General features: G+C 68.4%; 97 protein-coding genes, 6 tRNA genes and 2 pseudogenes (2 of these 105 only partly in view). 30 read left to right on the forward strand and 75 right to left on the reverse strand.

Annotated features, from left to right (window positions below):
• The 12 genes and pseudogenes from rplU to G6N19_RS02150 form a co-directional block, all read right to left on the reverse strand.
• Positions 1-159, reverse strand: partial view of a 50S ribosomal protein L21 gene (rplU, locus tag G6N19_RS02095; protein ID WP_013828400.1) — the 5' portion only. The gene continues 153 nt to the left of window position 1, outside the view; the window shows 159 of its 312 coding nt (coding positions 1-159); its start codon is at positions 157-159; its stop codon lies beyond the left edge, outside the window.
• 150 nt (positions 160-309) lie between these two features.
• Positions 310-3,138 (reverse strand): Rne/Rng family ribonuclease, encoded by a 2,829-nt coding sequence (locus G6N19_RS02100; protein ID WP_408632459.1) that lies wholly within the window; start codon positions 3,136-3,138, stop codon positions 310-312.
• A 295-nt stretch (positions 3,139-3,433) separates the two neighbouring features.
• Positions 3,434-3,880, reverse strand: a complete 447-nt coding sequence (ndk, locus tag G6N19_RS02105; protein WP_041319710.1) for a nucleoside-diphosphate kinase — start codon at positions 3,878-3,880, stop codon at positions 3,434-3,436.
• A gap of 211 nt (positions 3,881-4,091) precedes the next feature.
• Positions 4,092-4,442 carry a DUF4233 domain-containing protein gene (locus tag G6N19_RS02110; RefSeq protein WP_013828397.1) on the reverse strand — a complete coding sequence of 117 codons (351 nt, stop codon included), beginning with the start codon at positions 4,440-4,442 and terminating at the stop codon, positions 4,092-4,094.
• A complete protein-coding gene (gene folC, locus G6N19_RS02115; RefSeq protein WP_193465681.1) occupies positions 4,439-5,851 on the reverse strand; it encodes a bifunctional tetrahydrofolate synthase/dihydrofolate synthase in 1,413 nt (470 codons plus the stop codon). The genes G6N19_RS02110 and folC overlap by 4 nt, the downstream gene beginning before the upstream one ends.
• Positions 5,848-8,499, reverse strand: a complete 2,652-nt coding sequence (locus tag G6N19_RS02120) for a valine--tRNA ligase (RefSeq protein WP_013828395.1) — start codon at positions 8,497-8,499, stop codon at positions 5,848-5,850. Before G6N19_RS02120 ends, folC begins: the two co-directional genes overlap by 4 nt.
• 192 nt (positions 8,500-8,691) lie before the next feature.
• Positions 8,692-9,285, reverse strand: a complete 594-nt coding sequence (locus tag G6N19_RS02125; protein ID WP_013828394.1) for a DUF937 domain-containing protein — start codon at positions 9,283-9,285, stop codon at positions 8,692-8,694.
• Between the two features lie 83 nt (positions 9,286-9,368).
• The gene (locus tag G6N19_RS02130) at positions 9,369-10,625 is read right to left on the reverse strand and encodes a saccharopine dehydrogenase family protein (RefSeq protein WP_041317583.1); all 1,257 of its coding nucleotides are present in this window, start codon (positions 10,623-10,625) and stop codon (positions 9,369-9,371) included.
• An 81-nt stretch (positions 10,626-10,706) separates the two neighbouring features.
• Positions 10,707-10,940 (reverse strand): annotated as a pseudogene (locus G6N19_RS02135) (transglycosylase family protein); the annotation flags it as partial.
• Positions 10,941-11,911: 971 nt separating this feature from the next.
• Positions 11,912-12,496, reverse strand: coding sequence for a molybdenum cofactor guanylyltransferase (gene mobA / locus G6N19_RS02140; RefSeq protein ID WP_083036352.1), 585 nt, complete (start codon positions 12,494-12,496; stop codon positions 11,912-11,914).
• A 15-nt stretch (positions 12,497-12,511) separates the two neighbouring features.
• Positions 12,512-13,597 (reverse strand): 2-oxoacid:ferredoxin oxidoreductase subunit beta, encoded by a 1,086-nt coding sequence (locus G6N19_RS02145; RefSeq protein ID WP_013828389.1) that lies wholly within the window; start codon positions 13,595-13,597, stop codon positions 12,512-12,514.
• A complete protein-coding gene (locus G6N19_RS02150) occupies positions 13,594-15,537 on the reverse strand; it encodes a 2-oxoacid:acceptor oxidoreductase subunit alpha (protein WP_041317579.1) in 1,944 nt (647 codons plus the stop codon). Before G6N19_RS02150 ends, G6N19_RS02145 begins: the two co-directional genes overlap by 4 nt.
• Before the next feature lie 449 nt (positions 15,538-15,986).
• On the opposite strand from G6N19_RS02150, the gene G6N19_RS02155 reads away from it, so the two are divergent.
• On the forward strand, positions 15,987-17,120 hold the full coding sequence (locus G6N19_RS02155) for a fatty acid desaturase family protein (RefSeq protein WP_013828387.1): 1,134 nt from the start codon (positions 15,987-15,989) through the stop codon (positions 17,118-17,120).
• A gap of 27 nt (positions 17,121-17,147) precedes the next feature.
• Here G6N19_RS02155 and clpX read toward each other — a convergent pair whose 3' ends face one another.
• Positions 17,148-18,431, reverse strand: coding sequence for an ATP-dependent Clp protease ATP-binding subunit ClpX (gene clpX / locus G6N19_RS02160; RefSeq protein ID WP_041317576.1), 1,284 nt, complete (start codon positions 18,429-18,431; stop codon positions 17,148-17,150).
• Positions 18,432-18,682: 251 nt separating this feature from the next.
• Here clpX and mmuM point away from each other — a divergent pair, with 251 nt between their 5' ends.
• The gene (mmuM, locus tag G6N19_RS02165; RefSeq protein WP_013828385.1) at positions 18,683-19,621 is read left to right on the forward strand and encodes a homocysteine S-methyltransferase; all 939 of its coding nucleotides are present in this window, start codon (positions 18,683-18,685) and stop codon (positions 19,619-19,621) included.
• A gap of 25 nt (positions 19,622-19,646) precedes the next feature.
• Here the strand turns inward: mmuM and clpP2 are convergent, their stop codons facing one another.
• The 4 genes from clpP2 to G6N19_RS02185 form a co-directional block, all read right to left on the reverse strand.
• Positions 19,647-20,294, reverse strand: coding sequence for an ATP-dependent CLP protease proteolytic subunit ClpP2 (gene clpP2 / locus G6N19_RS02170; RefSeq protein WP_013828384.1), 648 nt, complete (start codon positions 20,292-20,294; stop codon positions 19,647-19,649).
• A complete protein-coding gene (gene clpP1, locus G6N19_RS02175; protein WP_013828383.1) occupies positions 20,291-20,869 on the reverse strand; it encodes an ATP-dependent CLP protease proteolytic subunit ClpP1 in 579 nt (192 codons plus the stop codon). The genes clpP2 and clpP1 overlap by 4 nt, the downstream gene beginning before the upstream one ends.
• Before the next feature lie 106 nt (positions 20,870-20,975).
• The gene (gene tig / locus G6N19_RS02180) at positions 20,976-22,424 is read right to left on the reverse strand and encodes a trigger factor (RefSeq protein WP_013828382.1); all 1,449 of its coding nucleotides are present in this window, start codon (positions 22,422-22,424) and stop codon (positions 20,976-20,978) included.
• A 55-nt stretch (positions 22,425-22,479) separates the two neighbouring features.
• Positions 22,480-22,556: transfer RNA gene (locus G6N19_RS02185), tRNA-Pro, on the reverse strand.
• Between the two features lie 125 nt (positions 22,557-22,681).
• Here G6N19_RS02185 and G6N19_RS02190 point away from each other — a divergent pair.
• A tRNA-Gly gene (locus tag G6N19_RS02190) sits at positions 22,682-22,752 on the forward strand.
• Positions 22,753-22,788: 36 nt separating this feature from the next.
• The gene (locus tag G6N19_RS02195) at positions 22,789-24,012 is read left to right on the forward strand and encodes a serine hydrolase domain-containing protein (RefSeq protein WP_013828381.1); all 1,224 of its coding nucleotides are present in this window, start codon (positions 22,789-22,791) and stop codon (positions 24,010-24,012) included.
• 30 nt (positions 24,013-24,042) lie between these two features.
• Here G6N19_RS02195 and G6N19_RS02200 read toward each other — a convergent pair whose 3' ends face one another.
• The 3 genes from G6N19_RS02200 to G6N19_RS02210 are packed head-to-tail and all read right to left on the reverse strand — an operon-like array spanning position 24,043 to position 25,964.
• The gene (locus G6N19_RS02200; protein WP_013828380.1) at positions 24,043-24,846 is read right to left on the reverse strand and encodes an Fpg/Nei family DNA glycosylase; all 804 of its coding nucleotides are present in this window, start codon (positions 24,844-24,846) and stop codon (positions 24,043-24,045) included.
• Positions 24,847-24,859: 13 nt separating this feature from the next.
• Positions 24,860-25,339, reverse strand: coding sequence for a ribose-5-phosphate isomerase (locus G6N19_RS02205; RefSeq protein WP_081465638.1), 480 nt, complete (start codon positions 25,337-25,339; stop codon positions 24,860-24,862).
• A gap of 13 nt (positions 25,340-25,352) precedes the next feature.
• Positions 25,353-25,964: a mycothiol-dependent nitroreductase Rv2466c family protein gene (locus G6N19_RS02210; RefSeq protein WP_013828378.1), complete on the reverse strand. Its 612-nt coding sequence runs from the start codon at positions 25,962-25,964 to the stop codon at positions 25,353-25,355.
• Positions 25,965-26,061: 97 nt separating this feature from the next.
• Between G6N19_RS02210 and pepN the strand changes: the two genes are divergently transcribed.
• A complete protein-coding gene (pepN, locus tag G6N19_RS02215) occupies positions 26,062-28,650 on the forward strand; it encodes an aminopeptidase N (RefSeq protein WP_193465682.1) in 2,589 nt (862 codons plus the stop codon).
• Positions 28,651-28,672: 22 nt separating this feature from the next.
• On the opposite strand, the gene G6N19_RS02220 is transcribed toward pepN, so the two are convergent.
• The 3 genes from G6N19_RS02220 to ctaJ all read right to left on the reverse strand — a co-directional run bounded on the left by G6N19_RS02220 (position 28,673) and on the right by ctaJ (position 30,180).
• Positions 28,673-29,341, reverse strand: coding sequence for a hypothetical protein (locus tag G6N19_RS02220; protein WP_232062500.1), 669 nt, complete (start codon positions 29,339-29,341; stop codon positions 28,673-28,675).
• A gap of 151 nt (positions 29,342-29,492) precedes the next feature.
• Positions 29,493-29,960 carry a DUF5130 domain-containing protein gene (locus G6N19_RS02225; protein ID WP_013828375.1) on the reverse strand — a complete coding sequence of 156 codons (468 nt, stop codon included), beginning with the start codon at positions 29,958-29,960 and terminating at the stop codon, positions 29,493-29,495.
• On the reverse strand, positions 29,947-30,180 hold the full coding sequence (ctaJ, locus tag G6N19_RS02230) for an aa3-type cytochrome oxidase subunit CtaJ (RefSeq protein WP_013828374.1): 234 nt from the start codon (positions 30,178-30,180) through the stop codon (positions 29,947-29,949). The genes G6N19_RS02225 and ctaJ overlap by 14 nt, the downstream gene beginning before the upstream one ends.
• 120 nt (positions 30,181-30,300) lie before the next feature.
• On the opposite strand from ctaJ, the gene G6N19_RS02235 reads away from it, so the two are divergent.
• Positions 30,301-31,224 carry a carbon-nitrogen hydrolase family protein gene (locus tag G6N19_RS02235; protein ID WP_193465683.1) on the forward strand — a complete coding sequence of 308 codons (924 nt, stop codon included), beginning with the start codon at positions 30,301-30,303 and terminating at the stop codon, positions 31,222-31,224.
• 1 nt (position 31,225) lies between these two features.
• Here G6N19_RS02235 and G6N19_RS02240 read toward each other — a convergent pair whose 3' ends face one another.
• On the reverse strand, positions 31,226-31,861 hold the full coding sequence (locus G6N19_RS02240) for an HNH endonuclease (protein WP_013828372.1): 636 nt from the start codon (positions 31,859-31,861) through the stop codon (positions 31,226-31,228).
• Between the two features lie 135 nt (positions 31,862-31,996).
• On the opposite strand from G6N19_RS02240, the gene G6N19_RS02245 reads away from it, so the two are divergent.
• Together G6N19_RS02245 and G6N19_RS02250 are read left to right on the forward strand one after the other, a co-directional pair.
• Positions 31,997-32,395, forward strand: a complete 399-nt coding sequence (locus G6N19_RS02245) for a globin (protein ID WP_193465684.1) — start codon at positions 31,997-31,999, stop codon at positions 32,393-32,395.
• On the forward strand, positions 32,395-33,972 hold the full coding sequence (locus G6N19_RS02250) for a glycoside hydrolase family 13 protein (protein ID WP_083036362.1): 1,578 nt from the start codon (positions 32,395-32,397) through the stop codon (positions 33,970-33,972). Before G6N19_RS02245 ends, G6N19_RS02250 begins: the two co-directional genes overlap by 1 nt.
• Positions 33,973-34,015: 43 nt before the next feature.
• Here the strand turns inward: G6N19_RS02250 and G6N19_RS02255 are convergent, their stop codons facing one another.
• The 5 genes from G6N19_RS02255 to G6N19_RS02275 form a co-directional block, all read right to left on the reverse strand.
• Positions 34,016-34,444 carry an acyl-CoA thioesterase gene (locus G6N19_RS02255; protein ID WP_013828369.1) on the reverse strand — a complete coding sequence of 143 codons (429 nt, stop codon included), beginning with the start codon at positions 34,442-34,444 and terminating at the stop codon, positions 34,016-34,018.
• Positions 34,441-39,303, reverse strand: a complete 4,863-nt coding sequence (locus G6N19_RS02260) for an NAD-glutamate dehydrogenase (protein ID WP_193465685.1) — start codon at positions 39,301-39,303, stop codon at positions 34,441-34,443. The genes G6N19_RS02255 and G6N19_RS02260 overlap by 4 nt, the downstream gene beginning before the upstream one ends.
• A gap of 54 nt (positions 39,304-39,357) precedes the next feature.
• A complete protein-coding gene (gene ettA / locus G6N19_RS02265; RefSeq protein WP_013828367.1) occupies positions 39,358-41,034 on the reverse strand; it encodes an energy-dependent translational throttle protein EttA in 1,677 nt (558 codons plus the stop codon).
• A gap of 82 nt (positions 41,035-41,116) precedes the next feature.
• The gene (locus G6N19_RS02270) at positions 41,117-41,581 is read right to left on the reverse strand and encodes a single-stranded DNA-binding protein (protein WP_013828366.1); all 465 of its coding nucleotides are present in this window, start codon (positions 41,579-41,581) and stop codon (positions 41,117-41,119) included.
• A gap of 155 nt (positions 41,582-41,736) precedes the next feature.
• Complete coding sequence (locus G6N19_RS02275) at positions 41,737-42,348, reverse strand: LppX_LprAFG lipoprotein (protein WP_232062640.1); 612 nt, start codon at positions 42,346-42,348, stop codon at positions 41,737-41,739.
• Here G6N19_RS02275 and G6N19_RS21070 point away from each other — a divergent pair.
• Positions 42,239-42,661 (forward strand): hypothetical protein, encoded by a 423-nt coding sequence (locus G6N19_RS21070; RefSeq protein WP_232062729.1) that lies wholly within the window; start codon positions 42,239-42,241, stop codon positions 42,659-42,661. The two genes, G6N19_RS02275 and G6N19_RS21070, sit on opposite strands and share 110 nt — an antisense overlap.
• A gap of 114 nt (positions 42,662-42,775) precedes the next feature.
• Entirely contained in the window at positions 42,776-44,122 is a 1,347-nt protein-coding gene (locus G6N19_RS02280) for an MFS transporter (protein ID WP_083036398.1), read from the forward strand.
• A 2-nt stretch (positions 44,123-44,124) separates the two neighbouring features.
• Here G6N19_RS02280 and G6N19_RS02285 read toward each other — a convergent pair whose 3' ends face one another.
• The 4 genes from G6N19_RS02285 to G6N19_RS02300 are packed head-to-tail and all read right to left on the reverse strand — an operon-like array spanning position 44,125 to position 51,633.
• Positions 44,125-46,134 (reverse strand): cytochrome c oxidase assembly protein, encoded by a 2,010-nt coding sequence (locus G6N19_RS02285; RefSeq protein ID WP_083036364.1) that lies wholly within the window; start codon positions 46,132-46,134, stop codon positions 44,125-44,127.
• Between the two features lie 53 nt (positions 46,135-46,187).
• Positions 46,188-48,503: a glycerol-3-phosphate 1-O-acyltransferase gene (locus G6N19_RS02290; protein ID WP_041319704.1), complete on the reverse strand. Its 2,316-nt coding sequence runs from the start codon at positions 48,501-48,503 to the stop codon at positions 46,188-46,190.
• 44 nt (positions 48,504-48,547) lie between these two features.
• Positions 48,548-50,188 (reverse strand): HAD-IB family hydrolase/lysophospholipid acyltransferase family protein, encoded by a 1,641-nt coding sequence (locus G6N19_RS02295; RefSeq protein ID WP_013828360.1) that lies wholly within the window; start codon positions 50,186-50,188, stop codon positions 48,548-48,550.
• Positions 50,185-51,633 (reverse strand): wax ester/triacylglycerol synthase family O-acyltransferase, encoded by a 1,449-nt coding sequence (locus tag G6N19_RS02300; RefSeq protein WP_013828359.1) that lies wholly within the window; start codon positions 51,631-51,633, stop codon positions 50,185-50,187. The genes G6N19_RS02295 and G6N19_RS02300 overlap by 4 nt, the downstream gene beginning before the upstream one ends.
• A gap of 344 nt (positions 51,634-51,977) precedes the next feature.
• On the opposite strand from G6N19_RS02300, the gene G6N19_RS02305 reads away from it, so the two are divergent.
• Positions 51,978-52,054 (forward strand) — tRNA-Arg (locus G6N19_RS02305).
• 209 nt (positions 52,055-52,263) lie between these two features.
• Entirely contained in the window at positions 52,264-53,022 is a 759-nt protein-coding gene (locus tag G6N19_RS02310) for an enoyl-CoA hydratase (protein WP_013828357.1), read from the forward strand.
• A 4-nt stretch (positions 53,023-53,026) separates the two neighbouring features.
• Here G6N19_RS02310 and G6N19_RS02315 read toward each other — a convergent pair whose 3' ends face one another.
• From G6N19_RS02315 to G6N19_RS02330, 4 genes are all read right to left on the reverse strand, one after another.
• Positions 53,027-54,229 carry a dihydrolipoamide acetyltransferase family protein gene (locus G6N19_RS02315; protein WP_193465686.1) on the reverse strand — a complete coding sequence of 401 codons (1,203 nt, stop codon included), beginning with the start codon at positions 54,227-54,229 and terminating at the stop codon, positions 53,027-53,029.
• Positions 54,230-54,305: 76 nt separating this feature from the next.
• Positions 54,306-55,355: an alpha-ketoacid dehydrogenase subunit beta gene (locus tag G6N19_RS02320; RefSeq protein ID WP_013828355.1), complete on the reverse strand. Its 1,050-nt coding sequence runs from the start codon at positions 55,353-55,355 to the stop codon at positions 54,306-54,308.
• Positions 55,355-56,449 (reverse strand): pyruvate dehydrogenase (acetyl-transferring) E1 component subunit alpha, encoded by a 1,095-nt coding sequence (pdhA, locus tag G6N19_RS02325; protein ID WP_193465687.1) that lies wholly within the window; start codon positions 56,447-56,449, stop codon positions 55,355-55,357. The genes G6N19_RS02320 and pdhA overlap by 1 nt, the downstream gene beginning before the upstream one ends.
• Before the next feature lie 97 nt (positions 56,450-56,546).
• On the reverse strand, positions 56,547-57,869 hold the full coding sequence (locus G6N19_RS02330) for an aminotransferase class I/II-fold pyridoxal phosphate-dependent enzyme (protein WP_193465688.1): 1,323 nt from the start codon (positions 57,867-57,869) through the stop codon (positions 56,547-56,549).
• A gap of 41 nt (positions 57,870-57,910) precedes the next feature.
• On the opposite strand from G6N19_RS02330, the gene G6N19_RS02335 reads away from it, so the two are divergent.
• Positions 57,911-58,591 carry a pyridoxamine 5'-phosphate oxidase family protein gene (locus G6N19_RS02335; protein WP_193465689.1) on the forward strand — a complete coding sequence of 227 codons (681 nt, stop codon included), beginning with the start codon at positions 57,911-57,913 and terminating at the stop codon, positions 58,589-58,591.
• Here G6N19_RS02335 and G6N19_RS02340 read toward each other — a convergent pair.
• From G6N19_RS02340 to G6N19_RS02410, 16 genes and pseudogenes are all read right to left on the reverse strand, one after another.
• A complete protein-coding gene (locus tag G6N19_RS02340) occupies positions 58,588-61,170 on the reverse strand; it encodes a multicopper oxidase domain-containing protein (RefSeq protein ID WP_193465690.1) in 2,583 nt (860 codons plus the stop codon). The two genes, G6N19_RS02335 and G6N19_RS02340, sit on opposite strands and share 4 nt — an antisense overlap.
• 85 nt (positions 61,171-61,255) lie before the next feature.
• Positions 61,256-62,503 carry a sulfotransferase family protein gene (locus G6N19_RS02345; protein WP_232062502.1) on the reverse strand — a complete coding sequence of 416 codons (1,248 nt, stop codon included), beginning with the start codon at positions 62,501-62,503 and terminating at the stop codon, positions 61,256-61,258.
• Positions 62,500-63,573 carry a DUF1214 domain-containing protein gene (locus tag G6N19_RS02350; RefSeq protein ID WP_013828348.1) on the reverse strand — a complete coding sequence of 358 codons (1,074 nt, stop codon included), beginning with the start codon at positions 63,571-63,573 and terminating at the stop codon, positions 62,500-62,502. Before G6N19_RS02350 ends, G6N19_RS02345 begins: the two co-directional genes overlap by 4 nt.
• The gene (locus G6N19_RS02355; RefSeq protein WP_013828347.1) at positions 63,566-64,195 is read right to left on the reverse strand and encodes a TetR/AcrR family transcriptional regulator; all 630 of its coding nucleotides are present in this window, start codon (positions 64,193-64,195) and stop codon (positions 63,566-63,568) included. The genes G6N19_RS02350 and G6N19_RS02355 overlap by 8 nt, the downstream gene beginning before the upstream one ends.
• A gap of 48 nt (positions 64,196-64,243) precedes the next feature.
• Positions 64,244-65,065: a class I SAM-dependent methyltransferase gene (locus tag G6N19_RS02360; protein ID WP_013828346.1), complete on the reverse strand. Its 822-nt coding sequence runs from the start codon at positions 65,063-65,065 to the stop codon at positions 64,244-64,246.
• Positions 65,066-65,128: 63 nt separating this feature from the next.
• Entirely contained in the window at positions 65,129-66,058 is a 930-nt protein-coding gene (locus tag G6N19_RS02365; protein WP_013828345.1) for a ketopantoate reductase family protein, read from the reverse strand.
• Positions 66,055-67,239, reverse strand: coding sequence for an enolase C-terminal domain-like protein (locus G6N19_RS02370; RefSeq protein ID WP_013828344.1), 1,185 nt, complete (start codon positions 67,237-67,239; stop codon positions 66,055-66,057). Before G6N19_RS02370 ends, G6N19_RS02365 begins: the two co-directional genes overlap by 4 nt.
• Positions 67,240-67,264: 25 nt before the next feature.
• The gene (locus G6N19_RS02375) at positions 67,265-68,071 is read right to left on the reverse strand and encodes an HpcH/HpaI aldolase/citrate lyase family protein (protein ID WP_013828343.1); all 807 of its coding nucleotides are present in this window, start codon (positions 68,069-68,071) and stop codon (positions 67,265-67,267) included.
• Positions 68,068-68,556, reverse strand: a complete 489-nt coding sequence (locus tag G6N19_RS02380; protein ID WP_013828342.1) for a MaoC family dehydratase — start codon at positions 68,554-68,556, stop codon at positions 68,068-68,070. The genes G6N19_RS02375 and G6N19_RS02380 overlap by 4 nt, the downstream gene beginning before the upstream one ends.
• Before the next feature lie 96 nt (positions 68,557-68,652).
• Complete coding sequence (locus G6N19_RS02385) at positions 68,653-69,813, reverse strand: acyl-CoA dehydrogenase family protein (protein ID WP_013828341.1); 1,161 nt, start codon at positions 69,811-69,813, stop codon at positions 68,653-68,655.
• The gene (locus G6N19_RS02390; RefSeq protein ID WP_193465691.1) at positions 69,810-71,792 is read right to left on the reverse strand and encodes an acetyl/propionyl/methylcrotonyl-CoA carboxylase subunit alpha; all 1,983 of its coding nucleotides are present in this window, start codon (positions 71,790-71,792) and stop codon (positions 69,810-69,812) included. The genes G6N19_RS02385 and G6N19_RS02390 overlap by 4 nt, the downstream gene beginning before the upstream one ends.
• Before the next feature lie 6 nt (positions 71,793-71,798).
• On the reverse strand, positions 71,799-73,370 hold the full coding sequence (locus tag G6N19_RS02395) for a carboxyl transferase domain-containing protein (RefSeq protein ID WP_013828339.1): 1,572 nt from the start codon (positions 73,368-73,370) through the stop codon (positions 71,799-71,801).
• On the reverse strand, positions 73,367-74,008 hold the full coding sequence (locus G6N19_RS02400) for a 3-oxoacid CoA-transferase subunit B (protein ID WP_013828338.1): 642 nt from the start codon (positions 74,006-74,008) through the stop codon (positions 73,367-73,369). Before G6N19_RS02400 ends, G6N19_RS02395 begins: the two co-directional genes overlap by 4 nt.
• Positions 74,009-74,086, reverse strand: a pseudogene (locus tag G6N19_RS21735) (hypothetical protein); the annotation flags it as partial.
• Between the two features lie 7 nt (positions 74,087-74,093).
• The gene (locus G6N19_RS02405) at positions 74,094-74,837 is read right to left on the reverse strand and encodes a CoA transferase subunit A (protein ID WP_041317559.1); all 744 of its coding nucleotides are present in this window, start codon (positions 74,835-74,837) and stop codon (positions 74,094-74,096) included.
• A 75-nt stretch (positions 74,838-74,912) separates the two neighbouring features.
• On the reverse strand, positions 74,913-76,556 hold the full coding sequence (locus G6N19_RS02410) for an AMP-binding protein (protein WP_193465692.1): 1,644 nt from the start codon (positions 76,554-76,556) through the stop codon (positions 74,913-74,915).
• A 100-nt stretch (positions 76,557-76,656) separates the two neighbouring features.
• Between G6N19_RS02410 and G6N19_RS02415 the strand changes: the two genes are divergently transcribed.
• Positions 76,657-77,307: an SACE_7040 family transcriptional regulator gene (locus tag G6N19_RS02415; protein WP_193465693.1), complete on the forward strand. Its 651-nt coding sequence runs from the start codon at positions 76,657-76,659 to the stop codon at positions 77,305-77,307.
• 57 nt (positions 77,308-77,364) lie between these two features.
• Positions 77,365-78,141 carry an MmpS family transport accessory protein gene (locus tag G6N19_RS02420; protein WP_013828334.1) on the forward strand — a complete coding sequence of 259 codons (777 nt, stop codon included), beginning with the start codon at positions 77,365-77,367 and terminating at the stop codon, positions 78,139-78,141.
• Between the two features lie 4 nt (positions 78,142-78,145).
• Here G6N19_RS02420 and G6N19_RS02425 read toward each other — a convergent pair whose 3' ends face one another.
• Complete coding sequence (locus tag G6N19_RS02425; RefSeq protein WP_041317553.1) at positions 78,146-79,462, reverse strand: MFS transporter; 1,317 nt, start codon at positions 79,460-79,462, stop codon at positions 78,146-78,148.
• 23 nt (positions 79,463-79,485) lie between these two features.
• On the opposite strand from G6N19_RS02425, the gene cmrA reads away from it, so the two are divergent.
• On the forward strand, positions 79,486-80,292 hold the full coding sequence (cmrA, locus tag G6N19_RS02430; RefSeq protein ID WP_041317551.1) for a mycolate reductase: 807 nt from the start codon (positions 79,486-79,488) through the stop codon (positions 80,290-80,292).
• 16 nt (positions 80,293-80,308) lie between these two features.
• Here the strand turns inward: cmrA and G6N19_RS02435 are convergent, their stop codons facing one another.
• On the reverse strand, positions 80,309-81,871 hold the full coding sequence (locus G6N19_RS02435) for a helicase HerA-like domain-containing protein (RefSeq protein ID WP_013828331.1): 1,563 nt from the start codon (positions 81,869-81,871) through the stop codon (positions 80,309-80,311).
• Between the two features lie 117 nt (positions 81,872-81,988).
• Here G6N19_RS02435 and orn point away from each other — a divergent pair, with 117 nt between their 5' ends.
• The 3 genes from orn to G6N19_RS21075 all read left to right on the forward strand — a co-directional run bounded on the left by orn (position 81,989) and on the right by G6N19_RS21075 (position 84,068).
• A complete protein-coding gene (gene orn / locus G6N19_RS02440) occupies positions 81,989-82,603 on the forward strand; it encodes an oligoribonuclease (protein WP_232062641.1) in 615 nt (204 codons plus the stop codon).
• A gap of 36 nt (positions 82,604-82,639) precedes the next feature.
• Positions 82,640-82,712 (forward strand) — tRNA-His (locus G6N19_RS02445).
• Positions 82,713-83,273: 561 nt separating this feature from the next.
• A complete protein-coding gene (locus G6N19_RS21075; protein WP_232062504.1) occupies positions 83,274-84,068 on the forward strand; it encodes a hypothetical protein in 795 nt (264 codons plus the stop codon).
• Positions 84,069-84,082: 14 nt separating this feature from the next.
• Here G6N19_RS21075 and G6N19_RS02455 read toward each other — a convergent pair whose 3' ends face one another.
• Complete coding sequence (locus G6N19_RS02455; RefSeq protein ID WP_041317548.1) at positions 84,083-85,312, reverse strand: L,D-transpeptidase; 1,230 nt, start codon at positions 85,310-85,312, stop codon at positions 84,083-84,085.
• Between the two features lie 154 nt (positions 85,313-85,466).
• Between G6N19_RS02455 and G6N19_RS02460 the strand changes: the two genes are divergently transcribed.
• The 4 genes from G6N19_RS02460 to G6N19_RS02475 all read left to right on the forward strand — a co-directional run bounded on the left by G6N19_RS02460 (position 85,467) and on the right by G6N19_RS02475 (position 88,036).
• Positions 85,467-85,539, forward strand: a tRNA-Lys gene (locus tag G6N19_RS02460).
• A 433-nt stretch (positions 85,540-85,972) separates the two neighbouring features.
• On the forward strand, positions 85,973-86,200 hold the full coding sequence (locus G6N19_RS02465) for a hypothetical protein (protein WP_193465696.1): 228 nt from the start codon (positions 85,973-85,975) through the stop codon (positions 86,198-86,200).
• The gene (locus G6N19_RS02470) at positions 86,197-86,421 is read left to right on the forward strand and encodes an HNH endonuclease family protein (RefSeq protein WP_193465697.1); all 225 of its coding nucleotides are present in this window, start codon (positions 86,197-86,199) and stop codon (positions 86,419-86,421) included. The genes G6N19_RS02465 and G6N19_RS02470 overlap by 4 nt, the downstream gene beginning before the upstream one ends.
• Positions 86,422-87,025: 604 nt before the next feature.
• A complete protein-coding gene (locus G6N19_RS02475) occupies positions 87,026-88,036 on the forward strand; it encodes a hypothetical protein (RefSeq protein ID WP_013828325.1) in 1,011 nt (336 codons plus the stop codon).
• Positions 88,037-88,104: 68 nt separating this feature from the next.
• Here the strand turns inward: G6N19_RS02475 and G6N19_RS02480 are convergent, their stop codons facing one another.
• On the reverse strand, positions 88,105-88,332 hold the full coding sequence (locus G6N19_RS02480) for a DUF3618 domain-containing protein (protein WP_013828324.1): 228 nt from the start codon (positions 88,330-88,332) through the stop codon (positions 88,105-88,107).
• A 96-nt stretch (positions 88,333-88,428) separates the two neighbouring features.
• On the opposite strand from G6N19_RS02480, the gene bcp reads away from it, so the two are divergent.
• Positions 88,429-88,914, forward strand: coding sequence for a thioredoxin-dependent thiol peroxidase (gene bcp, locus G6N19_RS02485; protein ID WP_013828323.1), 486 nt, complete (start codon positions 88,429-88,431; stop codon positions 88,912-88,914).
• A gap of 24 nt (positions 88,915-88,938) precedes the next feature.
• Positions 88,939-89,412 (forward strand): VOC family protein, encoded by a 474-nt coding sequence (locus tag G6N19_RS02490; RefSeq protein ID WP_041317545.1) that lies wholly within the window; start codon positions 88,939-88,941, stop codon positions 89,410-89,412.
• Positions 89,413-89,418: 6 nt separating this feature from the next.
• On the opposite strand, the gene G6N19_RS02495 is transcribed toward G6N19_RS02490, so the two are convergent.
• The 4 genes from G6N19_RS02495 to G6N19_RS02510 all read right to left on the reverse strand — a co-directional run bounded on the left by G6N19_RS02495 (position 89,419) and on the right by G6N19_RS02510 (position 101,717).
• Complete coding sequence (locus G6N19_RS02495; RefSeq protein ID WP_193465698.1) at positions 89,419-90,765, reverse strand: dipeptidase; 1,347 nt, start codon at positions 90,763-90,765, stop codon at positions 89,419-89,421.
• Between the two features lie 99 nt (positions 90,766-90,864).
• Complete coding sequence (acpS, locus tag G6N19_RS02500) at positions 90,865-91,254, reverse strand: holo-ACP synthase AcpS (RefSeq protein ID WP_013828320.1); 390 nt, start codon at positions 91,252-91,254, stop codon at positions 90,865-90,867.
• An 11-nt stretch (positions 91,255-91,265) separates the two neighbouring features.
• Positions 91,266-100,553, reverse strand: coding sequence for a type I polyketide synthase (locus G6N19_RS02505; protein ID WP_193465699.1), 9,288 nt, complete (start codon positions 100,551-100,553; stop codon positions 91,266-91,268).
• 441 nt (positions 100,554-100,994) lie between these two features.
• Positions 100,995-101,717: a DUF1906 domain-containing protein gene (locus tag G6N19_RS02510; RefSeq protein ID WP_083039570.1), complete on the reverse strand. Its 723-nt coding sequence runs from the start codon at positions 101,715-101,717 to the stop codon at positions 100,995-100,997.
• 112 nt (positions 101,718-101,829) lie between these two features.
• Between G6N19_RS02510 and G6N19_RS02515 the strand changes: the two genes are divergently transcribed.
• Positions 101,830-103,071: an MFS transporter gene (locus G6N19_RS02515; RefSeq protein ID WP_193466284.1), complete on the forward strand. Its 1,242-nt coding sequence runs from the start codon at positions 101,830-101,832 to the stop codon at positions 103,069-103,071.
• Positions 103,072-103,074: 3 nt separating this feature from the next.
• On the opposite strand, the gene G6N19_RS02520 is transcribed toward G6N19_RS02515, so the two are convergent.
• Positions 103,075-103,446, reverse strand: coding sequence for a DUF732 domain-containing protein (locus G6N19_RS02520; RefSeq protein WP_041317539.1), 372 nt, complete (start codon positions 103,444-103,446; stop codon positions 103,075-103,077).
• Positions 103,447-103,533: 87 nt separating this feature from the next.
• Positions 103,534-103,617 (reverse strand) — tRNA-Leu (locus tag G6N19_RS02525).
• 660 nt (positions 103,618-104,277) lie between these two features.
• Here G6N19_RS02525 and G6N19_RS02530 point away from each other — a divergent pair.
• Together G6N19_RS02530 and G6N19_RS02535 are read left to right on the forward strand one after the other, a co-directional pair.
• Positions 104,278-104,652, forward strand: a complete 375-nt coding sequence (locus G6N19_RS02530; RefSeq protein ID WP_193466285.1) for a hypothetical protein — start codon at positions 104,278-104,280, stop codon at positions 104,650-104,652.
• Positions 104,649-104,990: a DUF3817 domain-containing protein gene (locus G6N19_RS02535; protein WP_013828284.1), complete on the forward strand. Its 342-nt coding sequence runs from the start codon at positions 104,649-104,651 to the stop codon at positions 104,988-104,990. The genes G6N19_RS02530 and G6N19_RS02535 overlap by 4 nt, the downstream gene beginning before the upstream one ends.
• Before the next feature lie 9 nt (positions 104,991-104,999).
• Here G6N19_RS02535 and G6N19_RS02540 read toward each other — a convergent pair whose 3' ends face one another.
• The 9 genes from G6N19_RS02540 to clpS all read right to left on the reverse strand — a co-directional run bounded on the left by G6N19_RS02540 (position 105,000) and on the right by clpS (position 112,107).
• The gene (locus G6N19_RS02540) at positions 105,000-106,271 is read right to left on the reverse strand and encodes a protein kinase domain-containing protein (protein ID WP_193465700.1); all 1,272 of its coding nucleotides are present in this window, start codon (positions 106,269-106,271) and stop codon (positions 105,000-105,002) included.
• 3 nt (positions 106,272-106,274) lie between these two features.
• Complete coding sequence (locus G6N19_RS02545) at positions 106,275-106,883, reverse strand: non-canonical purine NTP pyrophosphatase (protein WP_013828282.1); 609 nt, start codon at positions 106,881-106,883, stop codon at positions 106,275-106,277.
• Positions 106,884-106,933: 50 nt separating this feature from the next.
• Complete coding sequence (gene rph / locus G6N19_RS02550) at positions 106,934-107,716, reverse strand: ribonuclease PH (RefSeq protein WP_013828281.1); 783 nt, start codon at positions 107,714-107,716, stop codon at positions 106,934-106,936.
• A 43-nt stretch (positions 107,717-107,759) separates the two neighbouring features.
• A complete protein-coding gene (locus tag G6N19_RS02555) occupies positions 107,760-108,536 on the reverse strand; it encodes a cyclic nucleotide-degrading phosphodiesterase (RefSeq protein ID WP_013828280.1) in 777 nt (258 codons plus the stop codon).
• Between the two features lie 79 nt (positions 108,537-108,615).
• Positions 108,616-109,422: a glutamate racemase gene (murI, locus tag G6N19_RS02560; RefSeq protein ID WP_013828279.1), complete on the reverse strand. Its 807-nt coding sequence runs from the start codon at positions 109,420-109,422 to the stop codon at positions 108,616-108,618.
• Positions 109,419-110,072, reverse strand: coding sequence for a rhomboid family intramembrane serine protease (locus G6N19_RS02565; RefSeq protein WP_041317494.1), 654 nt, complete (start codon positions 110,070-110,072; stop codon positions 109,419-109,421). The genes murI and G6N19_RS02565 overlap by 4 nt, the downstream gene beginning before the upstream one ends.
• Positions 110,073-110,079: 7 nt before the next feature.
• Positions 110,080-111,168, reverse strand: a complete 1,089-nt coding sequence (locus G6N19_RS02570) for a P1 family peptidase (RefSeq protein WP_193465701.1) — start codon at positions 111,166-111,168, stop codon at positions 110,080-110,082.
• Positions 111,165-111,761, reverse strand: coding sequence for an oxidative stress transcriptional regulator AosR (gene aosR, locus G6N19_RS02575; protein ID WP_013828276.1), 597 nt, complete (start codon positions 111,759-111,761; stop codon positions 111,165-111,167). Before aosR ends, G6N19_RS02570 begins: the two co-directional genes overlap by 4 nt.
• A gap of 31 nt (positions 111,762-111,792) precedes the next feature.
• Positions 111,793-112,107: an ATP-dependent Clp protease adapter ClpS gene (clpS, locus tag G6N19_RS02580; protein ID WP_041317491.1), complete on the reverse strand. Its 315-nt coding sequence runs from the start codon at positions 112,105-112,107 to the stop codon at positions 111,793-111,795.
• Positions 112,108-112,216: 109 nt separating this feature from the next.
• On the opposite strand from clpS, the gene G6N19_RS02585 reads away from it, so the two are divergent.
• Positions 112,217-113,485: a nicotinate phosphoribosyltransferase gene (locus G6N19_RS02585; protein WP_232062642.1), complete on the forward strand. Its 1,269-nt coding sequence runs from the start codon at positions 112,217-112,219 to the stop codon at positions 113,483-113,485.
• Position 113,486: 1 nt separating this feature from the next.
• Here G6N19_RS02585 and G6N19_RS02590 read toward each other — a convergent pair whose 3' ends face one another.
• From G6N19_RS02590 to G6N19_RS02600, 3 genes are read right to left on the reverse strand one after another with little or no spacing between them, the layout of a single operon-like run.
• Positions 113,487-113,864 (reverse strand): type II toxin-antitoxin system VapC family toxin, encoded by a 378-nt coding sequence (locus G6N19_RS02590; RefSeq protein WP_041317488.1) that lies wholly within the window; start codon positions 113,862-113,864, stop codon positions 113,487-113,489.
• A complete protein-coding gene (locus tag G6N19_RS02595) occupies positions 113,861-114,103 on the reverse strand; it encodes a FitA-like ribbon-helix-helix domain-containing protein (protein WP_013828272.1) in 243 nt (80 codons plus the stop codon). The genes G6N19_RS02590 and G6N19_RS02595 overlap by 4 nt, the downstream gene beginning before the upstream one ends.
• A 46-nt stretch (positions 114,104-114,149) precedes the next feature.
• The gene (locus G6N19_RS02600; protein ID WP_041317485.1) at positions 114,150-114,416 is read right to left on the reverse strand and encodes a YdeI/OmpD-associated family protein; all 267 of its coding nucleotides are present in this window, start codon (positions 114,414-114,416) and stop codon (positions 114,150-114,152) included.
• Positions 114,417-114,476: 60 nt separating this feature from the next.
• Between G6N19_RS02600 and G6N19_RS02605 the strand changes: the two genes are divergently transcribed.
• A protein-coding gene (locus tag G6N19_RS02605; protein ID WP_041319674.1) for an ATP-dependent DNA helicase crosses the window boundary here: on the forward strand, positions 114,477-115,343 show its start. It continues 1,227 nt past the right edge of the window; the window shows 867 of its 2,094 coding nt (coding positions 1-867); its start codon is at positions 114,477-114,479; its stop codon lies beyond the right edge, outside the window.

Here is a 115,343-nt window from a genome sequence, read left to right on the forward strand (position 1 = left end):
GCCGGCGTCGGTGGTGACGGTGGTGCCGTCCACGACCAGCGCGACCGGCAGCGAGACCGACGAACCCGGCTCCGAATCGAGCTTCTCGACCTTGACCACGTCACCGACGGCAACCTTGTACTGCTTGCCGCCGGTCTTGACGATTGCGTACGTCGCCATCGTTGGTTTCTACCTCTGCTTCTCGGGCGCGCACGCCATCGGGACTTGCGCAGGTGTCTGGGGTTCTGTCCGCCGAGCTGTGGCTATCCCGCCTGGCGACAACTGGTCTAGGGTACGTGACCAGCGGCTAAGGGGTCAAACCGGCCTTGCTCAACTGGGCGGCCCCGCCGGCCGGGCAGCCGCCCGTCGCCGCCGGGGACGTTCGTAGGGCGCCGCCGCGGCCAAGGTCTCCTGGCCGGACTCGTCGTCATCGGCGTCGTCTGCCTCGTCGATGACGTCCAGATCGTCGTCGAAGTCGTCGTCATCGTCGTCGAGGTCGACTTCGACCTCTTCGTCGGTGTCCTCGGTGTCCTCGCCGTCGTCGGTGTCGTCAGCGTCGTCGCTGTCCTCGCCGTCGTAGGAGTCGTCGGCGTCGTCCGTGTAGTCGGTGTCCTCGGCGTCGTCCGCGTCGTCGGTGTCCTCGGCGAGCGCGGTACCAGGCAGTTGCGGCTCGTGCTCGACGGCCGGCCGTGGCTCCCCGGCCGCCGACGCCGCGGTGGCCTCGACCTCGGTGTCGTCGTCGGACTCGTCGTCGCCGCGGTCACTCGCCGCGGCCATCGCCTTGAACATCGGGTGGTCACCGGGGGTGTGCGCCGGCACCTTCGCCACGACCGGCTCGTCGGCCTTGGGCTTCTTCGACCGTCTGCTGCGACGGCTGCTCGGTTCGGACCTGCGCCCGGGTGCCGCCGAGTCGACCGGGTCGGCATGCAGCATGATGCCGCGCCCGGCACAGTGCTGACACGACGTCGAGAACGCCTCGATCAGCCCGGTGCCCAGCCGCTTGCGGGTCAGCTGCACCAGGCCGAGCGAGGTCACCTCCGACACCTGGTGGCGAGTGCGGTCGCGGCCCAGGGCCTCGGTCAGCCGGCGCAACACCAGGTCACGGTTGGACTCCAGCACCATGTCGATGAAGTCGATGACGATGATGCCGCCGATATCGCGCAGCCGCAGTTGCCGCACGATCTCCTCGGCGGCTTCCAAGTTGTTCTTGGTCACCGTCTCCTCGAGGTTGCCCCCGGAACCGGTGAACTTGCCGGTGTTGACGTCGACGACCGTCATGGCTTCGGTCCGGTCGATCACCAGCGTTCCACCCGAGGGTAGCCAGACCTTGCGGTCCATCGCCTTGGCCAGTTGCTCGTCGATGCGGTGCACGGCGAACACATCCGGCCCGGCCTGGCCCTCCGGACCCTCGGGCGCGGTGTAGCGGGTCAGCTTCGACACCAGTTCGGGCGCCACCGAACCCACGTAGTCGTTGATAGTGGCCCAGGCGTCGTCACCGGACACCACCAGCTCGGAGAAGTCCTCGTTGAACAGGTCCCGAATCACCTTCACCAGCACATCGGGCTCTTCGTACAGCGCCACCGCCGCGCCGGCGGCCTTGCTCTTGGTCTCGGCCGCGGTCGCCTCGATCTGGTTCCAGCGCTCCTGGAGGCGTTCCACGTCGGCGCGGATGTCTTCTTCTTTGACGCCCTCCGACGCGGTGCGGATGATCACGCCGGCGTCGGGGGGCACCACCTCGCGCAGGATCTCCTTGAGCCGTTGACGCTCGGTGTCGGGCAGTTTGCGGCTGATCCCGGTCGACGACGCGCCCGGCACGTACACCAGGTAGCGGCCGGCCAGCGACACCTGGGTGGTCAGCCGGGCACCCTTGTGCCCGATCGGGTCCTTGCTGACCTGCACGACAACATAGTCGCCGGGTTTGAGCGCCTGCTCGATCTTGCGGTTGGCGCCACCGAGGCCGGCGGCCTCCCAGTTGACCTCGCCGGCGTAGAGCACGCCGTTGCGGCCCCGACCGATATCGACGAAGGCGGCCTCCATCGACGGCAGCACGTTTTGCACGATGCCCAGGTAGACGTTGCCCACCAGCGACGTGGAGGCGGCCGAGGTGACGAAATGTTCGACCATGACGCCGTCTTCGAGCACGGCGATCTGGGTGTAGCGCGCGCCGGTGTGCGGTGGCTCGGTGCGGACCCGGTCGCGAACCACCATCCGGCGTTCGACGGCCTCGCGGCGGGCCAGGAACTCGGCCTCGCTCAGAATCGGCGGCCGGCGGCGCCCGGCGTCGCGGCCGTCGCGGCGACGCTGCCGTTTGGCCTCCAGCCGCGTCGAGCCGGTGATGCCCTGGATCTCGTCGTCCGAAGAGCTCTTCTCGCTCTTGGTGCTCCTGGTGGTCTTTCGCGGCGTCCGTTCGTGCACGACGGTGTTCGGCGGGTCGTCAGACGACCCGGTGTCCTCGTCATCGCCGTTGCCGGTTTTGCGCCGACGCCGGCGGCGCCGACGCCGGCTGCCCGATTCGTCGGCTGCATCACCGTCGTCGTCGCCGGTGTCCTCGGCGTCCGAGGTCTCGTCGGACTCGGCGGCCGAATCGTCGTCGTCGGTGTCGGCGGCGTCGGCCACGTCGTCCGAGGCAGCGCCGTCGGAGCCGCGGCCCCGGCCGCGACCGCGCCGGCCGCGACGGCGACGCCGACTGGCGGGCCGGTCGCCGTTCTCGTCGTCGCCGTCGGAGCCGAGGTCGTCGTCATCGTCGGACTCGGCGTCGGCCTCCCGAGGCGGCGACGGCTCGAACGTGACCGGTTGCGGCGCCACGAACAGCGGCATGTAGTCGACCCGCGCGTTGGCCGCCTCCGGGGCGGTCTCCAGCAACAACCGGGACTCCGGCTCGTCGACGGCGTCCCCGGACTCGCCGGGCACCTCGGTGGTGGGCGGTTCGGTGGAACCCAGCAGGTCGCGAACGCGGACCGCTTCGACCCGGTCGACACTGGAGTGGGCGCTGCGCGCCCGTCCGTCCAGCTCGGTCAGCGCGTCGAGAACCCGTTTACTGGTGGTGCCCAGAACCCGCGCCAGGGAGTGGACCCGCAGGCGATCCGGCAGCTCCTCCTGCTCGGTCGGCCCCGCTGATACGTCGGAAAAAGGGCTCTTAAAAAGAGACGGGTCTGCCACGTATTCTCCTCAAGCCCCCGGGCGCGTCGTTGCGACGCGGCCACGCGAGGGCTTCTCGTTATTCGCCCGGCTCACTTCCCCGGGCTTGTGGTGGTCTCGCTCCGAGGGGCTCGGGTGGAACCGACTCGGTGCCTGGCTGAATGAGGACCGGCGATCGGCGCCGCATCACATCTCGCGACCGTCGCACTCGCCTAAGTCTTCATTCGGGTGTCGGACACCGGTCCGGTGACGTTCACCCATTGGCCAGTATCCCACACAACCGGACCAAGCCGGACGAAAGGCATTAACTCCGACGTCAGGCCAGTGTCATCGGGGCCGTCGGCGCCGACGGCTTCAAGTCGGGAAACCACAGCGCGATCTCGCGCTCGGCCGACTCCGGCGAGTCGGAGCCGTGCACCAGGTTGAACTGGGTCTCCAGCCCGAAGTCACCGCGGATGGTGCCGGGCGTGGCCTTGGCCACCGGGTCGGTACCGCCGGCGAGCTGCCGGAACGCCTCGATGGCCCGCGGCCCCTCCACCACGGCCGCGACCACCGGGCCGGAGGTGATGAAGTCCAGCAGCGAGGCGAAGAACGCCTTGCCCTCGTGTTCGCCATAGTGCTGCCGGGCCACCGCCTGCTGCACCGGCCGCAGTTCCAGCGCCGCCAGCGTCAGGCCCTTCTTCTCGATCCGGCTGATGATCTCGCCCACCAGTCGGCGGTTGACGCCGTCCGGCTTGATCAGCACCAAGGTCCGCTCAGTCATGAAGCGCCGCTCCTCATCCATTGCTCCGTGTCCCTCGCCGCCGGGCGGCCGGGTACCCCACCGGTCGTCGCCAGCGGCCCGGGCGACAGCGTACCGAATCGCCGCTCGGCCACGAGCGGTGCCGATACGCCGTTCCTCAGCGTCGCTTCGCTCCGCCTCGTCACTGGCGGTGCCGATACGCCGTTCCTCAGCGTCGCTTCGCTCCGCCTCGTCACTGGCGGCGCAACACCTCGGCACGGAAGTGCGCGATCAATCCCCACACCACGGCGAACACCAGCCCCATGATCCCCACCGCAGGATAGACCACGAAGCCAGCGACCAGCACCAGTTGCAGACCCAGATTGGCCCAGATCGCCCAGGGCCGCCCCTGGATACCGGTGAACAGCAGCAACACCAGCGCCAGCCCGAGCAGGTAGGCCAGCGACACCGGCGAGAGCCCGCCGCCGACCACGTGGACCACCGGCAGCGCCAACAGCACCACGATCGCCTCGAGGATCAGCGTCGCCGACATCACGCCGCGGAAACCGCGCCATGGATCGGGCGCCGCCGTTGGGTCGCTCATGCCGGATCCTTTCCGAACAAGGTGCGGGCGGCACCGGCGGTGACCACCGAGCCGGTGATCACGATGCCGGTTCCGGTGGTGTCGCCGTCCGAGTCGAATTCGTCGACCAGTGCGGTCGCGGTGTCGATGGCGTCCTCGAGCGTGTCGGTGGTCACCACCCGGTCTTCACCGAACCACCGTATTGCGACGGCAGTCAGCGTCTCGACATCCACCGCACGCGGGGAACCGTTGTGGGTCACCACGATTCGATCAAAAACCGGTTCCAAAGCGGCGAGGATGCCGCCGGCGTCCTTATCCCCCAACACGCTGACCACGCCGACCAGGAAGCGGAAGCCGAAATCCTCGGTCAGCGCCTGGGCCAGCACGGCGGCGCCGGCCGGATTGTGGGCGGCGTCGATGAAGACGGTGGGTGAGCTGCGCATCCGCTCCAGCCGGCCGGGACTGCGCACCGCGGCGAAGCCCGCCCGAACCGTGTCGGCGTCGAGCTGGCGCTCGGCGCCCGCCCCGAAGAACGCCTCCACCGCCGCCAGGGCAAGCACCGCATTGTGCGCCTGGTGCTCGCCGTGCAGCGGCAGGAAGATGTCCGAGTACACCCCGCCCAGGCCCTGCAACTCCAACAGCTGACCACCGATCGCCAGTTGGCGGCTGCGTACCGCGAACTCGGAGTTCTCCCGCGCGACCGCGGCGTCGGCGCGCACCGACTGCGCCAGCAGCACGTCCATCACCTCGGGTGTCTGACGGGCGATCACCGCGACGGTGTCGGTCAGTTCGTCCGACGAGCGGTGGATGATGCCGGCCTTCTCCGCGGCGATCCCGGCGATGTCGTCACCGAGGTAGTCGACGTGATCGACACCGATCGGGGTGATGACCGCGACGGGTGCCTCGACGACGTTGGTGGCGTCCCAGCGGCCGCCCATCCCGACCTCCACCACGGCGACGTCGACCGGGGCGTCGGCGAACGCCGCGAAGGCCATCCCGGTGAGCACCTCGAACTTGCTCATGGCCGGCCCGTTCTCGGCTTGCGAAGACGCGTCCACCATGTGCACGAACGGTTCGATCTCAGCGTAGGTCTCCACATATTTGGCGGGACTGATCGGCACCCCGTCGATCCCGATGCGCTCGACCGCCGACTGCAGGTGCGGACTGGTGGTGCGCCCGGTGCGGCGAGAAAACGCCGTCAGCAACGCGTCGATCATCCGTACCACCGAGGTCTTGCCGTTGGTGCCGGCGACGTGAATCGACGGATACCCTCGCTGCGGGGAGCCGAGCAGTTCCAGCAGGGCGTTGATCCGGGTCAGGCTGGGTTGGATCTTGGTTTCGCCCCAGCGCTGATCGAGCAGGTGCTCGACCTGCAGCAGCGCCGCGATCTCGTCCGGTGTCGGCTCGGCACCGACCGGGTGCTCGGTCATGCCAGGGCCGAAAGACGCGCGGTGATCCGGTCGACCTCGTCTCGGGCCAGTTGCTGGCGGCCCCGGATCTTGTCGACGACGGCTTCCGGCGCCTTGGCCAGAAACGCCTCGTTGCCGAGCTTTGCCGCGGTGGCCACCAACTCCTTCTCCGCAGCGGCGAGATCCTTCTCCAGGCGCCGGCGCTCGGCGGCGACATCGACGGTGCCGGAGGTGTCCAGTTCCACCACGACGGTGCTGGTGCTGTGGGCGGCGCCCAGCCGCACCTCAACCGTGGCCGACGGTGCGAAATGCGCGCCGGGCTCGGTCAGCCAGGCCTGCGAGGTCACCGCGGCCACCTGGGTGGCCAGGTCGGCGTCGTCGATACCGGACAGCCGGGCCGGGACCTTCTGCCGGTCACGCAGCCCCTGGTCGCTGCGGAACCGACGCACCTCGGTCACGAGCTTCTGCATGTCGGTGATCCGTTGCGCGGCAACACGGTCCAGGATGATTCCCGACGGCTCGGGCCAGTCGGCGATCACCAGTGACTCTGCGCCGGTGAGTTCCTGCCACAGGGTTTCGGTGACGAAGGGGATCACCGGGTGCAACAACCGCAGCAACGTGTCGAGCACCGCGGCCAGCACAGCGGTGGTGTGGGCAAGCCCTTGACCCAGCTGTGTCTTGGCCAGCTCGACATACCAGTCGCAGAACTCGTCCCACGCGAAGTGGTACAGCGCCTCGCAGGCCCGGCCGAACTCGTAGCCCTCGAAAGCCGAATCCACCTCGGCGCGAACCTCTTCCAACCGCCCCAGAATCCACCGGTCAGCATCGGTGAGCTCGTCGAGCGCCGGCAACGGGGCCGGTCGCGCGCCGTTTATCAGTGCGAATCGAGTGGCGTTGAACAGCTTGGTGACGAAGTTGCGCGACGCGCGGGCATGGTCCTCGCCGATCGACAGGTCGCCGCCGGGGCTCGCGCCGCGAGCCAGCGTGAACCGCAGGGCGTCGGCGCCGAATGCGTCCACCCAGTCCAGCGGGTCGATGCCGTTGCCGCGGGACTTGCTCATCTTGCGCCCGTGCTCGTCGCGGATCAGGCCATGCAGGAACACGTTCTCGAACGGCACCTTGCCGCCCTGCAGGGCGGGATCGTCGGCGACGAAGGTGCCGAACATCATCATCCGGGCGACCCAGAAGAACAGGATGTCGTAGCCGGTCACCAGAACCGTTGTGGGATAGAACTTCTCCAGCTCCGCAGTGGCGTCGGGCCAGCCCATCGTGGAGAACGGCCACAACGCCGAGGAGAACCAGGTGTCGAGCACGTCGGGGTCCTGCTCCCAGCCCTCCGGCGGGGTCTCGTCCGGTCCGACACAGACCTTCTCACCGTTCGGCCCGTGCCAGATCGGGATGCGGTGACCCCACCACAGCTGCCGGGAGATGCACCAGTCGTGCATGTCGTCGACCCAGGAAAACCAGCGGGGCTCCAGGCTTTTCGGGTGGATGACGGTGTCGCCGTTACGCACCGCATCCCCGGCGGCCTTGGCCAGCGAGGAGACGTTGACCCACCACTGCATCGACAGGCGCGGCTCGATGACCTCGCCGCTGCGTTCGGAATGCCCGACACTGTGCAGGTAGGGCCGCTTCTCGGCGACGATGCGTCCTTGGCCGGCCAGCGCTTCGCGCACCGCGACACGCGCCTCGAAGCGGTCCATGCCGTCGAACTGCGTGCCGGTTCCGGTGATCCGGCCCTTGGTGTCCAGGATGGTCGGCATCGCCAGCTGGTGCCGCAGCCCGATCTCGAAATCGTTGGGGTCGTGGGCGGGGGTGACCTTGACTGCGCCGGTGCCGAATTCGGGGTCTACGTGCGCGTCGGCGACCACGCCGACCTCCCGGTCCAGGAACGGGTGCGGGAGGCTGGTCCCGACCAGGTCGCGGTACCGGTCGTCGTCGGGGTGCACCGCGATCGCGGTGTCGCCGAGCATGGTTTCCAGCCGGGTGGTGGCCACCACGATATGGGGTTGGGAGTCGTCGAGGGAGCCGTACCGGAACGACACCAGTTCGCCCTCGATGTCGTCGTATTTGACCTCGAGGTCGCTGATCGCGGTCTCGAGCACCGGTGACCAATTCACCAGCCGCTCGGCCTGGTAGATCAGGCCCGCATCATAGAGACGCTTGAAGATGACGCGGACCGCGCGGGACAGCCCGTCGTCCATGGTGAACCGCTCACGGCTCCAGTCCACCCCGTCGCCGATCCGGCGCATCTGGGTGCCGATGGTGCCGCCGGATTCCCGCTTCCAGTCCCAGACCTGCTCGACGAAGCCTTCGCGTCCCAATTCCTCCTTGGTCTGCCCGGCGGCGTTCAGCCGCCGCTCCACCACGCTCTGCGTGGCGATACCGGCGTGATCCATGCCCGGCAGCCACAACACCTCGTAGCCCTGCATCCGCTTGCGGCGGGTCAACGCGTCCATCAGGGTGTGGTCGAGCGCGTGCCCCATGTGCAGGCTGCCGGTGACGTTCGGCGGCGGAAGCACGATCGAATAGCCGGGCTTGGTGCTGGCCGGGTCCGCGGTGAAGTAGCCGGCATCGACCCAACGCTGGTAGATCGCGTCCTCGACCGCACTCGGCTCCCAGGATTTGGGCAGGTGTTCGGTGTTGGCAGCGTCGGGGGTGGCGGTCACCGCTTAATTCTAGGAACGACGGCCCACCGCGCGTGACAGCCCCCGGACCCGGCGATCTAGCGAGGCTCGACGAAGGAGAGCCGAAGCTGGAAACGCCGCATGAACCGGCGATTTAGCGAGGCTCGACGAAGGAGAGCCGAAGCTGGAAACGCCGCATGAACCGGGACCGGTCCGGGGGCCGGCGACGAGTGGTTACTTCTTGCCGCCGAGCAGTCCGCCGAGGATGTCGCCGATAGCGCCGCCGGTCTTGCCGCCGATCATGTTGCCCAGGATGCTGCCCATCGACTGGTTCTGGGCGCCGCCGCCGGAGCTCGCGCCGCCCAGGATGCTGCCGAGGATGTCCCCGAGGCCGCCGCCCCCGGAGGCCTGCTGCTGGGCCGGCTCGGCCTTCTGGCCCGTCAGTTGCTTGCCGATGTAGGCGAGCACGATCGGAGCGATGATCGGGAGCAGCTTTTGCAGCAGGTCGTTGTTGCCGGCGCCGGCACCCGACAGCGCCGAAGCGACCTGGCTGGTGTCGTTGCCGCCGAAGATGGTCGAGATCACCTGCTGCCCTTCGGCCTGGTTGCCGGCGAACGCGTTGCCCAGCAGCCCCTGCGCCGCGAAGCTGCTGGCCTTGCTGGCGATGTCGTCGGCCTGGCCCGGGTCCTGGGCGTTCTGGCTCAATCCGCCGACCAGCACCGGCACCAGGGTACGGATGGTGTTGTCCACCTCACCCGAATCGGCGCCGAGTTGATTGGCGATGTCTTGTACGGGGATCTGCGCGAAAAGATCGTCGAGGCCGGCCATGAAAGTTCCACCTTCGTTGCTGGGTGCTGCCGTGACAGCGGTCGAAAACGACATTAGCGGAAAGCGCCGCCAGCCCGCACCGGTCAGTTCAGCCGTGAAACGTCCAGCGTGACGCCCGCCGCGCGGAGTCGGGCCAGCAGTGCGTCACCCATCGCAGCCGCCGGGGTGAGCACCCCGAAGCGGTCGGGCAAAGCATCGCGGTTCAACGCCAGCGCCAGCCCACTTTCGGCCAGCAACACCGACGTCGCCTGGTAGCCGGGGTCGCCCTGCTGCGCCATGTCCGCCACGTAGCGGGCACCGGTGCTCGTGGTGGTGTAGGTCTCGACGCGGTAATAGCCATTCTCACGGCGGCTCTGGCTGGGGCCGGTGCCCGGCTTGGGCAGCACCCGCTCCACCAGTCGGCGCGGCAGCAGCCGGAAGAACCGGCTGCCGAGTCCGACGGTGACGGCGCTGATTCCGGTCGCCAGTCCCGACAGCGCCGGAGCCACCGCCGACGAGCCGACGCTCATGTGCTCGGCGTAGCGGAACCGCCGGCCGTAGGCCCACTCCAACAGCCCGTTGCTGCGCCGCACGATCCGGGTGTTGTAGGGCGCCATGACGAAGCCGGCGGTCCAGATGCCGGTGAGTTCGGGGGCGATGTCACGTCCGCGACGCCAGGGCAGGTCGGGCTGCGCGCCCAGGTCGGGCTCGGCGCCGCGATCGTCACTGAGGGTGTAGGGGTCGAAGAGTTGACGTCGGGCGTCGGCGTCGGTGGAGGCGGTCCGCAGCACCTCGGTCATCGAGGCGATGGTGCCGCCCGAGAGACCGCCGGAGAACCCCCGCACGACGAAATCGGTGTTGAGCAGTTCGCCGGCGCCGTCATCGCGGGCCGCCCGGTAGAGCGCATAGACGCTCAGATCCGACGGGATGGAGTCGAAGCCGCAGGCGTGCACGATGCGCGCCCGGTTGTCGACGGCCTGTTTCTGGTAGGTATCGATGCTCTCGCGCACGAACATCGCCTCGCCGGTGAGGTCGACGTAGTCGGTGCCCGCCGCCGCACACGCCGCGACCAGTGGCATTCCGTATCGGGTGTAGGGGCCGACGGTGGTGATGACCACCCGGGTGCGGGCCGCCATCGCCTCCAGCGACGCCGGTTTGTCGGCGTCGGCCACCACGATCGGCCAGTCCTGCGCTGCGCTGCCGATCTCATCGCGGACGGCGCGCAGTCGCTCCGCCGAGCGGCCGGCCAACCCGACGCGGGTCTCGCCCCCGACGCGGGCCAAGTATTGGGCGGTGAGCTTCCCGACGAAACCGGTCGCCCCGTAGACGATGACGTCGAGTTCACGTGGCGTCTCAGACATGGATCCGACGCTACCCGCCGCACCGGGTTCCGAAGACGGCGACGGCGCCGGGTTCATCGCCCGGCGCCGTCGTCTGGAAGGTCAGCCGCGGCGGCCGCAGACCGGCCACGCGCCGATGCCCTGGCTGCGCAGCACGTTCTCGGCCACCCGGATCTGCTCAGACCGACTGGCGTTGTGGGGCATGCCGCTGCCGCCGTTGGCGCGCCAGGTGCCGGCGTTGAACTGCAGACCGCCGTAGTAACCGTTGCCGGTGTTGATCGACCAGTTGCCGCCGGACTCGCAGGCCGCGATGGCGTCCCAGTTGACGCTGTCCGCCCTGGCGGTCGCGTCGGACAGTGCCACCGCACCGGTGATCAGCGCGCCGGCGATCGCGGCCAGGGTGAGGGGCTTACGGACGTTCTTCAACATCGTTCCTTTCGCGGTGCGCGCTCCGAAGTGCAGCCGGGATGGCCCTCAGGCGAGATTGATCTTCGAGACGTGCCGTCTAGGTCAGGCACGACAGCGGGGGCAAGGGCTGCCCGCCGGGATGACACCCGGCACCGCGGAAGCATTCATGGGGCCGCCCGCGGCCCCGCTCACACGCGGTTCCGTGGATTCAATTTGTTTGCCCTGCATTCGGGCGAGGGGAAACTTACGAAACGTTCATGCGAGAAGTCCAACCGCATGACGCGGGCATTTCGGAGGGATAACGAAACCATCACACCAGCGCGGGGAATGGTTTCACCAGGTCACCTATTGCTTTTAGTCTTTCTAAGCGTTTGCCGCCCGGATCGTTTTTCGTGAGTCAAATCACGGATATTTTGTGGGCTGGAGCACTGACGCCGCGTGCCCACGACGGGCCGGACTGCGCTAGCTCCCCTGCAACTTGCAGCTCAAGGCCTGAATGGGGGTACGTATCGCCCTCGCCCGCTACCCGGGACACTGCGGGCGAGACAGTCGGTGATCAGCGTGGCGAATGAGCGGCATCACCGCGCTGCTATCGGCGAAAGATCCAATTACGACCGAGAGGGACGAGACCGGCTTCCGGCCGGGTCGCCATGCCCGCCGCGGTGGAGAACAGCATGACTTCTGCTGCACCACAATAGTTTTCGCCGGATGATCAGCACCCTTCGATCGCCGGCGGCCGAAGGGCCCTCGAGTTTTGATAAAGGTCCTATTTCACAGCGATAACACGAATGTTTATTCAACGCGCCGGCAGCGGAACTGAATCCATTCCATCGCCCCCGTCACCGTATTTGCTGTCCTCATTCCCGTCCTTGCCGGCGGCAGACGTGCCGCGGGCGGGCTCAGCAGAGGCCGGCGATGTCATCCGGAGAGTTGAGGTTGGCCAGCGGCGCCGGATCCTCGAGTTCGACCCGCTGCGCCTCGACCATGTCGACCAATGCCCCCACCCGGCGCTGCCCATCGGCGACCAAGGCGTCGATGGATCCGGCCAGTGCCGTCCGGTACACCGCGGCCAGGTAGTGGTCCCGACCAGCTCGGGGCAGCACCACGTCGGCACCGGGATGTGCGTCGGCGAGCAGGCCGATCAACGCGGGCACCAGAAACGGCATGTCGACCGCGCAGACGAACGCCCGCTCCGCGCCGGCGCGCGCGGCGGCACGCAACCCCAGGCCGACCGCGGGCAGCGGCCCCAGCCCGGGAACCTCGTCGCGCAACACCTGGGCCGGCAACGCGGGAAGGGCCTGCCCTGGGGCGGCCACCACGAAGATCGGGTCGCAGCACTGGGCGACCACTGACACCAGGTGCTCGACCAGGGTCCGGCCGCCGAACCGGCCCGCCACGGTCAGGGTGGCCTTGTCACGGCCCATCCGGCGCGATGCGCCACCGGCGAGCACGACGCCGGCGAGACCGGCCCGTCGGCCGGTCATGACCTCAGGCTCGCCTCAATCCACGGTCCAGGTGTCGCGGCCACGCAACAGCGCCTGCAGAGCGGCGGTGTCGTGCGAGCTGGCCTGGCGGGCTTCGGCGACCTGCGCGCGCGCCAGGTCGTCGTAGGTGGGCTTGTTGATCTTGCGGAAGATGCCCATCGGGAAATGCGACAGATCCTGCTCGGAGAGCCGTGACAACGCGAACGCGTAAGACGAGTCGGCCAGCGTGGCGTCGTGCACCACGATCTGCTCGGCCGAGACGTTGGCGGTCTTGGCGACCTCCAGCCCGAAGCCCGACTTGATCACGCAGTACTCGTCCTCGGCGCCGAAGGTGATCTTCTCACCCTGCCGGACGTTGATGATGCGGTTCTCCGCACCCTCCTTGCGCAGCAGGTCGAAGGAACCGTCGTTGAACACCGGGCAGTCCTGCAGGATCTCCACCAGCGCCGAGCCGCGGTGTTCCATGGCACCGCGCAGCACTTCGGTGAGGCCCTTGCGGTCGGAGTCCAGGGCGCGGCCGACGAAGGTCGCCTCGGCACCGATCGCCAGCGAGACCGGGTTGAACGGGTTGTCCAGCGAACCGAACGGTGTGGACTTGGTGATCTTGCCGGTCTCCGACGTCGGCGAGTACTGGCCCTTGGTCAGCCCGTAGATCCGGTTGTTGAACAGCAGGATCGTGAGGTTGACGTTACGGCGCAGCGTGTGGATCAGGTGGTTGCCGCCGATCGACAGCGCGTCGCCGTCGCCGGTGACCAGGAACACCGACAGATCCGGACGGGCGGTCGCCAGCCCGGTGGCGAACGTCGGGCCACGGCCGTGGATCGAGTGCACCCCGTAGGTGTTCATGTAGTACGGGAACCGGCTCGAGCAGCCGATGCCGCTGACGAACACCACGTTCTCGCGGCGCACCCCCAGCTCGGGCAGGAAGTTGCGGATCGAGTTGAGGATGGCGTAGTCGCCACAGCCCGGGCACCAGCGCACCTCCTGGTCGGAGGTGAAGTCCTTGGACTTCTGCGGCTCGTCGGTGGTGGGCACGCCGGTCAGGGCGGTCAGCCCCAGCTCGGTGCCTACCAGGGAGCTGGCGGGTTCGGTTGTGGTCATGAATTCGCTCCTGCTGTACTGCCCGCGATGGTCACCGCCGCGGCCGTGGCCAGCGACGCCTTCTCGTTCTCTCGCTCGGCCAGCGTCCCGGCCAGCGCGTCGTCAATGATCGCCTCGACCTCGTCGGCGAGGAATGCCTGACCGGCCACCTTGGTCACCGACTGGATGTCGACCAGGTAGCGGCCGCGCAGCAGCAGCGCCAACTGGCCCAGGTTCATCTCCGGCAGCACCACCTTCGGGTAGCGCCGCAGCACCTCGCCGAGGTTGGCCGGAAACGGGCTGAGGTGGCGCAGGTGAGCCTGCGCGACCTTGACGCCGCCGCGCCGGGCCCGCCGGCACGCCTCGGCGATCGGGCCGTACGAGCTGCCCCAGCCCAACATCAGTAGCTCGGCGTCACCGGTCGGGTCGTCGACGACCAGGTCGGGCACCTTGATGCCGTCGATCTTGGCCTGCCGCAGCCGCACCATCAGGTCGTGGTTGGCCGGCTCGTAGGAGATCGCGCCAGAGCCGTTGGCCTTCTCCAGACCGCCGATGCGGTGCTCCAGACCGGGGGTGCCGGGGATGGCGAACTGCCGCGCCAGGGTCTGCGGGTCGCGCGCGTAGGGCGCGAAGTCCTCCCCCGCCTTGGCCAGGTTGCGTTCGATGGGCTCGATCGCGCTGATGTCGGGGATGCGCCACGGCTCGGAGCCGTTGGCGATCGCGCCGTCGGAGAGCAGCACCACCGGCGTGCGGTAGGTCAGCGCGATCCGGACGGCCTCGATGGCGGCGTCGAAGCAGTCCGACGGCGTGCAGGGCGCCACCACCGCGACCGGTGACTCGCCGTTACGGCCATAGAGCGCCTGCAACAGGTCGGCCTGCTCGGTCTTGGTGGGCAGCCCGGTCGACGGACCGCCGCGCTGGACGTTGATCAGCAGCAGCGGCAGTTCGGTCATCACGGCCAAGCCCAGCGCCTCGGCCTTGAGCGCCAGGCCCGGGCCGGAGGTGCTGGTGACGCCCAGCGCACCGCCGTAGGAGGCGCCGATCGCCGCGCCGATACCGGCGATCTCGTCTTCGGCCTGGAAGGTCAGCACGTTGAAGTTCTTGTGCTTGGACAGCTCGTGCAGGATGTCCGACGCCGGGGTGATCGGGTAGGTCCCCAGCAGCACCTGCGTGTCGGCGAGCTGACCGGCGGCGATCACACCGTAGGCCAAGGCGGTGTTGCCCGAGATCTGGCGGTACTCGCCCGGCGGCAGCTTGGCCGGTGAGATCTCATAGGTGGTGCCGAACGCCTCGGTGGTCTCGCCGTAGTTCCAGCCCGCCTTGAGCGCCAGCACGTTGGCGTCGGCGACATCGGGCTTCTTGGCGAACTTCTCCCGGATGAACTGCTCACTGGTCTCGATGGGCCGGCCGTACATCCACGACAGCAGGCCGAGCGCGAACATGTTCTTGGCCCGCGCGCCGTCCTTCTTGGTGGCACCGATCGCCTCGACGGCGCCCAGGGTCAGCGAGGTCATCGCGACCGGAACCACCACGTAGTCGGAGAGCGCCTCGGTCTCGAGCGGATTGGCCTCGTAGCCGATCTTGGCCAGGTTGCGCTTGGTGAACTCGTCGGAGTTGACGATCACCATCCCGCCGCGCGGCAGGTCGCCGATGTTGGCCTTCAGCGCCGCCGGATTCATCGCCACCAGCACGTCGGGGCGGTCACCGGCGGTGAGGATGTCGAAGTCGGCGATCTGGATCTGGAACGACGACACGCCCGGCAGGGTGCCCTGCGGGGCGCGAATCTCGGCCGGGTAGTTGGGCTGGGTCGCCAGGTCGTTGCCGAACAACGCCGCTTCGGAGGTGAAGCGGTCGCCGGTGAGCTGCATGCCGTCGCCGGAGTCGCCAGCGAAGCGGATTACTACTTTTTCGAGTTTTTGGCGCCCGGGCGCCGACCCGGCTCCGTTACCGCTCGGACCCACGGCCCCCGCCTTCCATCACTGTCTGACCGGGCCCGCACAGCGCGACTGGCGCAACCCACACGTTTTTCTGTCACTGGCAGTACCGATTATTGCACCGTTCTTAGAGACAGTTCGACGCCACACCGTATCGGAACCCCACCGACTTACCGGCAAACGCCGACGTCAGGATGGAGTTCGCGCCCGGCCGAGACCAAGAATGTGGTTTTCATCACTATAGGTGGCGACCGAACTTTAAGAAAGTTCACTACCGACGAGTAACGGTTGTCAACGTCCCGTCGTCGCCAGCGCATGAACGGCGGCACAGTTCTACCGTGTCGTGCCGCAGAGCAATGCTGTTCACCAGCGGCTCCCGCGCCCGCCGCTCATGTCGCCTCGAGGCGGATCGTCGCGTAGGGTGCGGGCCAGAACGACAAAACAGCCCTGGCTCCCACCACCCTAGGACTCCTCACGTGGCAATCAGCCAGGTCGCCAACTACGCGCATCTCAGCGAATCCGACGTCGAAGCGCTTGGCCTCGAGCTGGACGCGATTCGCCGTGCCGTCGAAGCCTCCCTCGGCGCCAAGGACGCTGCTTACATCCATCGCACGATCATGTTTCAACGGGTGCTGGATGTCGCGGCGCGGTTGGTGATTCACCGTAGCAAGACCGTGCTGGGTTGGACGGTGGGCACGGCCGCCCTCGCGGTGGCGAAGTGCGTCGAAAACATGGAGATCGGCCACAACGTGACTCACGGCCAATGGGACTGGATGAACGATCCCGAGATCCATTCCAACACTTGGGAATGGGATATGACGGCCGTCTCGTCACAGTGGCGCTACTCCCACAACTATTCCCACCACGTCTTCACCAACATCATTGGGATGGACGAGGACATGGGGTTCGGCATCATGCGGGTCAGCCGTGACCAGCCCTGGGGGCCGGGCAACCTCCTCCAGCCGCTGGCCAACTTGGTGCTGGCGGCGATGTTCCAATGGGGCGTCGCCCTGCACACCCTGGCTTCTGGGCGTAGCCGCGCCCTGACCGACGCCGAGAAGTCCGCGGCCACCCGAATGTTCTTCCGCAAAGCCGCCCGCCAGGTGACCAAAGAGTATCTGCTATTTCCCGCACTCGGTGGACGGCGCTGGCGCCGGACCCTGGCGGCCAACGCGGGCGCCAACCTGATCCGGAATGTGTGGGCGTACCTGGTGATTTTTTGCGGCCACTTTCCCGACGGCGCCGAAAAGTTCGACCCAGCGGTGCTGAAGCGGGAGACCCGCTCCGAATGGTATCTGCGACAGATGCTGGGCTCCGCGAACTTCGACGCGGGACCTGTTCTGGGATACTTGAGCGGCAACCTGTGTTATCAGATCGAGCATCATCTCTTCCCCGACCTGCCCAGCAACCGACTGCCAGAGATCGCGGTTCAAGTGCGTGCGTTATGCGACAAGTACGACCTGCCGTACACCACTGGTCCGCTGCCGCGCCAGTACCTGATGGTTGCCCGCACCATTGTCAAGCTGGCACTGCCTGACCGACTCCCGGCAGCCGGCCCAAAAAGCCGCGATTCTCGGCGGCGCCGACTGCGAGCCGCCCCGAAACCCTGAAACGGATCGCCGCGCCGGCGGTTCGAGTCAGGCGCTCTTGTCGCGGCGCTCGCTGCGCGAGGCCTTGCGCGGCACGATGGTCGGTAGCACGTTGTCCTGCACCGTTTCCTTGGTCACCACGACCTTGGCGACGTCGTTGCGGCTGGGGATGTCATACATCACCGGCAGCAGCACTTCTTCCATGATCGCCCGCAGGCCGCGCGCACCGGTGCCGCGGTGGATGGCCTGGTCGGCGATCGCCTCCAGCGCGTCCTGGCTGAACTCCAGCTCCACCCCGTCCATCTCGAACAGCCGGGTGTACTGCTTGACCAGAGCGTTCTTCGGCTCCGAAAGGATCTTGACCAACGACTCCATGTCCAGGTTCGTCACCGAGGCCACCACCGGCAGCCGGCCGATGAACTCGGGGATCAGGCCGAACTTGATCAGGTCTTCGGGCATCACCTCGGCGAAGTGGTCGACGGTGTCGACCTCCGCCTTGGACCGGACCTCGGCGCCGAAACCCAAGCCGCGCTTGCCGACCCGGTCGGAGACGATCTTCTCCAGCCCGGCGAACGCGCCGGCCACGATGAACAGCACGTTGGTGGTGTCGATCTGGATGAACTCCTGGTGCGGGTGCTTGCGGCCGCCCTGCGGCGGAACCGACGCCTGGGTGCCTTCCAGGATCTTCAGCAGCGCCTGCTGCACGCCCTCACCGGAGACGTCGCGGGTTATCGACGGGTTCTCGCTCTTGCGGGCGATCTTGTCGACCTCGTCGATGTAGACGATGCCGGTCTCGGCGCGCTTGACGTCGTAGTCGGCGGCCTGAATCAGCTTGAGCAGAATGTTCTCCACGTCCTCACCGACGTAGCCCGCCTCGGTGAGTGCCGTCGCATCCGCTATCGCAAACGGGACATTGAGCATCTTGGCTAGCGTCTGGGCCAGGTAGGTCTTGCCGCAGCCGGTGGGGCCGAGCATCAAGATGTTGGACTTGGTCAGCTCGACCGGCTCGCCGGAGCGGGAATCACGGCTCTTCTCACCGGCCTGGATGCGCTTGTAGTGGTTGTAGACCGCCACCGCCAGCGTGCGCTTGGCGGTGTCCTGACCGATGACGTAGCCCTCCAGGAAGTCCCGGATCTCAGCGGGCTTGGGCAGCTCGTCGAGCTTGACGTCGTCGGCGTCGGCCAGCTCCTCTTCGATGATCTCGTTGCACAGGTCGATGCACTCATCGCAGATGTAGACGCCCGGTCCCGCGATGAGCTTCTTGACCTGCTTCTGGCTCTTGCCGCAGAACGAACATTTCAGCAAGTCCCCGCCGTCTCCGATGCGCGCCATGGTGCGTGAGGACCTACTTCCTGTTCGCCGTCCGTCGTCGGGGTACCGGTGTCTGGCCCCGACGCTACCCGCTTGTTCCGGTGCGAGGCGACCGATAAGGCCGAATCGCGTCGTTGGTATTCGTTGCTGTCCGTGTGCTCCAAGAAGATATCGCCCCAACTGCCCCACCCGGCGCGTGACGCGCTGGCGTGGCGTGAGCGAATCGTCGGCGTTACCCCGCTGTGAGGCGAGCGGCACCGCGGAGCCCTACAGTGGCGAACGTGGGGTTCGCCGTGCCCGACGATACCGTGATTGTCGCCGATGGCGGGTTGGCCACCGAACTGGAGGCCCGCGGCTTTGATCTTTCCGGGGACCTCTCCGACCCGCTGTGGTCGGCCCGCCTGCTGCTCGATGCCCCCGACGACGTCGCCGCGGTGCACGCCGCCTTCTTCGCCGCCGGGGCGGCGATCGCGACCACCGCCAGCTATCAGGCCAGTTTCGACGGATTCGCCGCCCGCGGCATCGACCGCCGGACCGCCGAAAGGCTGCTGCGGCGCAGCGTGGACCTGGCCCGCCTGGCCGGTGGCGGCGCGCGTGGGCACCGGGTGGCGGCATCGGTCGGCCCGTACGGCGCCGCGCGCGCCGACGGCTCGGAATACGTTGGCCGATACGGGCTTTCGGTCTCGGAGTTGACGGCCTGGCACCGCCCCCGACTGGAGGTCCTGGCCGATGCCGGGGCCGATGTGCTCGCGCTGGAGACCGTCCCGGACGTCGACGAGGCCGAGGCACTGATGCGCCTGGTGAGCGAGGCCGGCGTTCCGGCCTGGCTCAGCTACACCATCGAGGGCACCTCGACCCGCGCCGGCCAACCGCTGACCGACGCGTTCGCCGTCGCCGCCGGGGTGCCACAGATCGTCGCGGTGGGAGTGAATTGCTGCGCCCCGGACGATGTCCTGCCGGCGATCGAGATCGCCCGCGAGATCACCGGAAAGCCGGTGATCGTCTACCCCAACAGCGGGGAGAGCTGGGACGGCCACCGTTGGGTGGGGCCCAAGACGTTCTCGGCGCGGTTTGCCGCGCAGTGGGTCGCCGCCGGGGCCCGCATCGTGGGCGGCTGCTGCCGGGTCGGACCGGCCGATATCGCTGCCGCCGCAGCCGCATTACGCCGAACGTGCACTCAGCGCGAAAATCCAGCCGGAGATTCGCAGTGAGCGCACACTCGGCGGGGAGGTACCCCTAGGCCGTTTGCGCCGAGAGCTTGCGGTACTCCAGCACCGTGTCGATGATCCCGTACTCCTTGGCGTCTTCGGCGGTCAGGATCTTGTCCCGGTCGGTGTCCTTGCGGATCACCTCGGGGTCCTTGCCGGTGTGACGGGCCAGGGTGGACTCCATCAGCGTCCGCATCCGCTCGATCTCGGCGGCCTGGATCTCCAGGTCGGAGAACTGCCCCTGGATCACCCCGGACAGCGACGGCTGGTGGATCAGCACCCGGGCGTTGGGCAGCGCCATCCGCTTACCCGGCGTACCGGCCGCCAGCAACACCGCGGCCGCCGAGGCGGCCTGCCCCAGGCAGACGGTCTGGATGTCGGCCCGCACGTACTGCATGGTGTCGTAGATCGCCATCAGCGACGTGAACGAGCCGCCCGGCGAGTTGATGTACATGGTGATGTCACGGTCCGGGTCAAGCGACTCCAGCACCAGCAACTGCGCCATGATGTCGTTGGCCGACGCGTCGTCGACCTGCACGCCGAGGAAGATGATGCGCTCCTCGAACAGCTTGTTGTAGGGGTTGGACTCCTTGACGCCCCAACTGGAGTGCTCGACGAACGACGGCAGGATGTAGCGGGCCTGCGGTGCGATGGCTCGCAAGGTCTCGGGGTTCATGAGGCATCTCCGTTGACGTGGGCGCGGGTGATGATGTGGTCGACGAAGCCGTATTCCAGGGCTTCCTGGGCGGTGAACCAGCGGTCACGGTCGGAGTCCGCCTCGATGCGCTCGATCGGCTGACCGGTGAACTCGGCGTTGAGCCGGAACATCTCTTTCTTGATGACCGCGAACTGTTCGGCCTGAATGGCGATGTCGGCGGCGCTGCCGGTCACCCCGCCCAGCGGCTGGTGCATCAGGATCCGGGCGTGCGGCAGGGCGTAACGCTTGCCCTTGGTGCCGGCCGCGAGCAGGAACTCGCCCATCGAGGCGGCCATCCCCATCGCGTAGGTGGCGACATCGCACGGCGCGAGCACCATGGTGTCGTAGATCGCCATTCCGGCGCTGATCGAACCGCCCGGGGAGTTGATGTAGAGCGAGATGTCCTTGGTGGGGTCCTCGGCGGCCAACAACAGAATCTGCGCGCACAGCCGGTTGGCGATGTCGTCGTCCACCTGCGACCCCAGGAAGATGATGCGTTCTCGCAGCAGACGCTCGTATACGGAGTCGACGAGGTTCAGACCGGGCTGGCTCACAGTTGGATACCTGCTTTCTCGAGATTCATATGCCGAGACATGCTTACGACCCTAACGAACCGGCGCGGCTGTAGGCGGCCCGAACCGGCTTCGTTCGCTTACAGCGTCACTCGTCGGATGCCGCCCCGGCTTCGACCGCGTCGTCCGCGGCACCGGCCGGCTCGTCGGCGACGGCCGCCTCGGCTTCATCGGCCTGAGCATCATCGGCCTGAGCGTCATCGGCCTGGGCGTCGGCGCCGCCACCGAAGAACTCGGCGGTGTCGATCTCGTTACCGTCGGTGTCGCTGACGGAGGCGGCGCGCACCGCCGCTGCCAGCGCCATACCCCGGCGCACGTCGGCGAAGACCGCGGGCAGTTGGTTGTTCTGCTGCAGGAACTGCATCAGCTGCTGCGGTGCGACGCCGTACTGCCGCGACATCAGCACCAGGTGCTGGGTGAGGTCGTTCTGGCCCACCTGGATCTCCAGCTCGTCGCCGAGCGCGTCGAGCAGCAGCTGCGTCTTGACGGACTTCTCGGCCTCGCTGCGGGTGTTGGCGTCGAACTCGGCGCGCGAGGAGCCCTGCTCGGCCAGCGACTCCGCGAACTTGTTCTCGTCGTGGTCCACCGCGTGCAGTGCGTTGTGCAGCGCATTGTCGACGTGGGCCTGCACCACCGCCTCGGGCAGCGGCATCTCGACCTGCTCGACCAGGGCCTCCAGCGTCGCCTCGCGTACCTTTTCGGCCTGCTGGATGCGCTTGGTCCGGCTGACCTGCTCGGTGAGGTTCTCCCGCAGCTCGCCCATGGTGTCGAATTCGCTGGCCAGCTGCGCGAACTCATCGTCGGCCTCCGGCAACTCACGTTCCTTGACCGACTGCACCGTCACGGTGACCTCGGCGTCCTTGCCGGCATGCGGGCCGGCCGCCAGCTTGGTGGTGAAGGTCTTGTCCTCACCGGCTGACATGCCCACGATCGCGTCGTCAAGGCCTTCGATGAGCTGACCCGATCCGACCTCGTGCGACAACCCCTCGGTGGCGGCGCCTTCAACCACCTCGCCGTCGACCGTCGCGTCCAGATCGATCGAGACGAAGTCGCCCTCGGCTGCGGGCCGGTCGACACCGGTCAGCGTGCCGAATCGGGCACGCAGCGCGTCCAGCTCGGCGTCCACCTCGTCGTCACCGACCTCGATCGGGTCCACGCTGATCTTGAGCTGCTCCAGGTCGGGCAGCGTGATCTCCGGTCGCACGTCGACCTCGGCGGTGAAGGTGATCTGGTCGCCGTCGTCGAGCTTGGTCACCTCGATCTCGGGCTGACCGAGCGGCTTGAGCTCCGAACTGGTGACCGCCTCGCTGTACCGACTCGGCAGCGCGTCGTTGACCACCTGCTGCAGCACCGCGGCACGGCCGAAACGGGCCTCGATGAGCTTGGCGGGTGCCTTGCCCGGCCGGAAGCCGGGCATCCGCACCTGCTGGGCCAGCTGCTTGTAAGTCCGCTGGAAGTCCGGCTCCAATTCGGTGAACGGCACCTCCACGTTGATGCGAACCCGGGTGGGGGTCAGCTGCTCGACGGTGCTCTTCACGGGCGTACTCCTCGATATCGTTGACGGTCTGTCGTGCCGGTGCGGCGCGCGCTGCTGGTCGGGGTGACAGGATTTGAACCTGCGGCCTTCCGCTCCCAAAGCGGATGCGCTACCAAGCTGCGCTACACCCCGCACTGACCAGGCGATCCTACGGCCCGGCGACAACGGCAAGACAGCCGCCCGGACCTGACGGCCGCAGCGGGGAGTGCCAATTGGATTTGAGGTCGGCAACGCCGGTACAGTCTGGCCTGGATATTGCGGGCGTAGCTCAATGGTAGAGCCCTAGTCTTCCAAACTAGCTACGCGGGTTCGATTCCCGTCGCCCGCTCGAAACGGGGATTTTCCCTGGCAGGAAGGCACGCCTATGGGCGGCACCCAGCACGTCCGGATTCACGGGTCGTGCTCGCCGCGCTTCGAACGGGTGCGGTACGAGTTCGAGCGCAATTTCACGCTGCGCGACGAGCTCGGCGCTGCCGTCGCGGCATATGTCGACGGGGAACTCGTCGTCAACCTGTGGGCCGGCTCGGCCGATGTCGACGGTCAGCGCCCCTGGCAGGAAGACACGCTGAGCACCGTGCTGTCCGGCACCAAGGGGCTGACCAGCACCTGCGTGCACCGGCTCGCCGAGGGCGGCGAACTGGACCTCCGGCGACCGGTGGCCCACTACTGGCCGGAGTTCGGCCAGGCCGGCAAGGGCGACATCTCACTGGCGATGGTGTTGGCGCACCGCTCCGGGGCGATCGGGCCGCGCGAACCGATGCACTGGCGCGACGTCACCGACTGGGACCTGGTCTGCCAGCGGTTGGCGGCCGCCGAACCGTGGTGGCGACCCGGCACCGCGCAGGGCTACCACATGACCACCTACGGCTTCATCATCGGCGAGGTCGTCCGCCGCGTGACCGGTATGACGGTGGGCCAGTATCTGCACAGTGAAGTCGCCGGCCCGCTCGGCGCCGAGGTCCACATCGGCGTGCCGGCCGACCAGCAGCCTTACCGCTGCGCCGACCCGGTGGGCAAGCCGACGATCCGCGAGATGCTGGCCTCGGCCGGCGCGCCCAAGCGCCCCACCTCGCTGGACCACCATTCCAAGGCGGGGCTGGCGGTGGCGATGGGGTTCGCCCCCGACGACGAGATCGCCACCAACGACCTGACGCTGTGGCGGCAACTGGAGTTCCCCGGCACCAACGCCCAGGTCTCCGCGCTGGGCATGGCCACGTTCTACAACGCACTGGTGCAGGAGAAGCTGCTCAGCCGTCCCACCATGGACCGGCTGCGGGTGCTGCAGGGCGGCACCGAAACCGATCTGGTGCTCGGTCCCCGAGTCGCCGAACACGGGTGGGGCATGGGCTACATGCTCAACGCCCAGGGCGTCAACGGACCCAACCGGCGGATCTTCGGGCACGGCGGTCTGGGCGGGTCGTTCGCGTTCGTCGATCTGGAGCACCGCATCGGCTACGGCTACGTGATGAACCGGTTCGATCACACCCAGGCCAATGCCGACCCGCGCAGCGTGGTGCTGTCCAACGAGATCTACCGGGCACTCGGGGTGCCGATTCGCCCTCGGCGTGAAACGGTCTACGACGACTGACGCGCTGCCCTCGGTGACGCGCGCACTCGCCTAGCTCTGGCAGGACGGGCACCAGAACACGTTGCGGGCCTCCAATTCCGCGGTGCGCACGGTGTTCCCGCACAGCCGGCACGGGTCGCCGGCTCGGCGATACACATAGGTGCGCGGCTTGCCGGGCGCGTACGCCGGTGCACCGTGATCATCTTCGGGCCGGACCACCACGATGTTGCCGCGCCGCAGCCCCACTTTCATCAACGCCACCAGATCGGTCCAGACCGCGTTGAATTCCGCTTCGCCGATGGCGGTGCCGGGCCGGAACGGGTCGATCCGATGCCGGAACAGCACCTCGCTGCGGTAGACGTTGCCGACGCCGGCGAGCACCGACTGGTCCATCAACAGCGCGCCGATAGTTCTGCGGGACTTGCCGATTCGCTTGAAGGCCAGCGCCGGGTCGGCATCGCCGCGCAGCGGATCCGGCCCGAGCCGCGCGATCACATCAGCGGCGAATGCCTCGTCGACCACCTCACAGGCCGCCGGACCGCGCAGATCGGTTCCATAGTCGACGCCGATCATGCGCATCCGCACCTGGCCCACCGGGTCGGGTATACCACCGTCCGACAGGTGGAACTCGGTGAAGTGCCCGTAGATGCCCAAGTGGACGCGCACGATCGGTCCGCCGGCGTAGTGGTGGAACAGGTGCTTTCCCCAGGCCTCCGCACCGGTGAGCACTCGTCCGTCGATCGCGGCGGCACCGGCTTCGAACCTGCCCTGCGGACTGGACACCGCCACCGGGGCGCCGCCGAAACGCCGTTGATGCAACCGAGCCAGCCGGTGCAGGATGTGCCCCTCCGGCATGGCGGCAGTCTCGTCAGGCCGGGGCGCCGGGCACCGGGGGCGCCTCGTGGCTGCGTTCGTAGGCCGCCAGAATGTCGATGCGCCGCTGATGGCGTTCGGCTTCCGACCACGGTGTGCTCAGGAACGCATCCACGATGGCGAGCGCCTCGGCGGTGGAGTGCATACGGCCGCCAATACCGATCAACTGCGCATTGTTGTGCTCGCGGGCCAACTTTGCCGTCTCGGTGCTCCACGCCAGCGCACAACGCGCCCCGGGCACTTTGTTGGCCGCGATCTGCTCGCCGTTGCCGGAACCGCCGATCACGATTCCGAGGCTGCCCGGGTCGGCGACCGTGCGGGCGGCCGCGGCGATGCAGAACGCCGGATAGTCGTCCTCGGCGTCGTAGGCGAAGGCCCCGCAGTCGACCGGCTCGTGCCCGGCCTGCTTCAGGTGCTCGAGGATCTGCTCTTTGAGCTCGTAGCCGGCGTGGTCGCAGCCGAGGTAGACGCGCATGGCGGTCATTGTGTCAGTCGAATTCGGGCGCCTCGCCGCGGGTGCGCTTGAGCTCCCAGAAGTGCGGGTAGGACGCGAAGGTCACCGACGCATCCCACAGTTGCCCGGCCTGCTCGCCGCGCGGGATCCGGGACAGCACCGGACCGAAGAAGGCCACCCCGTTGACGTGGATGGTCGGGGTGCCGACGTCCTTGCCGACGGCGTCCATCCCGGCGTGGTGGCTCTTGCGCAGCGCCTCGTCGTAAGTGTCGGTGGTGGCCGCGTCGGCCAACTCGGCCGGCAGGCCCACCTCCGCCAGCGCACCGGCGATGACGTCGGGGAGGTCCTTGTTGTTCTGGTTGTGGATCCGGGTGCCCATCGCGGTGTACAGCGGGCGCAGGATCTCGTTGCCGCGCTGCTGTTCGGCGGCGATTGCCACCCGCACCGGGCCCAGGGCGTTCTTCAGCCCCTCGCGGTACTCCTCGGAGATGTCGTCGCGATCCTCGTTGAGCACGGCCAGGCTCATCACGTGGAAGGTCACCTCGATATCGCGGACCTTCTCCACCTCGAGGATCCACCGCGAGGTGATCCAGCACCAGGGGCACAGCGGGTCGAACCAGAACTCGGCTGTCGACTTGTCGGACATCAGCAAGGTCCTCTCGGGAGCGGGGAGCATCTGTGCAACACAACTATGCCCGTCCGCGCGGTGTTCCCGACCGGGTCAGCGGCTACTGTTGGCGGGCGTGGCACTTCCTAACCTCACCCGCGACCAGGCCGCCGAGCGGGCCGCGTCGATCACCGTCGACAACTATCGGATCGCCCTCGACCTGACCGACGGCAGCGGCAACCCGGGCGAGCGCACGTTCCGCTCCACGACGACCGTCACCTTCGAGGCGCTGCCCGGCGCCAACACCGTGATCGATATCGCCGCCCGGACGATCCGCGCTGCCACCCTCAACGGCCGCGCACTCGACGTGTCGGCCTACGACGAGTCGATCGGTATCGAGCTGACCGGTCTGGCCGAGCGCAACGTGGTCGAGGTCGACGCCGACTGCTACTACTCCAACACCGGTGAGGGCCTGCACCGCTTCGTCGACCCGGTCGACGACGAGGTGTATCTGTACTCGCAGTTCGAAACCGCGGACGCCAAGCGGATGTTCGCCTGTTTCGACCAGCCCGACCTCAAAGCGACCTTCGACATCGCCGTCACCGCGCCGCGGCACTGGCAGGTGGTCTCCAACGGCGCCACCATCGCTGTGGAAGACGGCGTGCACACCTTCGCCACCACCCCGAAGCTGAGCACGTATCTGGTGGCGCTGATCGCCGGGCCGTATGCCCGGTGGGACGACGTCTACCGCGATGAGCACGGCGAGATCCCGCTTGGCCTGTTCTGCCGGGCGTCGCTGGCCGAGCATATGGACGCCGAGCGGCTGTTCACCGAGACCAAGCAGGGATTCGGTTTCTACCACCGCAATTTCGGTGTGCCGTATGCGTTCGGCAAGTACGACCAACTGTTCGTACCGGAGTTCAACGCCGGGGCGATGGAGAACGCCGGCGCGGTGACGTTCCTGGAGGACTACGTCTTTCGCAGCAAGGTGACCCGGGCGTCCTATGAGCGGCGCGCCGAGACCGTGCTGCACGAGATGGCGCACATGTGGTTCGGCGACCTCGTCACCATGCGCTGGTGGGATGACCTGTGGCTCAATGAGTCATTCGCGACGTTCGCCTCGGTGTTGTGCCAGAGCGAGGCGACCGAGTACACCAGCGCCTGGACGACGTTCGCCAACGCGGAGAAGTCGTGGGCCTACCGCCAGGACCAGCTGCCCTCGACGCATCCGATCGCCGCCGACATCGGTGACCTGGCCGCCGTCGAGGTCAATTTCGACGGGATCACCTACGCCAAGGGCGCATCCGTGCTCAAGCAGTTGGTGGCCTACGTCGGTCTGGACCACTTCCTGGCCGGGCTGCGCGACTACTTCGCCGCGCACGCCTTCGGCAACGCGACCTTCGACGACCTGCTGGCCGCCCTGGAGAAGGCATCGGGCCGCGACCTGTCCGACTGGGGTCGCCAGTGGCTCAAGACCACCGGCCTGAACACCCTGCGCGCGAACTTCGATCTCGACGACGCCGGGAAGTTCACCCGGTTCGCCGTCACCCAGGACGGTGCCGCCCCGGGCGAAGGCGAGACCCGGGTGCATCGGCTGGCCATCGGCATCTACGACGACGACGGCGCCGGACGCTTGGTGCGCACCCACCGCGAAGAACTCGACGTCGAGGGGCCGGCAACGGCCGTGCCGGCGTTGGAGGGGGTTTCGCGAGGAAAGCTGATCCTGGTCAACGACGACGACCTGACCTACTGCGCACTGCGGCTGGATGAGGAGTCGCTGGCGACCGCGCTGGAACGCATCGCCGATATCGCCGAGCCGTTGCCGCGCACGCTGGTCTGGTCGGCGGCCTGGGAGATGACCCGCGAGGCCGAGCTGCGCGCCCGGGATTTCCTGGCACTGGTGCAAGGCGGTATTCAGGCCGAAACCGAGGTCGGGGTCGCCTCGCGGCTGCTGCTGCAGGCGCAGACCGCGCTGGGGTTTTACGCCGAACCCGGCTGGGCCGCCGAGCACGGTTGGCCGGCGTTCGCCGACCGGCTGCTGGAGTTGGCCCGCGCAGCCGAGCCCGGCTCCGATCACCAGCTGGCCTACGTCAACGCGCTGTGCACGTCGGTGCTGTCCGAACGGCACACCGTGGTGCTGGCGGCGCTGCTGGACGCCGACCCCGCGGATCAGGGGTTGGCCGGATTGGCGGTCGACACCGATCTGCGCTGGCGGATCGCGGTGGCCCTGGCGCGAGGCGGCCTGCTCGGCTCCGAGGCGATCGACGCCGAGATTCGGCGTGATCCCACCGCGGCGGGCAAGCGCCAGGGCGCGCAGGCCTCGGCGGCGCGGCCGCTCCCGGAGGTCAAACAGGCGGCCTGGCAGCAGGTGATCGAGGACGACACGCTGGCCAACATCACCGGCCGGGCGATCATCGCCGGGATCGTGCAACCCGGGCAGGGCGAGCTGTTGGCGCCGTTCACCGAAAAGTACTTCGCAGCGATCCGCGGTGTCTGGGAGCGGCGCTCCAGCGAGGTGGCGCAGACGGTGGTGGTGGGGCTGTATCCGGGGTGGGACGTCAGTCAGGCCGGGTTGGACGCCGCCGAGGCGTTCCTGGCCGATCCCGCGGTGCCGCCGGCCCTTCGGCGGCTGGTGCTGGAGGGTCGGGCCGGGGTGGAACGATCGCTGCGGGCGCGTACCTTCGACGCCGCTTGCACAGACACCGCCGGAACGGACAGCGCCTGACCCGCTCAGCCCCGGGGCCGGCTCACTGATAACCCCCGTCGCCCAATCCCGCGTCGCTTTCAAAGCTGTTGGTGCCGCCGAAGATCCGCACTCTTGCCTCCTCGGCGAGATAGCGCGCGGGAAACTGTATCGACCCCAGCGCGGCCCACTGCTGGGCGTGAATCTCCTCGTGATGCAACACCCGGTCCAGCTCGGGACCACCGGGCGAGATCCGTCCGGCTTCGACGATCTCGCGCAGCCTGCGCATCGGGTCGGAACCGCGATCGACGTTGACCATGAACAGGTCACCCCACATGGTCCCGGCACGGCGGGTGAGCTGGGCGTGAAACCGATTGCCGCCCAGCCCCATCAGCAACCCGTTGGGCGTGGTGACCAGACAACCGCCGGTGTTGCAGATGGCCCGGACCGCATCGTAGCTCCAGCGGTTCGCTCGCTGCCGCTGAACGATCCGCTCGAATTCGGCCACCCCGTAGGGCGTCTCGGGAAAATCGTTGCTGGTGCTGGTCCGGCCGTAGCCGGTACCCGCGTTGAGCAGGTATGTCAGCCGCACCGCGTGACGGGCCTGCTTCCCGCCGGCACCGCGGGGAATCACGAAGAAGCTCTGACCGTGCGGGTCGGTGATCTGCTCCATCGCGTCCAGAGCCCGGAAGCTGTCACGGGAGAGGCGCTGCCGGCGGACGATATCGGCCACCGCTTGCGGGGCGACCCCGCGCCGGTCGAGGTTCGCCAGCCAACTGTGGTGCGCCGGCGACGCCGATACGACGGCAGCGCGAGTGTGTCGACCGGGGCTCCCGCGCCAGCGCGAGGCACCCCCAGCCACGTCCGCGACCGAAAGACGGCGGCTAGGCCGGGGTGATGCCGGCGCTGAGCACCTGCACCGCGCTGACCAGGCCGTCGATCAGGTTGCCGTCGCTGAATGCCGCGGCCGCCGCGGCCACACCCTGCGGTGCCGCCACCGGGGCTATGCGGTCGGCCACACCGGCGCCGTAGACCACCTCGATGGCCCGCTGGTCCGGTGAGACCGCGATGAGCACCGCGTCGTTGGGGGTGGGCACCTTCGCCAGGATCTCGCGGGCCTGCGCGGCGGTGTCCGAGCCCAGGTCCCCGATGTAGACGGCGAACCGGGCGTTGGTCTGCCGTGACCCGTAGGTCAGGGCGTCATCGAGCGCCACCAGCTCCTTGATCGGGAACGGGTAGTGCAGCGACGCCTCGCCCGGCTCCGTGACCCCGGAAATCCGACCGCTGTAGGTGATCGCCGACCCGTACGGCAGGTCCGCCGGATCGATCGTCGCGACCTCACCAGTTGCCACTGGCTCCACCCCCCACGCTGAACTCGGACTTGCCGTGACCATGGCCGCGACCGACGGCCTCGTCGGTGGCTGCCCACAGGATCGGTGGATGTGTCCAACGGTCGGCCATCTGGTAAACGGCCGCGCGCGGCCCCTTCTGCGACCAGATCCGGGCTGACAGCAGCGCGACCAGCACAATCGGAATGCCGACGAAGTAGCCGAGGAATGACAACACGCTCACGCCGTAGACGGTATCCCACCGGGATTCGACCGGTGGCGGGAACCCGGGCTGAGGCCATATCTTCGCACTGGTAACCAGCGTGCGGCAGGGCTGCGCCGTCGTTGCAGAAGGGCGATGATCATGGTTCTTGCGGCAGCTGTCCAGTTGGAGGCCGTGCTCGGCGATGTGTCGGCCAATCTGGCCGCCTGTGAGCGCCTTGCCGATGAGGCGGGCCGGGCCGGTGCCGAAGTCATCGCGCTGCCGGAGTTCTTCACCACCGGGATCGGGTTCGACGAGTCGCTGGCCACCGCCGCGCTGCCGCCCGATGGTGCGGCGACCGTGTTGCTCACCGCCCTGGCCCGCCGGCATCGCGCGCTGGTGGGCGGGTCGTTCCTGTGCCGCGATCCCGACGGCCACGTCCGCAACGCCTACCTGCTCGCCGACCCCGACGGCGTGGTGGGCCGGCACGACAAGGATCTGCCCACGATGTGGGAGAACGCCTTTTACACCACCGGCGATGACGACGGGGTGCTCGCTGCGGCCGGACCCACGGTGGGAGCCGCGGTGTGCTGGGAGCTGATGCGCACCCAGACCGTGCGCCGGCTGCGCGGCCGGGTGGACCTGATGATGACGGGCTCGGGCTGGTGGTCGATCCCGCGCTGGGTGCCCCACCGGCTCTTCGACCGGCTCGAACGCAACAACGCCGGCACCGCTCGCCGGGCGGCGGCGTCGTTCGCCCAGTACGTCGGCGCCCCGATGGTGCACGCCGCCCATGCCGGCACCCTGACCTGCGCCATGCCGTGGCTGCCCCTGACGTATCGGGGCCACTTCGAAGGCGCCACCCTGATCGCCGCCGCCGACGGCACCGTCGTCGCCGAACGGCGCGCCGACGAGGGCGCGGGCATCGTCCTCGGTGAGATCACGCTGGGGCGGCAACCGCCCCGACTCGACCCGCCCGCCGGCTTCTGGCTGCATCGACGAGGGACACTGCCGACCGCGGTGTGGCACTACCAACGCTGGCATGGCCGTCGCTGGTACCGGCACCACGTAGTTCAAGCAACCTAGTTCAGGCAGCGCCTTCGCCGAGGTAGCGCATCCACACCGGATCGAGGTCGTGGATCACGGCGAGCAGCCGCCAGTGCTGGCCCTTCGGCGACGTCGGCACCAGCCGCAACGTCCAGCCGAGTTCGGCCAGCAACCGGTCGGCCTTGCGGTGGTTGCAGGCCGAGCAGGCGGCCACGCAGTTCTCCCAGGAGTGGTCGCCGCCCCGGCTGCGCGGCACCACGTGGTCGACGGTGTCGGCCTTGCCGCCGCAGTAGGCGCAGCTGTGCCGGTCCCGGTGCATCAGCGCGGCGCGGGTCAACGGGATCCGGGCGCGGTAGGGCACCCGGACATAGGACCGCAGCCGGATCACCGAGGGCACCACCACCGACCGGGTCGCCGAATGGATGACCGGGCCGGCCGGGTCGTCGTGCACCACGTCGGCCTTGCCGCAGATCAGCATGACGATGGCACGCCGCAGTGGAAGCGCCGTCAACGGCTCGAAGGTGGAGTTCAGCAGCAGCACCCGCCGCCGGGTCCAGATCGAGGCGGAGTCGTTGCCGGTCCCCGAAGCGGAGACCGAGTGCAGGCAGGGGGTGGTGGCAAGCCCGGTCAGGCTCGCCACCGGGGCACCGGGTCTGCGGTGGCCCCGACGCTTCATATCGGCTTTCGGGAGTCGTTTTCGTGCTGCACCATAAATCCTCCGCGGAACAGTTCACCATGATTCCACGCTGGTCGCACGCCTATTTGCTGTGTGTTCATTGGCAGGAACCGGCGATAGCCCACAATAGTGGCGATGCAGCCGATACAAGAGCCTTCGTTTTATGACGCCGTCGGCGGGGCGGAAACCTTCCACGCCATCGTGTCGCGGTTTTATCAACTGGTCGCCCAGGACGCGATCCTGCGCCCGATGTACCCCGCCGACGACATGGACGGCGCCGAGGAGCGGCTACGGATGTTCCTCGAGCAGTACTGGGGCGGCCCGCGCACCTACTCCGAACGCCGCGGCCACCCGCGGCTGCGGATGCGCCACATCCCCTACCGCATCGGCCCGCTGCAGCGCGACGCCTGGCTGCGCTGCATGGTCACGGCGATCAACGAGATCGACGGCGACACCCTCGATGACGCACGCCGCGCCGAGCTGCTGGACTACCTGCACTCGGCGGCCGATTTCCTGGTCAACGCACCGATCTGATGGGCGACAGCAGCAGCCCCGACGACCACGCATGGTGGGCCGACAGTGTGTTCTACCAGGCCTATCCGCGCTCGTTCGCCGACAGCAACGGTGACGGTGTCGGCGATCTGCCCGGGGTGATCGCCCGCCTGGACTATCTGCACCGGCTGGGGATCGACGCGATCTGGCTCAACCCGGTGACGGTGTCGCCCATGGCCGACCACGGCTACGACGTGGCGGATCCCCGCGATATCGATCCGCTGTTCGGCGATCTGGCGGCGCTGGACCGGTTGGTGGCGGCCGCGCACGAACGCGGGATCAAGCTGACCATGGACCTGGTGCCCAACCACACCAGTTCGGCGCATCCGTGGTTCGTCGCGGCCCTGGCGTCCGGGCCGGGCAGCCCCGAACGGGAGCGCTACGTCTTCCGCGACGGGCGCGGGCCCGGCGGCAAGCTGCCGCCCAACAACTGGGTGTCGGTGTTCGGCGGTCCGGCCTGGACCCGGGTCACCGGACCCGATGGCCCCGGCCAGTGGTATCTGCACCTGTTCGACCCGACGCAGCCCGATCTGAACTGGGACAACCCGGAGGTCATGGCGGATTTCGAGCGGACGCTGCGGTTCTGGATGGACCGCGGTGTCGACGGCTTCCGGATCGACGTCTCGCACGGCATGGCCAAACCGCAGGGACTGCCCGACATGCCGGTCACCGACGCGAAACTACTGGCCCACCGCGACGACGATCCGCGGTTCAACCAGCCGGGCGTTCATCGGATCCACCGTGCGATTCGCGCGGTCTTCGACGACTACCCCGGCGCGGTCTCCGTCGGCGAAGTCTGGGTGCACGACAACGCCCTGTTCGCCGAGTACGTCCGGCCCGATGAACTGCACCTGGCCTTCAACTTCCGGTTGCTCCAGGCCGACTTCGACGCCGCCGCGGTCCGCGACGCGATCGACAATTCGCTGGCCGCGGTCGCCGCGGTGAACGGAATCGCGACGTGGGCGCTGGAGAACCATGACGTCGAGCGATCGCTGACCCGCTACGGTGGCGGCATCGTCGGGCTGGCCCGGGCGCGGGCAATGGCGTTGGTGCTGCTCGCGCTGCCGGGGGCGGTATTCGTCTACAACGGCCAGGAATTGGGTCTGCCCAATGTCGAGCTACCCGATTCAGCGTTGCAGGATCCGGTGTGGGAGCGCTCCGGGCACACCAAGCGCGGCCGCGACGGCTGCCGGGTGCCGATGCCGTGGTCGGGTACCGAGCCGGCGTTCGGGTTCTCCGACAATCCCGACACCTGGCTGCCGATGCCGCCGGACTGGGCGCCGTTGACCGTCGAGAAGCAGCTCGCCGATGGCGACTCGACGCTGCAGCTCTACCGCCAGGCAATCGAGTTGCGCGGCAGCCGAGCCGAATTCAGCGGACGGGACGTGAACTGGCTGGATTCACCGCCGGGAACTCTGGCGTTTCGGCGCGGCGGCCTGGTGTGCGTGCTCAACGCCGGTGAGCGTCCGGTGGTGCTGCCCGAGGGCCGGCTGATCCTGGCCAGCGCACCACTCGGCGACGGCATGTTGCCGCCCGACGCCGCCGCGTGGCTGGTCTGACGGCCGGATAGCTCACCGGCAGCCACCAGCAGACCTGGCCGGCTCAGCGCGTCCAGCGCTGCAGGTACTCGCGGTGCTGCGGCGAGAGCCGCACCAGCTTCTGCTCGTCGATGCTGAAAGCGGCCAACTGGCTTTCGGCGACCACCGCCGGTTTCGAATCCGGTGCGGCACTCACCGAGCGCACCTCGTAGCCGATGGTGAAGTCGACGGTCCGCAGCCGCGAGATCCACATCGTCACCTGCAGCGGCGAGTCCGTCAGCCGCAGCTGTCCTTTGTAGGTGACCTTCACCTCGGCGATCAGCAGGCCCACGCTGGTGATGTCGACCGCGAAGGCCGGTGACAGGAACGGCACCCGCGCCTCTTCGAGGATGGTGACCATGGTCGCGTGGTTGACGTGCTGGTACATGTCGATGTCCGACCAGCGCACCGGAACCGCTGCGACGAACCCGGTGGCGGCCGTTGAACCGGTCATGACGCCGATCCCCGGCCGCTGGCCCGGGTCATGCTGCGGAGCTGCCGCGCGGCCACCGACAATGCGGCCAGATCCCGCTGGTCGGATTGGTCGATCTGGGTCAAGGTGCGCCGCGCCCGTTCCACCCGTGACCCGTTGGTCGATTCCCATTCGGTGATTTTCTGCATCCCGTCCTCGTCCGGTTCGCCGACCGCCAGCACGTCCAAGCACAGCGACCGCACCGAATTGTAGATGTCGTCACGGATCGCCAACCGCGCCAAGGCATGCCAGCGGTCAGTCCGCGGTAACTGCGCCACCGCGGTCAGCAGTCCGTCGGTGCCGAGCCGGTCCATCAGCGCGAAGTAGGTGTCGGCGACCTCGGCGGGGTCGCGCTCGGTGATGTCGGCGACATCGATGACGTCGAGCAGGCTGTAGCGGTACAGACCCATGGCGACGAGGGCGGCAAGATCCTCGGGCACGCCCAGATCACGGAACTCACCGGTGTGCTTGGCGACGATGGCGGCGTCGGCGCCGCGCAGCCATTCCGACATCCGCGGCGTCAACTGCCCGACCTGCTCGGCGAACCGGTTGATCTCGGCCCCCACCGCCAGCGGTTGCGGACGGTAGTTGAGCAGCCAGCGCCCGGCGCGGTCGATGAGCCGACGCAGATCCAGCGTCATCCGGTCGCAGACCGCCACCGGAAGTCCGTCCTGCTCGCCGGCCGCCCGGATCCGGCGCCACAGCTCGCCCACCCCGAAGATCGCGTCGGTCGCCACGTAGGCGCGTACCGCGTCGGTCAGCTCGACACCCACGTCCTCGGTGATCCGGAAGGCGTAAGTGATGCCGGCGGTGTCCACCACGTCGTTGATCAGCATGGTGGTCACGATCTCGCGACGCAGCTGATGCGAGCGGATCTCGGGTGCGAACCGCTGCTGCAGCACGAGCGGGAAGTACTGCGGCAACCGCGCCGCGAACACGTCCTGGTCCGGCATGTCGGTTGCCAGCACCGCCGCCTTGAGGGTCAACTTGACGTGCGCCATCAGCGTGGCCAGCTCCGGTGACGCCAGGCCCAGCCCGGCTTCGGAGCGCCGGGCGATCTCCTTCTCCGACGGCAGCGCCTCCAGCTCGCGGTTGAGACCGCGGTCGGCCACCAGGTGCCGGATCTGGTCGGCATGCACCGGCAGCAGGCTGGCCGCATTGGCCCGGCTGGTGCCCATCAGGTCGTTCTGTGCGGTGTTGTCGGCCAGCACCAGCGCACTGACTTCGTCGGTCATCGACGCCAGCAGCTGCGGCCTGTCGGCGGGGTCGAGCTTGCCGAGCGTGACCAGCGAGTCGATCAGAATCTTGATGTTGACCTCGTGGTCGGAGCAGTCGACACCGGCCGAGTTGTCCAGCGCGTCGGTGTTGATCCGGCCGCCGGCCAGGTCGAACTCGACGCGGCCCAGCGGTGTGACACCGAGGTTCCCGCCTTCGCCGATCACCTTGGCGCGCACCTGGTTTCCGTTCACGCGGACCAGATCGTTGGCGCGATCGCCGACGTCGCTGTCGGATTCGGCCTCGGCCTTGATGTAGGTTCCGATGCCGCCGTTGAACAACAGGTCCACCGGCGCGCACAGGATCGCCCGGATCAGCGCGGGCGGGTTCATTTCGGTGACTCCCTCGTCCAGGCTCAGCACCGCTCGCACCTGCGGGCTGATCGGCACCGATTTCAGCTCGCGCGGATAGACGCCGCCGCCGGCACTGATCAGCGCCTTGTCGTAGTCGTCCCAACTGGATCGGGGCAAGTCGAACAGCCGCTGCCGCTCGGCGAAGGACCGGGCCGCATCCGGGTCCGGGTCCAAGAAGATGTGCCGGTGGTCGAACGCGGCCAGCAACCGGATGTGTTCGCTGCGCAGCATTCCGTTGCCGAACACGTCGCCGCTCATGTCCCCGATGCCGACGACGGCGAAGGCCTGGGTCTGGGTGTCGACCCCCATCTCGCGGAAGTGCCGCTTGACCGATTCCCAGGCGCCCTTGGCGGTGATGCCCATTTCCTTGTGGTCGTAGCCGACCGATCCACCGGAGGCGAACGCATCGCCGAGCCAGTAGCCGTAGGACTGCGCGACCTCGTTGGCGATGTCGGAGAAACTGGCGGTGCCCTTGTCGGCGGCGACCACCAGGTAAGCGTCGTCGCCGTCGCGACGCACCACCTCCGGGGGCGCGCTGACGGCGTGGGTGACGTGGTCGACGTTGTCGGTGACGTCGAGCATGCCCGAGATCAGCAGCCTGTAGCAGGCAATGCCCTCCTGGCGGGTGGCATCACGGTCGGCGCCGGGGTCGCCGGTGGGCGTCGGGGGGCGTTTGACCACGAATCCGCCCTTGGCGCCGACCGGGACGATGACGGCGTTCTTGACCTCTTGGGCCTTGACCAGTCCGAGGATCTCGGTGCGGTAGTCCTCACGGCGGTCCGACCAGCGCAGCCCACCGCGAGAGACGAACCCGAATCGCAGGTGCACCCCTTCGACGCGGGGAGAGTAGACAAAGATCTCGAATTTGGGCCGCGGTAGCGGCAATTCGTCGATCAATTGGGCGTCCAGTTTGAGCGCCAAGACATTTTGGGCGCGAGCCGAGTCGGCGCGTGTCACGAAGTAGTTGGTGCGCAAGGTGGCCTGGATCAGCGAAGCGAACGCGCGCAGCACCCGGTCGGTGTCCAGGCTGACCACGGCGTCGATATCGGCTGCCACCTCGGCGGCCGCCGCCTGCGCATCGCGGCTGCGAGACGATCGGGACGGGTCGAACAACGCCTCGAACAACGCCACCAACGCCCGCGCGGTGCCGGGGCGCTCATTGAGCACCGAGGCGATGTGGCTCTCGCTATAGGGAAAACGCGCCTGGCGCAGGTATTTGGCGTAGCCGCGCAGCACCACCACCTGCTGCCAGGCCAGGCCGGCCCGTAGCACCAACTCGTTGAACCGGTCGACCTCGACACGGCCCTCCCAGATCGCGGTGACCCCGTCGGCGAAGCGTCGCTGGGCGGCGTCGCGTTCGGCGCCGGTTGCCGGAATCTCAATGCTGGGGTGCGGCGACAGCTTGAACTTGTAGATCCACACGGTCAGACCGTCGGTGCGGGTGACGGTGAACGGCCGCTCCTCGAGCACCACCACACCCATGGACTGCAGCATCGGCAGCAGCTGACTCAACGAGGCACCACGCCCGCCGAGGAACCACGTCAACGGGACCGCGTCGCCCGTGCCGTAATCGGAGACCACCAATCGGACCGAGCCGTCGGCCACCGCCTCGATGATCGCGATGTCCGCGACGGCTTCGGCCGGTGTCACGGCCTGCTTGTAAGTCTCGGTGAACGCCGCCGCGTAGTGCTGCGCCTGCTGCTCCACCGGGGTTCCGCCCGCCGCGCCGACCATCCGGTCCGCCCAGGTGCGGCTGGCCTCGGTCAACCGCGCCTGGATCCGTACTCGGTTGGCCTCGGAGGTGTCGACGGTGCGCGCCCTCGGGTCATCGGGCAGCCGGACCATGAAATGGATCAGCGCCCAGGGGGCTTCGCTGACCCGGGCGCTGTACTCCACGCCGACGCCACCGAACTCGGCGGCCAGGATCTCCTCCATCTGCAGCCGAACCGGGGTGGTATAGCGGTCACGCGGCAGGTACACCAGGCACGACACGAAGCGCCCGGTCCGGTCGCCCCGCAGGAACAGCAACGCGCCGCGCCGCGAGCCCAGATTGGCAACGGCCATCGCCATATTCAGCAGCTGCTCGGAGCTGATCGCGAAAAGCTCTGAGCGCGGGACGGTTTGGATGATGTCGAGCAGCAACTGGCCCGGGTGACCCGGCTCGCTCTCCGAGAGCGCCAGTGCGTGGCGCACGGTCCGGGAGATGACCGGGATCTTGAAGACATCAGCGTTCATGGCGCCGGCGGTGAACAGCCCGACGAAACGGTGCGCGACGATGTCCGCACCGGTGTTCTCCCGGATCACCACCACGTAGGTGTGTGAGCCGAAACGCATGTAGCTGGGCACGGTGGCCTGTGCCAGGGTCAGCAGATCATCACCGGTGAGCATGGGCCGCACCGACTTCCGCGTCTGCAGCACGCCCAGCCGATCGGCGTCGTCCACCAGCACCTGCCCGTCACGGACGACGCCGCGTTGGTAGCCGAGCAGCACGAAGTGCCCGTCGGCCAGCCAGCGCAGCAGCGCGGCGACATCGTCGCGGTCCGGCGCGGTGTAGTGCCCCTGCGCGTTGGTTTCGACGTCCCCGGCCAGGGTGTAGAGCGCATCGTGCATCGCCTGCGAGTCCGCGGCGACCTGGCGGACGTCGGCCATCACGTGGGGCAGCAGCTGTTCGGCCTCGGCCAGCGCTTCGCGGCTGACCGACGGTGAGAGCTGAACATGAATCCAGGTCTCGCCGGCCGAACCGTCTGCCGACTTGTCGCCGTCCGAGGGTTTCGGTGCGACCCAGCGCAGTTCACCGTCGGCGTCGCGGCCCACGGTGAACACCGGCGTCATGATGCCGGTGTAGGCCACCCCCAGCCGGTGAAGCAGCACCGCTACGGAATCCACCAACATGCCGGCATGCCCGGTGACCGCTTGCAGGGCCGGGCCGAAACCGGCCGCGTCGGCGGCGGCGTAGACGCCGACCCGGGTTTCACCGGCAGGCCGGTGTTGCGCCAGCCGGGCGTGGGCCGCCAGCAACGACGGTGTCACGACAGCCGCTGCCCGGCCGGCCGAATCCTCACCGGACCGGTCGTCGCCGGTCAGCGCATCGCTGTGTGGGCCCCGGTAGGTGGCGACATAGGCGCCCACGACCCAGTCGGGGATGTCGTGTGGCTGAGCGGGATCGGGAAACGTCGTCCATGCGGCTGTCCGCCGCTCGGTGGATTCCGTCATCCCCACCCCTCCTGAGCACGTGTCAGCTCCGGCAGCGCCGCTACCGGCCTCACACTAGTCGCGGGTGAGTCTGCGGTGGGTCACTCGATGCGGACGCGCCGCCTCGGCTCCGAGGCGTTCGATCTTGTTCTCCTCGTAGGCGCCGAAGTTGCCTTCGAACCAGAACCACTTGGCCTCATCATCCGCATCGCCTTCCCAGGCCAGGATGTGGGTGCAGGTGCGGTCGAGGAACCAACGGTCGTGGGAGATCACCACCGCACAGCCCGGGAAGTTCACCAGCGCATTCTCCAGCGAACCCAGGGTTTCGACGTCCAGGTCGTTGGTCGGCTCGTCGAGCAGGATCAGGTTGCCGCCCTCTTTGAGGGTCAGCGCCAGGTTCAGCCGGTTGCGTTCGCCGCCGGAGAGCACCCCGGCCGGCTTCTGCTGGTCGGGGCCTTTGAAGCCGAACGCCGACACGTAGGCGCGCGACGGGATCTCGTTCTGCCCGACCTGGATGTGGTCGAGCCCATCGGAGACCACCTCCCAGACCGTCTTCTTCGGGTCGATGCCCGCCCGGGATTGGTCGACGTAGCTCAGCTTGACGGTCTCGCCGACCTTGACCGTGCCGCTGTCGGGTTCCTCGAGGCCGACGATGGTCTTGAACAGCGTGGTTTTGCCGACACCGTTGGGGCCGATCACGCCGACGATGCCGTTGCGGGGCAGCGTGAACGACAGGTCCTTGATCAACATCCGGCCGCCGAACCCCTTGTCGAGGTGTTCGACCTCCACCACCTGGCTGCCCAGCCGCGGCCCGGTCGGGATCTGGATCTCCTCGAAGTCGAGTTTGCGGGTCTTCTCGGCCTCGGCCACCATCTCCTCGTAGCGCTGCAGGCGGGCCTTGTTCTTGGCCTGGCGGGCCTTGGCGCCCGACCGCACCCAGGCCAGCTCCTCTTGCAGCCGCTTCTGCAGCTTGGCGTCCTTGCGGCCGGCCACCGCGATGCGCTCGGCCTTCTTCTCCAGATAGGTCGAGTAGTTGCCCTCGTAGGGGTAGGCCCGGCCGCGGTCGAGCTCGAGAATCCATTCCGCCACGTTGTCGAGGAAGTAGCGGTCGTGGGTCACCGCCAGGATCGCGCCCGGGTAGCTGGCCAGGTGCGATTCCAGCCACTGCACACTCTCGGCGTCGAGGTGGTTGGTGGGCTCGTCGAGCAGCAGCAGATCGGGCTTGGACAGCAACAGCTTGCACAGCGCGACGCGGCGCCGCTCACCACCGGAGAGGTTGGTCACCGGCTCGTCGGGCGGCGGGCAGCGCAGCGCGTCCATGGCCTGCTCGAGCTGAGAGTCGATGTCCCACGCGTTGGCGTGGTCGAGTTCCTCCTGCAGCCGGCCCATCTCCTCCATCAGTTCGTCGGAGTAGTCGGTGGCCATCAGTTCGGCGACTTCGTTGAACCGGTCCAGCTTGACCTTGATGTCGCCGAGGCCCTCCTCGACGTTGCCGCGGACCGTCTTCTCCTCGTTCAGCGGCGGCTCCTGTTGGAGGATGCCGACGCTGGCTCCCGGAGACAGGAACGCGTCGCCATTGTTGGGGGTGTCCAGACCCGCCATGATCCGCAAGACGCTCGACTTGCCGGCCCCGTTCGGGCCGACCACACCGATCTTGGCGCCCGGCAGGAAACTCAACGTGACGTCGTCGAGGATGACCTTGTCGCCGTGCGCCTTGCGGACCTTCCTCATCGTGTAGATGAACTCAGCCATACCGCGGTGTCGCCTCCTGGTCTCGCGAATTTGCTCGCGGCCCATCCTAGGGGGTCGAGCCAGCGCGGCCGTCGGGCGCTGGTCAGGCGGTCAGCGCCATCCCATCGTCGGCGTCGGCTTCGTCGGCGCCGGCGTCGGGACCCCCGGCTTCCTCGGGTGCGGCGGCAGCCGGCGGATTGTCGGGCCCGGCGGCGATGATCTTCTCCACGCGGGCCGCGCATCGCGCCAGATTCGGGCCGACCGCGGTCGCGCGCAGCTCCACCGATGAGCGGCGGTTGCCGTCCTTGTCGTCGTATTCGCTGGTGAAGACGTCTCCGACCACGATCACCGGCAATCCCTTGCTCAGCGAGGCACCCACCCCGGTGACCAGCCGGTCCCAGCAGGTGACCGTCATGAACAGCGAGTTTCCGGGCTCCCAGTTGCCGTCGGCGGTGCGTTTGCGCGAGTTGCTGGCCACCCGGAACTTGATCAGCTCGTGCTCCCCCACCCGTCGGCGGATCGGGTCGGTCACGACGTTGCCGATGATGGTCAGAGGTGTTTCGTACATGGCAGGTTTTCCTTCCTGGTTGCGGCGGACGTGATCAGCCCGCCGGGTGCTGCACCCATTGAGCCCGCAGCACCCGACAACCAGGGCGGGCCGACCGTGGCTGTCACGGCCGGCTGTGGAAGGGATACGAACTGGGGATAAGCCCGACAGCGGTGCTACACCCGCGGCTTGCCGACGTTCACCGGCGCATTCCAATTCGAGAAGGTGATCACAACGGACTCATCGGCACCGGACGCCAGCTTGAGCGCAACCAGGTGATGATCACCGGTCTCCTGGATCCAGACCGTGCACGACGTCCGTTTGGTGGCCTGCAACTGCGGCACGATCTTCTTCGCCGCGCGGGCCGACACCTGGCCGCTGATCCGCACGGTGTGCACTTCGTCAGTGCCGAGATCGATCGTCTCGCGGCCCTCGACCTCCGGGTCGATGAACTCGGTCAGCATCTCGGCGAGTCCGGTATCCGGGCTCAGGATCGACGCCACGTCGTAGAAGTTCGCGGCAGGCCCGTAGTCGATCCACCGGCCATCATCTTGCGACACGTAGAGGTCGCCCCCGAACACCACGAACTCCACGTAAGCCGGAGCCCCCCGGTACCTGATCTTGGCGTAGCCCTTCGCCGCCTCGGCGGGCTGCCGGGTCACGTCGCCGTCGAGCGCGGTGATCGCCATGTTCTCGATACTGCTGCTCGCCGACAGACTCAGGTGCGCGCTGTCGACTGCTGCGGTGGTGACGCTGGACTCCTTGAGAATCGCCGCGGCGGTCGGCAGTGGCTCGCTGGCCTTTTTCGAGGACGTGGGCGACGGCTTCGAGGACGTGGCCGATTCCGTGGGCGATTCCGCAGCCGACGGTTCGGGGGCCGACGAGGTCGTCGGCGCGGAGGTCGGCGCGGTGGTCGACGGGACTGTCGAGGTGACAGCAGACGACGAAACCGACGGCGCGGTTGGAGGGGTGGACGAGCAACCGGCGACCAGGGCAGCGGCGGCACTCGCAACAGTCAGTACGGCGGGAAGCCTGCGCATGCCCGCCATGCTAGGTGCCCGCGAACCGGCGGACCCGGCAGGGGGCACCGTGCGGCGATGAAACCGTTGGTATACCTTGCTTGCGGTGGATACCAAAGGCCAGTCCGGCAGCGGTGCACACACCGACCGCAGCACATGGGCACGCGACGAAATCCGGGTCTCGGACCCGAAAGCCATGCAACGCTCGATTGCCGGCACTGCTGTCGGCAACTTCATGGAGTGGTACGACTTCGGCATCTACGGCTTCCTCGCCACGACGCTCGCGCAGGTCTTCTACCCCGGCGACAGCTCCAGCGCGGTAGGCCTGATCGCCACATTCGGCACCTTGGCGGCGGCTTTCGCGGTGCGGCCGTTCGGCGGGATATTCTTCGGCGCACTCGGTGACCGCATCGGCCGCAAGAAGGTCCTGATCATGACCGTCTCGCTGATGGCGATCGGCACCACGATCACGGGACTGCTGCCGTCCTACGAGGCGATCGGGATCTGGGCTCCGATCCTGCTGATCATCACCAAGCTGATGCAGGGCTTCTCCACCGGCGGCGAGTACGTCGGCGCGATGACTTATGTCAGCGAACACGCCCCGGACCGCAGCCGCGGTGCGCTGACCGGATATCTGCCGTTGGGCACCCTGGGCGGCTACATCACCGGTGCCGGCGTGGTCACGCTGATCCAATCCCAGCTGCCGGTGTCCGACATGCTGCACTGGGGCTGGCGAGTCCCCTTCCTGCTGGGGGTGCCGCTGGCCATCGTCACGCTGTACATGCGGCTGCGCATCGATGAATCACCGGCCTTTGAAGAGCTGGGGCAGGCCGGTGAGGACAACTCGGCGGCCGGCGAAACCGGGTGGCAGCAGTTCCGGCAGACCGTCGTGGGACAGCGCCGAGGACTGCTGATCTGCATGGGCCTGGTGCTGGCGGAGAACGTCACCAACTACATGCTCACCGGATACCTGCCGACGTACTTCAAACAGGTCGGCGGTATCAGCGGCAGCCGCGGGCTGACGATGATCGTGGTGGCCTTGGTGATGATGTTGATCGTCGTGATGCCACTGGCCAGATTGTCCGACCGCATCGGCCGCAAGCCGCTGCTGTGGACCGGCAGCAGCCTACTGATCTTCGGCTCCGTGCCGGCGTTCCTGCTGATCCGCCACGGCGGAAACTATCCGACGCGGCTGCTCGGTGTGTTGCTCATCGGGCTGATGCTGGTGTGCTTCAACAGCACCACACCGTCGACGCTGCCCGCGTTGTTCCCCACCCAGGTGCGCTTTTTCGCGGTGGCCATCGGATTCAACATCTCGGTCTCGTTGTTCGGTGGTACCACTCCGCTGGTCGCCGAGACGCTGGTCTCGGGAACCGGCAACGTGATGTTGCCGGCCTTCATCCTGATGGCCGCGGGCGTCGTGGGCGCGATCACGCTGTGGTTCACGCCCGAGACGGCCGGGAAGGTACTGCCGGGCTCGGGCCCGTCGGTGGCAACCGAGCAGGAAGCCGACGCCATCGCCCGGACCGGATTGCGCGAATAGCGTCAGTGCCGCCCGAGGGCGTCGCGGCGAGCCACCTCGGCCAGCATCGCGTTGTAGGCGGCCAGCTCGGCGTCGTCGTCCCGGTCGGCGGACCGGTCCGTCCGTTTCGCGGTCCGGCTATCACTGCGATGCCACTGCACCAAGAGCGCGATCATCACCATCACCAGCGGCAATTCACCTGCAGCCCAAGTGATTCCCCCACCCAGGTGCTGATCTCCGGCCAGGTCGGTGTGCCAGGGTAACCCCAGGCTGGCGTAGAACCACTCACCCAACACCTTGTGCATGCCCATCAGCAGCACCCCGAAGAAGCCGTGCATCGGCAGCGAGGCGAACACCACCGCCAGTCTGGCCAGCGGTGAAATCGGCCGCGGTGTGGGATCCACCCCGATCACGACCCAGTAGAAGAGGTAGCCGCTGAGCATGAAGTGCACGTTCATCGCGACGTGCCCCGCGTGGCTGCCGACGATCGAGTCGAAGATGGTGGAAAAGTACAGCCCGTAGAAGCCGGCGACGAAGATCACCGCCGCGATGATCGGGTTGGTGAGGAATCGCGAGACCCGGCTGTGCAGTGCCGCCAACAACCATTCCCGCATCCCGGGCGGTTCGCCGCGCCCGGCAGCCGGCAACGCCCGCAGCGCCAACGTGGTCGGCCCGCCCAGCACCAGCAGGATCGGCACCAGCATCGACAACAGCATGTGCACGACCATGTGCATGCTGAACATCGCCGGCATGTAGCGCCCGGTTCCCGACGAGGTGGCGACGAGCAGCGTCGCACAGCCCAGCAGCCAAGCCGTGGTGCGGCCCGCCGGCCAGGCGTCGCCGCGGCGTCGCAGGCGCAGCACCCCGGCCAGGTAGACGGCCGCCAGCACCACCGCGGCGGTGCCGAAGATCACGTCGAACCGCCAGTCGAACAGGATCCGCGCCACGGTGGGCGGGCCGGCGAAGTCGTAGCCGATCTTCACCATCGGCACCGACGGATTCAGTACCGGCGGTGGCGGCGGTGGGGTGCGCCCCAGTCCGACCGCGATCCCGAAGGTCGCCGCGAGGATGCCGGCCTCGACCAGGGCCAGCCGGATCAGCGCAGCGCTCGACGGTGGGTCCGTCTGCAGCGCCGCGACCCCACTGCGCCGCTGCTGCCAGCCCAGCACACCGAGCAGGCACAGCGCGACGAATTTGGCCAGCACCAGTCGGCCGTACTCGCTGGTCAGTAAATCCGACGGGGCGACGCGCACCAGGGCATTGAGCACCCCGGACAATCCCATGGCCACAAAGCACCACAGCGCCACCGCGGAGAACCGCCGGGCCGCCAGACCGGCGTGTTCACCGCCGCGCAGCGCGTGTACCAACAGCGCGAACAGGCCGCCGGCCCACAACCCAGCGGCGACCAGGTGGATCAGCAGGCTGTTGGTGGCCAGGTCGTGGGAGCCGCCGGCCGCCGAGTGCCCGGTCAGACCCAGCGGGACGAGGGTGAACAGCGAACCCGCCAGCAGCACCGGCGTCCAGGACCAGCGCAGCACCGACAGGCTGACCAAGGTCACCGCCGCGGCGAGGGCTGCCGTCCATCGCCACGCGGACGCGGTGTTGATCATCCCGGTCAGCGACCAGGTGGTGGCCGGATTCAGGAACTCCGACAGCGGGTGTCCGGAGACATCGGAGATGGTCAGCGGGACCAGCAGCGCCGCGCACACCGCCCAGATCCCCGACGCCACGGCGCCCAGCCGCAGGGCGCGGTAGCCGGCGACGTCGAGCACACCGCTGGATTGTGGCGGCACCAGGAACGCGGCGAGCAGAAACGAGCCGACCGCCAAGACCGCGGCGATCTCGCCGACCGCCCGCACGAACGGCAGGCCCAGGGTGGTCACCGGACCCGGATCGGGCAGGCCGGTCACGGTCAGGGCATCGGCCAAGGACAGCGCGGCGATCGCGGCGGCGGTACCGCCGGCCAGGATCGCCACCCCGGCCAGCACCGGCACGAACTTGGCCGAGCGGGCGCGGGCCGCAGCAGAGGTCATGGTCCCAGCGTATGGTGCGCTCCCGAAACTCCGCGTAGCGAGGCGCCGCGGCGCTATTGGCCGGCCACTCCGCGCCGATGCCGGCGCATCTCGGTGTCTCTGGCGGCGAATGCCTGCCGGGCGATCCGGGCGATGTGGTCGGAGTCCTTCAGGATGCTGCGCAATTCGGCCCGGAACGCCCGGCGGCGCTCGGCCAGGTCCGGGGTGTTCTCCAACAGCTTCTGGTCGGCGACGACTTGGCATGCCGTGGCGAACAGCAAGGTGGACACCGACTCACTGCTGCGGACCCGCCCCTGCGCCACATACTGCCGGCCGACTCCCAGGGCCGACTGGGTCAGTTCCTGCTCGCCGATGTCGGGCGGCGCATCGCAGAGCACGTCGGCGACGATCTCGTAGGCCTCGAAGAAAACCCGCAGCATGACATCGGAGGTCACCGGGGTCTTCTCCGACAGAATCCCGTCGACCTCGGCGCCACCGGCGGCGACCCGCGACTCCCAGTCGGAGAACCAGGACATCTCCTCGGCGATGTTGTCGCGGAACGTGGCCGAGTCGGCGAAGTAGAAATCGAACTTCAGCAAGTCCCGCAACCGCATCGCCTGCGTCCAGAACGCGTCGAGCCGGTCACCTCCGCCGCGACGGGCGTGGGCCAGTGCCAGCTCGACGATCGAGGTCTCCAGGAAGGCGTGGATGACCGAGTTGCGGTAGAACGAGGCGGCGTGCTCGTCCTCGGGGGCGATCCGCCACACCGACTCGCGGCCCCCGTCGACGCGAGTCACCGGATGCCCGTTGGACATCGCGTCGACCGCCGCGCGCACCCCGTCGCGGCTGCGCAGCCGCAGCGCACTGGTGGAGATCGGGGTCTGCTTGCGTTCCAGGAAGTCCAGGCCGTCTTGCAGCGAATGGTGGATCTGGTCCAGCGTCAACGCCAGCCCGTGAGTGGTCAACAGCAGCGCCGACACCAGGCCGGTGGCACTGATCGGGGTGACGCGCTGAATGCGCCAGGCCACCTCGATGGCCATCTTCTGCATGGCCAGCCGCTTGGCATCCGGGTCGGTCGCCGCGGGGCCGTCGGGGGCACCGAGGTACTGGCGCATCGACACCGCCTCGGGGAAACGCACGTAGATCTTGCCGTAGTTGCGTTCGCCCTGCGCCTTGATGAACCGGTAGAGCCAGCGAGCCCCCTCCGGGGTCTTCTCCCCGCCGCGGGCGTAGGCGGCATATTCGTCGGTCTCGTGCAACTGGTCGAAGCTGATCGAAACACCTTGCAGCAGAACATCATCGGTGCGGTCATCCAGGTAGGCGTCGGCGACATAGGTCATCAGCCCGAGCTTGGGCGGCAGCATCTTGCCGGTGCGCGACCGGGTTCCCTCGATGGACCAGCTCAGGTTGAACCGTTTCTCCATCACGTAGCCGACGTACTCCTTGAGCACGTACTTGTAGAGCGGGTTGTTGCCGATGCTGCGCCGGATGAAGATCACCCCCGACCGGCGCAGCAGCGGTCCCATCAATCCGAAAGACAGGTTGATTCCGGCGAATACGTGGACCGGCGGCAGCCGGTTCTCGGCCATCGCGACCGGCATGACCGCTCCGTCGATGTAGGAGCGGTGGGAGAACAGCAGCACCGCGGGGTGACTTTCCAGCGCGGTGCGCAGCGCGGCCACCTGGTACTCGTCGTAGTCGATCTCGGGGTCGAACCCGCGGCTGAGCATCCGGGTCAGCACACCGACCAGGTCGACGGAGACGCGACTCCACCCGGTGGACAGCTCGTCGAGCATCTTGCCCGCCTCTTCGAGCGTGGCGCCGGGAATGGCCTTGAGTCCCTCGCGAAATCGGGTGGACGCCAAGATCTCCGGCTTCACCAACCGAGGTGACTTGTACTGTGGTCCCAGGATCCGGTACTCGGCACGTTCCAGCGCCAGCACCGCCCGCCGGGTGACGAAGTGCGCGAAGTCGCGGGGGTTGTCGCCGACGGTGTTCTCGCTCCACTGCTCACGCAGGTGGGCAACGCTGGCCGGCTCGCCGGCGACCACCCGGGCCAGCGTCGAGTCGGTGCGCACGATCTGGCGTTGCTGACGCTCACCGGGCCGGTATGGGTTGCGGCCGGGCAGCAGCGCGGCCACCCGGGACAGCGCTGACGCTCCGGCACGCGGCATCCAGAACACCCGCACCGGCAGGATCGAGCGCTGTTCGTCGCGTTCGAGCTGTCCCACCAGCCGAGCCATCGTCGATGGCGGTCTGTCCGGTTCGAGCGGAAACAGCTCGGCGTGTACTTCGGGATTCGCCTGCCGATACCGATCCAACCAATCCCGGACCAGGCCCGCCTCCACCTCCGATGACACGAACGCCAGCACCAGCGTGTCGCCGGTCATGATGGACCCGGAGTGGTCAGCGGGGTCGGTGGCCGGTGATGTCGTCACTGCACCTCTTTCGGGCCGGCGGTCTTCTTCGCCTTCGGCGCCGCCGTCTTCTTGGCGGCAGCCTTCTTGGCCGGCGCCTTCTTGGCCGGCGTCTTCTTGGCCGGCGCGTTCTTGGCGGCGGCCTTCTCGGCCGCGGCCTTCTTGGCCGGCTTGGGCGACCACTGCGGCAACTCGTCGACCGGCCAGTCGGCCAGCGTGTCCAGATAGAGCTGCCGGATCTCCGCGATCCGGTCGGCCAGGTTGTCGACTGTCCAGTCCTCGACCGAGATCGCCGGGAACACCGCGACATCGACGGTGCCGGGGTTGGCGGTCATCGAGTCTCGGGCGGCGACCACCTCGGCGTTGCGGATCACGATCGGCACGATCGGAATCCCCGCCGCCATCGCGATACGGAACGGCCCCTTTTTGAACGGCCCTACCCCGGTGGTGTCGACGCGGGTGCCCTCGGGGGCGATCACCACCGACAGTCCCCGCTTGGCGCGTTCCTCGACCTCGTGTAGTGATTCCACCGCGGACGCCGCGTCGTCCCGGTCGATGAACACCATCTCGGTCAGCTTTCCCAGCGGGCCGGCGATCGGGTCACGCTCGAGCTCGCGTTTGCCGACGCTGACCCAGTTGTCGCGCACCAGCGACGCGGTGATGACGGGATCGACCTGGTTGCGGTGATTGAAGATGAACACGGCCGGCCGGTTCGCGGTGAGGTTCTCCTTGCCGATCACGTTGAGCCGCACGCCGTTAAGGCTCAGCAGCAGATTCGGGAAGAAGGCCGTGAAAAAGTTGACGCCGCGGCGCCGGCTGCCGCTCAACAGGCCCAGCCCGATCGCGCCGGCGCCCACCGGCACCATCGATCCCAACGCGGCAAGATTGCGCAGTTGACCGACGACGCCACTGCCGCGGCTGCTGAACCGCAAGATCGGCCAGCCCCGCTTGTGCGCGACCGAGGCCATCTTGCCTTCGGGGTTGGTCGGCCTGGGGTTTCCGACCAGATGCATCAACGCGACGTCCTCGTCGCCGTCGGCGTAGAAGTAACTGTCCTGCAGATCGATGTCGTGTTCGGCGGCGAACTTCTGCACCGCGGCGGCTTTTCCCGGCCCCCAGAGGATCGGTTCGGCCACATCCCCGGTGAGCACACCGTTCTCGTCGGTGACGAAGGCATTGGTGAGCGTGTTGGTGATACCGAGGAAGCGGGCGACCGGTTCGACCTGGATGGTCAGCGCGGAGGAACTCAACACCACGGTGTGCCCGCGGGCCTGATGGGCGCGCACCACTTCGCGCATCTCCGGGTAGATCCGACCGGCGATCTTCTGCACGAACAACCGCTCACCGATCTCGTCGAGATCACTGATCGAGCGGCCCCGCAATGCCGACGAGGCTTTGGTGATGAGTTGCTCGAATTCGATGCGGCCGAGTTGGTGGTTGAGCCCGGCCTGGATCATGCCGAACAGCTCCCCGATCCCCATGTCACGGCTGCGGACTCGTTCCCGGGTGAGGATGACAGCGGTAAACCCGGCCACCAGGGTGCCGTCGAGATCGAAGAAGGCGCCGATCTTGGGACCGGGCGCGCTGGCGGCGATCTCGGCCACCGAGCCGGGCAGCCGCATGTCACGGGGTGGCTGCGGTGTCTGGGCGTCGGTCATGATTCGGCACCCGGATCAAACGACGCTGCCACGCAGCGCGGCGCAGGCTCACCGGCAAGCGCCAACACCTCGTCGAACCCCTGGACCAGGCATGCGCCGAACAGCTTCTCGTCGCGCACCGCCGCGCGGTCGTAGCGGACCGTGATGGTGCACTCACCGCCACGCGAGATCAGCACCACCATCATCGCCACGCCGGGAAGCGGGCCGATTCCATAGTGCCGCAGCACTTTCGCTCCGGCGATGTAGGTGTCACCGGGATAGAACGCCACATTGCTGGCCTGTACATCGGCACCGACGACGGACTCGGTCATCTTCTCCAGGACCGGCGTCGGGATAACACTCAACAGCGGCGCGACGGAGCCGATCACGTCCATTGCGGGCTCTTCACGCCGTCGCGTCATCTGGGACCGGATCCGCTTCATCCGCTCCACCGGGTCGGCGACCCCGATCGGAGCGGCCAGATTCACCCCGGTGAACCGATTGCCGCCGGCAGGATCGGCCTCGGCGCGCAGGTTCACCGGAATGGCCATGGGCAACGTGGCGATCGGGACACCCAGTGCCCGGTGGTAGCGTCCCAGCGCACCGGAGAGCGCGGCCAGGTAGGCATCGTTGATCGACCCGCCGCCCGCCTTGGCGGCGCGGTGCAGATCCGACAGCCGGATGTCGATCGCCTGGGTGCGGCTGGTGAGGCTGCGCCGCCGCAGCAGCGGTGAGGGTTCTGCCGCCTGACTCATCACCCGCGCACTCGACCGGGCGTAGCCGATGGCGCCGGCCACCGCCGACAACGGGTCACGCACCGTGCGGGTCGCCATCGACAGCGCACCGAACAGCACGTCGCGGGTACCGCCGAGCACCGTCGCGGGCAGCTGGTTGATGCCGTCACGCATCAGGTCGTTGGCCGACAGGTCCTGCGGTACCGGTTGCGGCGGCATCGCGCGGGCGGGCGGATCGCGTTCCAGGTCGTAGATCTGTCCGAACATCGCAGCGCCGCCGACGCCGTCGGTGACGGCGTGACTCAGGTGCAGCAACGTGGCGGCCCGCCCGCCGTCCAGCCCCTCCACCAGGGTGGCCGACCACAGCGGCCGCTGAATGTCCAGCGGCGATTGCAGGCTCACCTCGGCCAGGTCGAGCACTTCGCGCAGCCCACCGGGTTCGGGCACCCGCAGCCGGCGCACGTGAAAATCGAGGTTGAAGTCGGGGTCCACCACCCAGCGCGGCGCCGCGGTAGGCAGCGTCGGCACCACCACCTTCTGGCGCAACCGCAGCACCCGCCGGGAAACGTTCTCGAACAGGCCCCGGAAACGATTCCAGTCCGGGGTGGTGTCGAGCAGCTCCAAGCCCATGATTCCTGAACGGGTGCGCGGGTTGGCCTCGCCGCGGTGCAACAGATAGTCGACGGCCCCGAGTTCGGTGGGCAGGCCCGCGGCATCGACGAGGTCACCCACGGGGCGCTCCCGACACCGGTTCACCGCCCGGACCTGCCCGGCGTACCGACGCTACGACCACCACGTGCCCCTCCTGATTCCCACTGTTCACGAGCACCATTCAACGCTAATCGTTTGGCTATGGCGACGGGTGTCGATTGTCCAGATCAGGCCTTCGGTGGGCAAAACGAAATACTCTGCTGGCCGGGTGAATTGGAAACGCCGCCCCACGACACCGCAGGTGGTCGTGCCGAATGAGCGCACTCATCGACCGTGGCAACCGGCCGAACACCGGGTGCGAACCGGACCGGCATTGCACGACCATCCCCGATCCGCTGCGATCAGCCGATAAACTGGGTTGCATTGCCTCCGTAGCTCAGGTGGATAGAGCACATGACTTCTAATCTTGTGGTCGCAGGTTCGAGTCCTGCCGGGGGCGCCATCCGACCAGGCAAAGCGCTCCGCCGCTTGGTCGCGTGACATTCCGCCGGAGAACGGCGAAGATACCGGTAAAACCGGGAAAGGTAGGCTCATGAGCCACGAACGTACGATCATCCTCTACACCGTCTTCATGATCGCGCTGGTGGTGGCGTCCGCGGTGATCATCGCCTGGGTCGCCTGACCGGTTCGCACCGGATACCGTCATCGTCGATGACACAATCCGATCTCGTCTTGTTCAGCGTCACTGAGCGGGTGGCGTTGATCACCGTCAATGATCCCGACCGCCGCAACGCGGTCACCGGCGTGATGTCGGCGCAGTTGCGGGCTGCGGTGCAGCGGGCCGAAGCCGATCCGAACGTGCACGCGGTGGTGGTCACCGGCGCGGGGCGGGCGTTCTGCGCCGGCGCTGACCTGTCGGCCCTCGGGGCCGCCACCGAGGACGGCCTGCTGGCGCTCTACGACGGCTTCATGGCGGTCGCACAGTGCACGCTGCCCACCGTCGCCGCGGTCAACGGCGCCGCCGTGGGCGCCGGGCTGAATCTGGCACTGGCGGCCGACGTGCGGATCGCCGGCCCGGCAGCCGTGTTCGACGCCCGGTTCCAGCAATTGGGTCTGCATCCCGGAGGCGGCGCCACCTGGATGCTGCATCGGGCGGTGGGACCGCAGGTCGCCCGGGCGGCACTGTTGTTCGGTATGCGTTTCGACGCCCAGGCCGCCGTGCAGCACGGGTTGGCCCTGCACGTCGCCGACGACCCGGTCGACGCGGCGATCACGTTGGCCGCCGGGCCGGCGTCGGCTCCGCGGGAGGTGGTGTTGGCGACCAAAGCCACGATGCGCGCCACGGCGAGTCCCGGCGCGGTCGAGGGCGAGCAGCACGAGTTCGCCAAGCGCACCGAGCTGGGTCCGCAGGCGGCGACCGTGGAGTCACCGGAGTTCGCGTCTCGGCTGGCCGCCGCGCGACGTCGCTGATCGGCTACAGGTCCAGCAGCGCGGTATCGGGATGTTCGATCAGATCGCGTAGCGCACACAGGAATTCGGCGACCTGCGCACCGTCGGCGATTCGGTGGTCGAACGCACAGGTCAACGTCATCTGCGGGCGGACCACGACGGCGTCGTCGATGGCCACCGGCCGCGGTTTCAGCGAACCCATGCCCAGGATCGCCGCCTCGGGGTAGTTGATCACCGGCACCCCGTCGTCGATGCCGAGGGCGCCGAAGTTGGAGACGGTGAACGTCGATCCCTGCAGTTCGGCCGGTTGAAGGCTACCGGCACGAGCGCCGGCGATGAGCCGCGTCACGCAGTCGGCGAGTTCCCGGGTGGTCTTGCGGTGCGCGTCGAACACCACCGGGACCAGCAGGCCACGCGGGGTGGCCACCCCGAATCCGAGGTGGATGGCGCGGTGGGCGCGCACCTGGGGGCCTCCCGGCGAGTCGACCCAGGTCGCATTGAGCACCGGATGACGGGTCAGGGCGAGGATCAGCAGTCGCAGCGTCAGTGTGAACGGCGTGATCGATGTGCCGTCGGCGTCGTCGGCGAGACGGTCGCGCAGCTGCAGCAAGTTGGCGCAGTCCACCTGTACGGCGGCATGGGCATCCGGGATCCTGCTGCGGGCCATGGCCATTCGTTGTGCCATCGCAGCCTGCACCGGACTCACCGGGCGCAACTCGTCGGCCGGCCGATCGCCGGTCGCCGCGGCCAGCACGCCGTCGGTGGTGATCACGCCGCGCGGTCCCGGTGGCACGCCGCCCAGGTCCACGCCCAGCTCGGCGGCGAGCTTGCGGGCGCCCGGCTTGGCTTTGGGCCGGGGGGAGCTCGCGCAGGCTCGGCGGCTGGTGTCGACGGTGTCGTCGGCGCCGTAGCCGACCAGCACCGGCGTGCGCACCGGCGGAGCCGCTTCAACGGGCTGGGTCGAAGACTCAGCCGCCGTACCGGTGTCGATTCGCACCAGCGGCGCCCCGACCGCGAGCACGTCACCCTCGGCACCGCCGAGTTCGACGATCCGGCCGGCGTACGGGCTGGGAATCTCCACTTCGGCTTTGGCCGTCTCCACCGAGCACAGCGTCTGGTTGAGTTCCACCTCGTCGCCGACGGCCACCTCCCAGCGGGTCACCGTGAGCTCTTCGAGTCCCTCACCCAGGTCTGGAACCGCGAACGTCTGGATTTGTGCTGTGCTCACGGGCACCACTCCTCTCCCCCGCAAGCGGGAGGTGCCCCCACATCGCTCTTGTGCTCTGCATCGTCGTGGCGCCGGCTCACGGCGCCTCCAGGACGCGCTGCACGCAGTCCAGCAGCCGGTCGGGTCCCGGAAGCCACAGCCGCTCCAGCCGGGCCGGCGGGTACGGGGTGTCGAATCCGGTGGCGCGCAACACCGGCGCCTCCAGTTCGTAGAACAGTTCCTCCTGAATACGGGCCGCCAGCTCGGCACCGTAGCCGAGGTTGCGCGGGCCCTCGTGCAGCACCACGCATCGGCCGGTGCGCCGTACCGATGCCGCGACGGTGTCGAAGTCGAGCGGGACCAGCGACCGCAGGTCGACCACTTCCAGGCTCCACCCGTGTTGCCGCGCACCGATTTCGGCCGCCGCCAGCGCGGTGGCCACTCCGCCACCGTAGGTCAGCACGGTGACGTCGGTACCGGTCCGGCGCACCGCGGCGCGACCGATGCCCGGCTGCGGGCGAGCGGTGTCGACGGTGCCGCGGGCCCAGTACCGCCGCTTCGGCTCCAGGAAGATCACCGGGTCGGGCGCGGAGATGGCATGCCGCAGCAGCCAGTAGGCGTCCGACGGGTCGGCGGGAACCACGACTTTCAGCCCCGCGGTGTGAGCCCAGTAGGTTTCGGTGGACTCCGAATGGTGTTCGGCCGCACCGATTCCGCCGAATGACGGGATTCGCACGGTGACCGGCATCGGTATCTCGCCGCGGGTCCGGGTCCGGTACTTAGCCAGGTGGCTGACCATTTGATCCAGCGCCGGGTAACTGAATCCGTCGAACTGGATCTCGGGAACGGGCACGAAACCGCGCACCGCCAGTCCGACGGCGATCCCGATCATCGCGGACTCGGCCAGCGGAGTATCGAAACAGCGTTGCTCGCCGAAGGTTTCGGCCAGGCCTTCGGTCACCCGGAACACGCCGCCCTGCACCCCGACGTCGGTGCCGAACACCAACACCTTCGGATCGGCGTCCATCGCGTCCCGCAGCGCCCGGTTGAGCGCCTGCACCATCGTCAGCTGCTCGGCGCCCGGGTTCGACCCGGCGGTAGGGGCCGTAGCCGGCGAGCGGGTGGGCGGTTCGAGGATCTGGGTCATCAGCGCTCCCTGGCCAGCTCGGCACGCAGCGCGCGGCGCTGCTGCTGCAGCTCCGGGGTGAGGTCGGCGAAGACCGAGGTGAACACCTCGTCGACGTCGAAATCGGCCGCGCCGACCGTCGCGTCCCGCAACTCGGTGCGCAGCCGCTGCGCCCGGGCCGCGACCCGGTCCTCGAGCCGCTGTGTCCATACGCCGGCGTTGCGCAAATAGCTGCGGTAACGCGGGATCGGGTCGAGCGCCGTCCAGCGCTCGTGTTCGGCGCTGCTGCGGTAACGCGTTGGATCGTCGGAGGTGGTGTGCGGACCGAGCCGGTAGGTGACGGCCTCGACCAGGGTGGGGCCGCCGCCGGTGCGGGCCCGCTCGGCCGCTTCGGCCATCACCGCATAACAGGCCAACGGATCGTTGCCGTCCACCCGGATTCCGGGCATCCCGTAGCCGATTGCCTTGTGCGCCAGCGACGGAGCAGCGGTCTGACGATGCAGCGGCACCGAGATCGCCCACTGGTTGTTCTGCACGAAGAACACGCACGGAGCCGCGAACACCGCGGCGAAGTTCAGCGCCTCATGGACGTCTCCCTCGCTGGTGGCACCGTCGCCGACGAACGCGACGGTGACCGAGTCCTCGCCGAGGCGTTGCGCGCCCATCGCCGCGCCCACGGCGTGCAGCGCCTGGGTGCCGATCGGAACCGAGATCGGCGCACAGCATTTCGCGGTGAATTCCAGTCCGCCGTTCCATGTTCCGCGCCAGGCGGCCGCCAGGTTCCACGCCGGGATACCCCGGGCGACGAACACTCCCAGCTCGCGATACTGCGGGAACAGCCAGTCGGTCTTGCGCAGGCATGCGGTGGCGCCGATCTGAGCCGCCTCTTGTCCGCGACAGGATGCGTAGAGCGCCAGTTCCCCTTGGCGCTGCAGGTTGACCAGTTCAGTGTCGAGCTCGCGGGTGAGCGCCATCAGTTCGTAGAGCCAGCACAGCGTTTCGTCGGGCAGGTCACGGCTGTAGCGATTCTCGGCGGTCGGTGCGCCGTCCGGCCCGATCAGCTGCACAGGCTCGAGGGCGACCTGGGGACCGGTGATGCCTGGCAGCTGGCCCATGCGAGCCTCCTTGTGACGCTGCTCTCATTATGCCAGCGAACCCGCGATTGCCCGGTGAGCGTGACCGGTGACGTCGACGTGTCCGCGGGCCGGTCCGTCACACGCTCACGGTTCCGGTGCCGCTCAGCGAATCCGCTACCGCATCGGCCAGCGGTCCGATCTCGGCGGCGGCCAGATCCGAGATGGTGATGCGGATTCCTGGCGGGCTACCGATCCGGTACCGGCTGCCCGGGGCGGCGGCCCAGCCCGCGGCGAACAACCGCGTGATTGCCGCCGACTCGTCGGGTACCGGAATCCAGACGTTGAGCCCCGAGCGACCGTGGCAGGCCAGGCCGCGCTCCGCCAGCGCCGCGCACAGCCGGGTGCGCCGGTCGGTGTAGACGGCTTCGGCGTCGGCCACCAGCCGTGTCGCGGCCCTATCCCGCCACATACCGACAACAACGTCCTGCAACAGCCGGCTGACCCAGCCCGGCCCCAGCCGCTGGCGCCCCTGCACTCGTTCGATCGTGCGACGGTCCCCGGCCACCAGCGCCAACCGCAGGTCCGGGCCGTAGGCCTTGGCCACGGACCGCACGAACGCCCAGTCCCGCACCACCCCGGCCAGCGGGTGCAACGCCATCCCCGCCACCCCGGCGCAGTGGTCGTCTTCGATCAGCAGCACGTCGGTGGCGGTTTCGGCCAGCACGGCACGCAACGCAGCGGCACGCTCCGCCGACATCGCGCCGCCGGTCGGGTTCTGGGCGCGGCTGGTCACCACCACCGCTCGTACTCCGCGGCGCAACGCCCGAGCCAGGTCTGTGACCAATGGCCCGTCGTCGTCGCCACCCACCGGCTCCACAGCCAGCCCCAGCGCTCCGAGCAGGTCGAGCAGATTGGCCCACCCGGGGTCTTCGACGGCCACCCGGTCGCCGGGACGCAGGTGAGCCGCCAGTACCCGCTCGATCGCATCCAGTGCGCCCGATGCCACCGCCAGGTGCTCGGCCGCCACCCCGTCGGCTTCCAGGGCGGCCCGGGCGTGGCCGGCCAACTCCGGCGAGACGGATGGCTGCCCGTACAGCACCGGGGTGGCCGGCGGCGACAGCCGGGCGCCGGCGATCGGCAGCAACGCGGGGTTCGGGTTGCCGGTAGACAGATCCCGGACACCGGCCGGGACCGTGAGGCCGCGCAGCGAACGCGGTGTGGTCGCCGGCCGATCCCGTACCCGGGTTCCCCGCCGCCCGGCTGTTTCGACCGCCCCGCGGTCGCGCAGCAACCGGTAGGCGGCAGCAACGGTGTTCGGGTTGACCGCGAGCCGGCCGGCCAGGTCGCGGATGGGCGGAAGCGCGGACCCCGGCGCCAGCTGGCCGTCGGAGATGCCGTCTTCGATGCTGGCGGCTATCGACTCAGCGCCGGCACCGGTAATAGAGTATTGTACCGTCACATATCTAATTATGTACTAGTTCAATAGGAAGGGCAACGGTGATGGCCCGGACTTATGCGCGCACAGACCGCACCACGCCCACCAGGTACCGGGAGCGGGCACGCTATGACCACGAGACCGTCCACCGCATCCTCGACGAGGCACTGATCTGTCACCTCGGTTATCTCGACGAGGGGTCCCCGGTGGTGCTGCCCACCACTCACGCACGCCACCGCGAGGTGCTCTACCTGCACGGCTCCACCGGAAGCGGCCCGATGCTGGCAGCCGCGAAAGCCCCCGCGGGCCTGCCGGTCTGCGTCACCGTCAGCCTGATCGACGGCCTGGTGCTGGCCCGCTCGGCGCTGCACCACTCGCTGGCGTACCGCTCGGTGATCATCCGCGGCGCGGCGCGGGTGGTCGTTGATCCCGGCGAAAAGCGCGAGGCACTGGCGGCGCTTGTCGACCATGTGGTCTCCGGCCGCGCCGCCGACAGCAGGCCCCCCAACGAACGTGAACTGGCCATGACCGCCGTGCTGGCACTCGACTTGGTGGAAGTCTCCGCCAAGGTGCGCACCGGCGGTCCGGTCGACGATCCCGAAGACCTCGGCCTGCCCTACTGGGCCGGGGTGGTGCCGTTGACAGTGACCGCCGGATCTCCCGAACCAGCCGGCGACCTCGACCCGGCCATCCCGCTGCCGTCCTACCTGACGCCGTACCGGCGAACCGCTCCGGCCGGTAACTAACCGGCGACCTCGAAGATGCCGTGGGCGCCGTTTTCGGCGTGCCGCATGTCGTGGTCCATGAACGGGTAGTGGCCCGGCTCGGGGAAGGTCAGCTCGACGAAACCGCCCTGCGCCGGCGCCAGATCCAGCACCTGGGAGCCGCCCGGGCCCCCGGGCTGGTTCGGCGGCCGCAACAGCCAGGCGCCCTCTTTGTAGACGGTGTCGAACTGTGTGCCGACGATGTGGAAGGCGATCGTGTCGCCGGGCCCGGCGTTGACCACCCAGACCCGAACCCGTTCGCCGGCGCGCGCCGGCAGCGGGGCGTGCATGTACTGGGCCGCGGTGCCGTTGAACATCCAGCCGTCGGGCTGCCCGGCGCGGATCGCGGTCGTCTTGGCGTCGGCATCGGGCGCTCCGGCATAGAGCTGCGCGCCGACCAGGGCGTATTCCCGGTCCACGGCCGGCAGTCCGGGCGGGTCGATGATCACCGCGCCATACATGCCGTTGGCGATGTGCAGCGTCATCGGCGGCGTGCTGCAGTGATACAGCCAGGCGCCGGCCCGTCGGGCGGTGAACCGGTAGACCAGCCGCTCCCCCGGCTCCAGCGTGCGCATCGGCTGGTCCGGTGCAAGCGCCCCGGCGTGAAAGTCGATGCCGTGGCCCATGGTGGAATCGTTGATCAGGGTGATCTCGAAGGTGTCCCCGACCCGGCCGTGCAATGTGGGGGCCGGCTCGCTACCGCCGAAGGTCCAGCGGATCTCGCGGCGGCCGGGTGCCACCTCAAGCTCCCGGTCCACGGCCCGCAGCTCCACCCGGTGCACGCCGGGTGTTGCCGGCGCCAGCACCGCATCGTACGGCCGCCATCCCGGCGACGGGTCCGCGGCCAGGTTCAGCGTGGCCGGCACGGGAACTCCCCCACCGTGGTCACCGCCGGTGTGCTCGTGGCGCGGCACGCCGCCGACGGCATGGATCGTCATCGTCATCCCGGCGGCCCGGTGGCCCGGTACGTCGCACCAGACGTCGCGGTCCTGCCGGATCACCCCGAGATCGAGCACCGCGGTCTGGCCGCGGCTCAGCCGCGGCGTGTGCTCGCCGGTGTCGACGTGCAGGTCGTGCGGCAGGCCGTCGATGTTGGTGACCCGCAGCACCAGCCGGGTTCCAGCCGCCACCTCGAGCACGTCCGGGGAGAACCGCATGTTGTTCAGCGTCACCTCGACCGTGTGTGCCTCGCCGGCGACGTCGGCCACTTCCGAGGACGCCGGCGCCCCCAGTATCAGCGCCGACGCGACCGCGGCCACCGCGGCCACCGCGACCGCCCCGGTCACCGCAGCGGAGTGCGGTTTGATCGCCTCGACGTCGATCGGTCCGCGCAGCGCCACCGGCAGCGCCAGCCGCAGCGCCAGCAGCACGAAACTGGCCACCGCGACGGCGGCCAACACCCAGCCGACGATGGGCAACGGCCCCCGCCACGGCCCGGCCACCAGCGGCACGGCGACGTTGATCGCAGCCACCCGCACCTGCCAGCCCTGATCCAGGTAGGCGATGACGGCCTTACGAATCGGCGGGCCGTGGGCCACCAGGATCGGCAGCAGCTGACTGAGCGCACCGAGCAGGATCTGAGCGACGAAACCCACCGCCAGCAGCGGCAGCAGGGTGTGCTCGACGAATGCGGGCAGCACATCGACGGAGCGGCCCGCGATCAGCGCGACCACCTCCGTCACGACGGCCACCCCGAGCCAGCCGGTCGCACCGACCAGCATCCAGGCCGCCGGGCCGGTGAAGCTTCGTCCCGGCCACAGGCCGACGATCGCCAGACCGGCACCGATCGCATAACCCGCCAGACCTGCCGCCGCCAGCCACCAGCTGTCGGCGAGCAGGCCCGCGGTGGCGATCGCCAAACCAGCCGTGAGGGTCGGCAGCGCACGACGGGCCATCGCGAAGCTACGCGGGGTGATCTTCTCCCGGATCGTGGTGGGCCACAGGGTGAACAGCGTGCCCACCACGGTCAGTCCGATCCAGCCGTAGAGCATCACGTGCACGTGGGTCGTCCACAACCGCGCATACCACCGCGCAACGCCGAAGGCCATGGTGGCGCCGGCCGCCGATCCGATCAGCAGGGCGACGAGGGCAGCCAGATAGAAGCCGACGAGATAGTCGAAGCGCGCCGAGAGCGCCGACTTCTTCATCGCGATCAACTCCGCGCCGTGAGCGACGCCGACCACGGCCACGACCGCACCGCCGATACCGGTCAGCGCCTCGGTGTTCCAGGTGACACCCGCCAGGGCGGCGATCACGCCCGTGTTGAGCACGGCGAGTTTGGCCACCAGGTGCCAGTGCGGCGGGTCGGGGACCCGGCACAGCGTCGTGGTGAAGTGTCCCGACCAGATCACGATCGCGTTGGTGGCCGCGCCGAGCAGCAGCGCATGCACCGGCAGCCAGATCGGGTGCGCGATGGCGTTGTGTCCGATCAGCAACGCCACCGAGACGGCCAGCCAGACCAGCACCACGATGTTGGCGCCCAGGAACACCGGCCCGCGCGGCCCGCCCCGGCGGCGCTTCGCGGGTGGTGCCGTGGACGGCGGCGACCCCAACTGAATCATGATCGCCAGGCTACGGTGATGGCGCTACCAGGAGAAAGTGCCGTTAGACATCGGTAGCCATCGATACGGTCGGTTCGCCCTCCGATCAGCCGGCGACGAACCGGCTCCGGTAGTCACGCAGGCGTGCGGCGATCTCGTCGGTGTTCAGCCCCACGTCGGCCGGCTGGTAGTCCACCGTGCCGTAGCGGCCGCGGGGGTGGTCGGCGCGGAACTGGGTCATCGCTTCTTTGGCCCGGGTATCAAGCGGCTGGCCCGCGAGCTCGTAGATGGCGGCGACGGTGCCGTCCTCGTCGGCCATGAAGTCATCGAAGCGCACATCGATGGACTGCGCCGCCGGCAGCACGTCGCGATCGGCCAGACACCCGCTGAGTAGGTCGTCGGCTCGATCGAACCAGTACGCCGAGATCTTGACCGGGTCCGGACGGTCGCATCCCATTCGCGCCGCATAGCTGATCATCGTCGTCATCGACTGTGTTACCTCGACCGGATCCCGGTGGGTGACAACGAAGGTGGCGTCGGGGAATGTGGCGTACAGCGCCGGGAACTGTTCCAGATGCTGCGGCGATTTGAGCACCCAGCGGGTGCCGCCGCGCAGCCATTGCAGGGCCTGCAGGCTGCGTTTCAGGTAGGCGTATGACGCGGTCTGGTCGTGGGCCTTGTAGTGCTGCGCGAAGGTCGGCAGAAAGTAGCTGCATTCGAAGAGCATTCCGGAGATGTCGTTGCCCAGCAGCTGGATCTCCTCGTGCGCGTGGTCGACGGTCATGTCGTGCATGCGCTTGAACTCGGGCATCGAGGTGTTGATCAGGTCCAGCCCGACCGCGCAGCGGTCACGCCGGGCCTGCGGATCGGGCTCGCCGGGTGTGGCTATCGGCTCCAGGCTTTCCCAGTAGGGCAGGTACCGCAGCGCGGGGTCGGCGGCGATCAGGTTGTGCAGATGGGTGGTCCCGGTACGGGGCAGCCCGCAGATGATGATCGGGCGTTCGATCGCGACGTCTTCGATCTCGGGGTTCGTCGCGATCAGGTCTTCCAGCCGTAGCCGGTTGACCAGGTGACCGGCCAGCTGCTCGAACGCCATCGCTCGCCCCACGCCGGACAGCTCGGCTTCGTCGACCAGCGATCCGCACAGTACGTCGAGACGTTCCCGGAATGCGTTGTCGCCCCAGTTGTCCAGTCCCGTTCGTTCGGTTGCGGCCTGCAGCAGGGCTTCCGGTGTGAGTTGCAGGACCGCGCCGTAGCCGGCCAGTCCTTCGCGCATCGGGCGCGCGGCCTCGGGAAAGACCGGGTTGGCCAGGTCCTCGAGCCGGATGGCACCCGGACGGGTGGCGGCGCTCACCAGACCAGCTCTGCGACGTCGACGACCCGGCAGTTCAGCGAATCGGGGGTGGCCTCGGGCAGGAACCAGCGCAGCCAGATCAGGCCTTTGGACCGGCCGGCGGTGGACACCCAATTCGGATGCCCGGGGTCGGTTTCGCTGATCACGATCTGCCAGGACCCGTCGGGTGCGTAGGTGACGTGCGCACCGTTGATCGTGACGCGTTCGCGGGTGTAGTCGTAGGTGTGCAGGAACGGATTCCACAGGCACAGGTTCCAGAACACACACTCCGGCGAGGTACCTTCAATGACCAGCGCCTGGCCGGGTTGCAGTTCGTAGGCTCCCATGGCGTACGCGGCGTCACCGGCGGCCCAGCCCACCGTGCGACTCGGCACGGGGTACGGGTCCTGCAGCACGTTGGCCGGCAACCGTACCGGCGCCATCGCAGCCTGCTCACGGATCCAGGTCCGTGCCGCGCGCATCCGCCGGCTCAGGTCGGCGCGGCTGTCGGGGCGACGCGGCGTGTCGTCGAGCGCCTCGATCTTCCATTGGGCTCGCCGGTCCGTGCCCGGCTGGGTGCAGTAGTCGCGGGTCAGGATGAAGACCGCGTCCGGTTCGAGCTTGAGCCAATTGCCCTGTTGCTCAGTGGCGCTGATGACGAACTCGAAGTCGCCGTGGGTGTCGCAGCCCAGGTCACGGTCGTTGATCGTGTCGATGATGCGGTCGCTGTAGCGGCCGTCGTCGGGGCCACCGTAGACGGTCATGGACAGGTAGACCGCGTCGCCGCGGTTGCCGGTGACCCGGTAGCTGCGGCTGGGGTCGATCGGTGCCAGCTGGTAGAAGGCGTCGGAGTTGTCGCCGCCCCACTTCAGGTACGGGCCGATCACGTCGACCAGGATCGGCTTGTCGGCGTCCCCCCAGATGTAGGCGTCGGCGGCGACCCGCAGCAGGCTCAGCGCCCACCGGTAGCCGTCGAGGATGTCGGCCTCCTCCAGTGGCGGATCGCCGCCCAACAGCCGCTGCTCGACGGCGCGAACCTCCTCGAGCAGGTCCCCGAATGCCTGAGACAGCTCCGACGACTCGTCACCCATCACGGTTCTCCTTCTTTCTCATTCCTTGCAGCACCAGGGAGCAGAGTCGGTCGGCGGCGGAGTCGACGGTGTCGGCGGCCAGCACCTGGGCGATGTAGAAGCTGGTGCCCACCAGCAGGTCGTAGGCGATCTCGACGTCGACGTCGGCGTCGAGCACGCCTTGGTCGATGCCGGTGCTGATCAGTTCCCCGAACGCGGTACGGGTCTGCTCGTCGAGCAGCTGCTGGGTGCGGATGAACAGCTCCGAATCGCGGTGGCGGTCGGCCAGGATGCCCAGCGCCGCGGCGGCCACCTCCGGTGAGCGCCAGAACGCGAAGACTCCGGCCACGAACCGGCGCAGGTCCGCCTCGAAGTCGCCCGAGCTGGTCAGCAGGTCCCCGACGGTCGAGCCGAAGACCGCGTCGAACACCAGGTGGGTCTTCGACGGCCAGCGCCGGTAAACGGTGGGGCGGCTGACGTCCGCCTCTCGTGCGATCGCCTCGATGGAGACCTGGTCGTAACCGTCACGGGCGAGCAGCCGGCGGGCTGCCTCGGCGATGGCCTGCTCGGTGCGCGGATTGCGCGGCCGACCGCGGGCGGTGGGGGCGGATTGCGGTGCCGTCACCCGATCGTCGTTGCCCACGAACCAAATATTTACATTACGTAACGTAATTCGTCAATGGCGTGCCGGTCAGAAGGCGTAGCGGTGGTACCGCGACAGGTTCGCCATCGCCGGAACCAGCGACATCGCCTTGCCCAGCGCCCGGTAACGGCGGGGAAGCATCTGGTAGGTGTCTGACTCGAACCAGCGCAGGCACTCCACCAACCGCGTGCCCGGAACGGCGGCGAGGATCTCGCGGGGCTCGTCGATCCCCCACTGCAGCTTTGCCCCGGAGCGGCGGACCACGGCATTGGCCCACTGGGTCTTGATACCCAACCGGCTGAAGGCGTCGAACTGTAATTCCCCGCGCGCGCAGTGCTCGACGACCCGGCGCAGCAATGCGACGCCGGCTTGTTCGGTGAGGTACATGGTCAGCCCCTCACCGAGCATCAATGTCGGTCGGTCGGTGGGGATTTCGGCCAGCCACGCCGGGTCGGTGACCGATGCCGCGACCACGTGGTTGTGTTCGCGCGCGGGGAGTAGCCGACGGCGCAGGTCGGCGACGCACCTATAGTCGATGTCATACCAGTCGACTCCGTCGCCGGGTTGCAGCCGGAAGTATCGCGCGTCGAGCCCACAGCCCACATGCAGCACCACCGCGTCGGGGTTGATCGCCAGGAATTGGCCGGCCCAGGTATCGAAGTGCGCCGAACGGGTGGTCACCGACGGTGACCGGGCGGCGGTGATGGTGGTCTTGCTCCAGTCGTAGTCGATGCGTTCGACCGCGTCCTTGGCGTAGCGATCACCCAGAATCGGCTCGGGCAGATCCGCGTCCAGCGCCTTGGCGTACAACGTCGCGAGCATGGTCTGCGGCGCTCCGCGCAGGTCCACCCGCGCCTTGTCATCGGTCATGGATTCGAGGCTAGCTCCGCCCGAGAGCGCTCGCGCCGAACTGAACGCCTCGCGGCGCGGTGTTCAGTCCTCGGGCGTCATCCACTGCCGTTCAACGGCTTTGACCAGCGCCGTCAGCGTCATGTTGACCGGAGCCTGCTGCTCGACCTGCGCTGCCTGGCGCACCACCGCGCCGTTGATCACGTCGATCTCGCTGACCCGGCGGGCCAGGTGGTCCAGCAGCGCCGACGGTTTGGCGTCGGGCAGCTGCGCCCCGAAGGCCCGGACGTGCGCAACCGGGTCCGCCACGGCGATGTCGATCCCGGCGGCGCGGGCCACCGCCCAGGCCTCGGTGGCGGCGGCGCGGCTGACCGGTCCCATATCTGCGTCGTCCATGACCTGCCCCACCGTCATGCCCGTCAGTGCGCACGGCGCGCTGTAGGCGACATTGCAGATCAACTTCTCCCACTGCATCGCGGCGATGTCGGCGACTGCAGCCGCGTCGAATCCGGCGTCGGTCCACACTCGCGCGATCTCCTCGACCGCCGAAAACGGCAGCGCCGCATAAGCTCCGAACCGGACCGCCCGCATCGCGTTGTGGTGCGCGTGTCCGGGCGCGGGACGTGACGCGCCGAAACCACTGGCGATGCCCACCGCCACCCGCTCGGCTCCCACGATGTCGGCGACGGTGTCGGCCGATCCCAGTCCGTTCTGGATGGTCAGCACCGGTGTGTCCTCGCCGAGCAGCGGCAGTGCCTGGGTGGCCCCGGCGGCGACGTCGGCGGCTTTGACCGCGAGCACCACCAGGCCCATCGGCTCTGCCGGCGCCTCGGCGGCCGCCCGCATCGCCACCACCTGATCGGATTGCGGCCCGCTGATGCGCAGGCCGTCCCGGTTGATCGCTTCGACGTGCGCGGGTGAGCGGTCCAGGGCCAGTACGTCGTTGCCGGCGGCGGCCAGTCGCCCGGCGTAGATCGATCCCATGGCGCCGCATCCGATGACCGCGATCTTCATCTGCTCATGCCTCCCATGAGGGCGATCGCGGCGAGCAGGTCGGGCTTTTCCTCGAGCCCGAATCCCGGGGCGTCGGTGGGCGCGATGGTGCCACCGGCCAGCCGGCATCCGGGCGAGTAGCCGCCGAAGGGTGCGAACACCCCGGGATAGGACTCGCAGCCTCCCAAGCCCAACCCCACCGCGATGTGCAGGTTGATCAGGTGGCCGCCGTGCGGGAAGGCACAACCGCGGTCGAAGCCGTGCGACTCGAGTACCTCGATCATGCGGGCGTATTCGGTCAACCCGTAGCTGAGTCCCGCGTCCATCTGGAAGATGTCGCGGCCCGGGCGCATGCCGCCGTAGCGCACCAGGTTGGTCACGTCACGCGCGGAGAACAGGTTCTCGCCGGTGGCGACCGCTCCCGGGTAACCGGCGATCAGTTGGGCGTTCAGCACGAAGTCCAGCGGATCGCCGGGCTCCTCGTACCAGCGCAGGCCGTAGGGGCTCAGCGCCTGCGCCCACTGCCCAGCGGCTGTGGCGTCGAATCGACCGTTGGCGTCGACGGCCACCCGTGCGCCGCTGCCCACCACGTCGATGACCGCCTCGATGCGGTCCAGGTCCTCGCGCATCGGCGCGCCGCCGATCTTTATCTTGACCGCGTCATAGCCCAGGTCGAGATAGCCGCGCATCTCGGTCCGGAGCCGGTCCAAGCCGTCTGCCTGATAGTAGTACCCGCCCGCGGCATACACCGGAACCGCTGCCACGGCTTCATTCCAGCCCAAGTTCCGGCCGAAGTGTCGCGCGATGGTGCGGTAGGCGGGTTCGTCGGCGAGTTTCGCTTTGAGATCCCAGCACGCCAGTTCCAGGGCCGCCGCCGCGCCGGCGCGGTCGCCGTGGCCGCCGGGCTTCTCGTCGACGAGCGCCTGGTACAGTACCCGGGCGGGGTCGATGTGGCCGTCATCGTCGAGTAGCGACTCCGGGTCGGCGCGCAGCACCCGCGGGATCATCCGATTGGCCAGGATGCCTCCCTGGGCGAATCGGCCGATTGAGTTGAACGCGATGCCGGTCACCGGTTTCCCGTTCCGTATCCGGTCGGTGACGATGGCGACCAGTGACACGGTATGCCGGGAGAAGTCCACCAGTGCGTTGGCGATCTCGCCGCTCAATGGCACCGATCTTTCGACGATCCGGGTGATGCGCACGCGCCGTCGCTCCTGTCGGTAGGCGTTACTCCGCTCGCCGCAGGATAGCCTCAGCGTGCCGCAGCACCGGCGAGTCCACCATTTGTCCCTCGAAGGCGAACACGCCCCGCTCGTGCTGTGCCGCGGCGAGCACCCTTCGCGCCCAGTCGATCTTGTCCTCCGCCGGTCGGTAGGCGTCGCGCACCACCGGTACCTGGGTGGGATGGATGCACACCGTGGCGGCGAACCCGACCGCGGCGCCGTCGAGCGCCTCGGCCCGCAACCCGTCGAGGTCACCGATATTGAGGTAGACGGCGTCGAGCGCGGCACGCTCAAACGCCGACGCCGCCAGCAGCACCGTCGAACGCGCGTGCCGGGCGAAGTCCCGATAGCGGCCGTCCGCGTGACGGCTGGAGCCCCCTCCCATGGCGGCGACCAGGTCCTCGGCGCCCCACATCATCGCCGCACAGGCCCGCGCAGCGGCGATCTCGGTCGCGAACACGACGCCGCGCGGGGTTTCGGCCAGCGCGACGACCTGCCGCGGCGCCAGCGCATCGACCTGGGCGGCCGACTCGGTCTTGGCCAGCATCACCGTCGTGTAGGCGGTGTCGGCCAGCGCCGCCAGATCGCGCGACTGATCCTCGGTACCGGCCGGGTTGATCCGCACCACAGTCCGCTCCGGGTCGAGCGGGTTGTCCCGCAACGCTTCCCGGGCAGCGGGCCGGTCGGCGGCGGCCACCCCGTCCTCCAGATCCAGGATGACCACGTCGGCCACCGCGGCGGCCTTTGCGTAGCGCTCCGGGCGATCGGCCGGGCAGAACAGCCAGGCCGGCCCGGTGGAGAGCAGGTTCATGCCGACTCTCCTGCCGGCCGCTTGCGCACCAACGTAGTCCGCACCGCGCGGGCCACCACGTCGCCGTGCTGGTTGCGCCCGACATGCTCGAGCGTCACGATGCCCTCCCCGGGACGGCTCTTGGACTCGCGCTTGTCGGTGCAGACCGTCTCGGCGTAGAGGGTGTCGCCGTGGAAGACCGGCTTGGGAAACGACACCTCCGAGAATCCGAGGTTGGCCACGATGGTGCCCAGCGTCAACTGAGCGACCGACAGCCCGACGAGCGTGGACAGGGTGAACATGGAGTTCACCAGCCGCTCACCGCGGAAGCCGGGCTGCTCGGCAGCCCAGGCCGCATCCAGGTGCAGCGACTGGGTGTTCATGGTCAGCGTGGTGAACAGCACGTTGTCGGCCTCGGTGACGGTGCGCCCGGGGCGGTGGGCATACGTGGTGCCGATCTCGTACTCCTCGAACCACAGTCCGCGCTGCTCGACCGTCTTACCCACGCTGCTTCCCTTCTCCTTCGCCGACTCGGAATTCTGCGACGCAACACGCCGCTGCTGTGTCGCGAGATGCCCGCTCGCGGCCGCTGCCGGTGCTCATCACAGCCCCAGCGATCGTGCGATCAGCATCAGCTGGACTTCGGTGGTCCCCTCGCCGATCTCCAGGATCTTGCTGTCCCGGTAATGGCGGGCTACCGGGTATTCGTTGATGAAGCCGTACCCGCCGTGAATCTGGGTGGCGTCGCGGGCGTTGTCCATCGCCGCCTCCGAGGAGATCATCTTGGCGATCGCCGCCTCCTTCTTGAACGGCTTGCCCGCCAGCATCTTCGCCGCGGCGTCGTAGTAGGCGGTGCGTGCTACGTGGGCGCGGGCCTCCATCCGCGCGATCTTGAAGCTGATCGCCTGGTAGGAGCCGATCGGCTGGCCGAATGCCTCGCGCTCACCGGCGTACTTGACGCTCTCGTCGACGCAACCCTGTGCGACCCCGGTGGCCACCGCGGCGATCGCGATGCGGCCCTCATCGAGGATCGACAGGAAGTTCGCGTAGCCCCTGCCCTGTTCGCCGAGCAGATTGGCTTGCGGGACACGGGCGTCAGCGAAGGTGAGCGGATGGGTGTCCGAGGCGTTCCAGCCCACCTTGTTGTAGGCCGGTTCGACGGTGAAACCCGGCGTGCCGGACGGGACGATGATCGTGGAGATCTCCTTGCGGCCGTCGGGTGCGGTTCCGGTGACGGCGGTGACGGTCACCAGCGAGGTGATGTCGGTGCCGGAGTTGGTGATGAACTGCTTGGCGCCGTTGATGACCCACTCGTCGCCGTCCAGTCGCGCGGTGGTGCGGGTGCCGCCGGCATCCGAACCGGCACCCGGCTCGGTGAGGCCGAAGCCGGCAAGCGCACGACCGGCAACCAGGTCGGGCAGCCAGGTCTGCTTCTGTTCCTCGGTGCCGAACCGGTAGATCGGCATCGCTCCGAGGCCCACCCCCGCCTCCAGGGTCATCGCAACGGACTGGTCGACCTTGCCGAGTTCCTCCAGGGCGAGCGTCAGCGCGAAAAAGTCGCCGCCCATACCGCCGTACTCTTCGGGGAACGGCAGGCCGAACAGCCCCATCTCGCCCATCTTGGCGATCACTTCGTAGGGGAAGCTGTGCTCTTCGTCGTGTTTGGCGGAGACCGGAGCGACGACGGTGCGCGCGAACTCAGCGACCGTGTGCTGCAGATCCTGGTACTCCTTGGGCAGCTCGCCTGCCATGATCGTCGTCATTGCTGATCGTCCTCACTTGATTCGGGCACCAGCCGGGCCAATACCTGGTCCACCGTCACCTGATCGCCCACCGATACCAATACCTCCACCCGGCCGCTGATCGGCGCGGTCAAGGTGTGCTCCATCTTCATCGCCTCGACCACCACGACCGGATCGCCCTCGTCGACCGGCGTTTCGGACGCGACGTTCACCGCGATCACGCTGCCGGGCATCGGGCTGACGATCTCGGCGCTGCGCGGACCGACGGCGGACCGCACCACGGTGCTTTCCTCGGCTTCACGCAGGTGCCAGGTGCCGCGCTCATCGGAGATCCACAGCTGCCCGTCGTGCTCGGCGAACCTGTAGCAGCGTCGTCGGCCCGCCAGTGTCACCGTCAGCCGGTCGCCCTCGACTTCGGCGCTGCCGCTGTGGATCTCGCCGTCACCGACCTGCACCCGCGCGGTCGCCGGAAGCCCCCACACCGACACCGTCTCCGACCGAAGCGGCGTGCGCATCTCGGTGCGCACCGGTGCCGACGCGCCGATCCGCCATCCGCTGGGGTTGGCCCACGGTGATTTACGCCCGGACAGCGCCCATTGGCGGTAGAGGCCGCCGGCGGCCAGCACGTCGTCAGGCGCGGGCGCCGGCGCGAAGTCGGCCGACCTGGTATCGAGCAGTTCGGTGTCGAGATCCCCGGTGACCACCCGGTCGTCGGCGAGCAGGAACCGCAGAAACTCGACGTTGGTCTGCACGCCGAACACGGCGGTGCCGGCCAGCGCCGCATCGAGCCGCGCCAGGGCCTGCGCCCGGTCGGCCCCGTGCGCGATCACCTTGGACAGCATCGGGTCGTAGTCGCTGCCGACCACGGTGCCGTCCTGCAACGACGAGTCCACCCGCACCCCGGGCCCGGCCGGCTCGTGCACCGCCAGCACCTGTCCGCCGGTGGGCAGGAAACCGCGGGCCGGATCTTCGGCGTACACCCGGGCCTCGATCGCGTGCCCGTCCAACGTGATCTCATGCTGCGCGAACGGCAGTTTCTCGCCGGCGGCTACCCGCAGCTGCCACTCGACGAGGTCGAGGCCGGTGACCGCTTCGGTGACCGGGTGCTCGACCTGCAGCCGGGTGTTCATCTCCATGAAGAAGAACTCATCCGGGCGGTCCGCGGAGACGATGAACTCCACGGTGCCGGCGCCGACGTAGTCGACGCTGCGGGCGGTGTTGCACGCCGCCGTCCCGATCCGGTCCCGGGTCGCGGCGTCCAGCAGCGGCGACGGCGCCTCCTCGATCACCTTCTGATGACGTCGCTGCAGGCTGCACTCCCGCTCGCCGAGGTGCACCACGTTGCCCTGGGTGTCGGCGAGCACCTGAACCTCGATGTGGCGGGGCCGCAACACGAATCGCTCCAGGAACAGTGTGTCGTCGCCGAACGCGGACGCCGCCTCACGCCGTGCGGTGGCCAGCGAAGCCCGCAGCTGCGCGGGGTCGTCGACCAGGTGCATGCCTTTGCCGCCACCGCCCGCCGACGGTTTGATCAGCACCGGGTACCCGATCTCGGCTGCCGCCGCGGTCAGCTCGTCGTCGGTCAGGCCCGGCTTGGCGATGCCGGGCACCACCGGTACATCAAACGCGGTGACGGTGTTCTTCGCGGAGATCTTGTCGCCCATCACCTCGATGGCGCGCGCCGGCGGTCCGATGAACACCACCCCGGCTGCCTCGCAGGCGGCGGCGAAGCCGGCGTTCTCGGAAAGGAACCCGTAGCCGGGATGAATCGCGCTCGCGCCGGTGGCGGCAGCGGCCTCGAGCACCGTGGGGATCGACAGGTAGCTGTCGGCCACCGGCGCGGGGCCGAGCCGCACCGCGGTGTCGGCTTCGCGCACGTGCCGCGCTCCGGCGTCGGCGTCGCTGTAGACCGCCACCGACCGGATGCCCATCCGGCGCAGGGTGCGGATCACCCGCACCGCGATCTCACCGCGGTTGGCTACCAGGACGGTTTCAAACATGGGCACTCACATCCGGAAAACGCCGTAGGAGACCGGGTCCAGCGGCGCGTTCGCACAGGCCGAAAGCGCCAGCCCCAGCACTGTTCTGGTGTCGGCCGGGTCGATGATCCCATCGTCCCACAGCCGTGCGGTCGAGTAGTAGGGGTTGCCCTGGGCCTCGTATTGGTCCCGGATCGGGGCCTTGAACGCCTCCTCATCCTCGGCGGACCACGGCTTGCCGGCCGCGTCGAGTTGGTCACCGCGCACCGTGGCCAGCACCGACGCGGCCTGCTCGCCACCCATCACCGAGATCCGGGCGTTGGGCCACATCCACAGGAACCGCGGCGAATACGCCCGGCCGCACATGGAGTAGTTGCCCGCCCCGTAGGACCCGCCGATCACCACCGTCAGCTTGGGCACCCGCGCGCAGGCCACCGCGGTGACCATTTTGGCGCCGTGTTTGGCGATGCCGCCGGCCTCGTAGTCGCGGCCGACCATGAAACCGGCAATGTTCTGCAAGAACACCAAGGGGATGGAGCGCTTGTCGCACAGTTCGATGAAATGCGCGCCCTTGAGCGCCGACTCACCGAACAGCACCCCGTTGTTGGCGATGATGCCCACCGGATGGCCGTGGATGCGAGCGAACGCGGTCACCAGGGTCTTGCCGTATTCGGCCTTGAACTCGCTGAACTCGCTGCCGTCGACAATGCGGGTGATGACCTGCCGCACGTCGTAGGGAACCCGCGGATCCGGTGGGACCACGTCGTAGAGCTCCGCGGGGTCATGGTGCGGATCCACGGAACGCTTGATCTCCCATGGGCTTTCGGGTCTCGGCCCGAAGGTCTGCGCGATCTGGCGGACGATGCGCAGCGCGTGTTCATCGTCGTCGGCCAAATAGTCGGTGACCCCGGAGACCTTGGAGTGCAGGTCTCCCCCACCGAGTTCTTCGGCGGTCACCACCTCTCCGGTGGCGGCCTTCACCAGCGGCGGGCCGCCCAGGAAGATGGTGCCCTGTTCGCGGACGATGACGGCCTCGTCGCTCATCGCGGGAACGTAGGCGCCGCCGGCGGTGCAGGAGCCGAGCACCGCGGCGATCTGCGGGATGCCCGCCGCGCTCATGGTCGCCTGGTTGTAGAAGATCCGGCCGAAGTGCTCGCGGTCGGGGAACACCTCGTCCTGACGGGGCAGAAACGCGCCGCCGGAGTCCACCAGGTAAATGCAGGGCAGCCGGTTGCCCAGCGCGACTTCCTGGGCCCGCAGGTGCTTTTTGACGGTGACCGGGTAGTAGGTGCCGCCCTTGACGGTGGCGTCGTTGGCGACGATCACGCATTCCCGCCCGGACACCCGCCCGATCCCGGTGATGATCCCGGCGCCGGGGCATTCGTCGTCGTACATGCCGTCGGCGGCCAGCGGCGCCAACTCCAGAAACGGGCTGCCCGGATCCAGCAACCGGTCGACCCGGTCGCGCGGCAACAGCTTGCCCCGCGACACGTGCCGCTGCCGGGACTGCTCGCTGCCACCGAGCGCCGCGGTCGCCAGCTTGGTGTTGAGCTCGGCGACCAGCCGCCGGTGCTCGTCGGCGAATGCTGGGGCCGTCATGACACCTTCGAAAGATTCAACGGGGCACCGGTTTTCGCAACCACCTCATCGACCGATACACCGGGCGCGGTCTCCACCAACTCCAGGCCCGCTTCGGTGACGTCGATGACGGCCAAGTCGGTGATGATGCGGTCGACGCAGCGGGCGCCGGTGAGCGGCAACGTGCACTGCTCGACGATCTTCGCGCTGCCGTCCTTGGCGGCATGTTCCATCATCACGATGACCCGGCGCGCCCCGTGCACCAGGTCCATCGCCCCGCCCATGCCCTTGATCATCTTGCCGGGGATCATCCAGTTGGCCAGGTCGCCGACCGCTGATACCTGCATGGCGCCGAGCACCGCCACGTCGAGGTGGCCGCCGCGGATCACCCCGAACGACGTGGACGAGGAGAAGAATGACGCCCCGGGCAGCACCGTCACGGTTTCTTTGCCGGCGTTGATCAAATCGGCGTCGAGGTCCTCGCGGCGCGGGTACGGCCCCACGCCGAGGATCCCGTTCTCCGAATGCAGCACGACGCTGACACCGTCGGGGATGTGGTTGGGAATCAAGGTCGGCAACCCGATACCGAGGTTGACGTATTGCCCGTCTTCCAACTCCGCGGCGACCCGTGCGGCCAGTTCGTCACGCGTGAGTGCCATTAGGCGCCACTCCTCTTCATCGCTTCGTCCCCCTCGCCGCTGCGCGGCTGGGGGTACCCCCACTGCATCGTCGCTGGCGCAGCCATCAGCGCACCGTCTCCCGTTCGATTCGTTTCTCCGGATTCGGTACGTGCACCACCCGATGCACGTGAATACCTGGGGTGTGCACCTCGGCGGGACAGATCTCGCCGGGCTCGACCAGGTGCTCGACCTGGGCGATGGTGATCCGGCCCGCTGCGGCGCAATCCGGGTTGAAGTTGGCCGCGGCCTCCCGGTAGACGAGGTTGCCGTGCCGATCGCCCTTCCAGGCGTGCACCAACGCGAAATCGGTGCGGATCGCCCGCTCCAGCACGTAGGTGCGCCCGTCGAAGTCCCGGGTCTCCTTGCGCGGTGAGGCCACCGCCACCCCGCCGGCTCCGTCGTAGCGCCACGGCAGGCCGCCGTCGGCGACCTGGGTGCCCACCCCGGTCGGTGTGTAGAACGCCGGGATCCCGGCACCGCCGGCGCGCAGCCGCTCGGCCAGCGTGCCCTGCGGTGTCAGCTCCACCTCGAGCTCTCCGGACAGGAACTGCCGGGCGAATTCCTTGTTCTCGCCCACATAGGAGCTCACGGTGCGTCGGATCCGCTTGTGCTCCAACAGCACTCCCAGTCCGATGCCGTCGACGCCGCAGTTGTTCGAGACGGTTTCCAGATCCGTGACACCGAGTTGCAGGACGGCGTTGATCAGCGCCTCCGGAATGCCGCAGAGGCCGAACCCGCCCACCGCCAGTGACGCGCCGTCGGTCACGTCGGCCACGGCTGCCGCCGCCGTCGCCACGACCTTGTCCATCGCCACCCGCGCCTCCTCATTTTCAGTTAATGTTGATTAACTGACAGCAGAGAATACCATTCTCGCGCTGTCCTGTCAGCCGCCACCCAGCTGCTCGATCACCTGTCGACGCACCTCGTCCTTACGGACCTTGCCGGTGGCCGTCATCGGGAACTCCGCGACCACGCGCAGGTACCGCGGCACCTTGAAGTGCGCCAGTCGGCCGGCGCAGAACTCGCGCAGCCGCTCAACGGTCAGCGGCCCCGCCCCGTCGCGCAGCATGACCACCGCCATCAGTTCCTCACCGTAGATTTCGTCGGGCACACCGATGACCTGGGCGTCGAGGATGTCGGGGTGGGTGTGCAGGAACTCCTCGATCTCGCGCGGGTAGATGTTCTCCCCGCCGCGGATCACCATGTCCTTGATCCGCCCGGTGATCCGCACGTATCCGTCGTCGTCCATGACGGCCAGATCGCCGCTGTGCATCCAGCCTTCGGCATCGATGGCCGCCTCGGACTTGGCCGGGTCGTTCCAGTAACCGGTCATCACCGAATAGCCGCGGGTGCACAGTTCGCCGACCTGACCTCGCGGCACCGGGTGGCCGGTGGCCGGGTCGATCATCTTGATCTCCAGATGAGGTCCCACGCGCCCGACGGTCTCCACCCGCTGGGTCAGCGAGTCCCCGCTGCGGGTTTGGGTCGACACCGGCGACGTCTCGGTCATGCCGTAGCAGATCGCGATCTCGGTCATGTGCATGTCGTCGATCACCCGCCGCATCACCTGCGCCGGGCACGGCGACCCCGCCATGATCCCGGTGCGCAGGCTGGTCAGGTCGTAGTCGGCGAAGTCGGGCAGCCCGAGTTCGGCGATGAACATGGTGGGCACCCCGTAGAGGCTGGTGCAGGCCTCCTCCTGCACGGCACGCAGCGTGGCCGCCGGATCGAAGCCGGGACCCGGCAAGATGATGGCCGCGCCGTGGCTGGTGGCCGCCAGGTTCCCCATCACAAGGCCGAAGCAATGGTAGAGGGGAACCGGCAGGCAGATCCGGTCCCGATGCGTGTAGCCCAGCAAGTCACCGACCAGGTAGCCGTTGTTGAGGATGTTGCGGTGACTGAGCGTCACGCCCTTCGGGTGACCGGTTGTGCCCGAAGTGTATTGGATATTGATCGGATCTGTGGCGCGCAGCGGTCTGGCCGCGTGCGCCAGTGCCACCGTGTCGACGGGTGTGCCGGCCAGCTCACGCCAACGCGCGCTGTCGATGAACACCGCCTCGCGCAGGCCCGGACACGCTGGCGCCACCTCGCGCAGTAGCGCGACGTAGTCGGAGGTCTTGAAACGCGATGCCGAGATCACCATCGCCAGCCCGGACTGGTTGAGCGCATAGGCCAATTCGTGGGAGCGGTAGGCGGGGTTGATGGTGACCAGAACCGCGCCGATCTCGGCGGTGGCGTACTGGGTCAGCACCCACTCGGCGCAGTTGGGCGCCCAGATGCCGACCCGGTCCCCGGCGCTGATACCCGCCTGCAGCAGACCGGTGGCGAGCCGGCGCACATCGCGCCACAGCTCCGCGTAGTTCCATCGCCGTCGGGCCGGAAGGTCAATCAGCGCATCGCGATCCGGGTGCGCGCTCACCGTTGCGGCGAGACAGGCTCCGATGGTCGTCTCCAGCAAGGCCGGTCGGGCCTCGCCGCGAGCGTAGGACAAATCGCCGCGACTTGCGGGCCATCCCGCCGTTGCCATCAGGCCTCCACCGCTGCCGCCCGGAGCCGGGGTCGACCCCAAGGGATGGGTGCTACGTTAGTGACCATTAACTCAGCTGTCCATGACGAGCGGAGGCGAGATGGCAGCATCCGCTTCGGCGGGCCCGGCGGGAAACGACGAGCCGGCCAACCGGCGCAGTCGGCTGAAATCCGATCGGCGTTCCCAATTGCTGACGGCCGCCGAACGGCTCTTTGCCCAGCGCGGCTTCCTCGCCGTACGCCTGGAGGACATCGGCGCGGCCGCCGGCGTCAGCGGCCCGGCGATCTATCGGCACTTCGCCAACAAGGAAGCACTGTTGGTCGAACTGCTCGTCGGCATCAGCACCCGGTTGCTCGCCGGAGCGCGCGCCGTGGAATCCGGCGGGCGCAGCCCGGACGCGGTGCTGGACGGCCTGATCGAGTTCCATCTCGACTTCGCGCTCGGGGAGCCGGATCTGATCCGGATCCAGGACCGCGACCTGGCTCATCTGCCGGCCGGCGCGCAGCGTCAGGTACGCAGCGCCCAGCGGCAGTACGTCGAGGTCTGGGTGGGTGTGCTGTGCGCCCGGCACGCCGGGCTCGCCGAAGCAGACGCCCGGTTGATGGCCCACGCGGTGTTCGGTCTGTTGAACTCGACCCCTTACAGCGTCAAGCCGGCCGGTGCCAAGTCGGCCGCGCCGGAGCGCTCCCGAGCGGTGTTACGGGCGATGACCATCAGTGCGCTGGGTGCCGCCGGGATTTCAATGGGCTGACCGACGATACGGTCGTGGGCAGCCCTGCGCAGGTACCCTGCAATCCATGAGGTGGGTATGACCGATCCCTATCGGCCGGAGGATTCCGATCGACCCTGGCAGCGCAGCGGGGCGACCGAGCAGTCGCCCTTCGGCTTTCCGCCACACGTCGATCCGGCCTACGCGGGCCAACTTCCGTCATACCCGGCCGGCTATCCGCCGCAGGCCACCGACCCGACCGCCCAACTGCCGCGGCAGCACTGGGAACCGGCGCAGCCGGGCGGCGGACCGGGAGGCGGCGTCCCGCCGGGCGGCGAGGGCGGCCCGCCCGAACCGCCACGGTTCCCGAACTGGCTGTGGCTGGTCGCCGGTGCGGCGGTGCTGCTGGTGGTCGGCATGGTGATCGCCCTGGTGATCGCCAACGGCTCGGGCCGCAATTCGGCTACGGTCACACCGGTTTCGCCGTTGCCGACGGCGCCGAGCACACCGATTCCCAAGCGCACCCCGACCACCACGCCGCCACCGCGGTCCTCGGCGCCCAGCACCACGCCGAGCACGCCGCCACCGACCACGTCGACTACCGCCGGGGTTCCCGAGACGATCGTCTACAGCGTCACTGGGACCGGCCGGGCGCTCAGTATCGCCTACATCGACGACGACGGTGTGCTGAAGACCGAGTTCAACGTGGCGTTGCCGTGGAGCAAGCAGGTCACCCTGACGCCGCCGGCTACAAAAGCGGCGGCGGTGACGGTGGTGAACTTCGGCGAGCAGATCACCTGCTCGCTGTCGGTGGACGGCGCCCAGGTGCGCCAGCGCACCGGCTCGATCCTCACCGTCTGCGCCGCGGCCGGTTGAGCCGTTAGGCCGCTCGCCGCGGCGCGCGCACCCCCAGCATCGCCAGCAATCCGAGCACCAGCACGGTGCACAGCCCGCCCATGCCGGCCCGGTCGCTGTGGAAGACGTCGACGAAGACCGAGAACAGCCACGGCGCCAGGAACGACACGGCGCGACCGGTCATGGTGTAGAGCCCGAACGCAACCCCTTCGAACCCCTCGCGGCCTTCCTGCGCCATCCGCAGCAACAACGTGCGCGCCGAGGACTGGGTGGGGCCGATGAACAGGCAGAGCAGCAGGCCGCAGGCCCAGAACGCCCCCGGACCCGACAGTGTCATCAGCGTGGTCCCGGCGGCGACCATGGCCGCCAGCGACCCGACGATCACCGTCTTGGAGCCGATCCGGTCGTCGAGCAGGCCGCCGGCGACCGCGCCGACCGCGGCCACCACGCTGGCGGCTACCCCGAAGATCAGCACATCACCGGCCGAAATCCCGTAGACGTTGACGCCGAGCACCGCACCGAAGGCGAACACCCCGGCCAGCCCATCACGGAAGATCGCGCTGGCCACCAGGTAGAAAACCAGGTTGCGGTCGCGGCGCCATTCGCCGGTGATGTCGCGCCACAACTGGCGGTAGCCACCGAACAAACCGAGCCGGGGCGGCCGCGGACCGTCGGCACCGGCGAACCGATGCGCGGTGAACAGCAGTGGCAACGCGAAGACCGCCAGCCATGCCGCGGTGAGCCACATCGCCGCCCGCACGTTCTGTCCGTCCTCGACGGGCACGCCCAGCAAGCCGCGTTCCGGGCCGCTGCCGGAGATGAAGCCCACGTAGACCACCAACAGCAACACCACGCTGCCGGCATAACCTGCCGCCCAGCCGAATCCGGAGATGCGGCCGGAGTTCTGCGGCGTCGACAGCTGCCGCAGCATCGCGTTGTAGGGAACGCTGGCCAGGTCACCGCAGGCCGCGGTCAGCGCCAGCAGCAGCAGCCCCGGAGCCAGGTAGGCCGGTGAATCGCGAATCATGCTCATCGACGCGATCAGCACCACCGCGGTGCCGGTCAGAACCGTCAGCGTCACCCGGCGACGGTGCGGTGCGGCGACCCACACCCCGACCACCGGCGCCACGACGGCCACCGTCAAACCAGAGATGGCCAGGGTGCGGCCCAGCCAGCTGGCCGGCGACACCGAACCGGGCAGGTCCCGGCCGACGCTGCTGGTCAGATAGACCGAGAACACGAACGTCACCGCGATCGCGCTGACGGCAGCGGCACCGGTATCCCACAACGCCCAGGCCACAATCCGGGATCGCCCGGATCTGACCACCCCCGGGTTACCCATGCCTGGCACTCTACGATTGCCCCATGCCAGTGCCTGCTCCCAGCCCGGATGCCCGCGCCGTCGTCACCGGAGCCTCCCAGGGGATCGGCGAAGCGCTGGCCACCGAGCTGGCCGCCCGCGGTCACTCACTGATCATCACCGCGCGCCGAGAAGATGTGCTCAACGACGTGGCGGCGCGGCTGCGCGACACCTACCGAGTCACCGTGGAGGTGCGAGCGGTGGACCTGGCCGATCCGCCGGCCCGCGACCAGCTCTGCGCCGAACTGGCCGAGCGGGAGATCTCGGTGTTGTGCGCCAACGCCGGCACCGCCACGTTCGGGCCGATCGCCAAGCTGGACCCGGCCGCGGAGAAGGCCCAAGTGCAACTGAATGCGATCGCGGTGCACGATCTGGTGTTGGCGGTGTTGCCGGGCATGCTGGCACGCCGCGCCGGCGGGATCCTCATCTCGGGTTCGGCGGCCGGCAACTCCCCGATCCCCAACAACGCCACCTACGCCGCTACCAAGGCCTTCGCCAACACCTTCAGCGAGTCACTGCGCGGCGAACTGCTCAAATCCGGGGTGCACGTGACACTGCTGGCGCCGGGGCCGGTGCGTGCCGAGATGCCCGACGCCGCCGAAGCCTCGTTGGTCGACAAGCTGATCCCGGACTTTCTGTGGATCTCCACGCAGCACACCGCCAAGCTTTCGCTGGATGCGTTGGCGCGCAACAAGATGCGCGTCGTGCCCGGAATCACGTCGAAGGCCATGTCGATGGCCAGCGGGTACGCTCCCCGCGCGATCGTCACCCCGATCGTGGGCGCGGTCTACAAGAAGCTCGGCGGCGGCTAGCGGGTCGCCACCGAGATCAGCGCTTGCGACGGCCGGTGCCCATCGCGCCCCGCGTGATCTGCCCGACGACCACGGTGGTGACCGCACTCACCACCCGCTTGCCCTCCCGGGTGGACAGGAAGTGGCTGAGCCAGCGCCCGAAGCGTTGCCACCAGCGCAATCGCTTCGGCTCCGGCACTGCGGCGCCGTCACCTTGTGGGGGTCGGCTGCCCTGCCCGGCCGCCAGCTTCTCGGACAGCAATTCGTAGGCCGATTCCCGATCGACGGTGGGTCCGTAGGTGCTCTGCAATGAACTGGCTTTGGCGGCTGCGGCGACAGCGTCGGCGCCGATGGCCGCCATCAATGACCGGGGCGCCCGCAACCGGGTCCAAGCGACCGGGGTCGGAGCACCGCGTTCGGAGAGCACGGTAACGATCGCTTCGCCGATGCCCAGTGACGTCAACGCCGACTCCAGCTCGTACACCTTGGTTTTCGGATAGGTGCGCACCGTCTTGCTCAGCGCCTTCTGATCGTCGGGGGTGAAGGCGCGCAGCGCGTGCTGGATGCGTGCGCCCAGCTGTGACAGCACCGCGTTGGGCACATCGGTGGGCAACTGCGTGCAGAACAACACGCCGACGCCCTTGGAGCGAATCAGTTTGACGGTCTGCTCGACCTGTTCCAGGAACGCCTTGGAGGCATCGGAAAACAGCAGGTGCGCCTCGTCGAAGACGAACACCAGCTTGGGTTTGTCGAGGTCGCCGACCTCGGGCAGGAAGGTGAACAGGTCGGCCAGCACCCACATCAAGAAGGTGGAGAACAGCACCGGGCGCGCCGCCTGGTCGCCGAGTTCCAGCAGCGAGATGATGCCGCGGCCCTGCGAGTCGAGCCGGATGAGGTCGTTGGGGTCCAGTTCCGGTTCCCCGAAGAAGGTGTCGGCGCCTTCGGCTTCCAGATTGACCAGTGCCCGCAGGATCACCCCCGCGGTGGCCGGCGACACCGCGCCCAGCTGCTTGAGCGCCGGCTTGCCCTGATCGCTGGTGAGGTAGCTGATCACCGAACGCAGATCCTTCAAGTCCAGCAGCAGGTAACCGTTCTGATCTGCCCAGTGGAAAATCAGCCCCAGCGTCGACTCCTGGGTGGCATTGAGTCCCAGCACTTTCGACAACAAGATCGGGCCGAAGCTGGAAATGGTGGCCCGCACCGGCACACCGATACCGTCGGTGCCCAGTGACAGGAATTCGGTCGGGAACTCAGTCGGAGTCCATTCATCACCGGTATCGGTGGCGCGTTCGGAAATCTTGTTCCCCGACTCACCGGGCCGCGACAGCCCGGACAGATCGCCCTTGACGTCGGCCATCACCACCGGCACGCCGGCCGCGGACAGCTGCTCGGCGATGACCTGCAGCGTCTTGGTCTTGCCGGTGCCGGTCGCGCCGGCCACCAGCCCGTGGCGATTCAAGGTGGCCAGCGGGATGCGGACCTGCGCGGTGGGGTCGGCGGTGCCGTCAATGACGACTGTGCCCAATTCCAGGGCCTGGCCCTCGGCGGTGTAGCCGGCCGCGATCTGCTGTGCGGCGTTCGCCGCCGAATCGGGACTCACAGGCCACGACATTACTTGGCCGCAGGGCACCGGTATGCGGCCACGGGGGCGGCGAACGGCTAACCTGGGCTACTTGTGAGCGTTGCGCGAGACGAACTGGTCTGGATCGACTGCGAGATGACCGGCCTGGATCTGGGCTCGGACAAGCTGATCGAGATCGCCGCGTTGGTCACCGACGGCGAGCTGAACATCCTCGGCGACGGTATCGACGTGGTGATCCACGCCGACGACGCCGACCTGGACGCGATGAGCGACGTCGTGACCGACATGCACACCCGGTCGGGTCTGATCGACGAGGTCAGGGCTTCGACCGTCGACCTGGCCACCGCCGAGAAGATGGTGCTCGACTACGTCCGAACCCACGTCAAACAGGCCAAGACGGCTCCGCTGGCGGGCAACTCAATCGGCACCGACCGCGGTTTCCTGGCCCGCGACATGACGGCCCTCGACGACTACCTGCACTATCGGATGATCGACGTCAGCTCGATCAAGGAGTTATGCCGGCGCTGGTATCCGCGGATTTACTTCGGGCAGCCGGAGAAGGGGCTGGCGCACCGGGCACTCGCCGACATCCATGAATCCATCCGCGAGCTGAAGTTCTACCGTCGCACCGCGTTCGTCGCCCCTCCCGGACCGCCTACCAGCGATATCGCCGTGGTCGCCGCGGAACTGGGACCGTCAGCGGAGGCGTCCGGGGTAATCGATTCGGTTGCCGAGCGCCCAAGCGGCTAGTATCGACGACGCTGCTCGCTTCGGCGGGCAGCAATGGTGGCTGTAGTTCAGTTGGTAGAGCACCAGGTTGTGATCCTGGGTGTCGCGGGTTCGAGTCCCGTCAGCCACCCCGCAGGTCAGGCCCCCTTTCGAGGGGGCCTGACTCGTTTTTGCAGAATGGCGCGCCCGACTCTCACGACGCGGCTGCGAACGCAACGAGCACGGCTTTCATCAGGCGGTTCCCCTTGACGGCGGTCAGCGAAGGGTGTCGGGGCAGATCGTGTGTTGTGCGATGGAGATGACCCTTGGGCCGTCGCCGCCTTGAAGCGCCGTAGCGCGTCGCGCATGTGCATGGATGAGTTCTTCGGTTCGCGGTAGCCGATCTCGACCTCCAACGGCTTCGGGCTGTCTCCACGTGGGAGAACTCGATCCGCCTTGTCAATGGCCAAGTTGAAGTATCTGCCCGACATCCGACGTCCTTGCCGCAGGACCAGCAGTCCCGCCACCATCAAGGGTCACCATCACCTACGCTCCCTGATCGACGCTGGCCAGCGCCCCTTGTCGGGGCTGCCGACACGGGCTCGAGTCCGGCGAGCCCGCCCCCAAAACGTGTCACTGCGGCGCCTTTTTGTAACGGCTCCTGGCGTGCCGGGTTTGGTATCGAAGTTACATTTTGGTTACGGTTCCCTGCGTGCTCACGCAAGGACTGCTTGATCTGCGCATGAAATCCACGGTGCTGGCGGCGACGGCTGTGTTGCCCGCCGCCGTTTTCTTGGCCGGCGGTGTCGGCGCTGAGCCGCCCAACAATGACGAGGCCCTGCCTGCGGGTGCCGCCGACGCGCCGCCGCCCCCGCCGGAAGACCTGCCTCCGCCGCCTGAAGACGGCCCCCCACCACCTCCCGACGACGCACCTCCCCCGCCGCCCGAAGACGGCCCCCCACCGCCACCCGACGACGCGCCACCTCCGCCCCCGGAGATGGCACCTCCCCCGCCGTTCGAAGACGCTCCGCCGCCCCCGCCGCAGGACTGGGGGCCGCCGGCGCCCGACCTGGTGACCAACTGGTCCATGCCGGCGCCGCAGGCGCTGCCGCCCGGCATCGCCAATGAGCGCGGCATGCAGGTCAAGACGATCCTCCTGTCGCGCAGCATCAGCGAGGCGTTCCCGCAGGTGCACAACATGATCGGCGTACGGCCGGACGGGCAGCGCTGGCACCCGTCGGGCCTGGCGATCGACATCATGATCCCCAACCCGGGCAGCCCGGAGGGTATCGCCCTCGGCGATGAGATCGTGGCCTACGCACTGCGCAACGCCGGCCGGTTCGCGCTACAGGACGCGATCTGGCGCGGCACCTACTACACGCCCGCCGGGCCCAGCGGCGGAGGCAACGGCCACTACGACCACGTGCACATCACCACGTTCGGCGGCGGCTACCCCAACGGCAGCGAGGAGTACCTGCGCGAAGAAGGCGAACCGGCCCCTGCCTGACGCCCGCTAGGGCATCAGCGAACCGGATCCTGCGCGTTGCCGGCTTCCCACTGCGACCAGGGCACATTCCAGTCGCCCAGGCCCTCGGTGCCAGGCAGCAGCGGCCCGCTCGTATTGCTGATCTGCACCACGTCGCCACGCTTGACGTGGTCGTAGAACCACAATGCGTTGCTGGGACTGACGTTGATGCAGCCGTGGCTGGCGTTGGAGTAACCCTGGGCGCCCACCGACCACGGCGCCGAGTGCACGAAAATCCCGCTGTAGGAGATCTGCGTGGCCCAGTCCACATCGGTGCGATAGCCGTTGGGTGAGTTGACCGGCACTCCGTAGGTCGAGGAATCCATCACGATGTGCGGGAAACGTTCGCCGACGATGTAGGTGCCGTTGTTCGTCGGCGTGCTGTCCTTGCCCATCGACACCGGCATAGTCTTGACGATCTCACCGTTGATCCGCACCACCATCGATTTGGTGTTGTCGTCGATGGTCGTGATGACCTCGTCGCCGATGACGAAGTGACTCGAGGCGTCGTCCTGGCCGAACACGCCGTTGCCCAGATCCACGCCGTAGGTGTTGACCGCCACGTCGATCCTGGTCCCGGGCTTCCAGAACGACTGTGGGCGCCACCGTACTTCGCGGTTGTTCAGCCAGTAGAACGCGCCCGCCACCGGCGGATCGGTGGTGATCTTGATCGCCTTTTCGGCCGCCACCCGGTCGGCGATGTTCTCGTCGAACCGGATCGCCACCGGTTGACCGACGCCGACTACCTCGCCATCGCGGGGCATGACATACGGCATGGTCAGGTTCTGCGGCGAATGGGTCTGGAACGTCATCTGCCGGCTGGTCACCCCGCCCAGCCCCAGCGATTTGGCGTTCATCGTGTAGCGCTTGTTGTAGCCGAGCGGCTCGGTCGTCGACCACGTCAACCCGTCGGGGCTGAGCTTGCCGTCGACCACCGCACCGTATTCGTTGACCATGGTGACCGAATCGAGCACGCCGTCTTCGGCGGTCACCGTCACAGGTGCGTCCACCGCCACGCCGACCGCCTTGTCGGTGACCGACGCGGTGACCTTGGGCACCAGCAGATCGGCGAACGGGGTGCCCTTATCGGCGATGATCTTCGCCGCCTCCGCGTCGGCATTGCCGCCGCAGGCGCTCAACCCCCACACCGCAACCGGCACCATCAGCACTGCCGCCAGCCGGGACCGATACCCCCGGCAGCGCTGTGTCGAACGAACCTGCCCCATGCTTTTTCCCACCTGACCCAGCTCAAACTGCTCGCCCGCAGTGTAATGGGTAATCGGGTGTGCCGCTCCGCCGTGCAATCCCGGCCCCGTGCCAGGTGATTTTTCTCCGCGGTGCGGCGCCTGTTATTGTCGTCCTCGCGGTCGTGACCGCCCAGCGCCGTTAGCTCAGTTGGTAGAGCAGCTGACTCTTAATCAGCGGGTCCGGGGTTCGAAACCCTGACGGCGCACAGCTCAGAGGCTGTTTTCGGCCTCACCAGAGTAGCCAGATCCATTGGATGTTCATTCTTTATGAGCCGCGCGGAAAAGCTGTCACAGCATTCCCACGAAGTGGCCCGGCTTGAAGAGGCTTCCGCCAGCCAGCAGCGGGCCACCGCGAACGCTTCGCAGTCAGCGCCATTTGACCCGACGGGCAAACCGGACATGGGGCGAATCGATAGCGCTGACGACGACCGCGACCAGACTGGCTGACGAGAGACGCACCGGGTAGCGCTCCACCCGATCCACCAGCTCTCATCGCGGCCGTCGTAGTTCAGCGGGGAACGGGAACGTGGTCTCTCCAGAACGCCCCCGACCAAGACGGCATAGATGTTCACTGCACAGCGATCGACCTTTTCTCTAACGCAACCTCGGAGAAACGGGAAGTGAACTACTGTCCATGCAGTGAGCAAGCCCGTGCGAATCGCGCTCATCTCCGCCATCGCCTGCGCGGTCTTCTTCTTTGCCATCGTCCTGGCAACAGACCACGGATCGACCGCCTCCAGCGTCGTCACATCGAACTATCCCACCACCTCACGCGCAGTCGCCGCCCCCAGCCCCGCCCTGGCGAAGCTCAACACCCTTCCCTCCTCGACGCCTGGCAGAAGGGCGCGCAATCCTGGGACTACATGACCCGCCGCAACTTTGCCAACGACCCCGTCAACCTGCAAACCACCACCGCAGCGGCCAACCGCCAGAAAGCCTCCGGCGACGCCGCCACCTGGCTACCACCGAACAAGACGTACCGATGCACTTACGCCACCCGCATCATCGACGTCAAAACGCGCTACGGACTCTGGGTGACTCAGTCCGAGCGTGACGCCTTGGCCCGCGTTCTTGCCAATTACTGCTAGCCCAGCAGCTTGCCCAACGACCGCTCGGTGAGCTGTCGCTCATATTCGATGGATCGTTTCGGGTCGCCACGAAATCCGTCGTCATTCATCCTTGATGGGCGTTAGCGACACATACCTAGCCACATCTACACCCCTCCGTTCCGGAGCATATGCGCTGGTAGTCCCAGGTTTCCGTTAGCCATAACAACCTGCCGGAGCAGCAGCAGTCGGCCAACACATTCGCAGACGCTCCTGCGTCTGCCTCACACTTGCCTCAGGCCTGGTGCGACAACCTGAACGGTAAGTGTATTCGCTGGCCTTCTCATTTGCTGCTGTGCAGGGGTCCGCGACTAACGCGGTCCGGAGCCGCCACCTAGCTGGCCTCCACACTTGCCTGGGGTTTCGGGCGAGGGCCGTGACGGCGTCGCCGCCCGGGTTTGCTCCGCCCAACTGAGCGCCTAAGCACTGGGCATATGCCAAGGCAATACCTCAGGCATACCTAATGTTCACCCAGCGTTTCGAGAATTAGGTTAGCTTTCCCTATGGATCGCCGTTATTGTCGGGCTCGCAGGATCCTGTACTCAAACTCTCGGGTACCGTACAGCAAATTGACAAGGAGCTAGCTGTGGAGTTCGTCCTACATCTCGATACGACCCGGCGCAGTGCCGGGCAGGCGACCCGGATCGCGGCCGCCGGCATCGCGTTAGCAGGAGCGGGCCTGATCGCCGTCAACCCGGTTGCGCCGGCCCTGCAGGACTTCCGGCACCACGCTGTGCAGTTGACGGGCTGGGAATCGCTGTTCGAGCGGACCAATGAAAGTATCGCCGCGCTGACGGAGAACTCCAACGTCAACGCGCTGCTGGACCAGTACGCCAGCAACCAGAGCGACTACCTTCAGCTGATCATGGGCATGGAAAACGTCCCGCTGGACATGCGTCCCCAGGACCTCCCAGATGGACGGACCATCACCTCGGGCTTCGCCGGCATCGAACGTGCGGTCGACCTCTTGATCAACGGGGACGGCGGCCAGGCAATGGCCGAAGGTCACTTCAAGTACCCGGGGTTGGAAGAGCTGATGAGCCAGATCAGCGGGAGCGAAAACAGCTTCGAGGCCTTCAACTACGTGAACATCTGGCTGCTGTACGGCATCGAGGAGGCAGGCAAAGCCCTGGGCCCGGTGCTGTCCATCCCCGCACTGGAGGCGATGAACCAGTCCAGCCTGCTGAACGAGTTCATCGGCCCCCTCGTTGGTTGGGCCTTCATCAAGCAGGCCAGCGATGCACTGATGGCGCCAACAATCGGTGCCATATACCAGCTGGTTGAGAACATCGGCGCTGCGTCCGGCGGCGACCTGGAGGCACTGTTCAACCTGCCCGCGGACGTGCTGAACAGCTACCTCAACGGGTACGTCGTGCCCGAGACCGGCGACGTCTTCACAGGTCTGCTCACCGAAGGTGGCATCGTCGACCTGCTGACGAATGAATGGGCGGCACGGGCGGCCGAGGCGATCACGGTGGGCACCGCGCATCTGCCGGTCAACGCCGTGGACGTTCCCGACCCCGGGGAGGCCGGAGCCGACCTGTTTGATGGGGACTTCCTGTCAAGCCTGTTCGACGGCAGTATCTGGGGCGCCTGACAGTTACGGTGCACGACGGCCGGGAGGGACTTGGTCCTTCCCGGCCGTTTGCTTTAGCGCAGCTGGGCTCAGCGGTTGCGGACCCGGCGAATCGCCAGGACCACTAGCAGGCCGCCGATGCCGGCCAGCGAGGCCATCACCGCGGGTTTGGTGACGATCTCGACCGCGCGGGTCTTGGCGCGCTCGGCCAGGTGCCGGGGGTTTGCCCGATCGGCGAGGATGTCGACCGTCGACGCCAGCTGCTCGCGCGCGGCATCGATGTCTTTCTTGATCGTGTCGGGATCGCGCTCCGCCACTGTCGTCCTCCCTGTCCGCCTGATGCTGGCCCTGCCGAACTACCCTAGAGCAGCCGGGCGTGGTCTCACGCTCCGGCGAGCAGAAAGGGGCTTTCAGTGGAGGACCGAGCGACCGAGTCCGTACGCCTGACGCCCGGCGACGAAGCGCCCGCGTTCAGCCTTCCCGACGCCGACGGCAACACCGTGTCACTGGCCGACTACCGGGGACGACGGGTCGTCGTCTACTTCTACCCGGCGGCCTCGACGCCCGGCTGCACCAAGCAGGCCTGCGACTTCCGGGACGATCTGGGTGACTTCAACGACGCCGGTCTCGACGTCGTCGGCATCTCCCCGGATAAGCCCGCCAAGCTGGCCAAGTTCCGCGACGCCGAAGGGCTGACGTTTCCGCTGCTGTCCGACCCGGACCGCACCGTGCTGGCGGCGTGGGGCGCGTTCGGTGAGAAGAAGATGTACGGCAAGACCGTACAGGGCGTCATCCGCTCGACGTTCGTCGTCGACGAGCAGGGCAAGATCGCCGTCGCGCAGTACAACGTGCGAGCCACCGGTCATGTGGCCAAACTGCGGCGGGACTTGTCGGTATAGCCACTGCTTGGCAAGGAGCAGCTCATGCCCGTGACGCGGACCAGTTTGTGGTTCGACACCCAGGCGTTGGAAGCCGCCGAATACTACGTCTCGATCTTTCCCGATTCGACGGTCAGCGACATCTCGTACTGGGGCCCGGAGAATCCCGAGCGCGACGGCACCCCGCTGGAGGTGTTGTTCGATCTGGACGGCCGGGCGTTCTCCGCGATCAACGGCGGACCGGACTTCACGTTCAACGAGGCCATCTCGATCCAGGTCTACTGCGCCGACCAGGCGGAGGTCGACTACTACTGGGAGAGGCTGGGCCGCGGCGGTAAGGAAGTTCAGTGCGGCTGGCTCACCGATCGCTACGGCCTGTCCTGGCAGGTGATCCCGCAACGGCTGTCGGAGTTGATGACCGATCCGGACCGCGAGCGCGTGCAACGGGTGAAGCAGGCCATGTACGCGATGGTCAAACTCGACATCGCCGGGCTGGAAGCAGCCGCCGCCGGGCCGTGAGTGGCCCTACCCGGTCGACGTGCCCAGCTTCGCCAGCAGTAGCGCCTCGGCGGTCGCGGCGCGTTCCAGCACCCCCAGGTGCAGGCTCTCGTTGATGCTGTGCGCCTGCGCTGCCGGATCTTCCACCCCGGTGACGAGGATCGTGGCCTGCGGGTAGGCGGCGGCGAATTCCGCGATGAACGGAATCGAACCACCCATACCCATGTCGACCGGTTCGGCGCCCCATGCTTGCCGGAAAGCGGCCCTGGCGGCCTCGTACACCGGGCCGGTGGCGTCGATGGCATACGGCTGGCCGATATCACCGGGGGTGACGGTCAGCTGCGCGCCCCACGGGACATGTTGTTCCAGATGGGATTTCAGCGCGTCCAAATGCTTTGCCGCGTCACCTCCGGGAGCCACCCGCATGCTGATCTTGGCGCGCGCCCGTGGGATCAGCGTGTTCGACGACGCCGCGATGCTGGTGGTGTCGATACCGATGACGGTGATCGCGGGCTTGGCCCATAGCCGCTGCGGCACCGAGCCGGAACCGATCTCGGCCACCCCGTCGAGCAGGCCGGTGTCGGCCCTCACCCGTTCCGGCGGGTAAGCCGGGAAATCCGAAGGCCCCCGCCCTTCTTCGTGAAGTCCTGCAACTGCGACGTTGCCGTCGTCGTCGTGCAGACTTGCCAGCAGTCGGACCAGTACGCTCAGCGCATCGGGCACCACGCCGCCCCACAACCCCGAATGCAGGCCGTGGTCCAAGGCGGCAACCTCCACTACGCAGTCGGCCAGCCCGCGCAGCGACACCGTCAACGCCGGAACCTCGGTGCTCCAGTTGTCGGAGTCGGCGATGACGATCACATCGGCGCGCAGCGCGTCGCGGTGCGCGGCGAGTAGCGCGCCCAGTGACGGCGAGCCGGACTCCTCCTCGCCCTCGATGAAGACCGTCACCCCGACCGGCGGTCGGCCGTCGTGTGCCCGGAAGGCCGCCAGATGTGTTGCGATGCCGGCCTTGTCGTCGGCGCTGCCGCGGCCGTAGAGTCGGCCGTCGCGCTCAGTCGGTTCGAATGGCGGCGACGCCCACTGGGTCGCGTCGCCCTCGGGCTGCACGTCGTGGTGGGCGTAGAGCAACACCGTCGGCGCGCCTTCGGGCGCGGGATAGCGGGCGATGACCGCTGGTGCGCCACCCTCGGCGACGATTCGCACGTCGGGAAATCCCGCTTGGCTCAGCAGGTCTGCGGACAGTTGCGCGCTGCGCTGCACTTCGGGCCGGCGCGCCGGGTCGGCCCACACCGATTCGATGCGCACCAACTCCTCCAGATCAGCCCGTACTGACGGCAGGATGTCGTGAACTCGCTGAACCAGATCGCTCATGGCGTCGAGGTTAGCGGCTACCCCGCCCGGCGCGAGCGTGCGCAGAATGCCGATTTCGCGCGGCGCGCCGTGTGCAAACACGCACGCTCGCGGCAAAGGTTAGGCCTCCAGGATGGCGACGGCGGCGGCGGTGTCGGCCTCATGCGTCAGCGACACGTGGATCGTCACGTCCGCCAGGTGGCGCGCGATGTCCCCGGACAGCCGCACCTTCGGGCGCCCCCACATGTCCGTCACGACCTCGATGTCGCGGTGAATCGCTTCCGGCAGCACCGGTTTCTGGGCGAACCGCGACCCCGACCACGCCTTGATCACCGCCTCCTTGGCCGCCCAGCGGGCGGCCAGGTGCCGGGCCGCCGACGAACTCTTGTCGGAGGCGTCCCGGCGCTCACCCGGGGTGAACGTCTCGGCGAATACCGTCCCGGGCTGGTCGACCTGCTCGGCGAAGTCGGGAATCGAGACAAGGTCGATCCCGACGCCAACGATGCTCATAACGGCCGAGGCTAACCGATGTAGACGTCGCCGTCGCCGAGCCGTGCCGCCGGGTTGAGCAGCATCGCCGACTCCTGACGCTTCTCCGACGTGTCGTGGTCGAACCGCCGGTCCGCGGGCCGCTCATACATCGGGCGGCCGCCGGCGATCGCCGAGGCGAGCCGACGCTGACCGTCGAGCACACGGCTGGAAGCCTGCTCCAGGTACGCCTCGCGCTGGCTCGGGTCGAGCGCGGCCAGGAACGCCGCCGGGTGCACCAGCGCCACCAGACCGGAGACGTGACCGAAGCCGAGGCTGGTGACCAGCCCTGCCTTGAGCGGGAACTTCTCCCCGAGGTGCAGCGGCTCACGCACCCACACGAAGTGCCCGGCGGTGGCCAGCTCATCGTCGACGCAGTCCAGGCTGCGGTTGGGCGGGATGACCCCGTCGCGCAGCACTTGGCACAGGCCCATCAGCTGGAAGACCGCTGCGCCGCCCTTGGCGTGCCCGGTCAGGCTCTTCTGGCTGATCACGAACAGCGGCGCGCCGTCAGAGCGCCCCATCGAGTCGGCCAGCCGCTCGTGCAGCTCGGTCTCGTTGGGGTCGTTGGCCAGCGTCGAGGTGTCGTGCTTAGAGACCACCGCGACGTCGTCGGGCCCGACACCGAGCTTGGCCAGCGAGCGTGCCAGCAACGAGTCCTTGCCGCCCCGGCCGGCGCCGAGGGCCCCCAGGCCGGGGGCCGGGATGGAGGTGTGCACGCCGTCGGCGAAGCTCTGCGCGTAGGCCACCACCGCCTGCACCGGCAGGCCCATCTTGGCCGCCAGGTCGCCGCGGGCCAGCAGGATGGTGCCACCACCCTGCGCTTCGACGAAGCCCAGCCGGCGGCGGTCGTTGGCGCGGGAGAACTTCGAGTCGCTGATGCCCTTGGCGCGCATCATCTCGGTGTCGGCGGTGGCCGCCATGTCACCGAAGCCGATGATCGCTTCCAGGGTCAGGTCGTCGTAGCCGCCGGTGACCACCAGTTCGGCCTTGCCCAGCCGGATCTTGTCGACGCCCTCCTCGACCGATACCGCCGCGGTGGCACAGGCGGCCACTGGGTGGATCATCGCGCCGTAGGAGCCGACGTAGCTCTGCACCACGTGCGCGGCAACGACGTTGGGCAGGACCTCCTGCAGGATGTCGTTGGGCTTGGACCGTCCCAGCAGGTTGCCGTGATACATGGTCTGCATCGAGGTCATGCCGCCCATACCGGTGCCCTGCGTGCTGGCCACCAGCGACGGGTGCACCCAGCGCATCAGCTCGGTCGGGGTGAAGCCGGCCGACAGGAACGCGTCCACGGTGGCGACGATGTTCCACAGCGCCACCCGGTCGATGGAGGTGGCCATGTCCTGGCTGATCCCCCACACCGTCGGGTCGAACCCGGTCGGGATCTGCGCTCCCACGGTGCGCGACAGCTTGCTCTTGCGGGGCACCCGGATCTCGGTGCCCGCCTTGCGGATCACCTGCCAGTCGGACGAGTCCGGCACCGGACGCACCACGGTGTGCTCGGGGTCGAACTCGACGAACGCCCGCGCGTCGGCCTCGCTGGAGACAACGAACGAGAAGTCCTTGTCCAGGAAGACGCTGACCAGCAGCGGCGAGGCGTGATCGGGGTCGATCGCGCCGTCATCAACGAACTCGCGAATGCCCACCCGCTCCACCACGGTGTCGTGGTAGCGCTCGACGAGCTCGGATTCGTCGACGAGCTCACCGGTTTCGGTGTCATACCAGCCGGGGGTCGGGTCGTCTTCCCACTTGATCAGTCCGGTGGTCCAGGCCAGTTCGAGCACCCCGGCGGCCGACAGCTCGCCGGATACCTCCATCTCGAAACGGGTGCGCGACGAGCCCAGCGGGCCCAGTTCGGCGCCGCCGACGATGACCACCAGGTCGGCCAGGTCGACGTCGAGGTCGTCCCAGGCCGGCGGCGGCGCCGGGGTGTAACCGCGCGGCGGGCTCGGCAGTGCCGCAATGGTATTCGCGGACTCCGCGGCCTCGGCTGTGTCCTCTCCGGCAGCCGCCGTCATCTCCTCGCGGGCCTTGGCGGCCAGCTCGGCCATGTCCAGGTTCGCCTCGGCCAGCCCACCGGTGAGGTCTGCCTCGATCGGCGCGTTGGCCGCGGCCACCTTGGATTCGACGTCGCACAACCCCAACAGCATGGCCGCCATCTGCTCGGTCGAGTAGGTGGTGACGCCGGCTTCCTCGACCGCGTCGACGATGACGTCGTTGTGGCCCATCAGCCCGGTGCCGCGGGTCCAGCCGATCAGCGCGTGCGCCAGGCTGACCCGAGACGCCCACGACGACTCGGCTTTCCAGCGCGCCACCACCGCGTCCAGCGCGGCCTTGGCCTCACCGTAGGCGCCGTCACCGCCGAACATGCCGCGGTTGGGCGAGCCGGGCAGCACCACGTGCAGCCGGGAGGCGATGTCGCGTTCGGCGCCGATCTTCGACAGGCCGCCGATGAGCCGCTGCACCGCCCACAGCAGCACCTTCATCTCCATCTCGGCCCGCGCACCGGCCTCCGACAGGTCCCCGGCCACGCGCGGCGCGGCGAACGGGAACAGCAGCGTCGGGGTCTGCGCGTCCTTGAGGTGAATCGACTGCGGCCCAAGGTTTTCGGACTGCTCTGTGCCCACCCATTCGACGAGGGCGTCGATGTCGGCGTAGGAGGCCATGTTGGCCGGCACCACCCACAGCGCCGCCCCGAACCGGGCGTGGTCGCGGTAGAGGTTGCGGTAGAAGCCCAGCCGGTCGTCGTCGAGCTTGGAGGTGGTCGCGATGACGGTCGCACCGCCGTCGAGCAGTTGTCCGACCACCGACGCGGCGATCGAGCCCTTCGACGCACCGGTCACGACGGCGACCTCGTGGGCGTAACGGCCCTTGCCGGGGTTCTCCGCGCCCGCGGCGATGCGGGCGAACAGCGAGGCGTGAATCTGCCGTCCCGCCGCCAGCGCTTTGCCTTGCCACCAGGTCGCCTGGGTGGCGACGACGTGGCCGGTGCCTTCGAAGCGCTCGGCGAGCCGCGGCCAGTCGGCGTCGATGTCGCCCTCGTCGGTCAGCCACAGCTTGACCAGATCCTCGCGGGCGCTGGCCCAACGGTCGTCGAACAGCACCGCCTTGCGCCCGTCGAACACCGGCGCCACCAGCCGCGGCCAATCCGACCCCAGCTCGGCGCTGACCAGGTCGATCAGCTCGCTGTCGCTAGCGCTGTCCGGCGCGATCACCGCGTCATCCAGGCCAAGCTGCCCCAGCACCAACCGGGCCGCCGAGGCGAGCACGCCGTCGCGGCCGGTGATCTGCTCGGTGAACTCACCCAGCGCGGCGGCATCGACTGTCGCGGCGCGACCGCCGGCCGACGGCAGGCCGACACTGACGCCGTGCCGCGCCGCGACGGCAGCGACAGCACTGTCCACAACCTTGTCGACCGCGGCCGCGTCGGCCAGCGCGCCCTCGTGCAGGCCGCCCAGGGCACCGCCCCGCACACTGCTGCCTTCGCGGGTGCCCAGCGCCACCTCGACGGTGACGTGCTTGGCCCAGCCGTCGCCGAGCTCCCAGGTCTTCTTGACCCGTTCGGCGATGGCGGCCGGCCGCTTGCCCGACGGCCCGAGCACGGTGCGCAGCTGGTCGTTGATGGCGTCGGTCAGCACCGGGCCGTACGGCTTGTAGGTGCGCGCCAGCTTGGTCACCTGGGACTTCAAACCGGCCAGGTCGGCCTCGGCGGCACCGTCGATGGCGCCCAGGTTCAGCTCCGAACCCAAGTCCACCAGCAACTGGTTGCGCCGCGAGGATGCCCCGTCGGTGATGGATTCGATGGAGTCCAGCGCCTCGATCTGGTCGATACGCATCTTGGCGCTCAATGCGATCAGTGCCAGCGTGGCGTCGGCGGCGTCGAAGCCGATGTCGTCGGGACGCGGGCCGCCGGACGGCGCCGCAGGCGCAGCCGCGGCGACGGCGGGGGCGGCATCAGGCTCAGTCCGCCCTTCCGGCGCGCCGGCGTCGGAATCCTCGGCAACCGGCTCATCTTCCGGCTCCGGGTCTTCATCGGTGGCGAACAGCACCGCGGCGTCGCGCTCTGCGTTGAGCACTTCCACTGTGCTGTGGGCGTACTCGGGCAGCTTGAGGGTGTTGGTGGCCAGCCCGGCAACCGTCGGGGCCGACTTCACCCCGATCTCGACGAACCGCTCCACACCCAGACCGCCGGCGGCTTCCTCGATGAACAGCAGATCCTGGGTCTCGATCCAGCGCACCGGGCTGGCGAACTGCCAGGCCAGCAGCTCGATGACGACCTTGCGGCACAGCTCGGCAGGCTTCTCGTTGCGCCAGGTGTCGTAGTCGGCGAGCACCTCGTCCAACGGCTCGGCCGGCACCAGATCCCGGATCTCCTGGATGAACTCGCGGTCCAGGCTGAACGGCTTGGGCACCAGGTTGGGGATGTAGCGGCCGATGATCAGGTCGGGGTCCTTGTCCCGCGGCATGACCCGCTCCAGCGAACGCCGGAAGTCATCCACGCCGATACGCAGCACGCTGGAGTGGAACGGCACGTCGATACCGGGCACCAGGATGAAGGATCGCTTGCCACCGGAGATCTCACGACGCCGCTCCACCTCTTCCTCAAGGGCCTCCAAGCCGGCGACCGTGCCGGCGATCGCGTACTGCGAACCACGCAGGTTGAAGTTCACGATCTGCAGGAATTCCCCGGTGCGCTCGGCGATCTCGGCGACGAACGCGGTGACGTCGGCGTCGTCGAGGTCGATCTGCGAGGGCCGGATGGCGGCCAACCGGTAGTTGGAACGCCCCAGGGCGTCACGCGGCACGATGTCGTGCATCTTCGAGCCGCGGTGGAACACCACCTCCAGCAGCGCCTCCAGTTCGTAGACACCGCTGACGCAGGCCAACGCGGTGTACTCACCCACCGAGTGGCCGCAGGCGATCGCGCCTTCGACGAACGCACCCTGCTCACGCATCTCGGCGACCTGCGCGGCCGCCACCGTGGCCATCGCCACCTGGGTGAACTGCGTCAGGTACAGCACGCCCTCGGGGTGCTGGTAGTGCACGCCGGAGGCGATCAGGGATGTCGGGTTGTCGCGCACCACGTGCAGCACCGAGAAGCCGAGGGTCTCGCGGGTGAACTTGTCCGCGGAGTCCCAGACCTTGCGGGCGGCCTTGGAACGGGCCCGGACCTCCATGCCCATGCCCTTGTGCTGGATGCCCTGTCCCGGGAACGCGTAGACGGTCTTCGGCGCGGTCAGCCGTGCGGTCGCCGACATCACCAGATCCGAACCGATCCGCGCCGACACCTCCAGGACCTCGGCGCCCAGGTCGATTCCGACCCGGTCGACCCGGAAGTCGACGTCGTCACCGGGCTTGACCATGCCCAGGAAGCGCGCGGTCCAGCCGACCAGCCGGGCCGGCGGGCGGGCCTGGCCGTCGGTCGCCGTGACCACGTGCTGAGCCGCGGCCGAGAGCCACATGCCGTGCACGATCGGGCCCCCCTCACCATTGGGCCCCGCGAGGCCGGCCAGCAGCGCTGCGGCCCGGTCGGTGTGGATCGGGTTGTGGTCCCCGGAGACCACCGCGAAGGGCCGCATGTCCACCGGCGCGGTGACGGTGACGTCGCGACGGCGCCGACGCGGGGTGTCGGTGGCGTTGTCGGAGACCGCACCGCCGGCCCGGACCGGGTCGGTCAGTTCCGCGGCGCCGGTGCGCCCGCGGATCGCGAACCGCTCCTTGAGGGTCGCCAGCACTGTCCCGTCGGCCGCGGCGACCGTGACCGAGACCGGGACGACCCGTCCGACCTCGGTGTCGGTGGCCGCCGAAGCCGTTGCGGTGACGGACAATTCGGCCGGCTCGGCCGGCAGCGCGGCCAGCAGATGCGCGGCGTGGTCCAGGTGCACCAGCGACAGCAGACCCTCGACGACGGGGAACCCGGCGTCGGTTGTCGCCGCGCCGATGGCGGCGAACACCGCGGGCCAGCACCGGCCGACCAGCGCGTCGGGCACGGTGGACAGTCCGGGCGCCAGCGGTGCGCCGAAGGTGGCGGTCACCCCGGTGTGGTCGGCGACCTGCTCCGGGTTCCACTCCACCGTCACGGTGGCGGCGCCATCGACCACTGGTGGCAACGCCCCCGGTCCGTCGACTCCGGCCGCGATGGCCAGCACCGCGCGCATCGCGGCGGCAGCGTCCTCGGTGGAGACCAGCGGGGTGGCGCCGTCGGCGACCGATGGCGGCACGGTGAAGCGAATGGTGATCCAGACGCCGGACAGCGGCACGCTGAGCACCACATGGTCTTCGGCGGTGCCCGCCGAACTGACCTCGAGACGCGCCCCGGTCGTCGGGTGGGTGGCCGCCCGGTTCTCCTGCACCTGCCATTCATCGGAGGCGCCGATCCGGTGCACCGGGTTGGTGGCGGTACGGCCCGCCCACAGCACGTCGGGCGCGTCGAGCAGTACGGCCAGCGGGCCGGTCACGTCGAGGCGGCCCTGACGGCGCGCGGTCACCGGTCGGGGCTGCACCCCGTCGTTCTTCGAGGCGGCCAGCACCTGGTCGATCGCCGCCTGCTCGAAGCGGTCCAGCAGTTCGCCGACCGGCTCGTCGACCCGGGTGATACCGGCCACGGCGGTGATGCCGGGGATGATGCAGACCTGCTCGGCGGTGTAGCGGGCGTCGTGCGCCTGCCACAGCGAGTCACTGCGCCACCAGCGGCGCACGTCCTTGTCGATCACCGGCACGAAGTTGACCGGCTTGCCCGGGGTCTTGCACAGCTGGGTGAAGAACGGCGCGTCGGCCGGGTGCAGCACGACGGTCTCGGCGTCGGGGTAACGGGCCACCAGTGCGGCGATGGCGTCAGCCGGACGCTCCAGGAGCGCGGCGTCGCCGACGGTGAACAGCGTCTCGATCGGGCCGGACTCAACCTCGTTGAGCCGGGCTTCGGCGCGCTGCAGCATCGAGCCGAACCGCTCCCGCCAGGTGTCGGCCAGCCAGGGGCTGCCCGGCGACGCGGTGTCAGCGGTCGAGTCGCCGTCGCCGATCGCCAGCTCCACGTACCGGCGCAGCCATTGCGCGTACGTCATCTCGGTGACGTCACCGAAGTAGGGCTTGGCAGTGTCGGCCAGCGCGGCGATGATCTCGTCACGGCGGGCGGCGACCGCGTCGCCGTCACCGGCGACCTCATCGAGCAGCCGGCCGCACCGTGAGGCGGTGTTGTCGATCTCGTGGATGTCGGCGCCGAGCTGGCTGCGCGAGGAGGCCATGCCGCCCTGGGCTTTTCCTGCGCCGATCCAGTGGTCGGTGCCGGTGGTGTCGACGAGCATCTGCTTGACCGCGGGCGAGGTGGTGGCCTCCTTGGTGGCCATCGCCGCGGTCCCCACCAGGATGCCGTCGACGGGCATCAGCGGGAAGCCGTGGTCCTGCGACCAGCGTCCGGACAGGTATTCGGCGGCACGCTCGGGGGTGCCGATTCCACCGCCGACACACAGCGTGATGTTGGGCTGCGAACGCAGCTCGGAGTAGGTCGCCAGCAGCAGGTCGTCGAGGTCCTCCCAGGAGTGGTGACCACCGGCACGGCCGCCCTCGACGTGTGCGATCACCGGGGTGGTGGGCACCTCGGCGGCGATGCGGATCACCGACCGGATCTGCTCGACGGTGCCGGGCTTGAACACCACGTGGCTGATGCCCGCCTCGTTGAGCTCGCCGATCAGCTCGACGGCTTCCTCGAGTTCCGGGATGCCGGCGCTGATCACCAAGCCGTCGAACGGGGCGCCCGACTGACGGGCCTTCTGCACCAACCGCTTTCCGCCGACCTGCAGCTTCCACAGGTAGGGGTCGAGGAACAACGAGTTGAACTGTACGGTGCGGCCCGGCTCGAGCAGCGTGGTCAGTTCGGCGACCCGGTCGTTGAAGATCTCCTCGGTGACCTGCCCGCCGCCGGCCAGCTCCGACCAGTGCCCGGCGTTGGCGGCCGCGGCGACGATCTTGGCGTCGACGGTGGTCGGCGTCATACCGGCCAGCAGGATCGGCGACCGGCCGGTCAGCCGGGTGAACTTGGTGTCGAGCTTGATCCGGCCGTCGGGCAGCTGCACCACCGACGGGGCATAACTCGTCCACGGCCGGGCCACCTCCGGCACGGCGCCGATGGTGAACAGATTGCGCTGCCCGCCGCGGGTGGCCACCGGCACGATCCCGATGCCCAAGCCGCGGATCACCGGTGCGGTCAACCGGGTCAGGATGTCGCCGGGGCCCAGGTCCAGGATCCAGCGGGCGCCGGCGTCGTGCAGCGCGGTGATCTCGTCCACCCAGTCGACCTGGTCCACCAGGATCGACTCGGCCATCGAACGCGCCAGGGCGACGCCGTCGGCGTCGAAACCGATCTGGGCGGCCCACTTACCGACGATCTCGATGCCGTCGGACAGCCGCGGCGAATGGAAACCGACCTCGACCTGCACCGGTTCGAAGACCGGCGCGAAGACCGCGCCGCCGCGCAGCTTGTTCTTGCGCTCGGCGGCCTCCTTGTCGGCGATCTGCTCGCAGTACAGCTCGAACCGTGACAGCTGTTCGGGGGTGCCGGTGATGACGACCGCACGCCGGCCGTTGCGGATGGACAGCACCGGCGGCAGCACGGTGCGCACATCGGTGGCGAACTCTTCCAGCAGTTCCTGGATGCGTTCCGGGTCGGCGTTGTTCACCGACACCATGGGCGGGCGGTCCCCGAGGATCGAGATGCCGCGACGGCGGGCCACCAGCGTTCCGGCGGCCCCCACCAGCTGGGCGATCGCCAGCAACTGGACGTCGGCGGTGCCCCCGGCTTTCAGCGACTCGACGGCCAGCACGCCCTGCGAGTGGCCGGCCACGGCGACCGGCGGGGCGGCCGCCAGGTCCAGGCCCTGGCGTTCCAGTGCCCGCACCGCGGCGATCTGGGTGAGCAACACGCCCGGTACCGACACCGCGGCCGAGGTCAGCTGCTTGGCCGACGGGATCGGGTCCTCGGCGGCCAGCGCACGCACCCACTGCAGCGGCTCGAAGCCGATCGGCCGGACCACGACGAGTTCCTTGGCGACCGGCTCCAGCAGCAGGTCCGCCTCGCCGGCCAGCGTGGCCAACTCGGTCTCGATGCCGGCGGAGGAGACCAACTCCTCAAGAGACTCCAGCCAGGCACTGCCTTGGCCGCCGAAGGCCACCGCGTACGGCTCGCCGGCCGTGAGGCGATCCACCAGGGCGGACGAGGCGTTGGCGAACGGGCCCGAGCCGGTCCCGCCAGCGGACACCCGGTCATGTTCGTGGATCGTCACGTTAGATATCTCCCCTGCTCTGGAACATCGCGTCTTTGTTGTGCCTGCCGGCATGACCGGCTTGGCCCCGATCGGGCAGCGGGCTCTCGCGTCGTCGCGGCCGCGCTACAGCAGTAAGAGTGTCATAAGAACCTGTGCCGTTTCTGCAGCTAATTGGTTACTCGTGAGTTCTACGCTCGGGTAACCCACCTGCGGATATCACGCGCTCCGACCACGCTTCGATCGTCGGCGACCAAACGTCCTGCATGCGCGGGGTTACGGTCGAGTAGCCACAACAGCGCTGATCAAGGCTGCATTGTTATCTAATCGTTATGTTTGAATCCGGCCGGGTCAGGCGTCGTAGACAGCCACTGACGCAGTGTCAACCCGGCACCGTGATCCGCGCCACCCGACGAGCCGCCGCCGGGCCGCCCAGCCCGTGCCCTGTCGCCCCGGCGCGGGTCAGGCCCACTGACCGAACCGGGGCGTCAGGATCTGATTGATGTCGACACCGACGTCGCCGACCTTGCGCTTGTCGACCTCGACCTGATGCAGGTTGGCCACCTGGTGCGCGATACCGCCCGGCGAGCCCCAGTTGTGCTGCCAGAAGTAGGAACCCAGGCCGTCTTGCACGGCCCACTCGATGGTCTTGGAGTTGGCGTACACACCGGTACGGTGCTGCCCGATCACCGATTCCCAGCCGCGAAGGTAGGGGGCCACCTGCGCCCGGTACTGCTCGTAGGACGGGTCATCGTCGATGGAGGCGTAGATCGGGGCGTCGTCGGGGCCGCCCGCCGCGGCATGCAGGTGCGAGCCGCGTTGGGCGTGCTCGGCGCCGGCCTGCTGACCACCCAGCCAGTCGGCGGTCGCCTGTTTGCCGTACTGGTAGCAGGACACGATCTGCAGGCCGTTCTGGTGCAGATCGTGCGCCTCGGCCGGCTGGATCGGCTTCCCGAGCATCCAGTCGGCACCGGGCCGGCGATCCGAGACGTAGCGGATGGCGCCGACGGCGCCGGCTGCCCGGATCTCTTCGGCGGTCAGGACGCCGGCCGAGTAGTCCAGCAGGATGCCCAACGGCTCCGCCTGGGCCGTCGTGGCCGACACTGCCGATGCCGCGGCGCCCAAACCGATCGCGGCCGGGGCGGCCGCAGCGAATTTGAGCACGTCGCGCCGAGAAACCAACACGCGCCAAACGATACGGCAGCACCCCGTCGATCACGGGCGTCTCACCGCCGCAGGGCAGGATGGCCGGGTGACACAGGCACGGATCGCAGGTCGCTCATGGCGTCCTTGGGCGGTGTGGGGCACCGGCTTGTTGTCCTATGTGGTCGCGGTGCTGGACCGCACCACCTTCGGGGTGTCGGGCCTAGACGCCGCCGACCGGTTCAGCACCGGGCCGAGCACGCTGTCGTCGTTCGTGATCCTGCAGCTCATCGTGTACGCCTCGATGCAGATTCCGGCCGGAGTGCTGCTGGACCGGTTCGGCCCCAAGGCGATGATCGCCGCCGGCGTCGCGGTGCTCTCCGCGGCCCAGTTGACGCTGTCACTGACCCATTCGCTGCCGATCGCGATCGGGGCGTACGGCGTCGTCGGGTTGGGCGACGCGTTCGTGTTCATCTCGGTCATCAGATTGCTGCCCAATTGGTTTGCGCCGGACCGTGTCCCATTGTTGACCCAGCTCACCGGGATCTGCGGCCAGTTCGGCCAGTTGCTCTCGGCCGTACCGTTCCTGGCGATTCTGCTGCACCAGGGCTGGACGGCGGCTTACCTGTCGGCGGCCGCCCTTGGGGTGCTGGCGGTCGCGCTGACCCTCGCGGTGTGCCGGGACGCTCCGCCCGGGGTGCCGAACACCATGCAGCCGCGGACGTTTCGGGCGGCGTTCGGTGAGGTGAAGACGGTCTGGTCCCGGCCCGGCACCAAGCTGGGCTTCTTCACCCACCTGGGCACGCCGTTCTCGGCGAACGTCTTCGCGCTGATGTGGGGCGTGCCCTACCTGACTACTGCACAGGGGCTGTCACGCGCATTGGCCGGTGCGTTCCTGACGCTGTCGGTGGCAACCTTCGTCGTGGTCGGCCTGTTGGTGGGGACGCTGTCCGCGCGCCGGCCCCAGCACCGGACGGGTCTGGTGCTGGCGATGATCGCGCTGACCGCCTGCACCTGGGCCGTGCTGCTGGCGTTGCCCTCCCCCGCACCACACTGGTTGCTGGCGTTGCTGATCGTGGTGATCTCGGCGGGTCAGCCGGTGTCGATCCTGGCATTCGACTTCGCCCGCACCTACAACCCGCCGGCCGCGCTGGGCACCGCGCAGGGCATGGTCAACACCGGCGGTTTCATCGCCACGCTGGTGATCATGCAGGCGATGGGGATCGTCATCGCGATGGCGGGCGGCTTCTCGTTCTCGGCCTTCCGGGTGGCCTGGACCGTGCAGTACGTCATCTGGGCGCTGGCCGCGGTGGGCGTGGTGGTCAATGCCCGCAAAGCCCGCGACTCCGGGGCCCTCGGTGAGGCGCAGGCGAGGATTGTTGCCGGCGAGCCGTGAGGCTCACGCAGTCTTGGTGTACGGGTCCGGCGATTGCGGGCAATAGGCGTGCCGGGCCGCGGTGATGACGCCGTGCGCTTCTGCGGGTGTCACCTGCAGGTGCGCGATCACCGAGATCGGCACCAGCCGCGGCGCGCCGCTCAACGCCGAACAGACCGCATGGCCTTCTTGCACCAGCAGATCACGCAGCGACTCGCACTTGGCACTGCCGCAGATCTGTTTGGCGTAGTCGGGGTGAAGTCCCTCGTGTTCCAATTCGGCGAAAAACACCTGGTCCTCATTGCTGGGATCGTCGGCGAACGCCGTCGGCGGCGGGTTTGCGATGACACCGGCCAGCACCGCGCTGAAGGTGACCAAGACTGCTTTTCTGTTCATGATGCTGCACCAATCCCGCGAGGACGATGACGTCCATTCTCGCACCGGCGAGGCACTGGCGACATGGCCTTATCCGGGAAAAATTTGTGCGGGCGGAGGGACTCGAACCCTCATGCTCTTTCGAGCGCCGGCACCTAAAGCCGGTGCGTCAGCCAATTGCGCCACGCCCGCAAGGGCACTCAGTTTAGCCCGCCTACGGAACGACGAAATTGTCGGTAGCACCTCCTAGCGTGTGACCGTCCGGGAGGTAAGCGCATGCGGTCAACCAACGAGTTCAACATGGTGCAGCGGCTCATTGCGTCAGGGATGAATGACTGCGCGATTGCCCGTCAGACCCGCATTCCCCGGAGCACGATACGCGGCTGGCGGCACAACCCATCGCATCGACGACGGGCAGGTGAACCTGACATACATGATTTCGCTACATTGCCTGCCGTCGTCTACTGCTATCTCCTGGGCCTCTACCTTGGTGACGGCTGCATCTCGCGTCAACCTCGGACCTGGCACCTGAGGATCACCCTCGACTCGAAGTACCCCGAAATCATCAAACGCTGCCGCCAGGCAATTGACATCTCGATGCCCGGTCAATGTGCAGGCGCGCTACGGCGCCCCGACAACTGCACCGATGTCTACCTGTACTCCGAGCACTGGCCGTGCCTCTTCCCGCAACACGGCCCCGGCAAGAAGCACCACCGGCCGATCCGGCTGAAGCCTTGGCAGGAAGACCTCGTCAACCAGGCCACCGAGGAATTCATCCGCGGCCTGATCGACAGCGATGGCTGCCGCGTCGTCGCCAACGATCGTGGCGTCCCCAGGCGGTACCGTCAAGGGGTGTCCACTACACGGCGTCGGAGACCGGCACTGATCGTGCTGGTGATCGTCGCCGCCTGCGCGTGCCTGGCGCTGGGGTGGTGGCAGTGGACCCGATTCCAGGAGATCAACGGCAACTTCCAGAACCTCGGCTACGCCCTGCAGTGGCCGCTGTTCGCCTGGTTCTGCGTCTACGCCTACCGCAAATTCGTCCGCTACGAAGAGGCGCCACCCGAGCCGCACCGACCCGATACGGTGACCGAGATACCAGCCGGGCTGCTGCCGGAACGTCCCGAGCCCGCCGCCACCCCGACCGACGACGCCGCACTGCGCGACTACAACGCCTACTTGGCCGAGCTCACCGAGAACGACCGGAAGAACAGGAACACCGCATGACCGAGACACCCGCCCAGGCCGCCCCCGCCGAGAAGATCCGCAGCGCGCTGCTGCCCTACCGGGTGCTGGCGTGGGCGACCGGTGTCTGGCTGATCGCGCTGTGCTACGAGATCGTGGTGCGCTACGTGGTCAAGGTGGACAACCCGCCCACCTGGATCGGTGTGGTGCACGGCTGGGTGTATTTCGCCTACCTGTTGGCCACGTTCAATCTGGCGGTCAAGGTGCGCTGGCCGCTCGGCAAGACCATCGGGGTATTGCTGGCGGGCACCATTCCACTGCTCGGCATCATCGTCGAGCACTTCCAGTCGCGAAACATCAAGGCCCAGTTCAACCTCTGACACACCGGCTCAGTTTGCCGGCGGGTTCACCCAGCGCTCCACCCCGCCGTGGCGCGAGCAGGAACCGCTGCGGCGCTTACTGAATGAATAGGTGCCGTCGCGGCAGACGGCGCTGGCCCCGGCCGGCGGCGCCACGACCTCGATCGACGTCGCCGGCGGCGCCACAACCTCGATCGACGATGCCGGCGGCGGCACAATCGTCGGGGAGGGTACCGGCGGGGGCGGGGACATCAGCGGGGCCGGCGGCGAGGGCGACTCCGTCACGGTGACGGTCTGTGTCGGATGCACGGTGGTAGTCGGCGGGGGTGAGACCACGCCGGTGTGCTCATCGCCGCTGTCGGCGACCCCGAGCACCCCGGCCACCCCCGCCAGCACCGCAACCCCGCCCACCACCCACGGCCAGCGGCGCCGGCCGGTACCGGGGGTGGCCATCGCCGGCTCATCGGCGTCGGCCTCGGCCAGCGCCCGGGCGAACGCGCGGCAGCCACCGAACCGCCCGGCCGGGTCCTTGGCCAGGCCGGTGGCCAGCACCGCGTCGAGGTGAGCCAGCTCCGGCCGGCGCTCGCTCAGCCGTGGCGGCGCGGCGGTCAGGTGCCGGCTGATGACCGTGACCGGGTTGCCGTCACCGAACGGCGGTGCCCCGGTGAGCAGATGGAATGCGGTGGCCGCCAACGCATACTGATCGGCCCGACCGTCCAGATCGTCGCCCCGCAACTGCTCGGGTGCCGCGTAGGACACGGTGCCGACGGTGAAGTTGGTGGCGGTCAGCCCGCCGACGGTACCCAATTGCCGAACGATTCCGAAGTCCGCCAACAGAATCCGCTGGGAGCCGCCTTCGGGATCGGCGATCAGGATGTTCGCCGGTTTGACGTCGCGATGCAGCAGCCCACGCTGGTGCGCATGATCCAGAGCCTCGGCGATCGCGCCGACGATCGGCAGGGCCTCGTCTTCGGGCATCCCGTTGGGATACCGGTCGGCGACGAACCGCGCCGCGTCGGTCCCGGCCACGTAGTCCATCGCGATCCAAAGCTGGCCATCGAATTCGCCGCGGTCATGGACGCCGACGATGTTGGGATGAAACAGCGTCGCCGCGAGGTCGGCCTCCAGTTGGAACCGCTGGCGGAATTCAGCGTCGGTGGTCAGGCCGGCGGGCAAGACCTTCAGCGCGTCGCGACGCGGCAGCCTCGGATGCCGGGCCAGGTACACCTCGCCCATCGCACCGGAGCCGAGCAGGCGTTCGATGCGGTAACCGGCGAACTCGGCGCCGAGCGCTAACGGCACGGTTCACCCCGCGAGCTGTCGCAGCGCCGGAAGCAACAGCGCCAGCGCACGACCGCGGTGCGACTCGGCGTCTTTTTCCGCCGGGCTCAGTTGGGCCGCGGTGCGTACCGCGCCGGCGGGTACGAACACCGGGTCGTAGCCGAATCCGCCGTCGCCGCGGGGTTCCCGGGTGATGCTGCCCGGCCACTCCCCGCGCACCACCACCTCGTGGTCGGCTCCGCTACCCCAGACCAGCGCGCAGGCGGACACGAACGCCGCGCCGCGCCGTTCGTCGGGAACGTCGCGAAGTTGGTCCAGCAGCAGGGCGGTGTTGGCGCCGTCATCGCCGTGACTGCCCGACCAGCGCGCCGACAGCACCCCCGGCATACCGTTGAGCGCATCTACGGTCAGGCCGGAATCATCTGCGACGCAAGGCAACCCGGTCGCCATATAGCCATCGCGCGCCTTGGCCAGGGCGTTGTCCTCGAAAGTCGCCCCGGTTTCGGGCGCCTCGTCGTACGGCGGCACGTCATCCAGCGAGACGGGACGCAGGCCGGAGACACCGGCGTGCTCGAGCACCCGATTGAGTTCGGCCAGTTTCTTGCGGTTACGACTGGCCACCAGCAGCTGCATCAATGGCGCCGCTCCTCCTCGTCGCTGACGCTCCGCATCGTCGCCGACGCTTAGTCAGAGCCGAACGCTTTCTTCGGTGCCGGGCCCTCCGGCAGCACCCCCGGGTAGGGCAACGCCAGCGCTTCGCGCTGCACCACGAACAGCTTCTCGCAGGCGCTCAGCGCCGCGTCGAGCATCTTGTCCAGCGTCGAGCGCGGGAACGTCGCCCCCTCACCGGTGCCCTGGATCTCCACCAGGGTTCCGGTGTCGGTGGCCACGACGTTCATGTCGACCTCCGCGCGGGAGTCCTCTTCGTAGGGCAGGTCCACGCGAACCCGGCCGTCGACCACACCGACACTGACCGCCGAGATCGCGCATGACAGCGGGCGGGGGTCGGACAGCTTGCCTGCGGCGGACAGGTAGGTGACCGCGTCGGCGAGCGCCACATAAGCGCCGGTGATCGCCGCGGTGCGGGTACCGCCGTCGGCCTGCAACACGTCACAGTCGAGTGCGATGGTGTTCTCCCCCAACGCCGCGAGGTCGATACAGGCGCGCAGCGAGCGCCCGACCAGCCGGCTGATCTCCTGGGTGCGTCCGCCCACCTTGCCCCGGACCGACTCGCGGTCGGAGCGGGTGTGCGTGGCCGCCGGCAGCATGGCGTATTCGGCGGTCAGCCAGCCGCGGCCGGAGCCCTTCCGCCAGCGCGGCACACCCTCGGTGACGCTGGCCGTGCACATGACTCGGGTGTCACCGAACTCGACCAGCACCGACCCGGCCGGGTTCGAGGTGAATCCGCGGGTGATGACGACCGGGCGCAGCTCGTCGTCGAGGCGACCGTCTTCTCGTTTGGACACGCCGCTAACCCTAATGGAGGGGTGTGTCAGCACCGGTGGTGCGTCACGACCGCCGGATGTCGAAACTCTCGTCGCAGACCACCGCGTGCACCGGCCCGTCGAACTCGGCTTTGGCCTCGCCGATCACGTCCTCGCGCGACGTCCACGGCGGGATATGGGTGAGCAGCAGTTGCCCCACCCCGGCCGCGGCAGCGATACGCCCGGCCTCGGTGCCCGACAGATGCAGGTTCGGGGGGCGGTTGGCCTCGTGGGTCCACGACGCCTCGCACAGGAACACATCGGCGCCGCGGGCCAGTTCGATCACCTGGTCGCAGTAGCCGGTGTCGCCGCTGTAGACCAGGATCGCGCCGGTGGCATCGGTGATCCGCATGCCGAACGACTCGGTCGGGTGAGACACCAGGTTGGGCTGCACGCTGAGGCTTCCGAACTCGACGGCTTCACCGTCGACCCAGGTGTGGACGTCGAAGATGTCGGTGATGTCGTCGATCTCGCCGCCGTACGGGGAAGATGCCGCGCCCATTCGCGACCAGGTGTCGCTGGGCCCGTATATAACGCCCTTGGGGAACGGCGTCGCCGCCACCGACGGGTGATAGCGGCGCCAGACGAACAGCCCCGGAAGGTCCAGGCAGTGGTCGGCGTGCAGATGCGACAACAGCACATACACCGAGCCGGGATCGACATGGCGCTGCAGCGCCCCCAGCACCCCGCCCCCGAAGTCGATGACCAGCGGTGGGGTCCCCGGAGCCTGCAACAGGTAGCCCGATGCCGGCGAATCCGGACCCACCACGCTGCCGGAGCAGCCGAGCACGGTCAGTCGCACGTTCCCTACTGTGCCATGTTCGCCGCGACCATGACCAAGACACCAGCGCTTTGCCCGCTATTCGTCGTCGAAATCACGGTCACGACCGGCTCAACGGGGCATGCCGCCGGACCGCGCCGACACCGGTGATCGCCGGCCCCAGGAAACGGGTGGCCAGTGCGGCGAACGCCTCCGGGTCACCGGTCGCCTCGAAGAGCCGGGTGGCCGGCGGGGTCCCGTGGGGACGCAGCAGATCGCGTTCGGTCAGCACCCGCAGCAACTCCTTGGCGGTCTCCTCGGCGCTGGACACCAGCGTCACCTGCTCGCCCATCGCCAGCTGGATCAACCCGGACAGCAGTGGGTAGTGGGTGCAACCCAGTACCAGGGTGTCGACCCCGGCGCGCTGCAGCGGCTCCAGGTACCCCTCGGCCAGCCCCAACACCTGCCGGCCGCTGGTGATACCGCGCTCGACGAAGTCCACGAAGCGCGGGCAGGCCACCCCGGTGATCTCGGTGTCGCGGGCGGCGGCGAACGCGTCCTGGTAGGCGTGGCTGGTGATGGTCGCCTGCGTTCCGATCACTCCGATGCGGCCATTGCGGGTGGTGGCCACCGCTCGGCGCACCGCCGGCAGGATCACCTCGACGACCGGCACGTCGTAGCGTTCCCGGGCATCGCGCAGGCATGCCGCCGACGCGGTGTTGCAGGCGATCACCAGTGCCTTGACGCCGCGCTCGACCAGATCGTCGCCGATGGCCAACGCGTGTGCGCGGACCTCGGGGATGGTCAGCGGCCCGTACGGGCCGTTGGCGGTGTCGCCGACGTAGACGATGTCCTCGTCGGGCAACTGGTCGATGATCGAGCGTGCGACGGTCAACCCGCCGACGCCGGAGTCGAAGATCCCGATCACGCCGATACCCCCCGCCGCCGTGCGCGGGCGTTGCGCTCGGGGCCCGAGAGCAGATAGGCGGCCAGCACCCCGGCGATCGCGCCGCACAGGTGTCCCTGCCAGGAGACACCGCCACAGACGTTCAGCACCGGGACCGCCCCCCAGAGGATCCCGCCGTAGAGCACCAGCACCACCAACCCGACCAGGATCTGCCAGATTCTGCGGGTGAACCACCCGAACACCACCAGGAAGGCCAACCAGCCGAAGATCAGGCCGGAGGCGCCGATGTGGTCGGTGGGCCCGCACGCCGACCCGACGTTGCCGATCAGCCAGGTGCCCAGCCCACCGACCAGCCACACGATCGCGGTGGCGAGGAGGAACCGGGTCTGTCCGGCCAACGTCATCAGGAAACCCAGCACCAGCGCGGGACCGGTGTTGGCCAGCAGATGTGCCCAGTTCGCGTGCAGCAACGGCGCGAACAACACCCCCCACAGCCCGTCGCTCTGCAACGGCCGGATGCCGTTGCGGTCCAGCCCGTGGCCACCGAGCTGATCGACCGCCTCGACGAGGTAGAGCAGGGCGACGAAGCCCACCACGCTGGCCCCACCGGTGCGCCAGAGCGGCTTCGTGTCGGAACGCGGCGCAGGCGAGGCGCCTGACCGGGAGCTCATGCCCGCATCACGCCCTTCCCGTCGATCCGGCCGGCTTGCTACCGAACGCCCCCGGCAACGTGCCGCCATAGGTCGGTATTCCGGCCACCGGATCGGCGGCCAGCACTCCGGCCAGCACCGCGCGGGCCAAACAGTCCGCCGCGGCGGCACCCACCTCCGCGACCAAACCGGTCTCCGGAGACATCGCGGCCGGGGTGTCGGCCAGCTCAGGGACCTCGACGGCTCCGGTCGCCAGTGCGAAGACGGTGTCGCCGTCGACGGGGGTGTGGGAGGGCCGGATGGTGCGCGACAGCCCGTCCTGAGCGGCGATCGCCATCCGCCGGCAACCGGCCGGGCTGAGCGCGGCGTCGGTGGCCACCACCGCGATGGTGGTGTTGAGCGAGCGGGATTTGGGTTCCAGTCCGGCGAGCACCGCCAGTTCCTCCGACGGCGGCGCGGTCAATCCGAATTCTTCGACGAGGTAGGCCGACCACGGCAGGCCGGTGGTGGCGTCGATGACCTCGCCGCTCGGGTTCACCACCACCAGTGCCCCCACCGTGACCGAGTGCTCGCCGTGCTCCCCGAGTTCCAGCGTGATCGACGCGGTGCCCACCCCGCCCTTGAACACCCCGGCCCGCGCGCCGACCCCGGCGCCGACGCAACCGGTCGCCGGCCGTGCCCCGTCGGGCCCGGCGGCAGCCGCCGCGGCCGCATAGCCGAACTCCGCGGTGGGCCGTCGGTCCCAGCCCCCGACCGGCAGGTCGAAGATGACCGCCGCCGGCACGATCGGGACCACGCCGCCATCCAGCGCCACCCCGCGACCCTGCTCCTCGAGCCAGGTCATCACGCCGTCGGCGGACGCCAGCCCGTAGGCGCTCCCGCCGGCGAGCACCACCGCGTCCACCCAGCGCACGCTGTTGGCCGGATCCAGCAGATCGGTCTCCCGGCTTCCGGGCGCACCCCCCCGGCTGTCGACGGCACCGACCGTGCCGGGCGGCGCCAGCACGACGGTGACCCCGCTGGCCCAGCCGGATCCCAGCGTCGCGTCCGGGTCCAGCCGGTGGTGATGGCCCACCCGGATCCCGGCGACATCGGTGATCGAACCCGTATCCGTCATCGGCCCGGCCGCCCCATCAACGCGACCACCAGGTATTCCTGCAGCACGGTGAGCCACTGATAGACGTTGAGCTGACCGGCCCTCGGATCGCCGGGCGGTAGGCGATCCGGGCCGTTGGGACCAATCTGCAGCATGGTGCCCAGCGCCAGGCGGATGTCGTTGACGGCCGCGATCCAGGCATTGGCCTGTTCCTCGGTCAGTTCGAAACGACCGCCCCGTTCCGGCAGCGTGTCCAAAACCTGTTGGGCCGCCCCACGTTTCGCATCGATGATCTCCGGCTCGTGCAGGCTGCGCAGCGCCGCGTTGAGGCCTTCCGCGTCGAGCGCGGAGCCGTCGGCCGCGGCGCCGCCGCCGTCGGCACGGTAGAAGTCCGGCAGCAGCCGGCGCGTGGTGGCGTCCTCCGGCGGCTGGGTGTTACCCGTCTTCATCCCGGTAATCTGTTCGAGTTCGTCGGGCGGGGAGGCGGATTCACGGGCCTCGAGCATTCCGATGATCGAGCCGACGAGGTTGCGGAGCAGCGCGGCCTCGTGCAGTGCCAACGCGGAGCGGAAGCGGGGGCCGCCGTCGGTTTCAACCCGCTTCCACTTGTGCACGGTGAGGTTCGGTTCCCTTCAAGTTGACGTCTCAGCGGTCCTGCTGCATGGTCGCCCACAACCCGGCGGCATGCAGTTTGGACACGTCGACCTCCATCGACTCCCGACTTCCGGCAGACACCACCGCCTTGCCCTCATGGTGCACCTGCAGCATCAGTTTGGTCGCGTGCGGCTCGCTGTAACCGAACAGCTTCTGAAAGACGTAGGTCACATAGGTCATCAAGTTGACCGGGTCGTCCCAGACGATGGTCACCCAGGGCGAAGCGGTGTCCTCGACCGGGTCAGCATGCCGCTGGCCGGTGCCCTGCGGTTTCACCGGGGCGGACGTCGCTGCTGACGTGGCCATAACGCTCAGGATACCGAGCCGGGGTGGGGCCAAGTCCAGCCGATACGGTTGGCGGGTGACCACCTCGGCCCGCTGCGGCGGGCTGCTCACCGACAAGTACGAGCTGACCATGCTGGCCGCGGCGCTGCGCGACGGCACGGCCGGCCGGCGCACCGGCTTCGAGTTGTTCGCCCGCCGGCTCCCCGAGGGACGCCGTTACGGGGTGGTGGCCGGCACCGACCGGTTCCTTGGCGCCCTCACCTCGTTCGGCTTCGATGACGCCGACCTGGGACTGCTCTCGGAGTTCCTGGACCCGGACACGGTGAGCTACCTGCGTGATTTTCGCTTCCGCGGCGACGTCGACGGCTATGCCGAGGGCGAGTTGTACTTCGCCGGGTCGCCGGTGCTGAGCGTGCGCGCCAGCTTCGCCGAGTGCATCGTGCTGGAGACGCTGCTGCTGTCGATCTTCAACCACGACACCGCGGTGGCCTCGGCGGCCGCTCGGATGGTCAGCGCGGCCGACGGCCGGCCGCTGATCGAGATGGGCTCCCGCCGCACCCACGAGCAGGCCGCCATCGCGGCGGCCCGGGCCGCCTACCTGGCGGGATTCGCCGGGACATCAAATCTCGAAGCGCACCGCAGCTTCGGTGTGCCGGTGCTGGGCACCAGCGCACACGCCTTCACCCTGCTGCACGCCGGCTCCGACGTTGCCGACGGCGACGGCGAATTGGCGGCATTTCGCGCCCAGGTCGCCGCGCTGGGTGTCGGCACCACGCTGCTGGTGGACACCTACGACGTCACCACCGGAGTGGCCAACGCCGTCGAGGCGGCCGGGTCGCGGCTGGGCGCGGTGCGTATCGACTCCGGTGAACTGGCGGTGTTGGCGCATCAGGTCCGTGAGCAACTCGACCGGCTGGGGGCCACTGCCACCAGGATCGTGGTCTCCGGCGACCTCGACGAATTTGCCATCGCGGCGCTGCGTGCGGCGCCGGTGGACAGTTACGGCGTCGGCACCGCGGTGGTGACCGGCTCGGGAGCGCCGGCGGCCGGCTTCGTCTACAAGCTGGTCGAGGTCGACGGGGTCGCGGTGCACAAGCGCAGCGCGGACAAGACGTCGGCGGGTGGGTGCAAGCAGGCACTGCGGACTTTCCGGCCGAGCGGCACCCTCGTCGAGGAGGTGGTCCATCCCGCCGGCCGCCCGCCCGAGGTGAGCGGGCCGCACCGGCTGGTGACCGTTCCGCTGGTCCGCGGCGGCGACGTGGTGACCGATACCGGGCCGGCGGCACTGGCCGCGGCGCGCGACCGCGTCGCCTCCGGGCTGCTCAGCCTGCCGTGGGAGGGACTGAAGCTGGCGCGCGGCGAGCCGGCGGTCTCCACCCGGCTCATTTCATCGCGATGAACTACAGCAGATCGACGCGACACCGCGGACCGGGGGCGTTGGCCAGCCGGGCGTCGGTGGTGAGCAGTGCTGTGGCATCAACCAATTCGGCAAGCGCGACATAGGTGGCGTCGTAGGCGCTGAGGTTGTCTCGCAGCTCCCATATCCTCGGCCGCAGCCAATCGGCCGGGAACCTGGTCAGCGTCAGCCGCATGAAGCCGTCCATAGCGAGGTCGCCTTGTTTCGCGCCGAGGACACCACGCCGGACAAGTCCACGGAGCACCTGGGTGACTTCGCTGTCGACCAGGTGCGGAGCCGCCAGTTCTTCGTGCCCGAGCCGCTGAGGATCAAGTCCGCCGACGAGCAGTTCAACGACTACTCCGGCGTCCACGATCTTCACTCACCGCGCCCCTCGTGCAGCACCGACAAGATCGTGTCGCGGTCGGCCCGGCCTTCAACGGCACGCTGCGTACGACGAATGACCGCTGCGTTGTGCCGCACCACCTGAGCACGCTTTGCAAGGTGCTCCAATTCGCGCTGGAGGTACCTGGTCAGCGAAAGTCCCTGCGCAGCAGCGGCCTCGACCAGTGCAGCGTGGACCTCATCGGGAACGTCCCGGATGTGCATGACCTTCGACATATCTCGCGATCATACCGGCCATTGGGTGCATTCTGCACCCACCCGATCAGCTTCCTGTTCGCTCCCGGTGCTTGCACCCGGGCCAGCAGCACGGCCGCCGCTTACCTTCCTCCAGCTCCTCACGGGTCCGGCGGATTCGGCGCTCCCGGGTGGCCTGCTGCTTGGCGTCTTCGACCCAGCAGATGAACTCGTTGCGCGCCAATGGCGTAATGCTCTCCCAGGCCGCCAACGCCGTCGAACTGACGAGCAGACCGTCGCGCAGGTCCGCGGGTAGCTCATGCACCGCCCCGCCGGGCAATCGCTGACTTGTCATCGCCTCAGGATACGGGGACGGACACGACAAATCGGGGACGCGGGCTACCGTGTGCACACCATGGCTGACGCGTCCGTACCCGAGCTGCTCGCCACCGCGGTAGCCGCCCTGGGCGGCAGCCAACGCGACGGCCAGGTGCGCATGGCCGAGGCGGTGGCGCACGCCTTCGACACCGGCGAACACCTGGCGGTGCAGGCCGGCACCGGCACCGGCAAATCACTGGCCTATCTGGTTCCGGCGATCGCGCGGGCGGTGGCCGACGATCACCCGGTGGTGGTGTCCACCGCGACCATCGCGCTGCAGCGCCAGCTCGTCGACCGCGACCTGCCGCGGCTGGCCGACGCGCTGGAAGACGTACTGCCCCGGCGGCCCACCTTCGCATTGCTCAAAGGCCGTCGAAATTACCTGTGCCTGAACAAAATCCATAGCGGAACTGGTGACGACTCAGGCGAAGCGCCGCAGGAGGAGCTGTTTGAGCCATTCGCCGCCAGCGCCCTGGGCCGGGACGTACAGCGGCTCACCGCCTGGGCGGACGACACCGCGACGGGGGATCGGGACGACCTCAAACCCGGTGTGCCGGAGCGATCCTGGGCTCAGGTCAGCGTGTCGGCACGGGAGTGCCTGGGTGCCACCCGCTGCCAGTTCGGCACCGACTGCTTCGCCGAGCAGGCCCGTGCCGTCGCCGGCGAGGCCGATATCGTCGTCACCAACCACGCGCTGTTGGCCATCGACGCCATCTCGGATACCACCGTGCTGCCCGAGCACGAGCTGCTGGTGGTCGACGAGGCGCACGAACTGGTGGACCGGGTGACATCGGTGGCCACCGCCGAGTTGACCGCCGCAGCACTGAGTGTCGCGGTGCGCCGCGTCACCCGGCTGGTCTCCCCCGGACTCGTCCAGCGCCTTGATGCCGCGTCGCTGACGTTC

It is taken from the genome of Mycobacterium novum, from assembly GCF_010726505.1.
GTDB lineage: Bacteria > Actinomycetota > Actinomycetes > Mycobacteriales > Mycobacteriaceae > Mycobacterium > Mycobacterium algericum.

Excerpts from the sequence above, each read along its gene's own strand:
- G6N19_RS02285 (WP_083036364.1), bottom strand. The coding sequence starts at position 46,134 with ATGACCTCTGCTGCGGCCCGCGCCCGCTCGGCCAAGTTCGTGCCGGTG.
- G6N19_RS02545 (WP_013828282.1), bottom strand. The coding sequence starts at position 106,883 with ATGCAGCTGCTGGTGGCCAGTCGTAACCGCAAGAAACTGGCCGAACTC.
- clpP2 (WP_013828384.1), bottom strand. The coding sequence starts at position 20,294 with ATGAACCCCGAGACCTTGCGAGCCATCGCACCGCAGGCCCGCTACATC.
- G6N19_RS02455 (WP_041317548.1), bottom strand. The coding sequence starts at position 85,312 with ATGGGGCAGGTTCGTTCGACACAGCGCTGCCGGGGGTATCGGTCCCGG.
- G6N19_RS02260 (WP_193465685.1), bottom strand. The coding sequence starts at position 39,303 with ATGACGGAATCCACCGAGCGGCGGACAGCCGCATGGACGACGTTTCCC.
- G6N19_RS02335 (WP_193465689.1), top strand. The coding sequence starts at position 57,911 with ATGGCCCGGACTTATGCGCGCACAGACCGCACCACGCCCACCAGGTAC.
- mobA (WP_083036352.1), bottom strand. The coding sequence starts at position 12,496 with ATGACCGGCCGACGGGCCGGTCTCGCCGGCGTCGTGCTCGCCGGTGGC.
- ndk (WP_041319710.1), bottom strand. The coding sequence starts at position 3,880 with ATGACTGAGCGGACCTTGGTGCTGATCAAGCCGGACGGCGTCAACCGC.
- orn (WP_232062641.1), top strand. The coding sequence starts at position 81,989 with ATGACCGGCCTGGATCTGGGCTCGGACAAGCTGATCGAGATCGCCGCG.
- G6N19_RS02395 (WP_013828339.1), bottom strand. The coding sequence starts at position 73,370 with ATGACGGCCCCAGCATTCGCCGACGAGCACCGGCGGCTGGTCGCCGAG.
- G6N19_RS02125 (WP_013828394.1), bottom strand. The coding sequence starts at position 9,285 with ATGGCCGGCCTCGACGATCTTTTCGCGCAGATCCCCGTACAAGACATC.
- acpS (WP_013828320.1), bottom strand. The coding sequence starts at position 91,254 with ATGAGCATCGTTGGCGTCGGGATCGACCTTGTCTCGATTCCCGACTTC.
- G6N19_RS02245 (WP_193465684.1), top strand. The coding sequence starts at position 31,997 with ATGCAGCCGATACAAGAGCCTTCGTTTTATGACGCCGTCGGCGGGGCG.
- G6N19_RS02340 (WP_193465690.1), bottom strand. The coding sequence starts at position 61,170 with ATGATTCAGTTGGGGTCGCCGCCGTCCACGGCACCACCCGCGAAGCGC.
- G6N19_RS02585 (WP_232062642.1), top strand. The coding sequence starts at position 112,217 with ATGCTGGCCGCGGCGCTGCGCGACGGCACGGCCGGCCGGCGCACCGGC.
- G6N19_RS02365 (WP_013828345.1), bottom strand. The coding sequence starts at position 66,058 with ATGAAGATCGCGGTCATCGGATGCGGCGCCATGGGATCGATCTACGCC.
- G6N19_RS02310 (WP_013828357.1), top strand. The coding sequence starts at position 52,264 with ATGACACAATCCGATCTCGTCTTGTTCAGCGTCACTGAGCGGGTGGCG.
- G6N19_RS02520 (WP_041317539.1), bottom strand. The coding sequence starts at position 103,446 with ATGAACAGAAAAGCAGTCTTGGTCACCTTCAGCGCGGTGCTGGCCGGT.
- G6N19_RS02570 (WP_193465701.1), bottom strand. The coding sequence starts at position 111,168 with ATGACGGATACGGGTTCGATCACCGATGTCGCCGGGATCCGGGTGGGC.
- G6N19_RS02405 (WP_041317559.1), bottom strand. The coding sequence starts at position 74,837 with ATGGACAAGGTCGTGGCGACGGCGGCGGCAGCCGTGGCCGACGTGACC.
- G6N19_RS02410 (WP_193465692.1), bottom strand. The coding sequence starts at position 76,556 with ATGGCAACGGCGGGATGGCCCGCAAGTCGCGGCGATTTGTCCTACGCT.
- G6N19_RS02490 (WP_041317545.1), top strand. The coding sequence starts at position 88,939 with ATGCCCGTGACGCGGACCAGTTTGTGGTTCGACACCCAGGCGTTGGAA.
- G6N19_RS02110 (WP_013828397.1), bottom strand. The coding sequence starts at position 4,442 with ATGAGCGACCCAACGGCGGCGCCCGATCCATGGCGCGGTTTCCGCGGC.
- G6N19_RS02255 (WP_013828369.1), bottom strand. The coding sequence starts at position 34,444 with ATGACCGGTTCAACGGCCGCCACCGGGTTCGTCGCAGCGGTTCCGGTG.
- G6N19_RS02535 (WP_013828284.1), top strand. The coding sequence starts at position 104,649 with ATGACCGAGACACCCGCCCAGGCCGCCCCCGCCGAGAAGATCCGCAGC.
- G6N19_RS02495 (WP_193465698.1), bottom strand. The coding sequence starts at position 90,765 with ATGAGCGATCTGGTTCAGCGAGTTCACGACATCCTGCCGTCAGTACGG.
- G6N19_RS02290 (WP_041319704.1), bottom strand. The coding sequence starts at position 48,503 with ATGACCGGCGACACGCTGGTGCTGGCGTTCGTGTCATCGGAGGTGGAG.
- G6N19_RS02565 (WP_041317494.1), bottom strand. The coding sequence starts at position 110,072 with ATGAGCTCCCGGTCAGGCGCCTCGCCTGCGCCGCGTTCCGACACGAAG.
- pdhA (WP_193465687.1), bottom strand. The coding sequence starts at position 56,449 with ATGGGCCAGCTGCCAGGCATCACCGGTCCCCAGGTCGCCCTCGAGCCT.
- G6N19_RS02600 (WP_041317485.1), bottom strand. The coding sequence starts at position 114,416 with ATGACAAGTCAGCGATTGCCCGGCGGGGCGGTGCATGAGCTACCCGCG.
- G6N19_RS02390 (WP_193465691.1), bottom strand. The coding sequence starts at position 71,792 with ATGTTTGAAACCGTCCTGGTAGCCAACCGCGGTGAGATCGCGGTGCGG.
- G6N19_RS02425 (WP_041317553.1), bottom strand. The coding sequence starts at position 79,462 with ATGGGTAACCCGGGGGTGGTCAGATCCGGGCGATCCCGGATTGTGGCC.
- G6N19_RS02270 (WP_013828366.1), bottom strand. The coding sequence starts at position 41,581 with ATGTACGAAACACCTCTGACCATCATCGGCAACGTCGTGACCGACCCG.
- G6N19_RS02195 (WP_013828381.1), top strand. The coding sequence starts at position 22,789 with ATGGGCGGCACCCAGCACGTCCGGATTCACGGGTCGTGCTCGCCGCGC.
- clpX (WP_041317576.1), bottom strand. The coding sequence starts at position 18,431 with ATGGCGCGCATCGGAGACGGCGGGGACTTGCTGAAATGTTCGTTCTGC.
- clpS (WP_041317491.1), bottom strand. The coding sequence starts at position 112,107 with ATGGCCACGTCAGCAGCGACGTCCGCCCCGGTGAAACCGCAGGGCACC.
- G6N19_RS02375 (WP_013828343.1), bottom strand. The coding sequence starts at position 68,071 with ATGAACCTGCTCTCCACCGGGCCGGCCTGGCTGTTCTGCCCGGCCGAT.
- G6N19_RS02420 (WP_013828334.1), top strand. The coding sequence starts at position 77,365 with ATGACCGATCCCTATCGGCCGGAGGATTCCGATCGACCCTGGCAGCGC.
- G6N19_RS02595 (WP_013828272.1), bottom strand. The coding sequence starts at position 114,103 with ATGTCGAAGGTCATGCACATCCGGGACGTTCCCGATGAGGTCCACGCT.
- G6N19_RS02205 (WP_081465638.1), bottom strand. The coding sequence starts at position 25,339 with ATGCGCGTCTACCTCGGCTGCGACCACGCCGGCTACGAGCTCAAAGAG.
- G6N19_RS02240 (WP_013828372.1), bottom strand. The coding sequence starts at position 31,861 with ATGAAGCGTCGGGGCCACCGCAGACCCGGTGCCCCGGTGGCGAGCCTG.
- G6N19_RS02350 (WP_013828348.1), bottom strand. The coding sequence starts at position 63,573 with ATGGGTGACGAGTCGTCGGAGCTGTCTCAGGCATTCGGGGACCTGCTC.
- G6N19_RS02360 (WP_013828346.1), bottom strand. The coding sequence starts at position 65,065 with ATGACCGATGACAAGGCGCGGGTGGACCTGCGCGGAGCGCCGCAGACC.
- G6N19_RS02280 (WP_083036398.1), top strand. The coding sequence starts at position 42,776 with ATGCAACGCTCGATTGCCGGCACTGCTGTCGGCAACTTCATGGAGTGG.
- G6N19_RS02415 (WP_193465693.1), top strand. The coding sequence starts at position 76,657 with ATGGCAGCATCCGCTTCGGCGGGCCCGGCGGGAAACGACGAGCCGGCC.
- G6N19_RS02145 (WP_013828389.1), bottom strand. The coding sequence starts at position 13,597 with ATGACCACAACCGAACCCGCCAGCTCCCTGGTAGGCACCGAGCTGGGG.
- G6N19_RS02130 (WP_041317583.1), bottom strand. The coding sequence starts at position 10,625 with ATGTCTGAGACGCCACGTGAACTCGACGTCATCGTCTACGGGGCGACC.
- G6N19_RS02470 (WP_193465697.1), top strand. The coding sequence starts at position 86,197 with ATGACCCGCCGCAACTTTGCCAACGACCCCGTCAACCTGCAAACCACC.
- cmrA (WP_041317551.1), top strand. The coding sequence starts at position 79,486 with ATGCCAGTGCCTGCTCCCAGCCCGGATGCCCGCGCCGTCGTCACCGGA.
- G6N19_RS02250 (WP_083036362.1), top strand. The coding sequence starts at position 32,395 with ATGGGCGACAGCAGCAGCCCCGACGACCACGCATGGTGGGCCGACAGT.
- folC (WP_193465681.1), bottom strand. The coding sequence starts at position 5,851 with ATGACCGAGCACCCGGTCGGTGCCGAGCCGACACCGGACGAGATCGCG.
- G6N19_RS02385 (WP_013828341.1), bottom strand. The coding sequence starts at position 69,813 with ATGACGACGATCATGGCAGGCGAGCTGCCCAAGGAGTACCAGGATCTG.
- G6N19_RS02235 (WP_193465683.1), top strand. The coding sequence starts at position 30,301 with ATGGTTCTTGCGGCAGCTGTCCAGTTGGAGGCCGTGCTCGGCGATGTG.
- G6N19_RS02200 (WP_013828380.1), bottom strand. The coding sequence starts at position 24,846 with ATGCCGGAGGGGCACATCCTGCACCGGCTGGCTCGGTTGCATCAACGG.
- G6N19_RS02400 (WP_013828338.1), bottom strand. The coding sequence starts at position 74,008 with ATGGCACTCACGCGTGACGAACTGGCCGCACGGGTCGCCGCGGAGTTG.
- G6N19_RS02295 (WP_013828360.1), bottom strand. The coding sequence starts at position 50,188 with ATGACCGACGCCCAGACACCGCAGCCACCCCGTGACATGCGGCTGCCC.
- G6N19_RS02210 (WP_013828378.1), bottom strand. The coding sequence starts at position 25,964 with ATGTCCGACAAGTCGACAGCCGAGTTCTGGTTCGACCCGCTGTGCCCC.
- ettA (WP_013828367.1), bottom strand. The coding sequence starts at position 41,034 with ATGGCTGAGTTCATCTACACGATGAGGAAGGTCCGCAAGGCGCACGGC.
- G6N19_RS02320 (WP_013828355.1), bottom strand. The coding sequence starts at position 55,355 with ATGACCCAGATCCTCGAACCGCCCACCCGCTCGCCGGCTACGGCCCCT.